Annotated in this window: 124 protein-coding genes and 6 tRNA genes (2 of these 130 cut by a window edge); 83 read left to right on the forward strand and 47 right to left on the reverse strand. The window is 55.3% G+C overall.

Translation table 11 applies throughout. The annotated features are described in order from the left end of the window. The 18 genes from KKW20_RS08370 to KKW20_RS08455 all read right to left on the reverse strand — a co-directional run. Positions 1-90 carry the start of a phage tail tape measure protein gene (locus KKW20_RS08370; protein WP_214567432.1) on the reverse strand. The gene continues 573 nt to the left of window position 1, outside the view, so 90 of the gene's 663 nt are visible here — the first part of the coding sequence; it begins with the start codon at positions 88-90; the stop codon falls past the left edge of the window. Beyond that, positions 90-305, reverse strand: a complete 216-nt coding sequence (locus KKW20_RS08375; protein ID WP_343207566.1) for a rcc01693 family protein — start codon at positions 303-305, stop codon at positions 90-92. Before KKW20_RS08375 ends, KKW20_RS08370 begins: the two co-directional genes overlap by 1 nt. Further along, a complete protein-coding gene (locus tag KKW20_RS08380; RefSeq protein ID WP_214567434.1) occupies positions 302-634 on the reverse strand; it encodes a gene transfer agent family protein in 333 nt (110 codons plus the stop codon). The genes KKW20_RS08375 and KKW20_RS08380 overlap by 4 nt, the downstream gene beginning before the upstream one ends. A 2-nt stretch (positions 635-636) precedes the next feature. Next, positions 637-1050, reverse strand: coding sequence for a phage major tail protein, TP901-1 family (locus KKW20_RS08385; protein ID WP_214567435.1), 414 nt, complete (start codon positions 1048-1050; stop codon positions 637-639). A gap of 24 nt (positions 1051-1074) precedes the next feature. Next, positions 1075-1485 carry a DUF3168 domain-containing protein gene (locus KKW20_RS08390; protein WP_214567436.1) on the reverse strand — a complete coding sequence of 137 codons (411 nt, stop codon included), beginning with the start codon at positions 1483-1485 and terminating at the stop codon, positions 1075-1077. Then, entirely contained in the window at positions 1482-1820 is a 339-nt protein-coding gene (locus KKW20_RS08395; RefSeq protein ID WP_214567437.1) for a head-tail adaptor protein, read from the reverse strand. The genes KKW20_RS08390 and KKW20_RS08395 overlap by 4 nt, the downstream gene beginning before the upstream one ends. Then, a complete protein-coding gene (locus KKW20_RS08400; protein ID WP_214567438.1) occupies positions 1817-2419 on the reverse strand; it encodes a head-tail connector protein in 603 nt (200 codons plus the stop codon). Before KKW20_RS08400 ends, KKW20_RS08395 begins: the two co-directional genes overlap by 4 nt. Before the next feature lie 167 nt (positions 2420-2586). Next, positions 2587-3816 carry a phage major capsid protein gene (locus tag KKW20_RS08405; RefSeq protein WP_214567439.1) on the reverse strand — a complete coding sequence of 410 codons (1230 nt, stop codon included), beginning with the start codon at positions 3814-3816 and terminating at the stop codon, positions 2587-2589. 35 nt (positions 3817-3851) lie between these two features. After that, positions 3852-4421, reverse strand: a complete 570-nt coding sequence (locus KKW20_RS08410; RefSeq protein ID WP_246534515.1) for an HK97 family phage prohead protease — start codon at positions 4419-4421, stop codon at positions 3852-3854. 10 nt (positions 4422-4431) lie between these two features. Next, entirely contained in the window at positions 4432-5613 is a 1182-nt protein-coding gene (locus KKW20_RS08415) for a phage portal protein (RefSeq protein WP_214567440.1), read from the reverse strand. Between the two features lie 181 nt (positions 5614-5794). After that, entirely contained in the window at positions 5795-7144 is a 1350-nt protein-coding gene (locus KKW20_RS08420) for a DNA-packaging protein (protein WP_214567441.1), read from the reverse strand. Next, positions 7080-7421 carry a hypothetical protein gene (locus KKW20_RS08425; RefSeq protein WP_214567442.1) on the reverse strand — a complete coding sequence of 114 codons (342 nt, stop codon included), beginning with the start codon at positions 7419-7421 and terminating at the stop codon, positions 7080-7082. Before KKW20_RS08425 ends, KKW20_RS08420 begins: the two co-directional genes overlap by 65 nt. Positions 7422-7595: 174 nt before the next feature. Next, positions 7596-8756: an endolytic transglycosylase MltG gene (mltG, locus tag KKW20_RS08430; protein WP_214567443.1), complete on the reverse strand. Its 1161-nt coding sequence runs from the start codon at positions 8754-8756 to the stop codon at positions 7596-7598. Continuing rightward, positions 8756-10018: a beta-ketoacyl-ACP synthase II gene (gene fabF / locus KKW20_RS08435; RefSeq protein WP_214567444.1), complete on the reverse strand. Its 1263-nt coding sequence runs from the start codon at positions 10016-10018 to the stop codon at positions 8756-8758. Before fabF ends, mltG begins: the two co-directional genes overlap by 1 nt. Before the next feature lie 176 nt (positions 10019-10194). After that, positions 10195-10428 carry an acyl carrier protein gene (locus KKW20_RS08440; RefSeq protein WP_108788894.1) on the reverse strand — a complete coding sequence of 78 codons (234 nt, stop codon included), beginning with the start codon at positions 10426-10428 and terminating at the stop codon, positions 10195-10197. Between the two features lie 240 nt (positions 10429-10668). Then, positions 10669-11406 carry a 3-oxoacyl-[acyl-carrier-protein] reductase gene (gene fabG / locus KKW20_RS08445; RefSeq protein WP_214567445.1) on the reverse strand — a complete coding sequence of 246 codons (738 nt, stop codon included), beginning with the start codon at positions 11404-11406 and terminating at the stop codon, positions 10669-10671. A 9-nt stretch (positions 11407-11415) separates the two neighbouring features. After that, positions 11416-12354 carry an ACP S-malonyltransferase gene (gene fabD, locus KKW20_RS08450; RefSeq protein WP_214567446.1) on the reverse strand — a complete coding sequence of 313 codons (939 nt, stop codon included), beginning with the start codon at positions 12352-12354 and terminating at the stop codon, positions 11416-11418. Between the two features lie 97 nt (positions 12355-12451). Next, positions 12452-13039, reverse strand: coding sequence for a hypothetical protein (locus tag KKW20_RS08455; RefSeq protein WP_214567447.1), 588 nt, complete (start codon positions 13037-13039; stop codon positions 12452-12454). Between the two features lie 296 nt (positions 13040-13335). Here KKW20_RS08455 and rpsF point away from each other — a divergent pair, with 296 nt between their 5' ends. The 5 genes from rpsF (at position 13336) to KKW20_RS16625 (ending at position 16176) form a co-directional block, all read left to right on the forward strand. Then, entirely contained in the window at positions 13336-13692 is a 357-nt protein-coding gene (gene rpsF / locus KKW20_RS08460; RefSeq protein WP_214567448.1) for a 30S ribosomal protein S6, read from the forward strand. A gap of 19 nt (positions 13693-13711) precedes the next feature. Next, positions 13712-13939 (forward strand): 30S ribosomal protein S18, encoded by a 228-nt coding sequence (rpsR, locus tag KKW20_RS08465; RefSeq protein ID WP_214567449.1) that lies wholly within the window; start codon positions 13712-13714, stop codon positions 13937-13939. 10 nt (positions 13940-13949) lie between these two features. Beyond that, positions 13950-14567, forward strand: coding sequence for a 50S ribosomal protein L9 (gene rplI / locus KKW20_RS08470; RefSeq protein WP_214567450.1), 618 nt, complete (start codon positions 13950-13952; stop codon positions 14565-14567). A gap of 370 nt (positions 14568-14937) precedes the next feature. Then, complete coding sequence (locus KKW20_RS08475; RefSeq protein ID WP_214567451.1) at positions 14938-15450, forward strand: lytic transglycosylase domain-containing protein; 513 nt, start codon at positions 14938-14940, stop codon at positions 15448-15450. 111 nt (positions 15451-15561) lie between these two features. Beyond that, complete coding sequence (locus KKW20_RS16625) at positions 15562-16176, forward strand: CatB-related O-acetyltransferase (RefSeq protein WP_214567452.1); 615 nt, start codon at positions 15562-15564, stop codon at positions 16174-16176. Between the two features lie 212 nt (positions 16177-16388). Here KKW20_RS16625 and tig read toward each other — a convergent pair whose 3' ends face one another. Both tig and KKW20_RS08490 read right to left on the reverse strand, forming a co-directional pair. Next, positions 16389-17720 (reverse strand): trigger factor, encoded by a 1332-nt coding sequence (gene tig / locus KKW20_RS08485; protein ID WP_214567453.1) that lies wholly within the window; start codon positions 17718-17720, stop codon positions 16389-16391. 21 nt (positions 17721-17741) lie between these two features. After that, a tRNA-Leu gene (locus KKW20_RS08490) sits at positions 17742-17825 on the reverse strand. A 232-nt stretch (positions 17826-18057) separates the two neighbouring features. On the opposite strand from KKW20_RS08490, the gene KKW20_RS08495 reads away from it, so the two are divergent. Beyond that, positions 18058-18600, forward strand: a complete 543-nt coding sequence (locus KKW20_RS08495; protein ID WP_214567454.1) for a Hint domain-containing protein — start codon at positions 18058-18060, stop codon at positions 18598-18600. A 108-nt stretch (positions 18601-18708) separates the two neighbouring features. Continuing rightward, positions 18709-19125 (forward strand): Hint domain-containing protein, encoded by a 417-nt coding sequence (locus KKW20_RS08500; RefSeq protein WP_214567455.1) that lies wholly within the window; start codon positions 18709-18711, stop codon positions 19123-19125. On the opposite strand, the gene KKW20_RS08505 is transcribed toward KKW20_RS08500, so the two are convergent. Continuing rightward, a complete protein-coding gene (locus KKW20_RS08505; protein ID WP_214567456.1) occupies positions 19092-20708 on the reverse strand; it encodes an NAD(P)H-hydrate dehydratase in 1617 nt (538 codons plus the stop codon). The genes KKW20_RS08500 and KKW20_RS08505 overlap by 34 nt on opposite strands. A 170-nt stretch (positions 20709-20878) precedes the next feature. On the opposite strand from KKW20_RS08505, the gene KKW20_RS08510 reads away from it, so the two are divergent. The 3 genes from KKW20_RS08510 to KKW20_RS08520 all read left to right on the forward strand — a co-directional run bounded on the left by KKW20_RS08510 (position 20879) and on the right by KKW20_RS08520 (position 23591). Then, entirely contained in the window at positions 20879-21217 is a 339-nt protein-coding gene (locus KKW20_RS08510; protein WP_214567457.1) for a P-II family nitrogen regulator, read from the forward strand. A 34-nt stretch (positions 21218-21251) separates the two neighbouring features. Continuing rightward, positions 21252-22658: a type I glutamate--ammonia ligase gene (glnA, locus tag KKW20_RS08515; RefSeq protein ID WP_214567458.1), complete on the forward strand. Its 1407-nt coding sequence runs from the start codon at positions 21252-21254 to the stop codon at positions 22656-22658. 126 nt (positions 22659-22784) lie between these two features. Continuing rightward, positions 22785-23591, forward strand: a complete 807-nt coding sequence (locus KKW20_RS08520; RefSeq protein WP_214567459.1) for a lytic murein transglycosylase — start codon at positions 22785-22787, stop codon at positions 23589-23591. A 383-nt stretch (positions 23592-23974) separates the two neighbouring features. Here the strand turns inward: KKW20_RS08520 and KKW20_RS08525 are convergent, their stop codons facing one another. Next, positions 23975-24769, reverse strand: a complete 795-nt coding sequence (locus tag KKW20_RS08525; protein ID WP_214567460.1) for a heme-dependent oxidative N-demethylase family protein — start codon at positions 24767-24769, stop codon at positions 23975-23977. A 155-nt stretch (positions 24770-24924) separates the two neighbouring features. Between KKW20_RS08525 and KKW20_RS08530 the strand changes: the two genes are divergently transcribed. The 12 genes from KKW20_RS08530 to KKW20_RS08585 all read left to right on the forward strand — a co-directional run bounded on the left by KKW20_RS08530 (position 24925) and on the right by KKW20_RS08585 (position 36761). Next, a complete protein-coding gene (locus tag KKW20_RS08530; RefSeq protein ID WP_214567461.1) occupies positions 24925-26142 on the forward strand; it encodes a bifunctional alpha/beta hydrolase/OsmC family protein in 1218 nt (405 codons plus the stop codon). A gap of 87 nt (positions 26143-26229) precedes the next feature. Further along, on the forward strand, positions 26230-27282 hold the full coding sequence (gene alr, locus KKW20_RS08535; protein WP_214567462.1) for an alanine racemase: 1053 nt from the start codon (positions 26230-26232) through the stop codon (positions 27280-27282). Further along, positions 27279-28061 carry an MlaE family ABC transporter permease gene (locus tag KKW20_RS08540; RefSeq protein ID WP_214567463.1) on the forward strand — a complete coding sequence of 261 codons (783 nt, stop codon included), beginning with the start codon at positions 27279-27281 and terminating at the stop codon, positions 28059-28061. Before alr ends, KKW20_RS08540 begins: the two co-directional genes overlap by 4 nt. After that, positions 28058-28804, forward strand: coding sequence for an ABC transporter ATP-binding protein (locus KKW20_RS08545; RefSeq protein WP_214567464.1), 747 nt, complete (start codon positions 28058-28060; stop codon positions 28802-28804). Before KKW20_RS08540 ends, KKW20_RS08545 begins: the two co-directional genes overlap by 4 nt. Before the next feature lie 170 nt (positions 28805-28974). After that, the gene (locus KKW20_RS08550; RefSeq protein ID WP_214567465.1) at positions 28975-29436 is read left to right on the forward strand and encodes a paraquat-inducible protein A; all 462 of its coding nucleotides are present in this window, start codon (positions 28975-28977) and stop codon (positions 29434-29436) included. 64 nt (positions 29437-29500) lie between these two features. After that, positions 29501-30868, forward strand: coding sequence for a DNA repair protein RadA (radA, locus tag KKW20_RS08555; RefSeq protein ID WP_214567466.1), 1368 nt, complete (start codon positions 29501-29503; stop codon positions 30866-30868). A gap of 35 nt (positions 30869-30903) precedes the next feature. Beyond that, a complete protein-coding gene (locus KKW20_RS08560) occupies positions 30904-31467 on the forward strand; it encodes a CvpA family protein (RefSeq protein WP_214567467.1) in 564 nt (187 codons plus the stop codon). A 158-nt stretch (positions 31468-31625) separates the two neighbouring features. Next, positions 31626-33110, forward strand: a complete 1485-nt coding sequence (gene purF / locus KKW20_RS08565; RefSeq protein WP_214567468.1) for an amidophosphoribosyltransferase — start codon at positions 31626-31628, stop codon at positions 33108-33110. Positions 33111-33171: 61 nt separating this feature from the next. Beyond that, the gene (locus KKW20_RS08570; protein ID WP_214567469.1) at positions 33172-33825 is read left to right on the forward strand and encodes an SDR family NAD(P)-dependent oxidoreductase; all 654 of its coding nucleotides are present in this window, start codon (positions 33172-33174) and stop codon (positions 33823-33825) included. Between the two features lie 219 nt (positions 33826-34044). Continuing rightward, on the forward strand, positions 34045-34830 hold the full coding sequence (gene surE, locus KKW20_RS08575; RefSeq protein ID WP_214567470.1) for a 5'/3'-nucleotidase SurE: 786 nt from the start codon (positions 34045-34047) through the stop codon (positions 34828-34830). After that, positions 34827-35480 carry a protein-L-isoaspartate(D-aspartate) O-methyltransferase gene (locus KKW20_RS08580; protein WP_214567471.1) on the forward strand — a complete coding sequence of 218 codons (654 nt, stop codon included), beginning with the start codon at positions 34827-34829 and terminating at the stop codon, positions 35478-35480. The genes surE and KKW20_RS08580 overlap by 4 nt, the downstream gene beginning before the upstream one ends. Before the next feature lie 129 nt (positions 35481-35609). Further along, positions 35610-36761 (forward strand): peptidoglycan DD-metalloendopeptidase family protein, encoded by a 1152-nt coding sequence (locus KKW20_RS08585; protein ID WP_214567472.1) that lies wholly within the window; start codon positions 35610-35612, stop codon positions 36759-36761. A gap of 157 nt (positions 36762-36918) precedes the next feature. Here KKW20_RS08585 and der read toward each other — a convergent pair whose 3' ends face one another. From der to KKW20_RS08600, 3 genes are read right to left on the reverse strand one after another with little or no spacing between them, the layout of a single operon-like run. Then, on the reverse strand, positions 36919-38376 hold the full coding sequence (der, locus tag KKW20_RS08590) for a ribosome biogenesis GTPase Der (RefSeq protein WP_214567473.1): 1458 nt from the start codon (positions 38374-38376) through the stop codon (positions 36919-36921). A gap of 47 nt (positions 38377-38423) precedes the next feature. After that, positions 38424-39761: a PQQ-like beta-propeller repeat protein gene (locus KKW20_RS08595; RefSeq protein ID WP_343207567.1), complete on the reverse strand. Its 1338-nt coding sequence runs from the start codon at positions 39759-39761 to the stop codon at positions 38424-38426. A 59-nt stretch (positions 39762-39820) separates the two neighbouring features. Next, complete coding sequence (locus tag KKW20_RS08600; protein WP_214567474.1) at positions 39821-40459, reverse strand: hypothetical protein; 639 nt, start codon at positions 40457-40459, stop codon at positions 39821-39823. A gap of 200 nt (positions 40460-40659) precedes the next feature. Here KKW20_RS08600 and KKW20_RS08605 point away from each other — a divergent pair, with 200 nt between their 5' ends. Both KKW20_RS08605 and KKW20_RS08610 read left to right on the forward strand, forming a co-directional pair. Next, positions 40660-41898, forward strand: coding sequence for an efflux RND transporter periplasmic adaptor subunit (locus KKW20_RS08605; RefSeq protein WP_214567475.1), 1239 nt, complete (start codon positions 40660-40662; stop codon positions 41896-41898). After that, complete coding sequence (locus tag KKW20_RS08610; protein WP_214567476.1) at positions 41895-45668, forward strand: efflux RND transporter permease subunit; 3774 nt, start codon at positions 41895-41897, stop codon at positions 45666-45668. Before KKW20_RS08605 ends, KKW20_RS08610 begins: the two co-directional genes overlap by 4 nt. 71 nt (positions 45669-45739) lie before the next feature. On the opposite strand, the gene KKW20_RS08615 is transcribed toward KKW20_RS08610, so the two are convergent. Continuing rightward, a complete protein-coding gene (locus KKW20_RS08615; protein WP_214567477.1) occupies positions 45740-47554 on the reverse strand; it encodes an ABCB family ABC transporter ATP-binding protein/permease in 1815 nt (604 codons plus the stop codon). Positions 47555-47659: 105 nt separating this feature from the next. Next, positions 47660-49141: a LysM peptidoglycan-binding domain-containing protein gene (locus KKW20_RS08620; RefSeq protein ID WP_246534517.1), complete on the reverse strand. Its 1482-nt coding sequence runs from the start codon at positions 49139-49141 to the stop codon at positions 47660-47662. 219 nt (positions 49142-49360) lie between these two features. Between KKW20_RS08620 and KKW20_RS08625 the strand changes: the two genes are divergently transcribed. Continuing rightward, positions 49361-49918 carry an LOG family protein gene (locus KKW20_RS08625; RefSeq protein ID WP_214567478.1) on the forward strand — a complete coding sequence of 186 codons (558 nt, stop codon included), beginning with the start codon at positions 49361-49363 and terminating at the stop codon, positions 49916-49918. A 56-nt stretch (positions 49919-49974) separates the two neighbouring features. Here KKW20_RS08625 and KKW20_RS08630 read toward each other — a convergent pair whose 3' ends face one another. The 5 genes from KKW20_RS08630 to KKW20_RS08650 form a co-directional block, all read right to left on the reverse strand. Further along, positions 49975-50574: a superoxide dismutase gene (locus KKW20_RS08630; protein WP_214567479.1), complete on the reverse strand. Its 600-nt coding sequence runs from the start codon at positions 50572-50574 to the stop codon at positions 49975-49977. A gap of 291 nt (positions 50575-50865) precedes the next feature. Further along, a complete protein-coding gene (locus KKW20_RS08635; RefSeq protein WP_214567480.1) occupies positions 50866-51423 on the reverse strand; it encodes a sarcosine oxidase subunit gamma in 558 nt (185 codons plus the stop codon). Further along, positions 51416-54433 carry a sarcosine oxidase subunit alpha family protein gene (locus KKW20_RS08640; RefSeq protein WP_214567481.1) on the reverse strand — a complete coding sequence of 1006 codons (3018 nt, stop codon included), beginning with the start codon at positions 54431-54433 and terminating at the stop codon, positions 51416-51418. Before KKW20_RS08640 ends, KKW20_RS08635 begins: the two co-directional genes overlap by 8 nt. After that, the gene (locus tag KKW20_RS08645; protein WP_214567482.1) at positions 54430-54753 is read right to left on the reverse strand and encodes a sarcosine oxidase subunit delta; all 324 of its coding nucleotides are present in this window, start codon (positions 54751-54753) and stop codon (positions 54430-54432) included. Before KKW20_RS08645 ends, KKW20_RS08640 begins: the two co-directional genes overlap by 4 nt. Positions 54754-54765: 12 nt before the next feature. After that, a complete protein-coding gene (locus KKW20_RS08650) occupies positions 54766-56013 on the reverse strand; it encodes a sarcosine oxidase subunit beta family protein (protein WP_214567483.1) in 1248 nt (415 codons plus the stop codon). Positions 56014-56266: 253 nt separating this feature from the next. Between KKW20_RS08650 and ccmI the strand changes: the two genes are divergently transcribed. The 4 genes from ccmI to KKW20_RS08670 are packed head-to-tail and all read left to right on the forward strand — an operon-like array spanning position 56267 to position 58635. Next, positions 56267-57520: a c-type cytochrome biogenesis protein CcmI gene (gene ccmI / locus KKW20_RS08655; protein ID WP_214567484.1), complete on the forward strand. Its 1254-nt coding sequence runs from the start codon at positions 56267-56269 to the stop codon at positions 57518-57520. Next, positions 57517-57981, forward strand: a complete 465-nt coding sequence (ruvX, locus tag KKW20_RS08660; protein WP_214567485.1) for a Holliday junction resolvase RuvX — start codon at positions 57517-57519, stop codon at positions 57979-57981. Before ccmI ends, ruvX begins: the two co-directional genes overlap by 4 nt. Further along, positions 57981-58223: a DUF1289 domain-containing protein gene (locus KKW20_RS08665; protein ID WP_214567486.1), complete on the forward strand. Its 243-nt coding sequence runs from the start codon at positions 57981-57983 to the stop codon at positions 58221-58223. The genes ruvX and KKW20_RS08665 overlap by 1 nt, the downstream gene beginning before the upstream one ends. Positions 58224-58278: 55 nt before the next feature. Continuing rightward, positions 58279-58635, forward strand: a complete 357-nt coding sequence (locus KKW20_RS08670) for a hypothetical protein (RefSeq protein WP_214567487.1) — start codon at positions 58279-58281, stop codon at positions 58633-58635. A gap of 3 nt (positions 58636-58638) precedes the next feature. On the opposite strand, the gene ispG is transcribed toward KKW20_RS08670, so the two are convergent. From ispG to hemA, 3 genes are all read right to left on the reverse strand, one after another. Then, the gene (ispG, locus tag KKW20_RS08675) at positions 58639-59763 is read right to left on the reverse strand and encodes a flavodoxin-dependent (E)-4-hydroxy-3-methylbut-2-enyl-diphosphate synthase (protein WP_214567488.1); all 1125 of its coding nucleotides are present in this window, start codon (positions 59761-59763) and stop codon (positions 58639-58641) included. Positions 59764-59908: 145 nt separating this feature from the next. Next, complete coding sequence (locus KKW20_RS08680) at positions 59909-61132, reverse strand: helix-turn-helix domain-containing protein (protein WP_214567489.1); 1224 nt, start codon at positions 61130-61132, stop codon at positions 59909-59911. Between the two features lie 116 nt (positions 61133-61248). Further along, entirely contained in the window at positions 61249-62472 is a 1224-nt protein-coding gene (gene hemA / locus KKW20_RS08685) for a 5-aminolevulinate synthase (protein ID WP_214567490.1), read from the reverse strand. Between the two features lie 329 nt (positions 62473-62801). Between hemA and KKW20_RS08690 the strand changes: the two genes are divergently transcribed. Then, the gene (locus KKW20_RS08690; RefSeq protein WP_214567491.1) at positions 62802-64190 is read left to right on the forward strand and encodes a M20/M25/M40 family metallo-hydrolase; all 1389 of its coding nucleotides are present in this window, start codon (positions 62802-62804) and stop codon (positions 64188-64190) included. A 495-nt stretch (positions 64191-64685) separates the two neighbouring features. Here the strand turns inward: KKW20_RS08690 and KKW20_RS08695 are convergent, their stop codons facing one another. The 3 genes from KKW20_RS08695 to KKW20_RS08705 form a co-directional block, all read right to left on the reverse strand. Then, positions 64686-65219: a hypothetical protein gene (locus tag KKW20_RS08695; RefSeq protein WP_214567492.1), complete on the reverse strand. Its 534-nt coding sequence runs from the start codon at positions 65217-65219 to the stop codon at positions 64686-64688. A gap of 3 nt (positions 65220-65222) precedes the next feature. Further along, a complete protein-coding gene (locus tag KKW20_RS08700) occupies positions 65223-65909 on the reverse strand; it encodes a S24 family peptidase (RefSeq protein WP_214567493.1) in 687 nt (228 codons plus the stop codon). Positions 65910-66260: 351 nt separating this feature from the next. Further along, positions 66261-66767 carry a hypothetical protein gene (locus KKW20_RS08705; RefSeq protein ID WP_214567494.1) on the reverse strand — a complete coding sequence of 169 codons (507 nt, stop codon included), beginning with the start codon at positions 66765-66767 and terminating at the stop codon, positions 66261-66263. Between the two features lie 385 nt (positions 66768-67152). Between KKW20_RS08705 and KKW20_RS08710 the strand changes: the two genes are divergently transcribed. From KKW20_RS08710 to KKW20_RS08935, 46 genes are all read left to right on the forward strand, one after another. Beyond that, positions 67153-68013 (forward strand): ParB/RepB/Spo0J family partition protein, encoded by an 861-nt coding sequence (locus KKW20_RS08710; protein WP_214567495.1) that lies wholly within the window; start codon positions 67153-67155, stop codon positions 68011-68013. Beyond that, the gene (locus KKW20_RS08715) at positions 68014-70155 is read left to right on the forward strand and encodes a transposase domain-containing protein (RefSeq protein WP_214567496.1); all 2142 of its coding nucleotides are present in this window, start codon (positions 68014-68016) and stop codon (positions 70153-70155) included. 79 nt (positions 70156-70234) lie between these two features. Beyond that, the gene (locus KKW20_RS08720) at positions 70235-70978 is read left to right on the forward strand and encodes an AAA family ATPase (RefSeq protein ID WP_214567497.1); all 744 of its coding nucleotides are present in this window, start codon (positions 70235-70237) and stop codon (positions 70976-70978) included. Next, a complete protein-coding gene (locus KKW20_RS08725) occupies positions 70975-71562 on the forward strand; it encodes a hypothetical protein (RefSeq protein ID WP_214567498.1) in 588 nt (195 codons plus the stop codon). Before KKW20_RS08720 ends, KKW20_RS08725 begins: the two co-directional genes overlap by 4 nt. Further along, positions 71559-71933 (forward strand): hypothetical protein, encoded by a 375-nt coding sequence (locus KKW20_RS08730; RefSeq protein ID WP_214567499.1) that lies wholly within the window; start codon positions 71559-71561, stop codon positions 71931-71933. The genes KKW20_RS08725 and KKW20_RS08730 overlap by 4 nt, the downstream gene beginning before the upstream one ends. After that, positions 71926-72249 (forward strand): RNA polymerase sigma factor sigma-70 region 4 domain-containing protein, encoded by a 324-nt coding sequence (locus KKW20_RS08735; protein ID WP_214567500.1) that lies wholly within the window; start codon positions 71926-71928, stop codon positions 72247-72249. The genes KKW20_RS08730 and KKW20_RS08735 overlap by 8 nt, the downstream gene beginning before the upstream one ends. Beyond that, entirely contained in the window at positions 72242-72487 is a 246-nt protein-coding gene (locus KKW20_RS08740; protein WP_214567501.1) for an NrdR family transcriptional regulator, read from the forward strand. The genes KKW20_RS08735 and KKW20_RS08740 overlap by 8 nt, the downstream gene beginning before the upstream one ends. Before the next feature lie 13 nt (positions 72488-72500). Continuing rightward, complete coding sequence (locus KKW20_RS08745; RefSeq protein ID WP_214567502.1) at positions 72501-73142, forward strand: DUF3164 family protein; 642 nt, start codon at positions 72501-72503, stop codon at positions 73140-73142. Positions 73143-73151: 9 nt separating this feature from the next. Then, the gene (locus KKW20_RS08750; RefSeq protein WP_214567503.1) at positions 73152-73397 is read left to right on the forward strand and encodes a hypothetical protein; all 246 of its coding nucleotides are present in this window, start codon (positions 73152-73154) and stop codon (positions 73395-73397) included. Next, positions 73394-74095: an HNH endonuclease gene (locus KKW20_RS08755; RefSeq protein WP_214567504.1), complete on the forward strand. Its 702-nt coding sequence runs from the start codon at positions 73394-73396 to the stop codon at positions 74093-74095. The genes KKW20_RS08750 and KKW20_RS08755 overlap by 4 nt, the downstream gene beginning before the upstream one ends. After that, complete coding sequence (locus KKW20_RS08760; protein ID WP_214567505.1) at positions 74092-74532, forward strand: regulatory protein GemA; 441 nt, start codon at positions 74092-74094, stop codon at positions 74530-74532. Before KKW20_RS08755 ends, KKW20_RS08760 begins: the two co-directional genes overlap by 4 nt. Beyond that, positions 74529-74927, forward strand: a complete 399-nt coding sequence (locus KKW20_RS08765) for a helix-turn-helix domain-containing protein (RefSeq protein ID WP_214567506.1) — start codon at positions 74529-74531, stop codon at positions 74925-74927. Before KKW20_RS08760 ends, KKW20_RS08765 begins: the two co-directional genes overlap by 4 nt. A 77-nt stretch (positions 74928-75004) precedes the next feature. After that, a complete protein-coding gene (locus tag KKW20_RS08770) occupies positions 75005-75616 on the forward strand; it encodes a holin-associated N-acetylmuramidase (RefSeq protein ID WP_214567507.1) in 612 nt (203 codons plus the stop codon). A gap of 17 nt (positions 75617-75633) precedes the next feature. Beyond that, positions 75634-76200, forward strand: a complete 567-nt coding sequence (locus tag KKW20_RS08775; protein ID WP_214567508.1) for a holin family protein — start codon at positions 75634-75636, stop codon at positions 76198-76200. Further along, a complete protein-coding gene (locus tag KKW20_RS08780) occupies positions 76197-76544 on the forward strand; it encodes a DUF2730 domain-containing protein (protein ID WP_246534518.1) in 348 nt (115 codons plus the stop codon). Before KKW20_RS08775 ends, KKW20_RS08780 begins: the two co-directional genes overlap by 4 nt. Then, on the forward strand, positions 76541-76840 hold the full coding sequence (locus KKW20_RS08785) for a VpaChn25_0724 family phage protein (RefSeq protein WP_214567509.1): 300 nt from the start codon (positions 76541-76543) through the stop codon (positions 76838-76840). The genes KKW20_RS08780 and KKW20_RS08785 overlap by 4 nt, the downstream gene beginning before the upstream one ends. 1 nt (position 76841) lies before the next feature. Continuing rightward, the gene (locus KKW20_RS08790) at positions 76842-77378 is read left to right on the forward strand and encodes a phage protein Gp27 family protein (RefSeq protein WP_214567510.1); all 537 of its coding nucleotides are present in this window, start codon (positions 76842-76844) and stop codon (positions 77376-77378) included. After that, the gene (locus KKW20_RS08795; protein ID WP_214567511.1) at positions 77378-77713 is read left to right on the forward strand and encodes a DUF7694 domain-containing protein; all 336 of its coding nucleotides are present in this window, start codon (positions 77378-77380) and stop codon (positions 77711-77713) included. The genes KKW20_RS08790 and KKW20_RS08795 overlap by 1 nt, the downstream gene beginning before the upstream one ends. Then, positions 77703-79100, forward strand: a complete 1398-nt coding sequence (locus tag KKW20_RS08800; protein WP_214567512.1) for a terminase large subunit domain-containing protein — start codon at positions 77703-77705, stop codon at positions 79098-79100. Before KKW20_RS08795 ends, KKW20_RS08800 begins: the two co-directional genes overlap by 11 nt. Further along, the gene (locus KKW20_RS08805) at positions 79100-80629 is read left to right on the forward strand and encodes a DUF935 domain-containing protein (RefSeq protein ID WP_214567513.1); all 1530 of its coding nucleotides are present in this window, start codon (positions 79100-79102) and stop codon (positions 80627-80629) included. The genes KKW20_RS08800 and KKW20_RS08805 overlap by 1 nt, the downstream gene beginning before the upstream one ends. Further along, the gene (locus tag KKW20_RS08810) at positions 80622-81830 is read left to right on the forward strand and encodes a phage head morphogenesis protein (protein WP_214567514.1); all 1209 of its coding nucleotides are present in this window, start codon (positions 80622-80624) and stop codon (positions 81828-81830) included. The genes KKW20_RS08805 and KKW20_RS08810 overlap by 8 nt, the downstream gene beginning before the upstream one ends. Before the next feature lie 344 nt (positions 81831-82174). Beyond that, the gene (locus tag KKW20_RS08815) at positions 82175-83149 is read left to right on the forward strand and encodes a phage protease (protein ID WP_214567515.1); all 975 of its coding nucleotides are present in this window, start codon (positions 82175-82177) and stop codon (positions 83147-83149) included. Positions 83150-83155: 6 nt separating this feature from the next. After that, on the forward strand, positions 83156-84067 hold the full coding sequence (locus KKW20_RS08820; protein WP_214567516.1) for a Mu-like prophage major head subunit gpT family protein: 912 nt from the start codon (positions 83156-83158) through the stop codon (positions 84065-84067). A 7-nt stretch (positions 84068-84074) separates the two neighbouring features. Beyond that, positions 84075-84149, forward strand: a tRNA-Met gene (locus tag KKW20_RS08825). 22 nt (positions 84150-84171) lie between these two features. After that, complete coding sequence (locus KKW20_RS08830) at positions 84172-84555, forward strand: HI1506-related protein (protein ID WP_214567517.1); 384 nt, start codon at positions 84172-84174, stop codon at positions 84553-84555. A gap of 180 nt (positions 84556-84735) precedes the next feature. After that, positions 84736-85179 (forward strand): gp436 family protein, encoded by a 444-nt coding sequence (locus KKW20_RS08835; RefSeq protein ID WP_214567518.1) that lies wholly within the window; start codon positions 84736-84738, stop codon positions 85177-85179. Positions 85180-85182: 3 nt separating this feature from the next. Then, on the forward strand, positions 85183-85626 hold the full coding sequence (locus KKW20_RS08840; protein ID WP_214567519.1) for a phage virion morphogenesis protein: 444 nt from the start codon (positions 85183-85185) through the stop codon (positions 85624-85626). After that, a complete protein-coding gene (locus tag KKW20_RS08845) occupies positions 85623-86168 on the forward strand; it encodes a hypothetical protein (protein WP_214567520.1) in 546 nt (181 codons plus the stop codon). Before KKW20_RS08840 ends, KKW20_RS08845 begins: the two co-directional genes overlap by 4 nt. After that, positions 86168-86593, forward strand: a complete 426-nt coding sequence (locus KKW20_RS08850; RefSeq protein ID WP_214567521.1) for a phage baseplate assembly protein V — start codon at positions 86168-86170, stop codon at positions 86591-86593. Before KKW20_RS08845 ends, KKW20_RS08850 begins: the two co-directional genes overlap by 1 nt. Next, positions 86593-86844 carry a hypothetical protein gene (locus tag KKW20_RS08855; RefSeq protein ID WP_214567522.1) on the forward strand — a complete coding sequence of 84 codons (252 nt, stop codon included), beginning with the start codon at positions 86593-86595 and terminating at the stop codon, positions 86842-86844. Before KKW20_RS08850 ends, KKW20_RS08855 begins: the two co-directional genes overlap by 1 nt. 5 nt (positions 86845-86849) lie before the next feature. Further along, positions 86850-87182: a GPW/gp25 family protein gene (locus KKW20_RS08860; RefSeq protein ID WP_246534519.1), complete on the forward strand. Its 333-nt coding sequence runs from the start codon at positions 86850-86852 to the stop codon at positions 87180-87182. Beyond that, the gene (locus KKW20_RS08865) at positions 87179-88090 is read left to right on the forward strand and encodes a baseplate assembly protein (RefSeq protein WP_214567524.1); all 912 of its coding nucleotides are present in this window, start codon (positions 87179-87181) and stop codon (positions 88088-88090) included. Before KKW20_RS08860 ends, KKW20_RS08865 begins: the two co-directional genes overlap by 4 nt. After that, positions 88083-88655, forward strand: a complete 573-nt coding sequence (locus tag KKW20_RS08870) for a phage tail protein I (RefSeq protein ID WP_214567525.1) — start codon at positions 88083-88085, stop codon at positions 88653-88655. Before KKW20_RS08865 ends, KKW20_RS08870 begins: the two co-directional genes overlap by 8 nt. After that, positions 88652-89494 (forward strand): gp53-like domain-containing protein, encoded by an 843-nt coding sequence (locus tag KKW20_RS08875; protein WP_214567526.1) that lies wholly within the window; start codon positions 88652-88654, stop codon positions 89492-89494. The genes KKW20_RS08870 and KKW20_RS08875 overlap by 4 nt, the downstream gene beginning before the upstream one ends. Before the next feature lie 2 nt (positions 89495-89496). After that, positions 89497-90141 carry a hypothetical protein gene (locus KKW20_RS08880; RefSeq protein ID WP_214567527.1) on the forward strand — a complete coding sequence of 215 codons (645 nt, stop codon included), beginning with the start codon at positions 89497-89499 and terminating at the stop codon, positions 90139-90141. Then, positions 90134-91318 (forward strand): phage tail sheath subtilisin-like domain-containing protein, encoded by a 1185-nt coding sequence (locus KKW20_RS08885; RefSeq protein ID WP_214567528.1) that lies wholly within the window; start codon positions 90134-90136, stop codon positions 91316-91318. The genes KKW20_RS08880 and KKW20_RS08885 overlap by 8 nt, the downstream gene beginning before the upstream one ends. A 12-nt stretch (positions 91319-91330) precedes the next feature. Next, a complete protein-coding gene (locus KKW20_RS08890) occupies positions 91331-91828 on the forward strand; it encodes a phage major tail tube protein (protein WP_214567529.1) in 498 nt (165 codons plus the stop codon). Between the two features lie 72 nt (positions 91829-91900). Continuing rightward, positions 91901-92221, forward strand: coding sequence for a phage tail assembly protein (locus tag KKW20_RS08895; protein WP_214567530.1), 321 nt, complete (start codon positions 91901-91903; stop codon positions 92219-92221). 26 nt (positions 92222-92247) lie between these two features. Next, entirely contained in the window at positions 92248-92385 is a 138-nt protein-coding gene (locus KKW20_RS08900) for a GpE family phage tail protein (RefSeq protein ID WP_214567531.1), read from the forward strand. Between the two features lie 17 nt (positions 92386-92402). Beyond that, entirely contained in the window at positions 92403-94670 is a 2268-nt protein-coding gene (locus tag KKW20_RS08905) for a phage tail tape measure protein (RefSeq protein WP_214567532.1), read from the forward strand. After that, a complete protein-coding gene (locus KKW20_RS08910) occupies positions 94670-95092 on the forward strand; it encodes a phage tail protein (protein WP_246534520.1) in 423 nt (140 codons plus the stop codon). Before KKW20_RS08905 ends, KKW20_RS08910 begins: the two co-directional genes overlap by 1 nt. Next, on the forward strand, positions 95089-95292 hold the full coding sequence (locus KKW20_RS08915) for a tail protein X (protein ID WP_246534521.1): 204 nt from the start codon (positions 95089-95091) through the stop codon (positions 95290-95292). Before KKW20_RS08910 ends, KKW20_RS08915 begins: the two co-directional genes overlap by 4 nt. Further along, positions 95289-96269: a phage late control D family protein gene (locus KKW20_RS08920; RefSeq protein WP_246534522.1), complete on the forward strand. Its 981-nt coding sequence runs from the start codon at positions 95289-95291 to the stop codon at positions 96267-96269. Before KKW20_RS08915 ends, KKW20_RS08920 begins: the two co-directional genes overlap by 4 nt. Further along, a complete protein-coding gene (locus KKW20_RS08925; protein ID WP_214567533.1) occupies positions 96266-96619 on the forward strand; it encodes a hypothetical protein in 354 nt (117 codons plus the stop codon). Before KKW20_RS08920 ends, KKW20_RS08925 begins: the two co-directional genes overlap by 4 nt. A gap of 129 nt (positions 96620-96748) precedes the next feature. Further along, on the forward strand, positions 96749-97750 hold the full coding sequence (locus tag KKW20_RS08930) for a hypothetical protein (RefSeq protein ID WP_214567534.1): 1002 nt from the start codon (positions 96749-96751) through the stop codon (positions 97748-97750). Continuing rightward, positions 97747-98325: a hypothetical protein gene (locus KKW20_RS08935; protein ID WP_214567535.1), complete on the forward strand. Its 579-nt coding sequence runs from the start codon at positions 97747-97749 to the stop codon at positions 98323-98325. Before KKW20_RS08930 ends, KKW20_RS08935 begins: the two co-directional genes overlap by 4 nt. 164 nt (positions 98326-98489) lie before the next feature. Here KKW20_RS08935 and KKW20_RS08940 read toward each other — a convergent pair whose 3' ends face one another. From KKW20_RS08940 to tgt, 9 genes are all read right to left on the reverse strand, one after another. Next, complete coding sequence (locus tag KKW20_RS08940) at positions 98490-98711, reverse strand: RND transporter (RefSeq protein ID WP_214567536.1); 222 nt, start codon at positions 98709-98711, stop codon at positions 98490-98492. A gap of 133 nt (positions 98712-98844) precedes the next feature. Next, positions 98845-98921: transfer RNA gene (locus tag KKW20_RS08945), tRNA-Asp, on the reverse strand. A gap of 238 nt (positions 98922-99159) precedes the next feature. Continuing rightward, positions 99160-99236 (reverse strand) — tRNA-Asp (locus tag KKW20_RS08950). Positions 99237-99313: 77 nt separating this feature from the next. Continuing rightward, positions 99314-99907: a histidine phosphatase family protein gene (locus tag KKW20_RS08955; protein WP_214567537.1), complete on the reverse strand. Its 594-nt coding sequence runs from the start codon at positions 99905-99907 to the stop codon at positions 99314-99316. 75 nt (positions 99908-99982) lie between these two features. Beyond that, positions 99983-100058, reverse strand: a tRNA-Val gene (locus KKW20_RS08960). 116 nt (positions 100059-100174) lie between these two features. Beyond that, positions 100175-100250, reverse strand: a tRNA-Val gene (locus KKW20_RS08965). 19 nt (positions 100251-100269) lie between these two features. After that, entirely contained in the window at positions 100270-100776 is a 507-nt protein-coding gene (locus KKW20_RS08970) for an HU family DNA-binding protein (RefSeq protein ID WP_214567538.1), read from the reverse strand. 143 nt (positions 100777-100919) lie between these two features. Continuing rightward, the gene (gene lon, locus KKW20_RS08975; protein ID WP_214567539.1) at positions 100920-103325 is read right to left on the reverse strand and encodes an endopeptidase La; all 2406 of its coding nucleotides are present in this window, start codon (positions 103323-103325) and stop codon (positions 100920-100922) included. A gap of 305 nt (positions 103326-103630) precedes the next feature. Beyond that, complete coding sequence (tgt, locus tag KKW20_RS08980; RefSeq protein WP_214567540.1) at positions 103631-104758, reverse strand: tRNA guanosine(34) transglycosylase Tgt; 1128 nt, start codon at positions 104756-104758, stop codon at positions 103631-103633. A 173-nt stretch (positions 104759-104931) separates the two neighbouring features. Here tgt and KKW20_RS08985 point away from each other — a divergent pair, with 173 nt between their 5' ends. From KKW20_RS08985 to trhA, 7 genes are all read left to right on the forward strand, one after another. Next, positions 104932-105291: an SUF system Fe-S cluster assembly protein gene (locus KKW20_RS08985; protein WP_425514264.1), complete on the forward strand. Its 360-nt coding sequence runs from the start codon at positions 104932-104934 to the stop codon at positions 105289-105291. A gap of 385 nt (positions 105292-105676) precedes the next feature. Beyond that, on the forward strand, positions 105677-106126 hold the full coding sequence (locus tag KKW20_RS08990) for a hypothetical protein (protein ID WP_214567542.1): 450 nt from the start codon (positions 105677-105679) through the stop codon (positions 106124-106126). Then, a complete protein-coding gene (locus KKW20_RS08995; RefSeq protein ID WP_214567543.1) occupies positions 106119-106826 on the forward strand; it encodes a DUF3307 domain-containing protein in 708 nt (235 codons plus the stop codon). Before KKW20_RS08990 ends, KKW20_RS08995 begins: the two co-directional genes overlap by 8 nt. Before the next feature lie 63 nt (positions 106827-106889). Next, positions 106890-107285, forward strand: coding sequence for a HesB/IscA family protein (locus KKW20_RS09000; RefSeq protein ID WP_214567544.1), 396 nt, complete (start codon positions 106890-106892; stop codon positions 107283-107285). A gap of 80 nt (positions 107286-107365) precedes the next feature. Further along, the gene (gene tpiA / locus KKW20_RS09005; protein WP_214567545.1) at positions 107366-108112 is read left to right on the forward strand and encodes a triose-phosphate isomerase; all 747 of its coding nucleotides are present in this window, start codon (positions 107366-107368) and stop codon (positions 108110-108112) included. Between the two features lie 106 nt (positions 108113-108218). Further along, positions 108219-109616, forward strand: coding sequence for a pyridoxal phosphate-dependent decarboxylase family protein (locus KKW20_RS09010; RefSeq protein ID WP_214567546.1), 1398 nt, complete (start codon positions 108219-108221; stop codon positions 109614-109616). 323 nt (positions 109617-109939) lie between these two features. Further along, positions 109940-110135, forward strand: the 5' portion of a protein-coding gene (gene trhA, locus KKW20_RS09015) for a PAQR family membrane homeostasis protein TrhA (protein WP_214567547.1). 446 nt of this gene lie beyond the right edge of the window; 196 of the gene's 642 nt are visible here — the first part of the coding sequence; the start codon lies at positions 109940-109942; its stop codon lies off the right edge, out of view.

Raw genomic sequence — 110135 nt, forward strand, 5'->3', positions numbered from 1 at the left:
GGCAGCCGCCATAGATTGTGCATCCCCCAACGAGGAACCCAACGCGTCGACCTGATCGTCGAAACTATCCAGCATCTCCAATCCTGACATCAAATCTCTCCTTCATGTGCGGGGGGATCATCGGGATATTGCGCTAAAAGCTCGTCCAGACGTGCCCGCATCGAGGGCGCGCCATGGGCCTCTTGCCCCAGCATCACCATCAATTCGTTAGGGGTAAGCGCCCAGAACTCAGCTGGGCGCAGACCTAATTTTGTGAAACCAAGTCGCATAAGCTGCGGCCAGTCAAATCCTGGGCGCGTTGTCACGAGGTGGCCTCGGACACTTCGGGAACAGAGAACGCCCTTGCCAGCAATTGCCCCGCCACTTTCGCCGCCTGCATCGGGCCACCCGCAATTTCAGCCGCCAAAAGATCAGCGGCTTGGCCAGACCATCCTCCTCCGCGCAAACCCGCAACAATCAGCGCAAGAACATCGCGTGAAGAGAAGGCCCCGCCCTCAAAGCGCTCTACCAAAGCCACAATCGTGTCTTCCCCCAAGTTCGCTTCCAGTTCGGCAAGCGCACCCAGCGTCAACTTCAACACCTGATGTTCACCATCAATGGTCAAAGCGACCTCTCCCGTCCAAGGATTGGCCATGATCAAAGCGCCGTAAAGTTCAGCTCACCTGCTGACGCCATCGCCAGCTCATAAGTGGCTTCGCCATTGTGGGTACCCGCATATTCAATCGATGTGATCATAAATGCCCCTTCAATGGTGCCAAAGTCCGGCACGATCACTTGGAAATTGGGCACTTCATTTTCGAAGAAAATTTGCCGTGCGCGCTCATCGGTCGTGGCATCACGAAACACACCCGAACCTGAAATATTTGCCGATTTCACACCAGCGCCACCAAGCAGTTCACGCCAACCACCCTGGCTTTCAAGGCTGGTCACATCCACGCTTTCCGCATTAAAGCTGATCCGCGTGGCCCGCAGACCCGCGATGGTTTCAAAAACACCCGCACCGGTCATGTCGAGCTTGATAAGAAGGTCTTTGCCTTTTTGGGCTACCATTGGGTCACTCCATTATTGAAACGATTAGGTGTCTTGAACACGGGCGTGGAAGGTCAAATCGATCCGTCGCACATCCGCGTCTTGAACACGGCGGGCTTTCGCCCGATTGAAATTGAGGTAAACAAGATTGCCGCGCGCCAAGATCAACGTCGCATCAACCAAACTATCTGACACCGCAGCGGCAACTTCTTTTGCTTGCTGAAAGCCAGCCGCATCTGTCACAACTGAAACGGTGAATTCATGTAATGCCCCATGGCCGGTCATATCCGACTTTTCGACCACATCTTCCGGGCCAATGGACACAAAGGTTCCGGTGATAATACCAGCCGGAACAGCATCATAAATTGCGGTCCCCACAAGCGTATCCAATGTGCTATCGGCCTGAAGACGCTGATAGACTGCTTGTTGAAGGGCCGCTGAAACACCATAACTCATGCTGATACCTCTTCTTTTGCAAAGCACGTCAGGTATTGCGCGCTTTGATCCGCTTCAGTCACTGCAAGAATGCGAAAAAGCCGCGCGCCAGCCCGAAACCGTTGTTCAGGTTTGGGTCGGGACGGGGCACCATGCGGTGCAGCCCTGACTGTGATCCGAAAGCTGATGGACGAGAGCGTCACATGATCGGCGGCTTTTTCATTGCCGGTGCCGGCTTTGATTTCGGCCCACACGTCCCCAAGGGCCGCCCAGGTTTCAACAAAGCCACCCGCACCATCCGGGTTGCGCTGCGGTTCTTCCAGCGTAAGTTTACGGTTTAGGACGGGCGCTTTCATGCCGCACCCCCACCGCCAAACAGACGTACAACACGGTATTTTTGGATAAGGGCAGAGACCCCAAAAGGAAGGTCACCCTGCCCCATCCCCGCACCAGAACGGTGTTCGTAAAAATAGGTCGCCAACATCAGAACCGCTTGTGACAGGTCCGCTGGAATATCGGACCAATCTGGACCAAATCCCGCATCAAACCCAATTTCAACTTGCCCCGCAACCGGGATCGCCGGAAGGCAAATTCCAGTTGATACAAGCTTGGGTCGATGAAGATCTGGCTCTAAAGTGTAACGGTCCGTATTAATCACCTCTTCCGCGCCAAGGCGGTCAGTGATTGTCAGGCTGGTAATGGCACCAACAGGACCAACAGGCAGCGCCTGTGATGCAAGGTCACGCCATGCGGTCAAGGTCCAGGTATACGCGCGGGTGATAAGGACCTTGCCGGTGCGGGCCTCAATTGCGGCCATCGCAGCCCGCAAATAAGTCTCAAGCACCGCGTCCTGCACCCCGTCATCGGCAAACCCGGTACCTAGCCGCAGGTGGTCCTTGAATTGGGCGACCGGCATGGCCGTGCCCGGCACAGTGGTCTGCTCGACTAACATCATGGATCATCTCCGAAATTCGGGCCCCTCGCGTCAGGTGAAAATGGATGGGTGGGCACGCACTGTCCGTATTGCTCGGACGGAGGGGGAGCAGCTAGACAACACGGGGTTTGACCAGTACGTGCCCAGCCTGTGCCGTTACAAACGGCACAGACCTTGGGTCTCAGCTCTTACGAGGCAGAGAATTTCAAAAGCTTGATGGCCGCAAAGTCGCTTACATCACCGCCAACACGTTTGGTGGCATAGAAAAGAACATGCGGTTTGGCCGAGAACGGGTCACGCAGGATGCGTGTATCTGGGCGTTCGGCAATGGTGTAACCGGCTGCAAAATCACCAAAGGCAATCGACAGGCTGTCGGCGGCCACATCGGGCATATCTTCTGCGACAACAACGGGATAGCCCATCAGGCGCGCTGGTTCACCAGCAACGGTCGAGTCGGTCCAAAGGAAACGACCATCCGCGTCTTTCAGCTTGCGCACACCACCCACGGTTTTTGAGTTCATGACAAACGCAGCGTTCGCACGGTACTCAGCACCCAATGCATAGATCAGATCAATAATCGCATCGGCAGGGTTCGAGGCATCAAAATCACCCGCTGCACCGGTGGCAACATAGCCAAGATTGCCCCAGTCATGGCTGTCATTTTCAACAGTCGTATGGGTCAAAATACCTTTGGGTTTGTCTACACCATCACCGTTGATAAAGGCCGCCGCTTCGGCGCGGGCAAATTTATCCGCGATACGGCCAGCCAACCAGGTTTCAATATCAAAGGCTGCATCATCCAAAAGCCGCTGAGATGCCTTTGGCAGAGCCGACAGTTCGTGCAACGGAATGGCGATGCGCTCGATGGTTGGCGAACCTGTTTCGGCAGAAGCACCCGTTTCGGTGGCCCAACCGCTTTCAAGATCACCGCGATCAATCAGCACGTCATAAGAGGTGCCTTCGACATTCACGACATTGGCAATTGCGCGCAGCGACGCCGTGCCATTCAGCACGCCTTTGATGGTGTCAGCGGTTTGCGGATCCACCAGATAACCGCCATCAGCGGCAACTGCAGTCGACATGCCCTTGGCATCCAGTTCGATTCCGCGCAGGCCATCGTCGTCACCGGAACGAACGTAAGCTTCAAACGCTTTTTGATGGGGGGCGCCAAGGTCAGTTTCAGCGGCCAGGTGCGGACGGGCCGCGTTCAGTTGAGATTTGCGATCCAGCATGGTCAGTCGCTCTTCCTGTTGTTGAAGTTTAATGGAAATTTCAGATTGAAACTCTTTGATATCGCTCACGAAACCGGTCAGTGCGGTCTTCACCTCGGTGGCAGCATTCGGTGCCACGGACAGGTCTGCGGAGGGGCCAGAAGGCACACCTTCCTTGCCCAGAGCTTTCGTCTCTTTCTCGCTCATGAATAGGTCCTTGATAAAAGGTTCAGATCACTGGCTCAGCTGTCGCCTGCCAGTATTTGGCGCGCGTCTTGAATGGCCGCGGCCAGTTCACACAGAAGGGGTTCTTCGCCTTGGGTTTCCCCTTTGGCCCCCACCCGTGCACTGGGCAACATCGGGAATGTGACAAGTGACACCTCCCAAAGCTCCAGCTCGCTCAAGAGCCGTTGGCCCTTGTCGTTCTTTGTGGCTTTCACGGTGCGATATCCAATGGAAAGACCATCCATCGCACCCGCCTCGATCAATGCCGCCGCTTCTTTTCCGCGTGCAACATCAAGCAAAATACGTCCTTTGACATATAGCCCTCGGGCGTCTTCTTTGACCTCATCCCAAACGCCAATGGGCTGGTTTGGGTCGTGTTGCCAAAGCATCTTTACGCCGCGTCCCTTTTGGGCGAGCGCACGCAAGCTTTTGCCGTAAGCACCAGACAGGACAATATCATTGCCATTGTCCACCTCTCCAAAGTAGCTCGCATAGCCTTCAATCGCCACGCCATCTTCGGTGTGCACAGCCTCTTCCAGCCGAGCAAATTTATGCTCCAGGCCCATATCAATGTGTTTATCGCTCATGCCAACCTCCTTATTTCTCATCTTCAGAAAGCTTGGGCAGGCCCAAAATCACGCGTTTTTCGGCATCTGATAAAAAGCTTGCCTCGGACACACGTTTCCATTGCTGGTCACGCTCTGCCGCTAGTGCAGGCACCTGATCCAAATCCGGCTTCAAAAACACAGCTTCGCCAGTAAATTCGCTTAGCCAGTGCCCAACGCTTGCAGCAACGCGCGTCACCAAAGGCACAACTGTCAGGCGATAAAACGCGCGGCTGGCTTCTTGGTAATTTGCGTACGTCGCATCGCCCGGAATACCGATCAGCATCGGGGGAACCCCAAAGGCCTGAGCAATCTCACGCGCGGCGGCTTCTTTGGTCTTTTGGAACTCCATATCCGACGGAGAGAACCCCATTGGCTTCCAATCCAATCCGCCTTCCAAAAGCATGGGGCGACCCGCATTCCGCGCACCCACATGATGGGATTCCATCTCGTTCAGCAAGCGATCATATTGATCCGCAGACATCTGAGCTTGTCCATCCAAACCCTTGTAAACAATGGCACCAGAAGGACGTGCTGCATTATCCAACAACGCCTTTGACCAACTGCTCGCGGCGTTATGCACATCAATCGCCGTGGCCGCGGCCTGTAAAGGGGACAACCCATAATGGTCATCCTGCGGGTGGAAGCTTTTGATATGGCACACAGGACTTGGGCCATTGCCCAAATGGAAACGATGTTTGCGCGCACCAACGGTATAGTCATACGCAACAGGCCAACCATCCGCGCCAGGCACCAGGCTCATCCGATCTGAACGCAAGACATGCAGCTCGAGCAGCGTGCCATCTTCGCCAGAGACAGCTTCGATATAGCCGTTGCCCGTGAGTGTCAGTTGGCCAAACAACGCCTCAAACAATTCAGCCCTGCCCTGTGCTGTGTTCGGACGAGACAGCAAATCAAGCATAGGGTGCGCCTCATACCGACGTTCGGTATCTTGCAAAACAATCGGCAGGGCCGCTGCGGCTTCGGCGATGAGCTTTACGGAACGAAAGCCCACAGGGTTCGCCGCAAATCCAGTTTTGGTCAGGCTGACCACGTCACGCGGGCTCCAGGCCACACGTCCAGATCCCTGATAAGCAATGACAGGGCCGGTCGCAGATGCCTTGGTTTCTGGCACCGCCTCTGCTCCGTCGCGCTTCAGAAAGTTAAAAACCATATTCAGGCTCTCCTCGCTTCAGGCTGCCAATTGGCAAGCCGTTCCCGGCCTGACGCACGCTTGATGCGCCAGCCTAGGTAAATCTTTGTTCTTCGTGGGGTGGTCAGGATGCCGGTTCAATCTGCCGCAGCACCCTGCCTTTCGATGTTTTGCAATTTGCCAGAGAGGGTTAAAAAAGAGTTTAACCTAGCGTGCGCACCGATGGCCTGCTCCAGTTCGCAACAGGGGCAATCATCAGTTCGTGCAGCGCCCAGACCAATGCATCAAGGCGATCGGGGCTTCCTTTGCCCTCATAACCATTAGGGGTCATGCGACACATCTGGTCTTCGAGGTCACCAAAATGACCGGCATGATGCACCTTGCCTTGCTCATAAAGCGCCGCAATGGGTTCTGCGCGCTGCGATTTTCCCCGGCTGGCACGCACCGCGCGATAGGGAACAGATGGGTCAATGGATTGGATCACATCCCGCACCAGATCCCCGCCCTGATTGACCTCAGCAACCAAACGATCCGCGTTATGCCGCGTCATCGCCTTTAATGCGGCTTGCGCCCATTCCGTTGGCGAGGCCGCTTGAACCGTCGCATCCTCAAGCACATAGGCCCGCCAATCCTTTGGGTGCCCCTCTGTTACAGCGCCGACAACCACAATGCCGCATTCATCAGACCCTTTATTGGCCGTCACCGAGGGATCCACCGCGACAATCACCCTGTTAAAGTCGGGCAATTCCCCGTCCTGCCGCGCGGCATCAATGGATTTAAGCGACCACATCGCCCCCTCGACATCATCGAGCAAAACGCCATCAAGCTCCTGCCGCCCCAAATGTGATCCCGCATAACGGTTTCGCACTTCTTCAAGGAAACTTTTGGCAAGATAGGCACGGTTTGCTTCTGTCGGAGCATGCGTCGTCACGGTTGATGGATTGGCGAGAATGTCTTTCAAGACGCCCACGTTGCGTGGTGTTGTCGTAATGACCTGACGTGGGTGTTCCCCCAGCCGCAGCCCAAACTGCAGCATATCCCAGGTTTCTTCAGCTTTTTTCCACTTGGCCAATTCATCCACCCAAGCCGCATCAAATTGCGGGCCACGCAACCCTTCAGGGTCATGGGCCGAAAAGACCTGAGCGACGGCACCATTGGGCCATACAAGTTGTTTTCGGGTGGCAACCCATTCCGGGCGCCGGTCCGGGGGAGAGCAGGCAATAATTCCGCTCTCTCCAAACACCATCACTTCGCGGGTCTGATCAACGGTTTCACCGATCAAAGCCACGCGCCGCGAGCGGCCAGGGTCCATCGGCCCCGCCCCCTCAACCTCGGAACGAACCCATTCGGATCCGGCGCGGGTTTTTCCCGCCCCGCGCCCCCCCATAATGACCCAGCTGCGCCAATTCCCAGCCGGGGGGACTTGATGTGGCAAAGCCCAGAACTCAAAAATATATGGCAATGCGGCCAACGCCCCATCACTCAGATCATTCAGGAACATCTCTTGTTCTTTGGGCGTTGCGCAAGCAAGCCAATCTGCGCCCGATCTCATCTCGGGACGCAACAAGGTCGAGCTCGCCTCCGCCTTGTCCGTCGGAAATATTTTTGCCGGATTGCTCAAGTCGCTTCCTTTCATCAAATATATTTTGAACGGCTTTGCGAAGCTCGCTGGCCGTTTTGGCCAATCCTGTCGATCCTTCGCCATCGTTCATTTTCGCCACTTCCAATTGGCGCTCTAACTCCTTCAAAACACGAAAGAAGAGATCGTTTGCGACCCCCAAGAAATCAGGGGAAGGTGCATCTTCTCCAAAAGGCGTATTATTGCTCATGTGTTCGTGTCTGCCTCTCATGCTCTTGTCCGCACGAGCGACATGAAAAACGGCCCGAAGCACGAGGCTTGGGCCGTTCATTCACGTCTTCTAGCGTAGTTAAGACCCTATCCGGGACCGTGCGTTCCGTCAAATCTGAGGGAAGCAACAGCGCACGGGAGAGAAAGGTCTTATTTACTGATTGGCGCGCTGCGCTTCAAGTTCACGCCACTTGGCAACATTGGCGTTATGCTCTTGCAAGGTTGTCGCAAATGCATGTCCCCCAGTGCCATCAGCAACAAAGAACAAAAAGTCCGTTTGATCCGGGTTCAACGCCGCTTCAATGGCTTGACGCCCTGGGTTTGCGATCGGTGACGGGGGCAACCCGTCGATCACATAGGTGTTGAAGGGCGTTTCGCGGCGCAGTTCAGACTGACGCAATCCACGGCCAAGCGCCCCTTGCCCTTTGGTAATACCGTAAATCACGGTTGGGTCGGTTTGCAGGCGCATACTCTTGTTCAAGCGGTTCACAAACACGCTCGCCACTTGACGGCGCTCAGCGGCAACTCCGGTTTCCTTCTCAACAATGGACGCCATGATCAGCGCCTGTTCTGGGCTGTCATAGGGCAAGCCCTCTGCACGAGCCTCCCAAGCCGCACTCAGGATGGCGTCTTGGCTGGCCTGCATCGCAGCAATCAGATCTGCACGCTTCGCACCGGGTCGCACTTCGTAACTGTCTGGTGCCAGGCTACCTTCCGAGGGAACCTCGGCCACATCACCCGACATAAAATCAGCAAGCTTCAGGCTTTCCACGATTTGCCAGCTGGTCACACCTTCGGCGATTGCGATGCGATACCGCGTATCGTCTTCGGCGCGCATCGCAACATAATTCTCTGGCAGGGCCCCCTCCAACTCTGCCGGCTTGAACTCAGTCGAAACCGAGTATTCTTGGGTTGCCGGGTCAAGTTCGCGCACTTGCATCACGGCGGTCAGAACACCCACGCGGTACAAGATCTCTGTCCCACAAGTAGAGGCCCCACCACGGGTTACAATGTCCAAGATCTCGCTCATCGACGCCCCCTCGGGCACAAGGAACGATCCTGCTTTCAAAAGGCTCGACTTATCGGAATATTCAATGCCAACGCGGAAAATCGACGCCGACGAAATGGCGCCCATATCCGACAACCGGTCCGAAACCCGCGAGAAATTAGACCCTTTATCGACCTTAAGGCACACAGCCTGTTCAAGTGGGCCAGGTTGAGAAAACTCTCGTTTCCCCCACGCAATCATCCCAACTCCAACGATAAGGATCGCAATAAACAGTGTCAGCGCGTTAGACGCAATGTGACGCCACATCAGTCCGTGACCTTCCCCATGACAAGGCTGGCGTTGGTGCCGCCAAAGCCAAAGCTGTTGGACAAGACCACATTGATCTCGCGCTCTTCTGCTTTGTTGGCCGCCAAGCTCAAACGCGGCTTAACCGCCGGATTGTCGAGGTTAATCGTTGGCGGGGCAATCTGATCACGCATCGCCAGCACACAGAAAATCGCCTCAACCGCCCCCGCAGCCCCAAGAAGGTGGCCGATCGAGCTTTTAGTCGAGCTCATGGTTACCTTTTCGGCAGCATCCCCGAGCAAGCGTTCCACCGCCTTCAGTTCCACAGCGTCCGCCATCGTCGATGTTCCATGCGCGTTGATATAATCAACATCAGCAGGTTCCAAACCCGCGCGAGCAAGTGCCGCTTCCATCGCACGGAACCCACCATCACCATCCTCAGAAGGTGCGGTGATGTGATAGGCGTCGCCAGACAAACCATAGCCCAGCACTTCGGCATAAATCTTGGCCCCGCGCGCTTTGGCATGTTCATATTCTTCCAGCACCACAATGCCGGCGCCCTCGCCCATAACAAACCCATCGCGGTCTTCGTCATATGGGCGGCTTGCGGCTTGTGGATCATCTTCGCGTTTGGTGGACAAGGCTTTACACGCATTGAAGCCCGCAATGCCGATCTCACAAATTGCGGCTTCTGCGCCACCAGCAACCATCACATCAGCGTCGCCCAGCTGGATCAGCCGCGAAGCATCCCCAATCGCGTGCGCCCCTGTGGAACAGGCTGTCACGACAGCATGGTTGGGGCCTTTAAAGCCGTATTTGATCGACACCTGACCAGAAATCAGGTTGATCAAGGATCCGGGGATAAAGAACGGCGAGACACGACGCGGTCCGCGTTCATGCAGCAAAACAGCGGTGTCAGCGATTGAGCTTAGCCCACCAATGCCCGATCCAATCATCACACCGGTGCGTAATTTATCCTCTTCCTCTTCAGGAAGCCAACCTGCGTCTTTCAACGCCATATCCGATGCCGCGATGCCGTAAAGGATGAAATCATCAACTTTACGCCGCTCTTTTGGAAGCATCCAATCATCAGGGTTAAAGGTTCCATCAGATCCATCACCCAACGGAACTTCACACGCATATTTCGTTGTCACACGAGATGCGTCGAATTTCGTAATCGGACCTGCGCCCGATTGCCCATCTAGAATACGTTTCCAGGTTTCTTCGACACCACATGCCAACGGTGACACCATGCCCAGACCTGTAACTACCACTCGACGCATTTTGCAGCCCCTTCTCAGGAATTCTAATTGTTCCACGCTTGATAGCGCGGCACGGCACATCTGGGCAAGGCGTTTTCAACCAAACTGCGAAAGGTCGCGCACCCAAACATGACGTTAAATAAAAAGAAAACGGCGCCCCGGGAGGCGCCGTTTCCAAATGTCTCACCTAAAAAAGCTTAAGAAGCTTCGGTGATGAACTTTACAGCGTCGCCGAAAGTTTGAATTGTTTCAGCTGCATCGTCTGGAATTTCGATGCCGAACTCTTCTTCGAAAGCCATAACCAACTCTACGGTATCCAGGCTGTCAGCGCCAAGGTCGTCGATGAACGAAGCCGATTCCGTAACTTTGTCTTCTTCAACACCAAGGTGCTCAACAACGATTTTCTTCACACGATCTGCGACGTCGCTCATGATAAATCCTCACGTTTTCAGGGCATCTGCCCTTTGCATTCCGGCCTAAGGCCATCTTTCATTTGGCCCTCATGGGCCGCTCAGTTTCCCGCGCGTCTAGCCGAGAACCCCAAACGTGCTTTCACAGCCGGGGAAAAACCTGCGCCGCCTATAACACATCACTAACAATAGGCAAACGCTTTCCACCTTCAAGGGGGTGGAGGAATTGGCGCGCAAAAATACGCCAACCCGAATGTCTTATCAGATCATCGCCATGCCGCCATTGACGTGCAACGTGGCCCCGGTTGTATACCCAGCCTCAGCCGAGGCGAGATACAGAACAGCCGCGGCAATTTCCTGTGCTTCGCCCATGCGGGCTGCTGGAATTTGCGCGTTGATCTTGCCTTTTTGATCATCTGTCAGCTTTTCGGTCATCGCAGTTGCAATAAATCCGGGCGCCACACAGTTGGCGGTGATCCCGCGGCTGGCGACTTCGTAGGCAATTGATTTTGTCATGCCAACCATACCTGCCTTAGAGGCCGCATAGTTCACCTGACCAGGGTTGCCGGTTGCCCCAACGATTGAGCTGATATTGATGATTCGACCCCAGCGGGATTTCATCATCGGACGCATCACCCCACGACAAAGGCGCATTGTGGACGTCAGATTGACGTTGATCACACTGTCCCATTCCTCATCCGACATGCGCATGAAAATCTGATCCCGTGTAATCCCGGCGTTATTCACCAAGATATCGACCGATCCCATCGCCTCAATCGCTTGTTTAGGAAGCGCGTCAACAGCTTCGCCATCAGACAGGTTGCACGGCAAAACATGCGCGCGCTCCCCCAGCTCGGACGCCAAAGCTTCCAAAGGTTCCACACGCGTCCCAGAGAGCGCAACAGTTGCCCCAGCCGCATGCAACGCTTTGGCGATAGCACCGCCAATTCCACCAGACGCGCCAGTAACCAGCGCATTTTTTCCAGTCAGATCAAACATAGTACTTCCTTATTTCAAACTCTCAGCGGCGGCCGTGACATCATCAGGTGCCCCCACGGCGCGGCAGGTTACCTCTTTGGCAATCCGTCGGATCATTCCAGAAAGCGCTTTTCCGGCCCCGATTTCCCAAATTTCTGTCACACCCTTTGCCGCCATCCAAGACACAGATTCGCGCCAGCGGACCGACCCTGTGACCTGCTCCACCAACAAGGAACGAATAACAGCTGGATCTGACACTTCAGATGCGCGGACATTTGCCACCAAGGGGACAATTGGTTGCTTCATATCGACGTCTGACAAGGCTTGCGCCATGGCCTCAGCCGCGGGTTGCATCAATTCGCAATGGAAAGGCGCGCTGACGGGCAACAAAAGCGCACGGCGCGCGCCTTTGGATTTTGCAATCTCAAGCGCCCGTTCAACGGCTTCTTTATGGCCAGAGACAACCACTTGGCCCGGATCATTGTCATTTGCTGCCTGACACACCTGACCTTGGGCGGCTTCAGCGGCAACAGCAGTCGCCGCTTCAAAGTCCAGCCCCAACAGGGCAGCCATTGCACCGACACCGACAGGTACAGCCTCTTGCATGGCTTTGCCGCGAATACGAAGCAAACGCGCGGTGTCTGCGATGGAAAGCGTTCCTGCGGCGGCCAGTGCGGAATATTCACCCAACGAGTGCCCCGCCACAAACGCGGCGGCGTCCATACCAACCCCTTCGGCTTCCAAAGCTTTCACAGCGGCCAAGGATGTGGCCATCAGCGCGGGTTGTGCATTTTGGGTCAATGTCAGTTCATCTTGCTGCCCGTCCCAGATCAAGGACGAGAGCTTTTCGCCAAGCGCCTCATCAACTTCATCAAAAACAGCTTTTGCAGCTGGATAAGCATCGGCCAAAGACTTGCCCATACCAATTGATTGGGCGCCCTGCCCGGGGAATACGAATGCGCGGCTCATGGCCTCTCCCTCTCCCTTTAAACGTTCCTAAGGGGAATAGCCTGAGGGAAGATTGGGCGCAACGTGTTTAGGTTCCCGTGGGGCAAGTCATCCCAGCTTAAGCGCACAGTTGCTTTGCACGTTCACGCGCCAGGTCCGCAGAAATACGTTGCAGGAGCGGAAACAACAGGTCTTCGGCCCCAAACGCAATTTCCAATGCCTGTGGTGCATTGGCACGCCGGACATAAAGGACTGCATCCTCACCGACACGCTCCGGAGTGCTTAGAAAAAGCTCTCCGGCGTCGCGCAAAGGAAGATCAACGGTTGAAACAAAGCGACCATTTGCATGACGAATGCCCCGACGCAGCTCTTGGCGCTCCAGATCTACTTGCATTTCATCTCGGTGTTCATTTGCGCTTCCCCAAACGGCGACGCCCCCCAGCAACCCAAACAAAACAGTCACTGATATTTTAAATGATAACACCTCTGGGTGCACAGATGTTCCGGGCAACAGCCATAGCCCCGCTGCGACCAACAGAAATATCGCGCCAATATAGCGCGCAAAGCCGAGACCCAGACGTGTGAAAAGGCCAGCCGCTTCTTGCGATGTAATCATATAGCCCCACCGGGCATGGGTCAGCTCAGGCCCATTATTGTCCTGCCCTCTTGGCCTAACAACTTGAATTCCTTCGACAACTACGCTCATTTTTCCACCCTCAGTTCAGTCCTTGCTTGGCGTTAACCATTTTAAAGTAAGATGGCGGGAATGCGGCAAGCTGCGGGCTTTGTGTTGACGTTCTGGGGGTTTTCTGTTGGCAGGGCCTGGTTCGGCCATAAAACCTCGTAGAAATGGGTATCGCGCCGATGTCAGCTTGCATCTTCACAAGAGCCGTGTATAAGGCGCTGTCCTTTCCGCAAATACATCAATGCGTCGCCTCTCGTGTGTGGGTCGTGGAAAGGTTGGGCCACACTTTGAAGCGCGTCTAATGAACAGGAGCTAACATGCCCCTTTATGAGCATGTCTTCATCTCGCGTCAGGATCTTTCCAACACGCAAGCTGAAAACCTTGTCGAACATTTTGGCACAGTTCTGGCTGACAACGGCGGTAAAGTCGTTGAAAGCGAGTACTGGGGTGTCAAAACGATGGCCTACAAGATCAACAAGAACCGCAAAGGGCACTATGCCTTTCTGAAAACCGACGCGCCTGCCGCTGCGGTTCAGGAAATGGAACGCCTGATGCGCCTGCATGACGACGTTATGCGTATCTTGACCATCAAGGTCGACGATCACGCCGAAGGTCCGTCGGTACAAATGCAAAAACGTGACGAACGCGGCGACCGCCGTGGCCGTGACCGCTAAGTTCGGAAGGATCTAACCAATGGCTAGCAAACCGTTTTTCCGCCGCCGCAAAGTTTGCCCCTTCTCGGGCGACAATGCACCGAAGATCGATTACAAAGACACCCGTCTTTTGCAGCGCTACATCTCTGAGCGCGGTAAAATCGTCCCTTCACGTATCACCGCCGTCTCGGCCAAGAAGCAACGTGAATTGGCCCGCGCCATCAAACGTGCCCGCTTCCTCGCCTTGCTGCCCTATTCTGTGAAGTAAGGAGAACATCATGCAAGTTATCCTTCTGGAACGTGTGGCCAAGCTTGGTCAAATGGGCGACGTTGTTGACGTGAAGTCGGGTTACGCCCGCAACTTCCTGTTGCCACAAGGCAAAGCTTTGACAGCCTCAAAAGCCAACATCGCTGGTTTTGAAGCACAAAAAGCGCAGCTGGAAGCCAACAACCTTGAAACCAAGACAGAAGCCGAAGCATTGGCTGAAAAACTTGGTGGTCAGCAGTTCATCGTGATTCGTTCGGCTTCGGATGCCGGCGCCCTTTACGGTTCGGTCACCCCGCGTGACGCCGCAACGGTTGCCACCGAAGCAGGCTTCACAGTGGACAAGAAACAGATTTCGCTGCAAGCCCCGATCAAAGATCTTGGTCTGCACACTGTTTCGGTCAAACTGCACCCTGAGGTTGAAGTTGAGATCGACCTGAACGTTGCCCGCTCGGAAGAAGAAGCCGAGCTTCAGGCAAGCGGCAAATCGATCCAAGAGCTGGCAGCTGAAGCTGAAGCTGAAGCAGAGTTTGAAATCGCCGAACTGTTCGACGAACTCGGCGCTGCTGCCTCGGACGATGACGAGGACGCCCCTGCTCCCGCAGCTGAAGAAGCTTCGGAAGAAGAGTGATCTTCGCGACATAAGCATTAAGAAAGCCGCTCCGAATTGGGGCGGCTTTTTTATATTCGCTGCCTAAAATATCCAGACCGGGCGCGCGCCCATCCGGCATGCCCCCCAATCATTCGACAACTCGTCCCCGCCAAGTTCGACAAAGACATCATGCGTGCAATATGTGGAATGACGTTTCCTTGCCCGCCGCGTGTACCGCCATCGGGGAACCATCACCTCAACCTATGCTTTCCCCCCGCTTGGTTGCGGCAGAGTGGTATTTTGGCCCCCTTACCCACAGCCCCACAGCGGAGAGGTGGACATAGCAGAAGGTCGCGCATCACAATCATCTTGCTTTCGTGTTGCTCCAACCCGCACTAGGCTCGGCGATATGACTGTATTCTCTAACATATCCCGCCGTCATCTTTTGCTGCTTGGTTTTGGGCTTACGCTGACGGCCTGCGCCCGTGGGCGGCGTGGGCGGAAGGTCAACACATCGGCCCCCAACCCCACATCGGGCTTCAACCCACCTCTTTACCCCAATGAAACACCCGAGTTGCGCGCCCAGATCAACAAATGGGCGGATTTTTATGACATTCCGCGGGTATTGGTGCACCGGCAAGCCATCCGAGAAAGCACACACCGACCCTGGGCGCGAAATGGCCCCTATTGGGGGCTGCTGCAAATCTTGCCGCAAACGGCACGGACAATGGGGCACCGAGGCCCAGCCAATGAGTTATTAGACGCGGACACAAACCTGAAATACGCGGGGAAATACCTAAAAGGTGCATATCTGGTGTCAGGTGGAAATATTGAGATGGCGATGAAATGGTATGCGCGCGGGTATTATTACGAAGCCAAGCGGTTGGGCCTCTTGGTGGAAACCGGGCTGCGCCCTGGATAAGGATGTGTTTGCTCAGACAGCTCACTCTGTTTCTGCATTGGGGTTTCTGTATTGGGTCTTTTTTTAACCGCCCCATGCGGGTAATCTCGTTTGAAAAGCCGAGGTAAAGCGATGAAGAATGTGATCCATGGGCGCAGTCAGGTGGCGCGTTCTGCCAAAATCGAGGCTCCGGTTCGGCTGGAGCGTTTTTCCAAAGTCGCCGATCATGCTTCCATGGGGCGAATGTCTTACCTTTCGGAGTTGTCCACGCTTGCGCGCCGCTGCCAGTTGGGGCGCTACTGCTCGGTTGCTCGGTTCGTAGAAATTGGCCCGATTGAACATCCTGTGGATTACCTTAGCTCCCATCCCTTCCAATACTCCAAACACCACTTCGCAAATCAAGAGGCCTGGGAAAGCTTTGAACGGTGCGAATTCGACGAAAAGCCCGGGGCCATTGTGGGAAATGATGTCTGGATTGGGCTAAACGCCGTTATCCTTAGGGGCGTCACAGTTGGGCATGGGGCCATTGTTGGCGCGGGGGCGGTTGTGACCAAAGATGTACCGCCATATGCAATTGTTGTGGGAAACCCTGCCAAAATTCTGCGCTACCGTTTTGATGCTGAAACCATCCAGCGCCTGCTGGATGTGGCATGGTGGGATATGGAACTGGAAGAGCTGTCAGGCCTGCCATTTAATGACATTGAGGAAACGCTTCGCATGATGGAGCAGGCACAGGCACACCAATAAGGCGGAACGTGGGTCATCTGACAGCCGCTGAATGCATGGCTATTTGTTTTGACTACGGTCAGCACAAACTGCTTCAATCTCACTCAAAACACCATAGTTGGTATCAATAGCACGCGCGTATTGAACGGGCTCGTTCGGGTCGCCCCTTTCAATTCCCCCAATACAAAAAAGGCCGCCCAATGGGCGACCTTTTGTAAACGATGTTGATCGTTTTATTCTTCTTCAAGAGCTTCCACAGCTTTTTGAAGATCGTCCTTCGACACTTCTTTTTCCGACACTTCTGCCAGCTCAATGATATAATCGACGACTTTATCTTCAAACAAAGGCGCTTGAATTTGCTGGCGCATCTGTGGGTTTTGCTGAACGAATTCAAAGAACTGACGTTCTTGACCCGGATACTGACGCGCTTGGTTCATAACGGCTTGGGTAAAGTCGGCATCCGACACTTCCACGTTCGCTTTTTGACCCAGCTCAGCCAACAAAAGACCAAGACGCACACGACGTGCTGCCAAGGTTTTATGCTCTTCAGTTGGCTCGATTTCAGGGTGATCATGCCCCTGAACGTCAGGGTTTTCTTCGTGCCACAGCTGATGCGCGATTTGGTTGGCTTCAGCGTCCAAAAGGGATGGTGGCAGTTCAAATTCAACCAGTTTGTCCAGCTCATCAAGCAAGCCGCGTTTCATAACCGCGCGTGCAGCGCCGCCAAACTCAGCTTCCAAACGCTCACTGATTTGGCCTTTCAGACCCGCAAGATCTTCTGCACCAAATTTGGTTGCCAGCTCATCATTGATTTCAGCGGCAACAGGCTCTTTTACTTCTTTCACAGTACATGTGAAAACAGCATCCTTGCCGGCCAAGTTCTCAGCGCCGTATTCGGCTGGGAACGTCACTTTAACGTCCAGCTCATCGCCAGCTTTCACACCAACCAGCTGCTCTTCGAAACCGGGGATAAAGCTGCCTGAGCCCAAAGTCAGAGGGTAATCCTCAGCGGCGCCACCTTCAAAGGCTTCGCCGTCTACTTTACCCAAGAAGTCGATCACAACCTGATCACCGTCTTTGGCTTTTGACCCTTTTTTGCGGTCTTTAAAATCTTGAGCTGTCTCAGCCAGATTGGCCAGAGCTTCGTCAACATCAGCTTCAGCCGCTTTCACAACCAGCTTCTCAAGCTTGATGCCTTTCAGATCAACCTCTGGAATGGCAGGCAGCGCCTCATAGGACATATCGACCTCGATGTCGTCGCCCTCTTTCCAATCTTCATTGGTCATTTTTACGTCAGGCTGCAAAGCTGGACGGTCGCCGCTGTCTTCAAAGTGCTTGTTCATCGCACCGTCAACAGCTTCTTGCATGGCTTCGCCCATCAGGCGTTGGCCAAACTGCTTTTTCAAAAGCGCCATCGGCACCTTGCCCTTGCGGAAACCTTTCATCTCCACTTCCGGCTGCGCTTCAACCAGCTTCTCATTGACTTTGGCGTCCAGATCCGCGGCAGGAACCACGATCTTATAACCGCGTTTCAAGCCTTCGTTCAGGGTCTCGGTGACCTGCATGTCGTTGTCCTTTATCATCTTTGGTGCGGGTGAAGGGACTCGAACCCCCACGCCATAGGCGCCAGAACCTAAATCTGGTGCGTCTACCAATTCCGCCACACCCGCAAAACCTAGAAGGCAGCCCTATTGGGGTCGCCGAATTCGCGCCCTTCTAGCAAAGGACGACAGGGGATGCGAGAGGAAAAACGCAATGTGAGTCCGGTTTGCCACGACTTGCCCAATAAAAGTGCCCTGCCACATAAAAAACATCGGTCTTAACAAATTATTGGCCTATGCTGGCTAACAAAAGAGCAGTGCCCCGCAAGAGGGCCAATAACAAAGTTGCAGGTGGTGCACCATGACGCTTCAAGCGCGTGGGCTTGTTTCGGCTAATGGCCGACAGGTCCGTCATATCTATTCCTCTGGGCTCAGCGCTGGCGCGCGGGTTCTTACCCTATCCGGTGAAAAGCCGATAGAAGACATCAAGGCAGGCGAGCGGTTGGTCGCAGCCGATATAGGTGTTGTTCGTCTTAGGGCTATTTCAAAAAAACGTATGCATTTACGTGATATGGTCAGGATCTGCCCCTCCGCCCTTTGGGAGAGTGACGAAAGCGATGCGTTTTTCGTGGCTCCAAATCAACCCATCGTCGTAAGGGGCTGGATGGCCCGCGCCATGTTCGGGCGGGACAAAGCTCTTGTATCCGCACAACGGCTTTTAGATGGGAAAATTTTCCGAACGCCGATCGAACACAACTTACAAGAAGGGACCGTCACCTTGTTTCAGCTGCATTTTGACAAGCGTCATCTCATTCGTGTTGGGGGGATTGATATGACATCAACCATGCTTTCTGCCCTAAAACCCAGCAAGAAAGAAACAGTCAGCGATTGGGAGGGGCATTAGACCCGCCACATAAACAGTTTCGTTAACTTTCCTAATCCCTGCCCCATTTCCGCCCCAATTCTCAACGAATGGTTACTGCAGGGATTACGCGAAAGAGAAAGAGCTGCCATGACTTTTCAAGCAAACACCGCCGATTTCAAAGCAACATCAGAAACGAATGCTGGTCTTGCCAAAGGTACAATTGTGCTGACCTTGCGCGGAGAAGTCGCGGTTGAAGACCTGAGGGTCGGCGATAAAGTCATCACACGAGATGTCGGCGCCCAGCCGCTGCGCGGCCTCCGCCGCCATACTGGCGAAAGTTCGATTGTCGAAAAGGACAGCTTTGGCACCAATCGCCCAGCACGCGACATGCGCGTTTCGGTGGCGCAACCGTTCCTGATGCGACACGACGGCCCGATTTTTGCAACCGCACGGCTCATGGCACAGGATACGCACGCAAGACTGAAAAACACCCCCCTGTATTGTTTGGTCTTTGATCAAAGCCATGTGATTTACGCAGACGGGGCTGAACTGGCCGTTGCCTGATACCTTAGCGACCTAAAGACCTCCGGCAATGTTTCGGCCAAATCCTCGGCAATCAGACCAGGGCCAAACAATCTGGCCGCTTCTACGTGAAGAAATGCGCCTGCCGATGCAGCTTTAAGCGGCGAAAACCCGCGTGCCAGCAAGCCGGTGATGAGCCCCGCCAACACATCTCCTGCCCCGGCGGTCGCCAACCATGGCACCGACCGCTCGTAATGAGCAGAATGGACAGCATACCGGCCGTCCGACGATGCAATAACTGTATCAGCCCCTTTAAAGAGCACCACACATCCGGCACGTTTGGCCGCCTCAAGTGCCGCATCGACCTTGGAATAGGCGGGCCCTGTTGTGCTGGGTCCAAGCAACCGCTGCGAAAGATCCGGAAAGAGCCGCGCAAACTCTCCGGCATGGGGCGTCATCACGACATTTGGATGTATCATCTGAAACAAGGTTTCAGGATCATCGGCAAAAGCCGACAATGCATCTGCGTCGAGAACGCATGGAATTTTGTCAGCCAGACTGATCGGAACCAAAGCCCGCGCGCGATCAAACCCCAATCCTGGCCCCATACAAATTGCGTTGATCCTTTTGTCGAGCAATCTTTTCTTTAGCTCACTCGCATCGGAAACACGCGACTGCATAATTGCGGTAATCTGGCAGGCGACTTCCATACGTGCGGAAGGCGGCACGCCCAGGGTGACGACACCTGTCCCCACCCTTAATGCGCCACGCGCCGCAAGACGTGCCGCGCCAGTTTTACCAAACTCGCCTGACAATATCAGGGCATGACCGTGATCAAATTTATGCCCGGCGTGTGAATAGGAATCCAGTTTATCGACGCCACCCAAGGTTTGCGCCGACACCAGCATCGCCCCCGCGTTCACATCGGTTTGCAAGGACTTTGGGATGCGGTCCTGATCTTCGCTTTCGGGTAGCCCGATATCAACAACCACGGTTTGACCGCACGCCACTGGCCCTTCGGCCAGAACATGCCCCAGCTTCATTTTATGAAAGCTGACCGTTATATCTGCAGTCAAAGGGTCTGCCCCTGAAAGAAAGCGACCGCTGTCCATACAAAGCCCAGATGGCGCATCAATGGCGACAATCCGTTTGCGCACGGAGAAGGCGCCTAATTCTGTGCTCAGGACCTGTGCCAAGGGCTTCTCCAGAGGTCGCGTTAGCCCCGTGCCAAAAAGTGCATCAATCGTCAAATCGCTTTGCGGAAAGGGGTGGGGAATATCGCCCAGGTGAAGCGGGGACACTTCGCCCATATCCAGCCAGCGATCATAGTTTTTACGCGCATCAGGCGGCATTTGATCGGGGTGGCCATAAAGCAGCACTTTAACACCCCACCCCGCGCGCTTCAGCAAACGCGCAACAACAAACCCGTCACCGCCGTTATTGCCAGGACCACAAAGCACCAAAGCCGTCCCATCATCACGTTGCAACTCTGGCCACTTGTTAAAAATGGCTTCGACGACGCCCTGCCCGGCACGCTCCATCAACTGAAGGGCTGAGACGACACCTGAGTCGATTGAGCGACGTTCAATCGCGCGCATTTGCGCCGAGGTTAAAAGGTCAACCATGGATTCCCCTTCATTTTCCGCACATCTTTTTGGCACAGCGCCCAATATTTAGGCACTAATCGCTTTTTTATGCAATCGCGGCATACCTCGACCACCCTATGCAATTGTCGTACGGAAGGGAAAGTGGTCTCTCTGCATTTAACGCGCAAGTTACCAATGGGAGAAGCCAGATGAAGAAGATCGAGGCAATCATCAAACCGTTCAAATTGGACGAGGTGAAAGAAGCGCTTCAGGATATCGGCGTACAGGGTCTCTCTGTGATCGAAGTCAAAGGCTTTGGTCGTCAAAAAGGCCATACAGAACTCTATCGTGGAGCAGAATATGTGGTTGATTTTCTGCCCAAGGTAAAGATCGAAGTCGTGCTGCCAGCAGACCAAGTTGATGAAGCGATTGCGGCCATCGTGGACGCGGCCAAAACTGACAAAATTGGTGACGGCAAGATTTTTGTTTCCCCCGTTGAACAAGCCATCCGTATTCGGACCGGCGAAACCGGTCTCGACGCCGTTTAATCGGCCTTAAAGTTTCGAACAAAAGGAAAAAGCAATGAGCACTCAAGACGTTCTCAAGCGGATCAAAGAAGAAGACATCGCATATGTTGACATCCGCTTCACTGATGTACGCGGCAAGCTGCAACATGTGACGGTCGATTGTGACCTGGTGGACGAAGACTTCATCGAAGAAGGCTTTATGTTTGATGGGTCGTCCATCGCAGGCTGGAAATCGATCGAAGCGTCGGACATGAAACTGATGCCTGATACTGAAAGCGCTTATGTTGATCCGTTCTATGCGGAAAAAACACTCTGCATTCACTGTTCAATTGTAGAGCCAGACACAGGCGAAGCCTATTCACGCGACCCACGCGGCACAGCGCAAAAGGCAGAAGCATACCTGAAATCCTCGGGTATCGGTGATGTCTCTTATATGGGTCCAGAAGCAGAGTTCTTCTTGTTTGACGATGTACGTTACAGCGTGTCGATGAACAAAGTGTCATGCGAAGTTGACGCCATTGACGCGTCTTGGAACACAGACACCGAATATGAAATGGGCAACTCGGGCCACCGTCCGGGCGTCAAAGGTGGTTACTTCCCCGTCAACCCAATTGATGACGCACAAGACATTCGCGGTGAAATGCTGTCGACCATGAAATCCCTGGGCATGAAAACCGACAAGCACCACCACGAAGTTGCATCCTGCCAGCACGAGCTTGGTTTGATCTTTGATAGCCTGACCAAACAGGCTGATGAGCTGCAGAAATATAAGTACATCATCCACAATGTGGCACATGCTTACGGCAAATCGGCGACCTTCATGCCAAAGCCAATCGCGGGTGACAATGGCACCGGCATGCACGTAAACATGTCGATCTGGAAAGATGGCAAGCCACTTTTCGCCGGCGACAAATACGCGGACCTCAGCCAAGAAGCTTTGTACTTCATCGGCGGCATCCTGAAGCACGCCAAAACGCTGAACGCCTTCACCAACCCGGCGACCAACTCGTACAAACGTCTGATCCCTGGTTTTGAAGCCCCTGTTCTGCGCGCATATTCGGCGTCGAACCGGTCAGGTTGCGTGCGTATTCCATGGACCGAAAGCCCGAAAGCCAAGCGCGTTGAGGCCCGTTTCCCTGACCCCGCAGCCAACCCATATCTGTGCTTCGCGGCCCTGTTGATGGCTGGCCTTGACGGCATCAAGAACAAAATTGATCCCGGCCCCGCACAAGACAAGAACCTCTATGACCTGCCCGCCGAAGAGCTGCAGGACATCCCTACGGTTTGTCACTCTTTGCGCGAAGCTCTGGACTCGCTTGAAGCGGATCACGACTTCCTTCTGGCAGGTGACGTGTTCACCAAAGACCAGATCGATGGCTATTTGGCTCTGAAATGGGAAGAAGTGTACGCCTATGAGCACACACCTCACCCGGTTGAATTCCAGCTTTACTACAGCTGCTAAATCCTGTTTGGGTTCATCATCAAAAGGGCGCCTTCGGGTGCCCTTTTTCTTTTTGCACGTTTCTCTGATAGGCACATTCAGGATTGCGAGCTATCATGCGGTATTTCAACCAAGATCGAGACGCTCATGCCAAACGTCATTACGAATTACCTCGCCCCCCTTGCATTTATTCTCGCCACCACAAATCCCGCATTGTCAGCCCAATGCGGCAATTCCGCCGCAGGGTTTGAGGCGTGGAAAGCCGATTTCGCGACGGAGGCCCGACGCGCGGGTGTCAAAAGCAAAGGGCTCGCCGCACTGGCCGCGACATCATATGCGCAAGCGACAATTAACGCTGACCGAAATCAAAAAAGCTTCAAATACTCGTTGGACAAATTCCTCCAAATTCGTGGCGCGGATACGATCATTGCTCAGGGCAAACGCCGCAAAGCAAAGAACCCGGATTTCTACCGCGCACTTGAACGGCAATTCGGTGTTCCCGCAGGGGTGCTTTTGGCCATTCATGGAATGGAAACGGCTTTTGGTGGATTTATGGGGAATTCGAATGTGGTCTCTGCCATTGTGACCCTGACTTACGATTGCCGCAGGTCTGACTTTTTCAAACCCCACGCGATTGGTGCCTTAAAACTCGTCGATCAAGGCTCAATCTCCTCCGCAACCAAAGGGGCAAAACATGGCGAACTCGGACACACGCAGTTTTTGCCAGGCAATGCCTTGGAGTTTGGAGTGGATGGGAATGGTGACGGCGTTGTCGATTTCTACGACCTTGCGGATGCGCTCGCCTCAACGGCCAATTATCTAAGAAAACATGGGTGGAAACCGGGCAAAGGTTACCAACAAGGGCAAGCCAACTATCGGGTCCTGAAAGAGTGGAACGCCGCCACGGTCTATCAACAATCTCTTGCCCTTATGGGGGCAAAAATCGACGGATAAGCCGGTTAATTTAGGTTAACAATTGTGATGGCCTCAACGAAATCCGCCCCCAAATCATGCCGTTCTCGCCCCATTTCTTCCGTGCTTTGCGCAAAATCAACCCGCATCATGCCCAAAGGCGACCACCAACGGGCGTCAGAAATGAAAAAAAGAGAGCAGAGCAATGAGCAAAATGACACATACAGAGCAACGTTTGGCAGAGGTTTTTCGGAGTGGCGGACTGATGTCTCACATCGGATCTCGAATGTCCGATATTCGGCGTCACACCAGTCTCCCGCGGACCATCCGCCACTGGTCACCGGTCGATGGGTTTGTCCCCATGACCTTAGGTGGCTAAAATTTTTCGCGCCTTGCCACATCACGCAAGGCTCGAAACGCTTCAATCAACGTCCCGACGGCGCTGGCAGGTTGATTTCAAGTTCAGCCAGCCGTGCCTCGGACAAAACATAGGTGTGGATCGAGAAAATCACCGCACCCGTGCGTTCTAATCGTCGCATTCCCTGTCGTTCCACCCGCAACCACTGCGGACCACTTCCCGGCGCAAGGCGCACATCTTTTTCCAGCCGCGGCTGGTGCAGCTCGGGATCGCCATAGGATAGATAATTCCCTCTCCACATTGGCCGCGCGACTTGAATGCCGTCAAACAACCGCTGCACACGTTTTGCAATGTCCTCTGTGTAAACCTCAACCGGGATATGAATGCGTGTCATCGGTTGCATGAATTTCTCTGCCAATGTCCAACTTGAGGGAAAGCATAAAATCGCCCCGGTCAATACATGCTCCGCCCCAATTTTCTCCATGATCACAAGATCTTCTTGGACAATTGCGCCACATGTCAAAAGCGGCTGATCATAATCAATCTCGACTTTTCGTCCATCCGGGCAGCTTACAGAGCTTGTGTCCACATGATACCCTTCGGCCACCCTAATCTCCTCAAGGACATATTCCAAAAGCTCCTGTGCGGCAGGCATAGCCGCATCTGAAATCTGGTGAACAGCCGGTTGGCGCGTCGCCATCAGATGCAAACGATGCGCCATCTGCGCGTCATATGCTTCGTCCTGCAACAACCACTCGCCGGGCAGCATTGGATTCAACCCGGGCAAGCGTTGGGTACGATCCTCTTCCCAGGGCCGCAGAGGCAAATATTGCTGACAAATCTCGACCACTCTGGCCTCCATCTATGGTTTTGTGCAGATTGATTGGCGGGGAAAGGAATGGCAAGAACAAGTCGGACATAACGCCCCCTCACGATCCCGTGCAAATTCGCGTCCCCCCCTTGTGGCCGAACGAAACTCTGCCCATCGTCTGGGTAGACACATGAAAAGGATCGAGAATGCCAACCGAGCGTTTCACATTTAAGGGCCACAGCGGCCATGACCTCGCAGCACGTCTTGATTTGCCTCCAGGGCCACATCTCGCCACGGCCTTGCTTGCCCATTGTTTCACATGCGGCAAAGACATCGCAGCCGCGCGGCGCATTTCGGCCCGTTTGGCCGCCGTGGGGATTGCGGTGCTGCGCTTTGATTTCACGGGTCTGGGCCATTCGGGCGGTGAATTTGAAAACACCCATTTTTCGTCCAATGTCGAAGACATCGTCCTGGCTGCGGGGGCGCTCGAGGCGCGCGGCATGCCCCCAACCCTGTTGATTGGCCATTCCCTCGGCGGCGCCGCGGTCCTAAAAGCGGCGCCTGGGTTGCCCCGAACCAAAGGCGTGGTGACCATTGGCGCGCCTTCGGACCCTGCAAATGTCATTGCCCAATTCGAACAGGCATTGCCCGAAATCGCCGCGAGCGGACGCGCGAATGTCAGCTTGGGCGGCCGTCCCTTCACCCTGGGGCGCACTTTCGTCGAGGATGTTCAGGACAATACATTGGAAACCGCAATCCACACCCTGAACGCCGCCCTTCTGGTGCTTCATGCACCGCGCGATGAAGTGGTCAGCATTGAACACGCATCGCGAATTTTCATCGCAGCAAAACACCCCAAAAGCTTTGTTACACTGGATGATGCCGACCATTTGATCACGCGCCCTGAAGATGCGGAATATGTGGCAGATATCATTTCGGCATGGGCCGCACGCTATTTAGACCTTTCGCCCCCCGCCCCGCCTCCGGGCGCACCAGAAGGCATTGTTCGGGTCACGGAAGCCGACCCAAAAGGGTTTCTACAAGATGTCCAATCCGGCCCATTTCACCATACTCAAGCGGACGAGCCGCTGGCGTATGGCGGGACCAATAAGGGGATGTCACCCTATGGGTTCCTTTCGGCGGGGCTTGGTGCCTGTACCTCCATGACGATCCGCATGTATGCCCGGCGCAAAGGCTGGCCATTGACCCATGTGCGCGTGGATGTGAGCCATGATAAAGTCCATGCGCAAGACGCCGAAACCGGCACACGGGCCAAAATTGACAAGTTTCGCCGCGAAGTCCATTTGAACGGGCCGTTAAACACCGAACAACGCGAACGCCTTCTGGAGATCGCGGATCGTTGCCCCGTGCACCGCACTTTGGAAGCAACAAGCGCGGTGGAAACCATTTTGGTGGACAGCTAGACACAATTTGTCCCGGAATTTTGTCAGTTTCACCCGAATGCTGCGTTTTGCCTTGACCTGCGCGCCCAGCCTGTCGAAAACCGCGTTATGAGTACAGGTAGACTAACAATTGATTTGGACGCAGTGGCCGCCAACTGGCGGACCCTTGATGCGAAAACAGCTAGCGACGTTCAAACCGCCGCCGTGGTCAAGGCAGATGCCTATGGACTGGGTGTGGCCAAAGTGGGGCGCGCGCTGGCTGCCGCTGGCGCACGGCGCTTTTTTGTAGCGGTCGCTGAAGAGGGTGCAGCACTTCGCCAAGCTCTTGGACCCGGGCCAGAAATCAGCATATTTTCTGGGCATATGTCGGGTGACACAGATATGGTTCACGACCTCGGGTTGGTGCCGATGCTGAACTCTGTCGAACAGATGACACGCCATTTCGAAGCCTTGCCAGGTCATCCCTTTGGCATTCAACTCGACACAGGCATGAACCGTCTGGGCATGGAACCCGGCGAATGGTCAGCGCTGCGCGAACTTTGTGTCGCGCAAGGCCCGCGGTTGATCATGAGCCACCTTGCCTGCGCGGACGAGCCCGATCATGCAATGAACCAACAACAACTGTCGACATTTTTGGAAATGACCGCCGAGATCGAGGCACCGCGCAGCCTGTCGGCGACCGGGGGAATATTGCTGGGATCCCAATATCATTTTGACCTCACGCGGCCTGGAATTGGCCTTTATGGTGGCCTGCCCTATGAAGAGGCGCGCCCCGTGGTGGAGCTGAACCTTCCGGTAGTCCAAACGCGCTCGCTTGCGGTTGGTGAAACCGTTGGCTATGCCAATTCTTGGGTTGCAGAGCGCCCATCGCGTATTGCGACGGTTTCGGGCGGCTATGCAGATGGTCTCAGCCGACAAGCCTCGAATAAGGCCGTAATGTTTTACGAAGATACGCCCTGCCCCATCGTTGGCCGCATCTCAATGGATTTGATTTGTGTCGACATCACACATATCCGCGAGACACCCAAAAGCCTGGAAATACTTGGCAAACATCAGAATATCGATGATCTGGCGAATATCTCAAAGACCATCGGATACGAGGTTCTGACCCAGCTTGGTACTAGGTACGCACGGTATTACGCACGAGGACGTGAGGAATGATGCTGACTTATCCATTGGCGGCCTTGGGCCGGACCACGCTTGGCTTTTTGGCTGTGATTGGTCGCATCGCCATTTTTGGCGGGCAATCCCTCAGCCATATTGTGCGCCCACCGTTTTACCCGCGCGAATTTCTGTCCGCACTGATCAATATTGGCTATTTCAGCCTGCCCGTGGTGGGGTTGACGGCCATCTTCACGGGGGGCGCACTTGCGCTTCAAATCTATTCGGGGGGTCAACGATTTTCCGCCGAAGCCGTGGTGCCGCAGATTGTGGCCATCGGCATGGTGCGCGAACTTGGACCAGTCTTGGTGGGGCTGATGATTGCTGCTCGGGTGACCTCTTCAATCGCTGCTGAAATTGCAACCATGAAGGTTACCGAGCAAATCGACGCCTTGGTCACACTGTCGACCCACCCGATGAAATACCTGACCGCGCCCCGCGTGTTGGCGGCGATATTGGTGGTCCCCGCCCTTGTGGGACTTGGTGACATCATCGGGATTATGGGCGGCTATATTGTGGGCACCAAGCAACTTGGCTTCGCACCCGGTGCTTATATCTCGAATACATGGAGTTTTCTTGAAACCGCCGACATCTTATCGTCTTTGGTCAAAGGGGCGGTATTTGGGGTGATCGCCGCCGTCATGGGCTGCTATCACGGAATGCATTCTGGTCGCGGCGCTCAGGGGGTGGGTCGGGCCACAAAAACATCAGTTGAGGCCGCAGCCATTATGATCCTCGCGGCCAACTTCCTTCTTACAAGTCTGTTTTTTGCATCATGATCGAGCTTTCAAACCTTCACAAAGGCTTTGGCCCCAAAAAAGTTCTGGACGGGGTGAACCTGACCATCGAACGTGGCGAAAGCATGGTCATTATCGGCGGATCCGGCACCGGAAAATCGGTGCTGCTAAAATGCGTTCTCGGCCTTATGATCCAAGATAGCGGGACAATCACGCTTGACGGTGAAGACACGTCAACCGTCGAACGGGATGCCTTTTTGGCCCGATTTGGCATGCTCTTTCAAGGCGCTGCGCTTTTTGACAGCTTACCTGTTTGGCAGAACGTCGCCTTTCGCCTGCTACGCGGATCCCTTGCCCGAACCAGAACGGAAGCCCGCGAAATCGCGATCGAGAAACTGCGCCGTGTCGGATTAACCCCAGATGTGGCAGACCTGTTTCCCTCCGAACTCTCTGGCGGCATGCAAAAACGTGTGGGCCTTGCCCGTGCCATCGCGGCCGAGCCTGAGATCATCTTTTTTGATGAACCAACCACCGGCCTTGACCCTATCATGTCCGGCGTCATCAACGACCTGATCCGCGAAATTGTCGAGGAAATGGGCGCAACGGCGATGACAATCACCCATGATATGAGCTCGGTCCGGGTGATTGCTGACAAGGTTGCGATGCTGCATGCGGGGCGCATTCAATGGGCCGGTCCAGTTGAAAAGATGGATAATTCTGGCGACCCTTATGTTTCACAATTTATCAGCGGCTCGGCAGATGGCCCAATTGAGTCCGTGAGATAGTTTCTGGCCCTCAGAACGATGGCCGCTCTGCTGCCTTTGGGGCTGTCTTCAGGGCTGCCCTCCGGCGCTCGCCAGACGTAAGACGCCCTATTTGGTCCGAAAAGCATAAACGTCATCAGTCCGCACATGACGCGTTGCAACCACAGGCGCCCTACCCCATATCCAAGCTCATGACATATTTACGATACTTGAATCTTGCGCTTCTGATCGCCTTTCCAATTGCGTGGTTTGCCCCACTTCTGCGGGCCGGCCTAAACCTTCCCTTTTTTGGTCAATCGGAAATCAGCATCATCTCGGGGCTTCAAACCCTTTGGAAAACCGATGTCTTTCTCGCGCTGCTCATCACGTTATTTGCCATTTTTGCGCCGCTCATAAAAACTCTGGGGCTTGCCCTGATCCAATTTGGTCAGATGCGCCGCAGCGTTCTGCCTGTGTTCAATGTGATGGGCAAATTGGCGATGGCGGATATCTTTCTGATTGCGCTTTACGTCGTGGTGGCCAAAGGCGCAGGCATGGCCAGGGTGGATGTGGCGTGGGGTCTGTACCTGTTCACCGGCTGCGTCTTAATCTCTTTGGGCATCAGCATGTTGACACAAAAGCGCAGATCCCGACCAAAACCCACCTTGGACTAAATTCTGTTCGAATTGCCCCGAACCGCCCCTTGCGTGGCGCGCGTCGCTCGGGCAAAACCGGTGCATGGCAAAAACCCAAACGTCTTACAGCTGCAATTCATGTGGCGCCACCTTTACCAAGTGGTCTGGTCGCTGCGATGGATGCGGCGAATGGAACTCGATTGTCGAAGACAAGCCCCTGTCATCTGGACCAGCGTCTAAATCGCTGGGCGCAAGCCGGGGCAAAGGGCTGAGCCTGACGGATCTATCGACAGAAGAAGCGCCACCACAGCGGACAATCTGCGGCATGTCCGAACTTGACCGCGTCTTGGGCGGTGGCTTGGTGCCAGGATCGGCGATACTCGTTGGTGGGGATCCCGGCATCGGCAAGTCGACTTTGTTGCTTCAGGCGGCCGCTAGGTTTTCCAATTCCGGGCTTGATACAATCTATATCTCAGGTGAAGAGGCCGCCGCTCAGGTACGGATGCGCGCCCAACGGCTTGGTCTGACCGATGCTCCCGTGCGGCTCGCGGCAGACACAAATCTTCGCAACATCCTGACAACACTGGATGCCGAACGTCCGCAACTCGCGATTATTGATTCGATCCAAACCATGTGGGCAGACAATGTCGACAGCGCACCAGGCTCCGTTAGTCAGGTGCGCGCCGCCGCACATGAACTAACGACCTTTGCAAAAACACGCGGCATTTCCGTTGTTTTGGTGGGGCATGTCACGAAAGACGGTCAAATTGCGGGGCCACGCGTTGTAGAGCATATGGTCGATACCGTGCTTTATTTCGAAGGCGAGCGTGGCCATCAGTTCCGCATTCTTCGGGCCGTCAAAAACCGCTTTGGCCCGGCCGATGAAATTGGCGTGTTTGAAATGACTGGCGGCGGTCTGTCCGAAGTCCTCAACCCCTCTGCGCTTTTCCTGTCTGACCGTGAAGAACCTGCACCGGGCAGCGTCGTGTTTGCCGGAATTGAAGGCACTCGCCCCGTGTTGGTTGAGTTTCAGGCCCTCGTCGCCCCCTCGCCGCATTCGCAACCACGACGGTCAGTCTTGGGCTGGGACGGCGGGCGACTAGCGATGATCTTGGCCGTGCTAGAAGCCCGGTGTGGCATCCCCTTTGCTGGCCTTGATGTCTATCTAAACGTTGCTGGCGGAATGAAAGTTTCTGACCCCGCCGCCGACCTTGCTGTGGCAGCGGCGCTACTGTCTGCACGCGAGGATGCTTCTCTCCCCAAGGACACTGTGGTTTTTGGGGAAATTAGTCTATCAGGGGCGCTGCGCCCGGTCGGGCAAACAGAAAATCGGTTGAAAGAAGCGCAAAAACTTGGTTTCACCTCTGTCATCGCGCCTGCGCGCAGTAAGACGGGGTCTGATCCGGGAATAGGCGTACAGAAAATGACGGACCTTGCTGGGTTCGTTGGTGAAATATTCGGGGCGGGCTAGTCCCATAAAAATTTGGCGAAAGGTCGGAGAGACAGATGGAAGCCTTTACACTTGTCGACGGAATTGTTGCTGCGGTGATTTTAATCTCGGCAATCTTGGCCTATTCGCGCGGATTTGTCCGCGAAGGCATGTCGATTATTGGTTGGGTTGCTGCGGCAATTCTGGCCTATATGTTTGCCCCGAAAGCGGTGCCATTGATCAAAGAGATCCCGGTTTTACGTGATTTCATCGCGGACAGTTGCGAACTTTCAATGATTGCGGCCTTTGCTGGGGTCTTCGCCCTTGCCTTGGTGGTCGTGTCGGTCTTCACGCCCCTCTTCTCGTCAGCCATTCAACGCTCTGCACTCGGCGGGCTGGATCAGGCGCTGGGATTTGTCTTTGGCGTGTTGCGCGGACTTTTGCTCGTGGCCATCGCCCTTGTGGTTTATGACCGCGTCGTGACCACCGACACCCTTCCAATGGTCGACAATTCACGCACCGCAAAAATCTTTGCCCGGACCCAAGACCGGATCAATGAACAAATCCCCGAAGACGCGCCAGGTTGGATCGTCGGACGATACGAAGATCTGGTCGGAAGCTGCACAGCCAGCACCGAATAAAACGAATTCCAAACGCGCCGCACATTAAATTGTCGGCGCGTTTGTTCTTTTCCAAGTCTGCGTGCCAAAAATCACCTGCTAAATTGTGATAGTTTAATGACAGCCGGGCATTCTGAGACTATGAGGATGCCAACGCCACGGAATCGGAGCGCTTTCCCATGACCACCTCGCCCGCCGCCATCCCCTCGACCTATTACGCGCATCCATTGGATGACGATAAGCTGAAGGAGGAATGCGGCGTCTTTGGCGTCATCGGTCTAAAAGACGCATCCAACTTCGTTGCTCTTGGGTTGCACGCGCTGCAACACCGCGGGCAAGAAGCCGGTGGGATCGTTTGTCACGATCCGGACGAAGGTTTTAATTCCGCACGCCGCTTTGGCTATGTTCGAGACAATTTCACCAAAGAAAGTGTGATGAAAACGCTGCCCGGCCCAATCGCGATCGGCCATGTGCGATATTCCACAGCAGGTTCAAAAGGCGCGGTCATCCGCGACGTTCAACCCTTTTTTGGCGAGTTTTCAATGGGTGGGGCAGCGATTGCCCATAATGGCAACATCACCAACGCGGTGGCATTGCGCAAAGAACTGGTCGAACACGGTTCCATTTTTCAATCCTCATCCGACAGCGAGTGCATCATCCACCTGATGGCACGTAGCCTGCAGCGCAACATCCCTGAGCGGATGGAAGATGCGCTGCGCCGGGTCGAAGGCGCCTTTTCGGTGGTCGCCATGACGCGTACCAAACTGATGGGGGTGCGTGATCCACATGGCGTGCGTCCACTGGTTTTGGGGCGTTTGGGTGAGGGCTGGGTTCTCAGTTCAGAAAGCTGCGCACTTGATATCATTGGGGCTGAATTGATCCGAGAAATTGAACCGGGCGAAATGGTGGTGATTTCGGCGGATGGCTCTGTCGACAGCAGCTTTCCATTCCGCCCGCAACCATCAAAGTTCTGCATTTTCGAACACGTCTATTTTTCCCGCCCCGACAGCATTTATGGCGGGCGGTCAGTCTATGAAACCCGCCGTCAAATCGGTGTGGAGCTTGCGCGCGAAAACCCTGTTGATGCCGATCTGGTTTGCCCCGTCCCTGACAGCGGCACCCCCGCCGCCATCGGCTTTAGCCAGGAAAGCGGCATCCCCTATGCAATGGGCATCATCCGCAATCAATATATGGGTCGTACCTTTATCGAACCCACAGAATCCATCCGCAATATGGGGGTGCGCCTGAAGCTGAACGTGAACCGTGCGCTGATCAAAGGCAAACGAGTGATTTTGGTGGATGATAGTGTTGTGCGCGGCACAACCACGCGCAAAATCAAGAATATGTTCTTGGATGCTGGTGCCGCCGAGGTCCATTTCCGCATCGCATCCCCGCCCACGGCATGGCCGTGTTTTTATGGCGTCGACACGCCCGAGCGCGAGAAACTTCTGGCGGCAACCATGACCGAAGATGAAATGTGTGACCACCTTAAGGTCGACAGCTTGAAATTCATCTCACTTGACGGGCTATACCGCGCGGTTGGTCAAGCTGAAGGCCGCAACAAAGAATGTCCGCAATATTGCGATGCCTGTTTCTCGGGCGAGTATCCGGTCACACCCTCAGACAAGATTGAACAAGGGTTTCAGATGGCCGCAGCCGAGTAAAGCTGTCGCAGATAAACGTATTCGTCTTGTGCTGTCCGCCTTTGGATGAAAGACCCAAATGATGAATGAAGCTAAAAAAATTGCCCTCGTAACCGGTGCATCCCGTGGCCTTGGCGCCGCGTTGGCGCTGGAGCTGTCAAAAACCCATCATGTGATGGCCGTTGCCCGCACAACTGGCGCATTAGAAGAGCTGGATGACAAAATCCAGGCAATCGGCGGCAGCGCGACGCTTGCCCCTATGGATATCACCGACAAGGGTGCAATGGCGCATCTGTGCCGATCCATCCATGACCGATGGGGCGGCGTGGATATTTGGGCCCACACAGCGATCTATGGCCCTGCCATGATGCCCACCCCGGATCTTGATGACAAAGGGTGGAAACGTGCGATGGACTTGAATGTCGAAGCCACACGCAACCTTATTTTCATGCTCAATCCGCTATTGTCCGACAGCAGCACGGCACTGTTTTTCCACGATGATCATGCCGGTGAAAAATACTTCGCAGGCTATGGCGCGACCAAAGCGGCACAAATGGCATTGGTGGGGTCCTGGGCCGCGGAAACCACCAAACTCGGCCCTAACGTTGTCATCACCAGCCCAAAGCCACTTGCTACATCCATGCGCACACGGTTTTTCCCGGGCGAAGATCGGTCGGTTTTGGCCCGCGTCGAAGATGAAGCGCTTAGACTTTTGCAAGATGCCGGCCTGCGCTAAGTGCCAATACCAGCCGCCGGTTGGGACAATCAGATACGCGAGCGCAGTCGCCTTTGCTCGGGGCGGCACGCTCTCGTTTTGAGGCGCCGATCAGATCGGGATCACGCCGAAGTACCAATGCAGCCTTAGCCATGAATTAGAAACCATTTGCCGCCCCATTCCACCTGCCCTATTGAAGAGAGGAACACTGATTTCATTGGGCAATAGACGGGACAAGACATGCGCATCCTCATCACAAATGACGACGGCATCAATGCTCCTGGCTTAAAGGTTGCGGAACAGATCGCTGCTGAAATTGCTGGCCCAGACGGTGAGGTTTGGACCGTTGCACCCGCCTTTGAGCAATCCGGGGTTGGCCACTGTATTTCCTACACGCACCCGTTTATGGTGGCACAGCATGGCCCACGCAGATTTGCCGCTGAGGGCAGCCCAGCTGACTGTGTTTTGGCCGCATTGCACCACGTTCTTCCCGCGCGTCCCGACCTTGTGATATCCGGGGTAAACCGGGGCAATAACTCTGCCGAAAATGCTTTATATTCAGGCACCTTAGGCGCAGCAATGGAGGCCGCGCTACAAGGTCTTCCCGCCATCGCCCTCTCCCAATACATGGGCAAAGGTACAGCTGAGTTGGACAGTGTCTTTGACGCCGCGATCGGGCATGGCGCGGACATCGTCCAAAAGCTTTTACAAAACGCACCGTGGGATAAAACTGAAAACTATCAGATCTTTTACAACGTGAATTTTCCGCCCATCGCGGCCGAGCTGGTCAAAGGGGTGCGTGCCTGCCCGCAAGGTTGGCGGCATGATGCCATCTTTTCAGCGGTCCCCCACCAAAGCCCATCTGGCCGTCAATTTCTGTGGATCAAAGGTGGCCCACAAGCAACGCCGTCCGATCCTGAGATGGACGTGACGCGCAACCTCGAGGGATATGTGTCTGTGACGCCAATGCGTGCGGATCTCACCGCGCATGACCATCTGCAACAGGTTAAGGACCTCTTTTCATGACCGAACCGGACACCTCAGATGCAGAACGGAAAATGCAATTTCTCTTTGCCCTGCGGTCCAAGGGTGTAACGGATCCACGCGTCCTTACCGCGATGGAAGAAATTGATCGTGGCCCATTTGTACGCGGCATTTTTACCGGGCGCGCTTACGAAGACATGCCCTTGCCGATTGCCTGTGGTCAAACCATTTCGCAACCCTCTGTGGTTGGGTTGATGACGCAGGCCGCGCAAATCACACCGCGCGACAAAGTGCTCGAAATTGGAACTGGATCTGGGTACCAGGCGGCAATCCTCTCGCGCCTTGCACGGCGCGTATACACCATTGATCGTCATCGCCGATTGGTCCGGGAAGCGCGCCAGATATTTGAAGCCATGGATTTGCATAATATCACCCCCATGACGGGCGACGGATCGCGTGGATTGCCCGATCAAGCCCCCTTTGATCGCATCATCGTCACCGCCGCCGCTGAAGATCCCCCCGGCCCCCTCTTGGCCCAGCTCGCCATTGGCGGTATTATGATTGTACCAGTGGGGCAATCGGACGCCGTACAAAGCCTGATCAAGGTCACGCGCCACGAAGACAGGGTCGAATATGACGAGCTCCTGCCAGTGCGTTTTGTGCCATTGCTGGAAGGGTTAGGACAAGAATAGCGCCGAGAAAATCGGCCAATGACAACGCCCCAAGGGCCACGGAAAGATCCCAAAGAGGATCACCAAACAATGCCCGAGCAGGGCAAAAACAGTTGGCCCGGCCGACTTACGACTTGAGGAACACGAGCTATGCAACTGATTTCCACGACATTTCTACGTGGCGTCCCTATTTTAGCCACGCTGACCATCCTTGGCGCCTGTTCGGACGGGTTTGATTTGGATCTGCGCCGATTTGCCGATGGCGGCTTATCCACAACGCAGGCGGCTCAAAACGCCCAAACGGCCAAACGTCCGAGCCCAGACACCCGCGGCATCATCTCTTACCCTGGCTACCAGGTTGCCCTCGCAAGGCGCGGGGACACCGTGGCCCAAGTGGCTGAACGTATCGGTGTCCCGGCGGCTGAACTGGCCCGCTATAATGGTATCGCCGCCGACAGTGTCTTGCGAAAAGACGAGCTTTTGGCCCTGCCTCGACGTGTGCAAGAGCCAGCGACCGGCGTGATTCAGCCCAAGGATACCATCGACATTCAAACCCTCGCGGGGGACGCGATTGAGCGTGCGCCGATCGCCGTCACCTCGACAGCCAAACCAACAACCAAACAATCTGGATCAGAGCCGCTTCGTCATCGGGTAGAACGCGGCGAAACAGCGTATTCCGTGGCGCGGCTTTACGGTGTGTCCGTGAGGTCACTGGCAGAATGGAATGGGCTAGGCGCGAGTTTAACAGTCCGAGAAGGGCAGCATCTGTTGATCCCGATAAAACTGGAAAGCCCAAGCCGCAGCACCGGCATTAGCCAACCAGGAGAGGGCAGTAGCACGCCGACGCCACCTTCTGCTGCGCAACCTTTGCCAGATGAAAAGGCGGTGCCTCGCAAGCCCGAAGAAAAACCCGCCTCGCCTGCATTGGAAGCCACACGAACGGCAGCCTCTGCTGCTAAAATGTCCCTGCCCGTGCCCGGCAAAGTCACCAGCCTTTTTGACGCAGACAAGGCGGGCTATATCTTGATTTCAGCCAAGCCAGGGACCCCGGTAAAAGCGGCCGCAAGCGGAACGGTTCGACTTGTCTCAAAAGATGTCGAGGGCGAACAGATTGTGGTCATTGACCATGGCAACAACACCCAGACAGCGTATAGTTTTGTTGATGGCATCAATGTTGCAAAGGGGCAGAAAGTGAAGCGCGGTGAGCAGATCGCAAAAGCCACGAAAAACCAATATAATGCTATTCAGTTTTTGGTATTCAAAGGGACTGATCCGGTTGATCCGATGCCTTACCTAAACTAAAGTCTGCGCCGTTTTCTTTGAAGCATAGGTCATTGCTTTTCGCGGTGAATGTCGGGAACAGGAACCTGTCCTTCGCTGGAACCAATCAAATAGTCTGTTTGATTTGGACCGACACATCAAAAAGGCCACCCAACCGGGTGGCCTTTTCTGTGTGGGGTTAACCGTCTGCCCGCCCTTTTCCAAGGTGCTTACGCAAGCGGGACGGCGTAGATTTCTTGCGGTTCTTATAGGGGTTCTTGTCCCCCTGATCCCGCATGGTCAAACGGATGGGCGTACCCGGCATGTCAAAATCTTCACGCAGCCCATTGACCAAATACCGAGAATAGCTTTCTGGCAACTTATCGGGATGCGAACACATGACCACAAATCCGGGCGGACGGGCCTTCACCTGTGTCATATAACGAAGCTTAATTCGCCGACCACCCGGTGCGGGCGGAGGATGTGCCGCAATCATTTCCGCCAACCACCCGTTAAGTTGGGCTGTTTTAACACGACGATTCCAAATCTCATGCGCGCGCATAACCGCCGCATGCAGACGGTCCAATCCTTTGCCAGTTTTGGCCGAGATCGTGACCAGCGGCGCGCCACGCAATTGCGGCAACAACCGTTCAAACGATTCTCGCAACACTTTCAGTTTTGCTTGTTTTTCGGGCTCCGCATCCCATTTATTCACGGCGACGACCACCGCTCGCCCCTCGCGTTCCGCCAAGTCAGCGATGCGCAAATCCTGCTGTTCAAACGGAATTTCAGCATCCAATAGCACGACAACAACTTCGGCAAACTTCACCGCACGTAGCCCGTCAGAAACCGAAAGCTTTTCAAGCTTTTCCTGTACTTTTGCACGCTTACGCATTCCTGCGGTGTCAAAAATCCGGGTCGGAACGCCCCCCCACTCAAATCGCAGAGAAATGGAATCGCGCGTGATCCCCGCTTCTGGCCCCGTCAGCAAACGCTCTTCGCCGATCAAGTTGTTAATCAGCGTAGATTTCCCCGCATTCGGACGGCCAATGACAGCCACCTGCAATGGCTTTTCATTTGTTGGCACGCGCGGCGCGTCGGCATCATCTTCTGAAATATCAACGTCAATCTCGGGATTTGTCTGCGCAGCCCGCTCTGCAAATTCTTTTTCGATGGGCAAAAGAGCGTCGTAAAGCTCGCCCATGCCTTCGCCATGTTCGCCAGACATGCGAATAGGCTCGCCTAACCCCAATGAAAAGGCTTCTAGATAGCCGCCCTCGCCTGCTTTGCCCTCTGCCTTGTTCGCGGCCAGAATCACATGCGCGTTTTTGCGGCGCAAAATATCGGCAAACACCTCATCTGCGGGCAAAAGACCATCACGCGCGTCAACGATGAACAAGCAAGCATCCGCCATTTCAACCGCACGTTCCGTCAAGCGACGCATCCGCCCCTGAAGGCTTTCATCGGTCGCTTCTTCCAGCCCTGCGGTGTCAATTACCGTAAAGCGCAGATCCATCAGGCGGGCCTCGCCTTCGCGCAGGTCGCGTGTCACGCCTGGCTGGTCATCCACCAACGCAAGACGTTTGCCAACCAAGCGGTTAAACAGGGTTGATTTGCCCACATTTGGGCGGCCCACAATGGCGAGGGTAAAGCTCATTTTTGACTCCGGGTCACATCAAGCGCCCCGCATACACGGTTTTTAACTCAGCGCAAAGCCAGAAGTTTGCCGTCACGCGAAACCACGTAAGCAACACCGCCAACGACAGCCGGGCGTGTCGCCGCCCCCCCCGGCAAAGCGACGTTCGCAACGAGGCGTCCATCCTCGGGGTTAAATCCGCGCATTACACCATCTGAGGAGGCCACCCAAAGCTTTCCGCCTGCTAGAACCGGGCCGAAATTTGCGTAAATTGCTTTGCGTCTTTTGGCTTTCTCTTTGGTGTAATAAGGCAGGTCAACGCCCCAAATGCGCGCGCCTGTTTCAGCATCATGCCGGATGAGCTGTGCCTCATCCGAGATGAGAAAGACTGATCCGCCAGACACCCAAACAGGGCCTGTGGTCCCTTCCGAAGCGGTCCAGATCCGATCCCCCGACATCGAAAGCGCCATGGTACGGCCGACTGGATTTCCGGTGTAAATCACATCATTCTTGATGACAGGTTCACCGGTAATATCCGTCACCAGAGAATAAGCGCGCCCCGCGCGTTCGCCCGAAACCAGGGTCGACCACATGCGCGCACCACCTTTGGGCAAGGCGGCAACAATCTCGCCTGATGCAAAGGGAAGCACAACCAAACGGTCTGTCACAGCGGGGCTCGACACACCAACAATGCCATCTTGGCTCGGGGTGCCAGATAGCCGCCATTTCACCTTGCCTGATGTCGCATCGACGGCCCATGCGGTATTGTCTTTGCTGGCCACATAAACCAACCCGCCTTTAACCGCGGGCGCACCGGATGCAGGTGCTTCAAGCTCTTGCTGCCAAAGGGTGTTGCCGGATGCGGTATCCAAAGCCGTCAACAAACCAAAACCCGACGTGACAAAAACCTGACCGCCGGCGACCGCCAAACCGCCGCCCGAAGCATCGTCGGATTTATCTGCGGGTGGCGTAAGATCTCGCGTCCAAAGCGTCTGCCCTGACGTGGACGTTGCAACAACCTGGGCGCGGCTATCAAGGGTGAAAACACGCCCCTCTGCGGCGACGGGCTCGGCTGTGATACGGTGTTTTCGATCATTGCCCTGGCCGATATCCGCAGACCAAATCAGCTGTGGGGTGGCGGACAAAGCCGGGTGTTGCACCTGATGGGTGACGCTTCCGCCGATGTGGGACCAAGATGCGTGGTTCACTTGCTTCGGCAACGAAATCGGCTGGGCCACATTTGCCGTGTCTTCGTCAGCAGCAACTGTTTGCACATCTTCCCCAACAGTTTGCGGGTTCACACTGCGCAGTGTTTCGCGTTTGCCAGGCAAGATATACTCGGGCGTTGAACAGGCCGCCATCAGGCCCACTGTCACCAAAATGCTGGCGCTATTTTTCAGCTTCAATTTATTTCCCCCGAACACCTGTCGAATTCCTCGCATCAGCATATCTGCGGTGCCAATAATTATGATGCAGCAAGCGCCCCACCAAGGGCCACAATCAACTGAGATGCACGTTGACGCAAGGCCCGCGACGCTTCCTCATCCAGTAAAAGAGCCTGAAGGCGAGAAATTGCCGCTTCTTTGTCGCCATTTGATAACTCAACCAACGCCATTTGCTCTTCTGCCAACACACGAAATGCTGCGCCCGCCTGCAAAAGTGGCGCCAAACGGGCTGTGGCGTCCTCGGCTGACAAGCCACCATCGGCCTGCATCACCAGTTTCAACGCAGCCAAATCGCGATATATCTTTGGCAAATTCGCGTCATCGGCCATCTCAGCCAGTTGATCTGCGGCAACTTTGCCATCTTCGTCGGCCTGTAACAGCACAACAATCGCACGGGCATCACCCGCGACCGGCAGCTCCGCCAAGGCCGCCTTGCGCGCAGCCGCATCTGCCAATTCCTCGGTCGCCAAAATGGCATCGCCCAAGGCCTCTGCCTTGGCCTCTGCCCGTGCCTTGGACCATTCGTTATAGGCCGCACCGCCCACCAGCAGAACAACCAATGTCACTGCGATCCAGCCATATTTGCGCATCAAGGCAAAAAGCTTGTCGCGTCGGACTTCTTCGGTCACTTCATCAATGAAATTTTCTGGGTTGCTCACAGTGATGACTTTCTTTTTGAACTCGCACCCTTTTGCCCCAAAGAAGCACGAATGCCAAGAGCGTGAAGGATATCTGATGCAATCGCTCATCGCCCAAATGTGAACTATTTTTACATTACGCCTTGTTCCCGCCTTAGACAGCTCCTATCTTTTTCTGAAAATTCATATTCTGCCTGATAGAAAAACCAACAGGATCTCTCATGCGCCTTTTTCCTATTCTGACCGCCATCATCGTGGTCTTTGGCCTTTACGTCGCAATTTTTCAGCGTGGCTGGCTGACAGATGCCTCAAATACCCCAACGGAGGCGGCCGCAGAAAACAGCGCACAAGCCGCGACAGACAGCGACACATCAACCGAAGGCGAGGTTAAGGTCTCGGTCATCGCAATCGCCTCTACATCGCGCGACATTGAAAGTGCGGTTGTGGTACGCGGGCGCACCGAAGCCTCGCGTCGCGTTGTTGTGCGCGCTGAAACCTCTGGTCAGGTTATCTCTGAGCCGCTGCAAAAAGGACAACGCGTTGCGGCCGGCGACCTGCTTTGTCGGCTTGATCCCGGCACACGGGCGGCCAACCTGTCGAAAGCGCTCGCAGACCTTGATGTTGCACGCGCCCGCGCACCCGAGGCAGATGCACGCGTTTCCGAAGCACGGGCACGACTTGACGAGGCCCTGATCAACCTCAACGCCGCTGACAAATTGTCCGAAGGGGGGTTTGCGTCGGACACCCGCGTTGCCAACGCCCGTGCGGCGGTTGAAGCGGCCCGCGCCGGTGTTGTCGCGCAGCAATCCGGGTCCTCAAGTTCCTCAGCGTCCATTCAAGCGGCCGAGGCCGCGGTTGCCGCCGCGCAACGCGAACTTGAAAATACAGAAATCATCGCCCCTTTTGACGGTATTCTTGAAACGGACACAGCCGAGCTCGGCTCGCTTTTGCAGCCCGGAGCAGATTGCGCCAGCATCATTCAGTTGAACCCGATCAAGCTTGTTGGGTTTTTGCCCGAAATTATGGTCGACCTTGTCGACCTTGGCAGCACAGCCAAGGCACGATTGACCACCGGTGATAGCATTTCCGGCGTGGTGACCTATGTCGCGGACAGTTCGGACCCAAACACACGGACCTTCCGCGTGGAAGTCGAAGCCGACAACAGCACCGCAACCTTGCGCGAGGGACGCACCGTAGAGATCGCCATTGCTGCCGACGGACGCAAAGCACATCTTTTGCCACAAAGTGCCCTGACCCTGGATGATGACGGGCAATTGGGCGTCCGCATCGTTCTTGAAGGAGACCGCGCAGGGTTTGCCCCGGTAAACATGGTACGCGATACGAAAGATGGGGTGTGGGTCACAGGGCTGGAAGATGAGGCCAAGGTCATCATTGTTGGCCATCATTATGTCACAGACGGTGTCGCCCTTGATGTTACATTGCAGGAACCGGGCGCATGATCGGCATCGTAGACTGGGCCGCAGAACGGGCCAGAATGGTCATCGCCTTTGTGTTCTTGTCAATTGCGGCAGGGGTTTTGGCCTATGTAAACCTTCCAAAAGAGGGCGAGCCGGATATTGAAATCCCTGCCCTCTTTGTCTCGGTCCCCTTCCCCGGCATTTCTGCCGCTGACAGCGAACGCCTGTTGGTGCGCACGATGGAAAACGAGTTGGCAGACATTGACGGGCTGAAAACCATGTCAGGCACCGCCGCTGAAAACTACGCGGGGGTTGCACTGGAATTTGAATTTGGCTGGGACAAAACCACCGTCATGGCCGACGTGCGCGACGCGATGAACACAGCCGAAGGAAATTTTCCAAGCGGGTTTGAGAAATATTCGATCAACGAGATCAACTTTTCTGAGTTTCCGATCATCATTGTGAACCTCACCGGCCCAGTTCCTGAACGCACGCTGATCCGGGTGGCGCAAGACCTGCAGGACCGGCTTGAAGGTCTGGACGCCGTTCTTGAAGCCTCCCTTGCGGGGTATCGTGATGAAATGCTTGAGGTCGAAATCGACCCGCTGCGCCTTGAGGCATACAATGTCACCGCGGGCGAATTGATCAATGTTGTACAAAGCAACAATCAATTGATCGCGGCTGGCGAAGTCAAAACAGCAACCGGGGCCGCCTCGGTCAAAATCCCCTCATCGTTCGACGAAGTTGAAGATGTTTATAACCTGCCCGTAAAGGTCAACGGCGACAGTGTCGTCACCTTGGGCGATTTGGCCACCATTCGCCTGACGTTCGAAGACCGGGCAGGCACGGCACGCTTTAATGGGGAAACGACGGTTGCGTTGCAGGTGGTTAAACGCAAAGGTTTCAACCTGATTGATACCGCCGCCAAAGTCCGTCAGATCGTTGAGGACGTCAGCCTTCAATGGCCCAAAGAACTGCGCCAGGCGGTGCATGTTGGCACCTCAAACGACCAAAGCTTTGTGGTCGACAGCATGGTCAAACAACTCGAAGGGTCGGTGATCACCGCCATCGCATTGGTGATGATTGTTGTCCTAGCCGCCCTTGGTGTGCGCTCTGCGTTGCTGGTTGGTTTTGCCATTCCAACGTCGTTCCTTTTGACCTTTGCCCTCTTTGGCGTGCTGGGTGTGACGGTGTCCAACATTGTGATGTTTGGGCTTATCCTCGCGGTCGGGATGTTGGTGGATGGCGCAATTGTTGTCGTCGAATACGCCGATAAAAAGATCAACGAGGGCGTCGGCCCAATGGAGGCCTATACCCGCGCGGCCAAACGTATGTTCTGGCCCATCGTCAGTTCAACCGCCACCACGCTTTGTGCGTTTTTGCCGATGCTGTTTTGGCCCGGCATTCCGGGGCAATTCATGGGATGGCTGCCAAAAACACTGATCTTTGTGTTGTCTGCATCCCTTTTGGTGGCGCTGGTCTATCTGCCAGTTGTTGGGGGGGTGTCCGGACGATTGAGCCGCATCTTTGCCCATATTTCAGAGGCGCTTAGACCTCTTCGCCTCTGGATCAGGCTCGCTCTGGTGCTCGTGTCTCTTGCGTTGCTGCTTGTGTCCCTCGCGCAGCTCATCAACCCTGGTTTCTTGATCAACGAGCCGTCAGAGGGATTGGCCAGATTTATTCCAGGCACTCTCTTATTCCTGCTATCCACGTCTATGCTCTCTATCTCTGTCGGGACCATCTCTTTCGGCAAACCCGCAACAAAGGTGACCTCTGGCTATCAACGCAGCTGGTTCGGGAGCATCATTCACTTCATCTCCGGCAACCCAATCATGCCGATTGTGACCATCATGTCTGTGGTGGCCTTTGTGGTCGCGACGTTCATCACCTTTAGCGGCAACAACAAAGGGGTCGAGTTCTTTACCGACAGTGAGCCAGAGCAAGCGATTGTCTTTGTTCGTGCCCGTGGCAACCTTTCGGTGCAGGAAAAGGATGCAATGGTTCGGCAGGTCGAAGATGTTGCTTTGGCCACCAAAGGGGTGGAAACCGTATTTGCCTTTGCGGGCGACGGGGGGCTAAACCAAAACACCGGCGGGGCCAGCGGGCCACGCGACACCATCGGCCAGCTCCAGCTGGAACTGGTGGCTTGGGATGATCGCCCATCCATTGAAAAAGACATCAAGCTGTTTGGTTTTCTGCCCTTCACCACCACCGAAATTGATCCAGAATATGATGGCGATTTTGTCATGGCCAAGCTGGAAGAACGGTTGGCGGAGCTGCCGGGCATTCGGTTTGAGGTGTTGAACCTGAACCGGGGACCGGCCTCGGCCAAACCAGTCCATCTGCGCCTGAAAGGGGACGATTGGACGTCACTTCGGGCCGCAACCGAAATGGCGGTCGCCAAGTTCAACAGCACCCCGGGTCTCGTTCAAATCGAGGATACCCTTCCCCTGCCCGGCATCGACTGGCAGTTGGATGTGGATGTTGAAAAAGCGGGGCGGTACGGCACCAATGTGGCCACTGTTGGCGGCATGGTGCAGCTTGTGACCAATGGGATCTTGCTTGATACCATGCGGGTCGACAGCTCGGACGAGGAGATTGAGATCCGCGTGCGCCTGCCGGAAACTCAGCGACTGTTGTCAACGCTGGACACGCTTAAACTGCGCACGGCAACCGGGCTTGTGCCTTTGTCTAACTTTGTCACACGCCAACCTGTGCCCAGCCTTGCGCAAATTGATCGCGTAGATCAAAGCCGGTATTACGATGTGAAAGCTGGGGTCGCACCTGATTTGGTCAAACTTGTGGATGCAGACGGGGGAACGCAGGTTGTCTCTCTGGCTGAAGCCGATGAGATCACCGCAAGCGACACGGGTCTTACGCGTGTCCCGGTCACCCCCGGCGAACGCATTGCCACGCTGACCGATTGGGCCAAAGAGGTTGGCCTGCCCGATGGCGTGACATTCGAATGGACCGGCGATCAGGAAGATCAGGCAGAGAGCCAAGCCTTTTTGGGGCAGGCCTTTACAGGCGCATTGTTCCTGATGTTCATCATCCTGTTGGCGCAGTTCAACAGCCTCTATAACTCGGTCTTGGTCCTACTGGCGGTGGTCCTGTCCACCACCGGTGTTCTGATCGGGATGATGGTGATGGGCCAGCCGTTTTCGATCATTATGACCGGAACAGGGATCGTGGCGTTGGCGGGGATTGTGGTGAACAACAACATTGTGTTGATCGACACCTATCAAGACTACTCGCGCTATATGCCCAAGCTCGAAGCCATCACCCGCACGGCAGAAGCGCGCATTCGCCCGGTGTTGTTGACGACAATCACCACAATGGCCGGTCTTGCGCCAATGATGTTTGGCTTGTCACTCGACTTCTTTAACGGCGGCTATTCCATTGATGCGCCAACGGCCCTGTGGTGGAAACAGCTGGCTACAGCCGTTGTCTTTGGCCTTGGGATTGCGACGGTACTGACACTGGTCTTCACCCCCTCAATGCTCGCCTTGCGGGTCTGGGTGTCGGCGGGTGCTTACCGTTCCGTTTCCGAACTGCGCGCCTTGGCGCAACGTCATAGCCAAACGGCCCGTGATGTTGCCCTCCAGCGCGCGGCCCGGAAAAAGGACGTGGATGAGATCCAGTGGGGAGATATTGATGACCGGGCGGTGGACAGCGCACCGGTCAGTGCACCCTTGCACCCCGAGGATCCCAAGGTTGCGCCGGGCATGGACCGCAGCACACAAGCTTCTGCGGATGACGCGGACGCGGAAACGATCGCAGACAATCTCGACGCAGCCCCGGCGAAGTCATAACATGAAAAAGGAGCGGGTCGCATCAGACCCGCTCCAATTCGTTACCCCAGCAGTCAATCAGAGTTCCAGCTTTACGCCGCTTCTTCCTCGCTGGCTTGACGCGCCCACATGGCAGAATACCGGCCCTGACGCGCCAAAAGATCTTCGTGGCGCCCCTGTTCGACAATTTTGCCTTGTTCCAGAACCACAATCTGATCCGCATCAGCAATGGTCGACAGACGGTGGGCAATGGTAATCACCGTGCGCCCTAGGCCCATTTCGCGCAGACTGTCCTGAATGTCGCGCTCGGTTTGCGTGTCAAGCGCCGAGGTCGCCTCGTCCAACAGCAAGATCGGCGGGTTCTTAAGCAATGTCCGCGCGATACCCACACGTTGCTTTTCACCGCCAGACAGCTTCAGCCCACGCTCTCCAACTGAGGTGTCATATCCATCAGGCAGGCCCATGATAAAATCGTGTATCTTCGCGGCCCGCGCAGCCTCTTCGACCTCTTCACGGCTGGCGTCTGGTCGACCGTACGCGATGTTGTAATAGATCGAGTCATTGAACAAAACTGTGTCCTGCGGCACCACGCCAATGGCCTTATGAAGACTGGTCTGCGTGATATCGCGAATGTCCTGCCCGTCAATTTTCAACGCCCCGCCACTGACATCATAAAACCGGAACAACAGCCGACCGATGGTGGATTTCCCCGATCCCGATGGTCCGACAATGGCGACCGTCTGCCCCGCTGGCACCTGCAATGAGACACCCTTCAAAATGGCACGTTCGTCATCATAGCCAAAGTGAAGATCCTCAAAGGTCAACGCCCCGCCAGCCACCTTGAGGTCGGGCGCATTGGGTTTGTCGTTCACTTCTGCGGGCTGTTCCAACAACGTGAACATTTCACCCATATCGACCAAGGATTGCCGAATTTCGCGATATACGGTGCCCAAAAAGTTCAGCGGCATGGTGATCTGGATCATATAGGCGTTGACCATGACGAAATCGCCAACAGTCAGTTTGCCTTGCTGAACCCCCATTGCCGCCAAGACCATGACGGCCACCAAGCCACCCGTGATCAGAAAGGCTTGTCCAAAATTTAGAAAAGCCAGCGAATACGAGGTCTTAAGTGCGGCCCGCTCATACCCCGCCATCGCCACATCATACCGCTCTGCCTCGCGCGCCTCGGCGCCAAAATACTTGACTGTCTCAAAATTCAGCAGGCTGTCGATTGCTTTTTGGTTCGCATCGGTGTCTTGGTCGTTCATCTCTTTGCGGATTTTCACCCGCCACTCGGTGACTTTGAACGTGAACCAGACATAGGCCCAAATCGTCGCAACAACGACAGCTAAGTACCAAACATCAAAGACGAAAAACAAAATCGCAGAGACCATCGCCAATTCAAGGGCCAGCGGCCCCATTGAGAAAAGCAAAAAGCGCAGAAGGAAATCCACCCCTTTGACACCACGCTCAATGATCCGGCTCAGACCGCCTGTTTTGCGCGAGATGTGATAGCGCATGGACAGGCGGTGAATATGGGTAAAGGTTTCCAGTGCCAATTGGCGCAAGGCCCGTTGCCCCACCTTCGCAAAGATCGCATCTCGTAACTGTTGAAACCCATTCGACATCAACCGAGCACCGCCATAGGCGAGCGTCAACCCCACGGCCCCAAGGCCAAGCCATGTGGCCGGATTCGCAGCATCGCCCGCCAGCGCATCCACAGCCGCTTTATAAAGAAACGGCGTAAAAACGGTGACGACTTTGGCCAAGAGCAACATTGCCATCGCCCAGACGACACGGCGCTTTACCCAAGCCTGTCCCTTTGGCCAAAGATATGGGGAAACACGCTTAATGATCTGCACGCTGTCTTCGGGTGCCTGTGTGGCAGTGATATGGGAATGTCGCATGCTCGCTTCTTTGCTGGCTGACGCGTCCAATAGACGGATTTCAGGCGGACCCTACAGATAAGGGCCCACCTGTCCAAGGTCGAGGGTTGAAAACTGTTTTTAATGCTATTGTTGGCCCGGCACCGCAAAAACCTGTCCTGGATAGATCAGATCGGGGTTGCTGATCTTGTCACGATTGGCATCAAACACCTGAACATAAAGCGTCCCTTCCCCCAGGTTATCGCGTGCAATCGCCCACAGCGTTGCCCCGGCTTGCACGGTCACAACGCGCGGACGAGAGGTAGTTTCGCCAGTGGCATTTGCGGCCTCAACGGCAACATCGCCCTCGTCCTGCTCTGCATTCAATTGAGCGTCTGCAGACGGTCCCCTTGCAGGGTCAGGCAGGGCGTCTTGGGTCAAGGCGACCTCTGCATCCTCTTGCGTCGCCGGCGGTGTTACAGGCGTTTCTTGCCCGTCAGAGCCATTCGCCACTGCAACCTCCAAGGAATTGGTGGTTGTGCCGTTTGCGCCATCTGAACTCGGTGTTTTTGCCTCATGAATGGCCGGTTCTTTTGGGGCAGCGAGCGCATCTTTGCCCTCGTTCACATCTTCGGTTTGCACATCAGCAGGAGCTTCGGACAATGCTGCAAGCTGTGCGGGGTCTTCTCGCTTGAACGGCGTTTCAAGTTGCGATGTCACGTTTTCTGCGCCATCCAATGCCTCGATGCGCATCGTATAAATCCCTGCATCCACATCATTCAGCATCACCCGCCACTGACCATTTTCAGAAATCCGCCCTTCGGCAATCCGCGCATTATCCAAATAGATATGAATAGTTTGCGTCGCAGTCCCCCGTCCGGCCAAGGCAACCACGCCAGTCTCATCATAGGAAATACTGTCCAGACTGACATCAACAGGTTCGCCATTTTCACCCGCGTCTTGGATGACCACAATTCCTTCCTGATCCGCCAGCAAAACCTGCGGGCTTTGGGGTTGTTCAACGGGGGCTTCGGCCGCCACCTCTGGCACCGTATCACCCGTGTCTCCCCCCGGCACAGGCGCATCCAGTGCGGCTGTTACGGACGTTGCGTCAGCCTCGGGTCTTGGTGCTTTGGTTGGACCGACAATCACGGATTGTTCCGAGGATTGAACAGCCTTGCCATCAACCAGCAGGCTCATGACGCGAGGCGTGTCAGATGGGGCTAAGGTGAACAGAGCCACGAAATTGCCATTGGCATCGGTTTGCGTGGTGCCCACGGGTTGACCATCGACCAAAAGCTCGACTTTTGAACCCGGCGTGGCTTGCCCTGCAATAACCGATGCGCCGTCAGGCTCCACGCGGACAACATCAAACCGGGGGGGGAGAGCTGTCGCAGGTACATTTTCCGGATCCGGTTCGGGCGGAGTTTCGGGGAGAGAGGTGACATCATCAAGTGAAGTCTTGGGTGCAACACCCTGCGATGGCTGTTCCAACATAGGTGCTTTCACCACCGTTGGTGCATCATTTTGTGTCATCCACCAGCCGAACGCCGCCAAAACTATGGCAATCACCGTGCCACCCACCGCCAATCCGCCTGCGCCCAGTTTGGGCGTTTCATTTGATGTCATCATCATCCCCTCACGGTTGATCTCACGACCTTCCCCGTCGAAGACCCAACCTGTTTTTTGTTACTTGCCTGTACGCATCACGGCCCGCCTGCCCCAACGAATGGTGAAAGGCAAAAATCCCCAGCCTACCCCACCGTTATTGCGATTGTTTCACCGCGACTTGAGCCAGCTTAACAATCCCGGTAACACCGGTCAAAAGGTCTATTGAAGGATGACGACATGGCCCGTACAGCATCTATTTGTGTTTTCTGCGGCGCACGCTTTGGAACCAACCCTGCTTATGGGGATGCCGCTCGTGAATTGGGGGCGGGGCTGGCACTGGAAAACTGGCGCCTTGTTTATGGGGCCGGCGATGTTGGGCTGATGGGAACCGTCGCCAAGGCCGCCCAAGATGCGGGCGCAGAAACCTTTGGCGTGATCCCCCAACATTTGATGGATTGGGAAGTCGGCAAGCGCGATCTGACAAGTTTCATCGTGACGGAAAACATGCACGAGCGGAAAAAGGTCATGTTTATGAACTCGGACGCCATTGTTGTGCTTCCGGGTGGCGCGGGATCACTGGATGAGTTTTTCGAGGTCCTGACATGGCGACAACTTGGGCTGCATGACAAGCCAATCGTGCTGTTGAATGTTCTGGGCTATTGGGATCCGCTGATCGCATTGATGGATCACATCGTTGCGCAAGGGTTCGCGGATGAAAGCGTTAAGGAGTTCATTCATATTGCAGATGATGTCCCTGCCGCGACAGCCGCCCTAAAAAGCGCGTTAAAGCAATAACGCAAACAAAAAGGGCCGCTCACTGAGCGGCCCAATCATCTCTGTTAACGCGGCATTCACATGCGCGAGGCAACATTTTCCCAGTTCACAAGGTTGTCCAGGAAGTTGGACAGGTAAACCGGACGTTTGTTACGGAAATCAATGTAATAGCTGTGCTCCCACACATCGCAACCCAGCAATGCGGTCTGGCCAAAGCACAATGGGTTCACACCGTTTTCGGTTTTGGTCACAGCCAAAGACCCATCGGCGTTTTTCACCAACCAGCACCAGCCAGATCCAAACTGACCTGCGCCCGCTGCGGAAAACTGCGATTTGAAGTCGTCTACCGAGCCAAAGTTCTCAACAAGCGCCTTTTCCAGCTCACCCGGCATGGCCGATTTGCCCGGCCCCATCATCTCCCAGAATTGGTTGTGGTTCCACAACTGCGAGATGTTGTTGAAGATCCCGTTTTGCGCCACGGACGTTTTGTCATAGGTGCCGGTGATGATCTCTTCGAGGGTCTTACCCTCCCATTCGGTGCCCGCAATCGCGGCGTTGCCATTGGTCACATAGGCGTTGTGGTGCAGGTCATGGTGGTACTCCATCGTTTCTGCAGACATGCCAAGATCGGCAAGTGCATCGTGAGCATAGGGAAGATCAGGAAGTTCAAAAGCCATATCGGGCCCCTTAAATCGCGTGTTTCAGTTACGTTCTAGATGGGGCACCATGCCCCTTGCGGTCAAGGGCAGAGACGGAAAAACCGCCGAAAATATCGACGGTTTTTGTTCTGAAACACAAAGCGCGGCTTTCGCTTGGCACGGTTACAGCTTTGCCGACGAAAGTAAGGCAGGCCCAACAGAAGCGCCCCGATGTCGCCGAAGCAACCCAAAAACCTTCCCCGCCTCACCCAAGTTAAATTGGGCAAATTGGGAAAGGCTTGCATGACTTTAGCAAAAGTCATCAGTTTTTTAGGCGTATACCTCACCACCCGGCAAAGCCGCGTCTTTCAACAGATCAAACGCATATTTGCCGACCGATCGGAAGCAGACCAATTCGGCTGTTTCCTCATCAATCAGATGAAACGCTGCTGGGATTTGCGCAATGCGTGTGCGGCGCAATTGCCCCGGTGACAAAGCATTCACATCCGCAGGGCTCACCTTGGCAACCACCTCGCGGGTGGCCGCACCGATGATGCGAAACACAGTCCGCGCATCTGACACATTCACGGCCAATGCATGCTCGCCTGCCAAAGCCTTGGTGAGCGCCGCAACCATGTCATTTGCGTCCGCATGATCCACGATCAGCAAGAGCTCATCCGGGGACATCCAGCCAACACGACCTTTGTCACCTGATGCAATCTCCCCCTGCCCGGGCATCGCAGCACCCGTGGCCGCTTTGACAGCCTTGGCCAAGGGCTTTGATGCAAGATCGCCACGCAAGGTGATCATGCCCACAAGGCCCTGTTCTTCGACGCGCACATAGCCATCAAAGCTGGCGCCATTCAGCGTAGAAACAGCATTAGACATTTTGCTTCTCTCCGTCTTTGTCATAGAAGACCGGATCACAGATCCGCGCCTTAATCACTGTGTTGGTACCATCAACGGTCGGGAAGGAAATCACCTCGCCCATCCGGTCTGGACCGTGCAACACAAGCCCCATGGCAATGCCCTTTTTCAAGGTCGGCGAATGATAGGTAGAGGTCACGCGACCGATAACCGTCTTTTGGCCATTCGCGTTTTCACCATCCCCCTGCGCATAGGCACCATCTGGCAGAACCGACCCGTCAAGCGTCTCAAGCCCCACCAGTTTCCAGCGCTCAGGATCCGCCATATGGGCCCGCGTGTGCGCCCGCTTGCCGATAAAGTCCTCTTTCTTTTTCGAGATCGCCCAGTTCAGCCCCAGATCCTGTGGGATCACGGTGCCGTCGGTTTCATCCCCGATCATGATAAAGCCCTTCTCGGCCCGCATGATGTGAAGCGCTTCTGTGCCATAAGCCATCGCGCCGAACTCTTCGCCCGCCTCATGCAGCTTGTCCCAAAACGCACGGCCTTGGCTGGCAGGGACGGCAATCTCATAGCTAAGCTCACCCGAGAAGGAGATCCGGTAAACCCGCGCCTCAAACCCGCCCAATGTACCGTCTTTCCACTGCATGAACGGAAGCGTCTCTTTTGACACATCCATCCCACCCAGTTTTTCCAAAAGCTTACGCGCGTTAGGACCAACAACCGCAACCTGAGCCAACTGCTCGGTCACATTGGCGACATAGACATTCCAGTCCCACCATTCGCATTGCAGCCACTCTTCCATGTGACCATGAATACGGTCCGCGCCCCCAGAGGTGGTGTGACACAGCCACGTATCCTCATCGATGCGCGCGACAACACCGTCATCCGACAGGAACCCGTTTTCGGAACACATCAGACCGTAACGGCATTTGCCCACAGCCAGGTTCGACATCATGTTGGTGTACATCATATCGAGGAATTTGCCCGCATCTGCCCCTTTGACAATCAGCTTGCCAAGGGTGGACGCATCCAAAAGCCCCAAACGCTCACGCGTGTTCAGAACCTCGCGGTTCACCGCTTCCGCATGGCTTTCGCCCTTGCGTGGATAGGTGTAGGGGCGACGCCAATGGCCCACGGGTTCCATATAGGCCCCCTGCTCTTCATGCCATTCATGCATCGGCGTGCGGCGAATGGGTTGAAAGATCTCGCCCCGTGCCTCACCTGTGATCGCACCAAGCGAGATCGGCGTGTAAGGCGGACGGAAGGTGGTTGTGCCAGTGGTTGGGATCTCTTGATTTAGCGCATCAGAAAGAACCGCCAAGCCATTGATATTTGACAATTTCCCCTGATCCGTCGCCATCCCCAATGTGGTGTAACGCTTGGTGTGCTCAACACTTTCGTACCCTTCACGGGCCGCGAGTTGAACATCAGAAACCTTCACATCATTTTGGAAATCGAGCCACATTTTCATGCGCTTTTTCGGACCTGCACCTTGCGGCATAATCCAAACGGCAGCCATAGGCTGGGTCTCTTCTGCATCCGATTTAGGAGCGGCGGCTTTTGAAGCCTCCCCCCCAACAGCGGCGACAGCAGATTTGCCCGCAGCATCGCCATCAACCAGCACGTCGGCCAATGACATCGCGCCAGAAGCTGCACCCGCTGTGATGACAAAACCTTTGCCGTCATGGCTGGTTGGTGCGCGATCCGGATCCGGGCGGAAATGCGCGTGCGCCTCGTCCCAAATCAATTTGCCGCCGCAATGGGACCACAGGTGCACAACCGGCGACCAGCCGCCAGACATCGCCACCGCGTCGCATTTAATCTCTTCCAGCGCAGCGCCTTCGCCCACTTGGGCGCAGATCGACACGCCGGTCACTTTCTTGCCGCCATGCACTTTTGCAATGGCTTTGCCGGCTTCCACACGGATGCCCGCGGCACGCGCAGCCTCGGCCAGTGGCCCTGTCGCCTCTGGACGCGCGTCCAGAATAACCGGAACATCAAGGCCCGCGTTTTTCAAAGCCAAAGCCGTGCGATAGGCATCATCATTGTTGGTCACAACAACGGTGCGATCACCAACGGAAACGCCCCAATTGACCACATAGTCGCGCACCGCAGACGCCAGCATCACGCCGGGAATGTCGTTGCCCGCAAAGGACAAAGTTCGCTCGATCGACCCGGTTGCAGTAATGATCTGCTGCGCACGAATGCGCCACAGGCGATGACGCGGACGCCCGTCGCCCGGCGTGTGATCCGCAACACGCTCATAGCCGAGCGCATAGCCGTGATCATAAACACCCGACCCCATGGTGCGGATGCGCAGGGTGACATTGTCCATAGCTTCTAGGGCGGCGACAGTCTCGTTTACCCAAGTGCCACAGTCTTTTCCATCAATGGTGCCACCATCAACAGGCGCACGGCCCCCCCAATGGGCGGTTTGTTCCATCAGCAACACCGACTTGCCCGACTGACCTGCCGCCAAAGCCGCCGCCAGTCCAGCCACACCACCACCAACGATCAGGACATCTGTGTGGTGATAGAAATGTTCATACCGATCTACGTCACCTTCGGTCGGAACCTGCCCCAAACCAGCAGATTGGCGCACAATTGGTTCGAAAACATGTTTCCAACCTGCACGCGGGAACATGAATGTCTTGTAATAGAAACCAGCTGGCAGGAAACGCGACACATAATTGTTCACGACCCCCACATCAAACTCAAGGCTCGGCCAGTGGTTTTGCGACGTCGCGGTCAGACCGTCAAAAAGCTCGGTGGTCGTTACACGTTGGTTCGGTTCAAACCGCCCGCCGGTGCCCATGTTCACCAAAGCGTTTGGTTCTTCTGCGCCCGAGGCAAGGATGCCCCGTGGACGGTGGTATTTGAACGACCGACCAACCAAGGTCTGGCCCGTACCAAGCAAAGCTGCGGCAAGTGTATCGCCCTCATAACCCTGCATTTTTTTGCCGTTAAAGGTGAAGTTCTTCACCTTGCTGCGGTCGATCAGGCGACCGCCTGATGCCAGACGAGTGCTCATTTATAGCCCTCCCACTCTGGGTGTTTCGCTTTAACCGCGTCGATGATCGCCTTTGGCGGCTCAAGCGTTTGCGCGGAATAGGTGCCGTAAACTTCCAACGTCATCGTGTTGCGGGCAGCATGGAAAAACTTGCCGCAACCAGACGCGTGCCGCCAGCGTTCAAAGTGAACACCTTTGGGGTTTTTACGCATGAACAAATAGCCTTCGAAATCATCATCCGACGAGCCGGGGCCAAAACGCTTCAGATGCGCTTCGCCGTCGCCGTGCAGGTCCGTTTCATCGGCCATAACGCCGCAATAGGGGCATTCAAGGATCAACATCTTAATTTCCTCCTAGTGCGCAACGCCAGCGGCGACGCTTTCATCAATGAACCGACCTTCGGTGAAGCGATCCATGCCGAACTCAGCGGCCAGTGGCCCCGGTTCGCCCTTGGCCACCAATTCCGCCATCGCCCAGCCAGACCCCGGAATGGATTTAAATCCGCCCGTGCCCCAGCCTGCGTTGATAAAGGTGTTGCCCAGCGGTGTTTTTGAGATGATCGGTGAGCGGTCGCCCGTCACATCCACAATCCCGCCCCATTGGCGCAGCATTTTCAGGCGCGACACAATTGGGAAGGTCTCAACCAACGCCCGTACGGTTTCTTCCACATGGTGGAACGATCCGCGTTGGGTATAGTTGTTAAACCCGTCGGTGCCGCCGCCGATCACCATTTCGCCTTTGTCGGATTGCGACATATAACCGTGCACCGTGTTGGCCATCACAACCACATCCATGCAGGGTTTGATCGGTTCTGACACCAACGCTTGCAGGGCCACCGATTCCATCGGCAAGCGGAAGCCGCCCATTTCTGCCAAGCTGCCAGAGTTGCCAGCGACCACAATCGCCATCTTATCGCAATCAATCTCGCCTTTGGTCGTGGACACGCCTTTGACGTTGCCGCCCTCTTGGCGCACCCCGGTCACTTCGCATTTCTGGATGATGTCCATGCCCATCGCCGAACACGCACGCGCATAGCCCCAGGCCACGGCGTCGTGCCGCGCGGTACCTGCACGTTCTTGCCACAGCGCCCCCAATACAGGGTAACGCGGGCCATCAATATTGATGATTGGCACCAGTTCTTTAACTTTTGCCGGCGAAATGAACTCAGTCTTTACACCCTGCAAGGCGTTTGCATGCGCGGTGCGTTCATAACCGCGAATTTCGGCCTGAGTTTGCGCCAGCATCATCACGCCACGCGGGCTGAACATGACGTTATAGTTCAGATCCTGCGACATCGTCTCATACAGCGAACGTGCTTTTTCATAGATCGCCGCAGACGGGTCTTGCAGGTAATTCGAGCGGATAATGGTTGTGTTGCGGCCCGTATTCCCGCCCCCAAGCCAGCCCTTTTCGATGATCGCCACATTGGTGATCCCAAAATTCTTACCCAGATAATAGGCCGTGGACAGACCGTGGCCGCCAGCGCCCACAATTACCACATCATATTTCTTCTTAGGTGCGGGCGACGTCCAAGCACGCTCCCACCCTTCGTGATAACGCGCAGCTTCCCGCGCAATGGCAAATGCCGAATAACGTTTCATGCGATTCCCCCAGTTCGGGCTTCGGTTTTCTCAGTCTTGTACGCATTTCCCCCCGCGCGTCACAACGACCCAGCGCCGCTTATGGTCAAAAAGCGACATGCCTGTCTGTGGCGCGGCTCACAGCTTTGTGAAAGGGCAGATCGCTTGACCCATATCATGTCATGACCGCCCGAATTGTCACATCTAAGCTTTGGGGGTTTTTAACCCGACCAAGCCCCTATACATGATAGGGAACAAACGATGCGGGGACATTATGGTTTTCTGGGTACTCACCGGTGCAGTCACTTTGGCAGTTGTCATCATTCTTTCGCGGCAGATGTTGCGCAAATCCCCCGAAGCTGATCGGGCGGAAGTCACCTCTGACATGCAGATCTATCGCGATCAGCTGAAAGAGCTTGAGCGTGATATTGAACGCGGCACCGTGACCGGTGCGGAAGCTGATCGTACACGATTGGAAATCTCGCGTCGTCTTCTGGACGCCGACCGCGCCGCCAAAGCGCGCACAGTTGCCAGCGACGCCCCAGACAAGATCACCCGTGGCACCGCTGGGATTGCCGCATTGGTTTTGATCCTTGGCGGTTTTGGCCTGTACTGGATACTCGGTTCCCCCGGCGTACAGGACCTAGGTCAGAAAAAACGCATCGCGATGGCTCAAGAGGTGCACGACACCCGCCCCGGTCAAGCCGAAATCGAAGCCCAACGCCCCGCGTGGGAAGGCCCGCCCGCGGAAACACCCGCAGATTATCTTGAACTGATCAAAAGCCTCCGCGCCTCGGTCGGGAAAAAACCGGATGATCCCAAAGGGTTAGATCTGTTGGTGCAACATGAAACCAACCTTGGGAACCACATCGCCGCACGCGAAGCGATGGATCACTTGATTGCCGTGAAAGGCGAAGACGCCACCGCAAATGACTTCGCGAGACAAGCCGATGTGATGATCATGACAGCCGGTGGATATGTCTCTCCCGAAGCTGAAGAGGCGCTGCGCCTTGCGTTAATTAAGGAACCCCGCAATCACGTTGCGCGCTATTATACCGGGCTTTTGTTTGCCCAAACAGACCGGCCTGATCTGGCCTTTCGCATGTGGCGCGCCCTGCTGGAAGAAGGCCCAGACGGCGCCCCTTGGATCACCCCAATCCGCAGCCAAATCGGGTTTTTAGCGCAAGCCGCCGGTGTGGATTACACTCCGCCCGCCCCCCGGACAACGCCCGCAGGCGACATCTCACAACCCGGACCAACCGCAGAAGACATTGAGGCCGCTCAGGACATGAGCGAGGCGGATCGTGGCGAAATGATCCAAAGCATGGTGGAGCGTTTGTCGGAACGCCTGGCCACAGAAGGCGGCACACCAGACGAATGGGCGCGACTGATTTCTGTGCTTGGCGTTTTGGGAAACACCGAACGTGCCGCTGCAATCTGGGGTGAGGCGCAAGACGTGTTCACAGATCACCCGGACGCGCTCGACGTTGTGCGAATTGCCGCCAAACAAGCAGGTGTTGCCGAGTGATTTTCGAAGCCATCGAAGACTTCAAAGACGCGATTCCGCCTCTTTGCGCTTTGGCCGGATTGGACCTTGGCACAAAAACCGTTGGGGTCGCCGTCTCTGATGGCCTGCGGCAGGTCGCAACACCGCTTGAAACCATCAAGCGAAAAAAATTCACTCTGGATGCCGCGCGTATTCTGGAAATCGCGGCTGATCGTCAGATCGGTGGCATTATCCTTGGCCTGCCCCGAAACATGGACGGGAGCGAAGGTGCGCGGTGTCAGTCCACCCGTGCTTTTGCCCGAAACCTGACCAGACTGACCGACATCCCGATCAGTTATTGGGATGAGCGTTTGTCCACTGTGGCGGCCGAACGCGCCCTGTTGGAGGCGGATACGTCTCGAAAGCGTCGTTCCGAGGTGATTGACCATGTGGCTGCTGGCTATATCCTGCAAGGGGTATTGGACCGTATGAGGCATCTGTAATGGCTGACGACGCACAGATTTGGCAACGCAATGAGGTCGATAGCCCCTGTGTGAAAATCTGCGTGGTTCACCGAGAAGCAGGCCTTTGCACCGGATGTTTGCGCACCATGGATGAAATCGCGACATGGTCCACAATGTCGGAACATGAACGCCAATCCATTATGAAGGCGCTGCCTGATCGACGCTCTGACCTCACCAAACGTCGCGGCGGTCGTAAAGCCCGGCGGCAGCAGCAAAGCTGACCCCCCTCACTGCAACGTGACTGGTGTATTTATCGCCATGGGTTAGCGTTGCAGTATGAAACGCCTTATCCCCGTTCTCTTGATTTTCGCCACACCCAGTTTTGCGTCCGAGTGGAACACGCGGTCAGATGACCAATTGCTGACGCAAACCGAATTAGAAACAACTCTGCGTGGTCAAACGCTTACCTATTATGATGGTGGGACATCCGAATTTCGGGGCGATGGGCAGTATTTCTATACCTACGGTGGCGTTTGGCAAGGGATCTATCATCTTGGCGCCGACAGCACCGTTTGCGTGACCTATGTCACCGAGCAAACGCGCTGTGATCTCTACGTGTCATATGATGGCAATCTGACCGTGATTACGGAAACCGGCCTGCGGTTCCCAATCAAATCCATCGTCAAAAATTGAACGCTAGACTTGGTCTGCCGCCGTTTCAGCCTCTATCTCAGCCGCGCGCTTTTCAACCAAACCAATAATGTGTTCGACCATCTTGTCATTGTCGAGCTTGTGGTCCTGTTTCCCAGCAACATAGACCATCCCCGAGCCAGCACCGCCGCCGGTAAACCCAACATCTGTCATCAGCGCCTCACCCGGACCGTTGACCACGCATCCAATGATCGACAGGCTCATCGGGGTGTGAATATGGGCCAAACGCTCTTCCAGCGTTGCGACAGTTTTGATCACATCAAAGCCTTGGCGTGCGCAGCTGGGGCAAGAAATGATATTGATGCCGCGATGCCGTAGCCCAAGGGATTTCAGGATCTCAAACCCCACTTTCACTTCTTCCACCGGGTCCGCCGACAGGCTCACCCGGATTGTATCACCAATGCCAGACCAGAGCAGGTTGCCCAACCCAATCGCCGATTTAATGGTGCCGGATACAAGCCCGCCCGCCTCGGTAATGCCCAAGTGGATCGGTGCATCCGTGGCCTCGGCAATGCCCTGATAGGCCGCCGCTGACAGAAAAACATCTGATGCCTTCACGCTGATTTTATACTCGCGAAAGTCATTTTCTTCGAGAAGTCGGATATGTTCGAGCGCTGATTCCACCATCGCGTCCGGGCAGGGTTCACCATATTTTTCAAGAAGATGCCGTTCAAGTGAGCCGGCATTTACACCAATTCGGATGGAACATCCGTGGTCTTTCGCAGCTTGCACCACATCGCGGACGCGCCCGGCGTCGCCAATGTTTCCCGGATTGATGCGCAGACAAGCCGCCCCTGCTTCGGCCGCTTCAATGGCACGTTTGTAATGGAAATGAATGTCCGCCACGATCGGCACCGGACTTTCCCGCGTGATTTCCTTCAGCGCAGCTGTCGCACCAACATCTGGGCAAGAAATGCGCACGATATCTGCACCGACCTCTGCCGCCGCAATCACCTGATCCAATGTGGCTTTTACATCCGAGCTGTCGGTGTTGGTCATGGTCTGTACCGATATTGGGGCATCGCCGCCCACCGGCACATTTCCCACCATCACCTGACGGGATTTCCGACGTTCAATGTCACGCCAAGGGCGAATAGGATTGTGGCTCATGACGGGACCTTTCCAACGCAGGGGTTTGCGCCCAGAGATACCTCGCACGTCGCCTTATCACAAGCGCCAGAACGAAAAACGAGCGCGCAATTGCGCACTCGACTTGTTCGTTCAGACGGAGACACCGCAAAGATTATGGCGTGGTTTACTGGCTCAACTGCAGCTCAGCCACATAAGTGGCCAAAGCTTGATCTTCTTCCACATTTGCCACCGAATAGGTTTCGGTCAGAGCGTCTTGTGACAAGGCGATATTTTTCACGACAGAGGCGCCTTCCCCAGCCGGGCCATAGGCGGTGCCATTCACAGCAAAATAAATTGCACCGGCATTTCCAGACCGCAGAACCGGAGCTGCTTCGGTTTTAGGCAAGATGTATTGCTCGCCCGCATCCAGGATCTTCTCGAAAATCACCGATCCGTCAGCCGATTGAATGCGCACCCAGGATGGACGCACCGCAAGGACAACCACTTCTGGCGCATCGGCACCAAACACCTGGACAGAACGCGGTGTACCGGCATCCCCCGTCACAGCCGCAATAACTGATTGGGCATTGCTGCCCGCATCAAAGATCGGCGCGCCTGGAACCGATGGTGCCTGCCCCAGATGAGGCGAGGCATTGGCCAGAACGCCAACATTGCGCGGATCCAGCGTGGAAATAGGGGCATCACGTTGCACCATCACCGGCACGTCAAGTGCAGCGGGGCGATACAGACGGTCAAGCGCCTCGGCAGAGGGGGGAACCATTACAGATCCCGCATCGGCCAGATCAGTCGAACCTTCGAAGACCGGAAGTTCAGACAAAACACCTGGCGTTTGTTCTATTGGCGCAAAGTCCACACGTTGAATTTCTTGCAACACCGACCAGCCTGCAAAGCCCAACACCCCAACGAGGGCGGCCAAAACCGCGACGGATCCCACCGCGCCGGGTTCAATCCGCGCAAAGATGCTTTCGGATTGCGGCACCCAAGTGGCGTTTGGGTTGGCCAATGGGTCAATGTTTTGTTTCACTTTTTTTGCAGCACCGGGTTGCGGCTTCGTCGAGGCGGCCTTGGACATACCGTGCGCGGTGGCAAAGCCGGATTCGGCGCAGAAACATTCAAACGCCCACTCGGGGTTCAGTCCAAGGTAGCGTGCATAGGAACGTACATAACCTGCGATAAACCCCTGCGTTTCGAACGCGGAAGCATCGGCATTTTCAATGGCGGCGATATAGGTGGCTTTGATTTTCAGCTCGCGCTGTACGTCGAGAAGGGATTTGCCGAGCGTAGCGCGCTCACCGCGCATAACGTCCCCAAGACGCAGGTCATAAGAGTCAAAGCCAACGGCTTTATCCTCTTCCTTGATGCGCGACGATGCCCAACGCCCGATCATACAGCCTGCTCCTGATTAGTCTCGCCTGTCCCTAGCGAAGGTAGCGATTCGATGTTCCGCTACCTTTCACGAGCAAGTTACCACAAACTTAAGAATTATACATCTGTCGATTGAGCTTAGGCCGAAAGCTCGGCGCGATTCAGCTCACAATGCGACCAGAGCGCATCCATGGCCTCAACCAGCGCATCCATCTCTTCGGGGCCATGTACCGGTGAAGGTGTGAACCGCAAGCGTTCGGTACCACGCGGCACTGTTGGGAAATTGATGGGCTGCACATAAATACCAAATTGGTCCAGCAGCATGTCTGACAGCTTCTTGGTATGCACCGGGTTCCCAACAATCACCGGGACAATATGCGTGCCATGATCAATGATTGGGAGACCCAGCCCTTTTAGGCGGGTTTTCAAGATGCGGGCCTGCATCTGATGCTGCTCACGCAGGTCATGATCGGCCTTAAGATGCGCAACAGAGGCGGCGCCAGCTGCAGCCACCGCTGGCGGAATTGACGTCGAGAAGATAAATCCCGGCGCATAGGAGCGGATCGCGTCACACATTTTGGCCGAGGCCGCGATATAGCCGCCCATCACGCCAAAGGCTTTCGCCAAAGTCCCGTTGATAATGTCCAGGCGATCCATAAGACCTTCGCGTTCCGCGATCCCTGCCCCACGCGGACCATACATGCCAACGGCGTGTACTTCGTCGATATAGGTCAGTGCGCCAAATTCATCGGCAAGGTCACAGATCGCTTCGATCGGACCAATATCACCGTCCATCGAATAGATTGATTCAAATGCGATCAGTTTTGGCGCATCAGAATCGTCCGCCTCCAACAGCTCACGCAGATGGGCCACATCATTGTGACGGAAAATGCGTTTATTGCCGCCGTTGCGACGCACCCCTTCGATCATTGACGCATGGTTTAACGCGTCCGAATAAATGATCAGGCCAGGGAAAAGTTTTGGCAAGGTCGAGAGGCTGGCGTCATTGGCAATATAGGCCGAGGTGAACACCAGGGCGTCTTCTTTCTGATGAAGATCTGCAAGTTCGGCCTCGAGCCGCTTGTGATATACAGTGGTGCCAGAGATGTTGCGCGTTCCGCCAGACCCGGCGCCCGTTGCGTCAATCGCTTCGTGCATCGCACCCAGCACAGAGGCATGTTGCCCCATGCCCAAATAGTCATTGCCACACCAAACGGTCACCGGTTGCTCGGACCCATCTGGTTTCTTCCAGGTCGCATGTGGGAAATGGCCTTTGTGCCGCTCAATCTCGATAAACGTACGATAGCGGCCTTCTTCGTGAAGATGCCCGATGGCTTCGTCCAGCTTAAGGTTATAGTCCATTTTCCCCTCCAAGTGCCCCTGATTATGGGCCACATGATCCTGTGTGTTGTGACAAACTTAACCTAAAACTTTTTCAGGCACATTCAAAACCAAGAAATGTTCTGCAAAAATCCGGTCAAATCACTCGCGCGTTAAGTCAACTAGACCCAATCGTGGCGGTATTACATTGATCTGGCGCAAATGAAAGAGACCGAAACGTCGCAGAAATCGACCCGCACCCCATACGGAAACTTTCCTCACTGGACAGCCCCCCTGAGCCTGATAGGCTCCGCTCAGACATCAAATTGCGCCTGTTTGCGGGCGGATCACCACATAATAAGGAGCATACCATGACGCTTGACCGCGTTCTTGAGCGTATTGACCATGACCTGACACACTCCGTTGATCGGTTGTGCGAACTCTTGCGCATCCAGTCCATTTCCACTGATCCGGCGTTTAAAGTCCATTGTGACACCGCCGCCGAATGGCTGATCAACGACTTGAAAACAATAGGCTTTAGCGCAGAAAAACGCGTGACGCCGGGCCACCCAATGGTCGTTGGCCATCATGATGGCCCTGGTGGCGAGAACGACCGCCATCTGCTGTTTTATGGCCATTATGACGTGCAGCCCGTCGACCCATTAGACAAATGGGACCATGATCCCTTTGCCCCCTTTGTCGAAGACACGCCAAAAGGGAAAATCATCCGGGCCCGCGGCGCATCCGACGACAAAGGTCAGTTGATGACCTTTATTGAGGCCTGTCGCGCGTGGAAAGCCATCAATGGGTCATTGCCCGCAAAGTTAACGATCTTCTTTGAGGGCGAAGAGGAATCAGGCTCCCCCAGCCTTGTGCCCTTCATGCAAGACAACAGCGACGAGTTAACCGCTGATATTGCGCTGATCTGTGACACATCCATGGTCAGCCCCGGCGTCCCCTCAATCGCCAGCCAACTGCGCGGGATGTTGAAGGATGAATTCACCCTTGTTGGCCCCTCGCTCGACCTGCATTCAGGTCACTATGGCGGACCGGGCCTGAACCCGCTTCGCGAAATGTCGCGCATTATTGCCAGCTTCTATGACGAAGAAACAGGCGCCGTTGCGGTTGAGGGGTTCTATGAGGGGGTAGCAGAGGTTCCCTCAGAATTGCTTGCGCAATGGGAAACCTGTGGATTTGACGAGAAAGAATACCTCGACAATGCCGGCTATACGATGAGCCACGGCGAGAAAAATCGAACCAGCCTTGAACAGCAATGGGCGCGACCTACGCTGGAAATCAACGGTGTTTGGGGCGGATATAATGGCGCCGGATCAAAAACCGTCATTCCATCAGAGGCGCATTGCAAAATCACTTGCCGCCTTGTTGGCGACATGGATCCAGACGCCCTGCGCGACAAACTCCGCGCCCATGTTGAGGCACAGTTGAAGCCCGATACCAAAGTGATCTGGGACAATGATCTGGAAGGGTCCCGTGCATCAGTCATGGATATTTCCCGCCCCGAATTTGCTGCGGCACAAAAAGGCCTGTCAGACGAGTGGGACCGTGAAGCGGTATTTGTCGGCATGGGGGGCTCTATCCCAATCGCTGGGTTTTTCAAGTCCATCCTTGGGATGGAATCGATGCTGGTGGGGTTTGCCAATGATGACGACAAAATCCACTCACCAAACGAGAAATACGACATGAAGAGTTTTCACAAAGGCATCCGATCTTGGGCAAGGATCCTGTCAGAACTTTCATAAACAAAAAAAGGGGTCCCATTCGGGGCCCCTTTGCAATTCGCGACACTTCCAACTCTGCACCACCCTAAAATTTGCCCCTAAGCGGGCGGTTGTTAGTTGACACTTAATATTGCAGTACCCGGAAGACCCCGGAGGTTCTTGGAAGAACTCGGATGGGGCCTTTAAAATAAGGCGCTTTATCTGACAATACGAAAAAAATCGCTTTGCAAAGAATGTCCTACAGTGAAGCGGTTTGGGGGGCGAATTGGCGCTGTGTCTGCCCACTGAAAATTTACGTGTTAGATGTCTTGATGCGCGTTTAAAGCCTGTTTTAAAAGGTCATAAGCGCTTTGTTCGGCTGAAAATTAAAACTGTGAGATTTTCCGAACATGCACGGCACCGTGCATGTTTTTGTTTTTCCATGCATGTTCGTCGACCAGCCTTATATTTAGGGCTTTATCGAGATGGCCGCAAAATCAAACGGATACCCGAACATGCATGGAATTTTGACATTTTTTACTGAAGCGTTGCCCAGCCATTGTCGTTTCTGGTTTGGGCCAGTTCTCGTTTGGTAATGCCGCGAGTGTGGCATTTGCAGATGGATTGATCGCAGCCGTCCAGAGGAAGATTAAAACCAACTTCAGCCGAAGCAAGCGCTCCATTTGAGGTCAACGCCGCCTTGCACGGCTCTTCCTGCGGACCTGTGCGGAATACTACCCATGGTAAGGCGCGTCTGGATTTAAAGGCCCGATTATTTTGCGCTACCTGACGTACAATTCTAACTGTCATGTCGAGTGAATTTGCATGTTTAAAATTTTTCCGCCGTGCCGCCCCATTCAGGCGGGCTTTAGCTTCTTGAAAAAGTTCATCAACAGAAGCATGCTCCGCTTTGGTCCATTCTATTGACCATTCGATTGCACGCGTGAGGTCTGTTGGCGTCACACTTTCAGCATTCAAAAGGCCTGGAAAGTGTGGAGGTCTAGGTCGACCGTCTTCCCCTACCTTAAATGGCATGCTTGTTTCAGTCTTACGAAATAGCCAGCCAAACATATCCTATCCCCACTTATGGCTTGACCATACCACCTCGCCGATAACACCATCGGCAAGTGTGGTCATGTCGTCGCCAGTACGGTGCTCTTTGGCATAGGTTGGGTTGTCGCTAATCAGTGAAATTACCGTCTCAGGGACCACTTCAAGTCGTTTAATACGCGTCCCAAAATCACCGTCATTGAAGGCGTATACTTTGCCGTTTCGAATGGCACGCTTGCGTTTATCGATCATAACCAAGTCACCGTCACTAATGCGCGGCTCCATGCTGTCGCCCTTGACCGAAATTAGAAAGCATGACCCCGCTGTGATGCCAGATCTTCGGAGCCACTCTTGCGTAAAGGCGAGGTGGTCTATGGGATCGCCGTCCATATTGATGCACCCATCTCCTGCTGCGACATGCCCTTCGAGCCTCTCGATCATCGCAAAAACTTTGTCGTCGATGCTCGCTTCGGTGACGGGCGCGATCTCACGTGGCGGGCCTATGTATAGCTCTAGATCAAGAGCATCACATATTTCACGTGCTCTATTTAGAGAAGTCCCGGCCTCCTTTGCACCATCTTTCTTCTTTCGCAAAACGCCGCGAATGGCATCTGCAGGGAGCCCGTGCGCCTTCTCTACAGCAAAAGCATTGCTGCGAAGAGCTTCAACGGCTTTTTCTACCAAGTTTTTAAAGTGCTCTTGCTGGGTCATGTTGATTCGGGAAAATAACCGAATTTTCCCTTATTGACTATCGGTAAAATTATAGATTATAAATTCGGTAACAAAACCGAATGAGGGCCGCATGAAACAATCACTGATAAATTTGGCAGACATGTACGCAGCCCATAAGGGTTTAACACTTTCGACAGTTTCGACTTATGCGGCTGGGGACGGCAAATTTTTTGGTAAACTTAAAGGCCGCTCCAGTTGCACTCTGAAGACCGCCGAAAATGTTACATCATGGTTCTCAGATAACTGGCCCACCGACCTCGAGTGGCCGCGTTCGATCCCACGCCCTCGCCCAACAAAGAGGGAGGCCGCGTGATGGTTAAGGTGCAAAAATCACCACAGGCCCCGAGAACTTCGGGTGGTTGTGACCATGATGCCGGATCCGCGCCCATCGTCTTTAAAGACCTTGCTGCCGCAGGTGTTGCACACAAGCGTGTTTCGTTTTTCCGTGCTGGGTTGAAGAATGCGTTTTTCAGATCGTTCGAAGCAGTCTGCACAAATCTCATGCGGTGGTTCGCCCGAGGGATCATCCTTCTTCAGCGCATAGACACGGCCCCCCATGTCGGTCTGCGTAAGCTCATAGCGCGCCGCCTCATGCGCAAAGCGATCAGCGGCCTTGAGTTCCTTTTCAAGGCCCGCCAACGCGCGTTCAAGCGACATTTGATTGCGCTCGGCTTGGTTGAGTTCCTTGTAGAGGCTCAAAAGCAGTTTCTCAGCGGCCACGAGGTCGGGTTTTCGACCACTGAAGATCTCTTGGAGATTTTGAACGATCTGGGTCGAGGTGAGCAGGCCAGTGGCCCCACCGGAGACCATCGAGATGATGCTAGAAATATCTGTCATGGCGCGACCATAACAACAAAGCGTGGGGGTGAACATGTCTGAGCGCAATCATCCCCTTTCGCAACCAGTTGCCTCGCAAAGTGGCCAGCCTGTCGGCCCTTTGCACACTACCCCCGAGGGTTGCCCTGTGCGCCTTCGGGGGGCTTTTGAGGCCCCCTCTCCACTCACGGAGAATTCGCCCAAGGGTAGTCACGCACCCCGCAGCGAAGCCGACCCCAGCCCGCGCCGCATGCCCGCGCGGTGCTGGGGTCACATTAAGCGCGTGGCAATTCGATTTGAACAGAGCTGGGTGGGCGACCTTGTCGGCGCACTGTGTCTGTTTGCAAGCGGTTACCTGGCACTGGTGGCAGCTTGGGTGTTTGGCTGATTTAGTAGGAGAACGAGCGTGACCGTTTCTGAACCAAAAATTACAAGATTGCCCTTGGATCAAATCATTGTGGACGCTGAAAAGCGTTTGCGCCCTGTATCTGAGGTGGGCGTAGAAAGCTTGATTGCATCCATCAACGAGCTGGGGGTGATCAAAGACCCAATCCATGTCCGGCGCAAAGGTCGGGGCAATGACACCCTGCTTGTTTTGATTGCTGGCGGGCACCGTTTGGCGGCCGCAAAGCGCCTTGGCTGGGACGACATCCCCGCCCGCGTTTGGGCAGACGTTACCGACGATTTTGCAACGCTTATGGAAATTGACGACAACCTGTCGGGCGCTGAGTTGAGCGTGTTGGAATTGAGCGTTTTTCTAGCCAAGCGCAAGCGGGTTTATGAGCGGTTGCACCCCGAAGTAAAGCACGGGGCGCAAGGCGGGCGAGGCGGCAACCAGAATGAAGCGGACATAATGTCCTTTTCAAAAAGTGTCGCAGAAAAACGCGAACTGAGTGACCGCCACATTCGCCGGTTCATACAGATCGGAGAGGCGCTTTCTGAACGCGAGGTCGCAACCCTTGGCGCGGCAAAAGCCCCGCTTAAGCTGAAAGACCTTTTGGAACTGGCAAAGATCAATGAGCCGATTGTGCGTGCTGATGTTGTTGGGAAGTTGGCTGAAGGGTCCGTTAAATCAGCGGCCGAAGCAATGGCGATGTTGAAACCCGCCGCCAGCACCGCACCCAAAGACCCCGCTGATGATGCCTTTAACGCCCTTTTAAAAGCTTGGACCCGCACCCCCATGGCGGCCAAGCGCCGCTTTGTTGACGAATTGCGGGACGATCTGACGAGCCTTTTTGCTGATCACCCGGATTTGGAGGGGGCATAAATGAGCGTTTTAAGCCCGGATAAAGAATGGTGGACGGCCAGCGAAGTGGCAGGTGCAGCCTTGCCGGATATGCCAGGCACTCGGCAGAATGTCGAAGCGATGGTTAAACGGCTTAGCTGGCGTGATCACCCTGATCATGCCCGCAAACGTCAGGGGCGTGGCGGCGGATGGGAATATAATTGGAGCCTATTTCCCAGCCGCGCGCGCCGAAAGCTGTTGAAAGATGCGGCACCGTCCTCGGGGGCAACGCCTGTGAGTGATAGTGATCTGCACGCCTATTATGAGGCGCTGCCGGATAGCGCCAAGAAAAAGGCGCAAGAGCGTAAGCACATCCTTGATTGTGTGTTGACCCTAGAGCGGGACGATATGACCCGCGATGAAGCGGTACATCATGTCGCCAGAGAGGTGAAATTTTCGGCGCGCACAATCTGGAATTGGTTTGCCCTGGTCAAAGGCGCTCCGTCACTAAGTGACTGGTTGTATCATCTTGCCCCGCGTCATCGTGCCAGCGGTCGAAAAAAGGCCAAAGCGGCATGTTCCAAGGAGTTTTTTGAACTGCTAAAGGCGGATTATTTGCGCGTTGATGGCGGGTCTTTTACCGCCAGCTATGAGCGCCAAAAGGAGTGGGCAGAGAAGAACGGAAAGATCTTTTTGGCAGAGCGCACCGCGCGCCGCCGTATCAACGAAGAAGTGCCGCGCGTCACGCAAGTTTTCGCCCGTGAAGGCGAAGCTGGGTTGCTGCGGTGCTTCCCGCCCCAGACCCGTGACCGCACCGGCATGGTGGCGATGGAAGGCGTGAACGCTGACTGTCACAAGATGGACGTCTTTGTGATTTGGCCGGGCGATGACAAGCCGTCGCGCGCGCAGATCGTCGCATTTCAAGATATCTATTCGGGCAAAATCTTAAGCTGGCGTGTTGACCGCAACCCAAACAAGCTGGCGGTTGTTGCCGCCTTTGGCGATATGATTGAACATTACGGCATTCCGCAGCATTGCCTGTTTGATAACGGGCGCGAATTTGCCAACAAATGGCTCACTGGCGGGGCGCCTACGCGGTTTCGGTTTAAAATCCGCGATGAGGACCCGCTTGGCTTGCTCACCCTTTTGGGCATTAAGATCCATTGGGCCACGCCTGGCCACGGTCAAGCCAAACCAATTGAACGCGCATTCCGCGACTTTGCGGATCACATCGCAACAGACCCGCGCTTTTCTGGTGCCTATGTCGGCAACCGGCCTGACGCTAAGCCAGAAAACTACGGTGAGCGCGCCATTCCGATTGATGAGTTTATCGAAGTGGTTGCGGAAGGTATCAATCGACATAATGCCCGCGATGGACGCCGCAGCCCAACCGCGAATGGTCGTAGTTTTGACCAGACCTTTGCAGAGAGTTATGCCGTTGCGCCAATCGTCAAGGCAACCGATGAACAGCGCCGCCTTTGGTTGATGGGGCAAGAGGTTGTGAAGCTTCACGCCACCCACGGGCGCGCGGGCTTGCACGGCAATCTTTATTGGTCAGCCTGGATGAATGAGTTTTCCGGGAAAAAAGTCATTATGCGCTTTGATCCCGAAGACCTTCACGCGGGCGTTTATATCTACGATCTGGATGGCGCATTTCTTGGTTTTGCGCCCTGTGAGCAAAAAGTTGGTTTCTTTGATCAATATGGGGCCAAAGAACACAGTCGCGAGATTGCGCAGATCAAACGGGATGAGCGCCGCCTTCTTAAGAAAATCCGCACCAAAACGGCCAAAGACGCAGCGGCCGCTATGGCAAGCTTGACCCCCGACGCCCCTGTTGCGGCAGAGGCGAAGGTTGTGCAGATCCAGCGCGGCGAAACCCGACCGCAATTGGCGCGCGTCCAACGCCCTGCATATGAAGACAAAACCACACCGGAGGAAGATGCGCAGGTCTTGGCATTTCAAAAGACGTTTGATGCGGACAAAACCAAGGCGATTGAAGCTGCGGAGCGTGAAGAAACTGCGCTGGATCGGTTTCGCCGCGCCTTGGATCTAGAGGCGATGATTGCGCGCGATGACTTGATTGGGAACGGTGAAGCGAAATGGCTCGCGGGCTATCAGCAGAGCGCCGAATACAAGAGCCACAAGACGATGTTTGAGGATTTTGGCGAAGCAATATTCGCCTAAATGAAAGCGCCGCCGCATGGGTCGCACCCCGCGCGACGGCTATGAAACGGGCAGTTGAGGCCCAGAGACAGGAGTTAAAATGTCAGAGACACCGCAACTTTACAACAGCCTTGCGCCATTGCGGAACGTGACCGCGCTGGTCAGTCTGATTGAGCGAGTGAACAACCGCGCCATTGGCTTACCAGGTTTGGCTACCTTTTATGGGCACTCAGGTTTTGGGAAGACCACCGCCGCGATCTATTCTGCCAATAAATTCAACGCAGTTTCGGTGCAGATCAAAGAGTGTTGGACGGGTAAAAAAATGGGCCAAGCGATTTTGGCCGAGCTGGGGATAAAGCCACAGAAAACCATTTCTGACATGGTGGACCAGATCGCGCATGAGCTGTTGCTTTCGGACCGTGTATTGCTCATTGATGATGCTCAATACTTGATTAAGCGGGGCATGATTGGTCTTATTAAAGACATCTATGAAAGCTGTGGCACCACGATCATTTTGATCGGTGAAGAGGAATTGCCACAAAGCTTGCAGCGGTGGGAAAATATTCACGGTCGCATGCTGGATTGGGTCGCAGCCCAGCCTGCTTGCGTGGCTGATGTTGACCATCTCGCCAAGATTTACTGCCCAAATGTTGATCTGACCGCTGAGTTCAAAGCCCACCTGCTGAAAGCATCGGTGCATTCGATCCGCCGCGTGTGTGTGAACTTGGGTAAGGTTGCAGAGTTTGCAATCACCAAAGGAACAGAAGAGGTGAGCCTTGAGGATTGGGGCAACCGCGCCTTTTTCGCAAGTGCTGCCCCAGCGCCTCGGAGGGAATTGGCATGACCCGCAAACCTATCGATCAGTTGGAAGCTCAGGCAAAACCGCATGGACAAGACGGTGTTTGGGCAGAAATTCGGCGGATGAACATTTTCACTGCCGCAGAAATCCATGAGAAAACCGAAATTCACAAGAAGACCGTTGTGGACTACATAAAGCGCCTTGTGGCTGGTGGTTATGTTGTTGAACACACAAGCTTTGAAGCCACCAACCGGTATGCCTTGAAGCGCGACACTGGCATTCATGCACCTCGCATCCGCCCCGATGGCTCCCCGGTCCGCCAAGGTAACGGCACCAAGAACATGTGGCGGTCGATGCGCATGATGGGACAGTTTACCCCCCGTGATATCGCGGTTCATTCCACAACAGACAGTGTTTCGGTGTCAGATGATACCGCCAAGAAGTACTGCTCAATGTTGCTGAAGGCGAAGTACTTGCGCGTTGTGCAAAAAGCGGTGCCCGGACAGCGTCAGGCCACCTATAAATTTATTCGCAATACGGGACCGAAACCGCCTCAGATCCAACGTGTGAAACAGGTTTATGACCCCAACATCAACGAAGTGACTTTTTACCCTGGGGCAGCAACATGACGGAGCAGACAAAAGGCTTACTTGATAATTGGCAGGGCGAAGCGCCTGATTGGGTTATCTGCTTGGCACAAGAATGCACAGCCAGCTCCCAGCGCCTGATCGCAGCAAAGCTGGAACGCTCTGGTGCGCTCGTCAATCAGGTTCTTCGGAACAAATACAAAGGCGACATGGCGGCAATCGAAAGCCGCGTGCGTGGTGTGTTTATGAATGGCACCACCACCTGTCCGGCATTGGGCGATATTCCAGCTAATGAGTGTCAGGATTGGCGGAAAAAATCACATAAATTTGGCAACGCCAATATGCTGCGGGTGCGCATGTTCAAAGCTTGCAACCGCTGCCCCAAAAACGGGAAAGGCGGACGCCATGAATAAGTATCAGCAAGCGCTTGTTTTGTTTCGCGAAGGAAAGACCTACATCGAAATCTCTGCGTCAATTGACACTCAAGTCGAAACCATCCGCGCCTATGTATCTCGTGCCCGTCTCCGGGGTGATCTTCCCCCCGGCGTAACGCCCACACAAAAGACGCCAAGACTGGCAATCAACCAAAGCTTAATTGCCAGCTTTCGACCAGAAGCAAAACGGCGCGGGTTAACCGAAACCCAACTTGCCCGGCGGATTCTTGAGCGCGTTTGCGAGGACGGCTTAATCGGCGCGGTCTTGGATGATGGAGCCAGCGAACATGCCTGATCTTACTGACCAAACCTGCCCCTTTTGCGGCCCTGTAAAAACCAACGTCATCGATAGCCGCCCGGTTGACTATCGCGGTGTGCGGGCGATCCGCCGGCGTAGGGTTTGCCCAACGTGCACGCATCGGTTCACCACATTTGAGCTTTCAGAAGCAACAATTAATCACGGCCCAACAATCGAAGAACTCTTGAAAGAAGCAAAAATAGATCTTCTCAAAACTCTAGCCAGCTCAATTTGAAAGTGAGAAAGAAATGACAATTCAAACGCCAATCCCAGAAGGGTTTATGCAGGACGGCCAAGGCCGCCTGGTCCCGGTTGCCAATGTGAAAACGCAGGACAAACTTGAAGACGAGCTGGTCGACCGTCTTTGCAGCTCTGCCATTGCCCTTAGCAATTCCCTAAAAGAATTCAAAAAGGTTGCTTTGAGCGAGGTGTTCGCATTCCGCGAGCTGGTTCTTGTCGAATATAACGCCAAGCTGGGCGGCAAAAAAGGCAACATGACCCTGCGCACTTATGATGGTCGGTTTGAGCTGCAAATTGCGATTGCCGACCGTCTGGTCTTTGGCCCGCAGCTTCAAGCCGCCAAGGCCTTGATTGACGAATGCCTGACCCGTTGGTCTGAGGGGTCAAATGAAAACCTGCACGCTATCGTAAATGACGCGTTTGACGTGGGCAAAGAGGGCAACATTGATACCCGCCGCGTTCTTGGTTTGCAGAGTTTGAAAATCGAAGACTTAAATTGGCAAAAGGCCATGACGGCAATCAAGGATGCGGTCCGCGTGGACAACACAACCACCTACATTCGTTTTTACCGCCGTGATCCTGTCACCGGTGCGCGCACCTCAATTCTTCTTGATCTGGCCGCGATCCCTGTCGATCTGGCAGAGCTGTGAGGAGTGGCCATGAAAAACAAACTGCCCGACCTCACGGACCACCTTTTTGCACAAATGGAACGCCTTGGTGATGAAAGTCTGACGGATGAGCAGCTCGAGCAAGAGGTGAAACGCGCGCATGCTGTTGTATCTGTCTCTGACCAAATTATCGGCGTCGCCAAAGTCCGGCTAGCTGCGGCCAAGCTTGGCGCGGATTACGGGCATGAGGTCCAGGACGTTGTGTACCCCATGATCGAAAAGAAGGTGGGGCCATGAGTGCAACCAAGAATTACACCGAAGAAGAGCTTTCTTGGGTTGAGGCGTGCAAGGATTTGCCACGCCGTAAGATACATGAAGGGTTCTGCGCTGAATTTGAGCGAACAGACATCACATACCAATCGATCGTTAACCTTTGCCAATATAAAGGGTGGCTGACGAGACCTGGGCGAAAGCCGATCAAGTTTAACGCGGATGAACTAACATGGCTTAGAGACAATGCCTCGATGCGACGTGGTGCGTTGCATTCCAGTTTTTGCCAGACTTTTAATCGCTCCGACCTGAGCGCACGGCAACTAGCTGATGCCTGCAATCATAGAGGAATTCGCACGGGGCGTGGCGTTTACTATCAGGCCTATCCATTGGGGAGTGAATACCAATGCCCTCGTACTGGACGCATCTATATCAAAGTTTCCCTGACCGCTGGCAAGCATGAGAACTGGGTTTTTAAGCACCGTTGGCTTTGGGAAAAGACGCATGGCCCAATCCCAAAAGGCTATTGCTTGAAATGCCTTAGTGACAACAAGGCAGACGCTAGACCAGAGAATTGGAAACTCATCCCCAGTGGGATGCGAAGCTATTTGAACGGTCCATGTGGCCGTGACTACGACAACGCTCCCCCGGAACTCAAACCTATGATCATGGCAACGGCTGAGCTTGTATACAAAGCCCGGCGAGCCAAGGGGGGCCGCACATGAGCAATAAAGCCCACCTTAAAAAGCTTGTGTTTGCCGGTTGCCGCGAGTTGGGTCTTGATCAAGACACCCGCCGCGACTTGCAGTTGGTGGCTTGCAATAAAGCCAGCATGACAGACATGTCAGAGGCCGATTTGCTTAAGGTTGTTGACGCCCTAAAGGAGAAAGGGTTTCGCCCGCAGAAAGGCGGCCGCCGCCCCACCGCCAGCCGCGCAGACGTTCGCTTTTGCCATGTGCTGTGGAAACTGTTGTTTGAGGCTGGCGAGGCCAAGGTGAAAGGCGCAAAAGGGTTAAACGCCTTTATCCGCGCCCGCTTTGAGACCAAGTGGGTTGCAGTGCCAATCGACATTGACGCAATGGATGATTGGGCCAAGATCAACGACGTCGTTGAAGCTTTGAAAAGCTGGTGTGACCGCGCCGGTGTGGAACTGGACAAATGAGCCAGCCCCGCAAGCCCTATCTGCCCGGCGTGCTGGCCATGATATCTGAAAAGGTCGGTGAAGACGCCGCCGTCAAATTGGCAAAGGCGCGCGGCGGCCGTGCTGTCTGGGTGCCCAAATACCCAAAACCGGACAGCGAATTGTCCAAAATTGTTGGGCATGAAAACGCCCTAAAAATCAGAGACTTGTTCGGCATGAGTAACCTAATGGTGCCGTGCGGAAACTTTGGCGGCACGGCCGGTCGCCGGGCGCGCGTGAAAGAACTCTTGCAAACCGGCCTGTCTCACAGCGATATTGCGGCACAGGTTGATGTGACCACCCGCACGGTTGAGCGGGTCGCGGCTGAGCTGAACGCGGAAAACGCCGCCCCCAGCAAACAACCCCGCCTAATCTAAAACACCCCCCGACACACGACGGCGCGCAAGCGGTGCGCCGAGTTGCCTAGTTTCGTTTTCAACAAACGGAGCTAGCAATGAAAACGGTCAAACAGATCGCCACGGAAATTGTCGCGCGCGAGGGCGGGTATGTAAACGACCCAGACGACCCCGGCGGCGCCACCAATTTTGGCGTAACCATCCGCACAATGCGCCGCCTCAAGATTGATCTTGACCGCGACGGCGACACCGACACCCGCGACGTGCGCCTTTTGACGCGCGACCATGCCGTCGATATTTTCATCCGCCACTATTTCAAAGCCCCCCGCATCGATCTATTGCCCGAACCGCTGCAAGCCACCGTGTTTGATATGCAGGTCAACGCGGGTGCAAACGCCGTGAAGATCCTGCAACGGCTTTTGGGGCAGTTTCAGGAAGGAGTGGTTGTTGATGGCGCGCTTGGCCCGAACACCGCCGCCGCTGTGGCCCGTGTCTACAAGAAAGCTGGGCTCGCCCTGGTCGATGCTTACGGCATTGCCCGCCGCAACTACTACCTGTCGCTGGCTGAACACCGCCCCCGGCTGCGCAAATTCGCCCGCCGTCGCAATGGCGGCAAAGGCGGTTGGATCCTGCGCGCCGAAGAATTCATTTCCCCCAAATACCATTTGAGCGCCGCGCAGTTTCAAGCGCGTGTGGCCCGTTGGTCGTGATCACCGAGGATTAAACCATGCCTTTAACCCCATTAAAATTCCTCTTTGGTAGCGGGAAAAATGTCGTCACGGAAACCGTGGGTGCGTTTCGGGAAAACGCCGAAGCTGGTGCACAGCGCCGGGCCGAATTTGACCAGGCGGCGCTTGCTCAATATGCGGCGGAATTCAAGATCGCCCGCACCGGCCGCTTTGATCGGTTCATGGACGGCCTTAACCGTCTGCCCCGACCACTTATGGTCCTAACTGTGTTCATGCTGTTTGCAGCGGCTATGATTGACCCCTTGTGGTTCGCCGCGCGCATGACAGGGCTTGCCCTGGTACCGGAGCCGCTTTGGTGGTTTGCGGGCACGGTTGTCACCTTCTATTTCGGTGGGCGTTTCCAGATCAAATCGCAGGAATTCCACAAGGCGGCGCTTGCTATTGCGGACGACGCTCCCCGTGTTCTGGGGCGCATCAAAGAGATTGAGGCTATGCGCCATGACACGCCCGGAGCGGCTGACACCGGCACAGACGCAAGCTTGGGCGACGCCGCACTTATCGAAGATGACAACCCGGCCGTTCAGGATTGGAAGGGGCGCAAGTGACCATTGATCTTGATACCGCCCTTAAGCTTTTCACAGTCATTCTCTCGGTAGGCACAGCCGTCTATGCGTTTTTTGTGAACCGTAAAAAAGACACCGACGAGCGCTTTACCGCAGGCTCTAAGCGGATGGACGACCACGACAAAGATATTGCGTCGTTAAAGCAATCTGTCCGGTCGATGCCCGGCAAAGACGACATCCATGCCCTACAATTAGAGGCGGTGAAACAAACCGGCGCGCTGAGAGAAATGCAGGCTGTCATGGATGGAAACGCCAAGATCATGAGCCGCCTTGAAACTATCGTTAGCCGCCACGAAGACCACCTGCTTGACGGAGGCAAGAAATGAGCAGCTATGCCAACACCCTGTCCCAGCACCGCCGCCTGACCATTCTGCGCTTTCTGGCGGGCAGCCCGGAATATACGTCCAACGCATCGATCCTTGTCGAAGTCTGCGACAGCTTCGGCGTGACCTCTACCCGCGACCAAGTTGCGGGCGACATAGCTTGGTTGTCAGAGCAAGGCATGGTCACCTATGAGGAGAATGAAGGCTTCATGGTTGTCACGACCACGGCGCGCGGCATTGAAATCTCCGAAGGGAAAGCCCGCCATGACGGCGTGAAGCGCCCCCGTCCGGGGGTGTGACATGCCCCCACCGCGCAAAGTTGACCTACTGCCCAAAGAGCTGCGCCAATGGCTGCAAGACGAGCTGAAGGAGCGCGGCTTTTCCGGTTATGAGGATCTGGCCGAAAGCCTGAATTTTCGCCTGGAAGAAAGCGGGCTTGAGCTGCGCGTCGGCAAGTCTGCCATTCATGCCTACGGGCAGGAGTTTCAGCAATACGCCGCCCTTCAGGAGCAAGCCCAAGACGAAATCCGCGCCTTCATGGAAGAGGCCAATTTGCAAGATGAGGTGGACGTCACGTCTGCCCTTTTCCAACAGCTCACCGTTGTTCAATGGAAGCTGCAAAAGGCCATGACCGACCCTGAGAACTTGCCCGATGCGCGCGGCATGAAAGACCTAACCACGGCGCTTAACAACCTGATCCGGTCCACCTCGTTGCGCGACGGGATCTTGAAAGCCGAACGCGCGGCCCAATCCACAAAGCTCGATCAAGCGGTAGAGGCTGGCGATATCGACAAGGCAGCGGCTGACCGCGCCCGCGAAATCATGGGGTTTGGCTGATGCAAGATGGGCCAACACTACGGATGCGGCGCTTTGGTTTCGAAGTGCATGAAAACAGCCAATTGGGTCACCTGTGGGTGATCCATGACGGCACCATCACTTGGGACCAGCTCCAAGCCATTAAGAATGACGTGTGGGGAAAATCCGCGCGCGCAATTGAGGTCTACCCTGCGGAATGTGATGTGGTGAATTCCTTGGATTGCCGCCACCTGTGGCGCATGGGCGCTTTTGATTTTGTGCCCGACTTACTGGGGGCAGATGACCCCCGCGACACTTTAGAGGCACGGCACACCGCCGCCTGGTCTGAAGCGCGTGGGGTTGGCAATGGTGATTAAACCCGTAATCAATTTCTACCCCTACCAAAAACGCTGGTTGCAAGACGACAGCCGCTTCAAGATCGGCATGTTCTCTCGCCAAACCGGCAAGACCTTCACCACCTGTGGCGAATTGGTGGATGATTGCATCCAAGCAGAAATTGACGCGCGACGGGCGCGTTGGGTGATCTTGTCACGCGGTGAACGCCAGGCGGCCGAGGCCATGACCGAAGCGATTAAACCGCTCACCAAGGCATTTTACGGGGCCTATAACACCCTGCTTAAAGGCGGCGAGCCGGTTTACAGTGAAAGCGAGTTCCGCGCGCCCCAAGCCAAAGGGGCGGACGCTGTATATAAAGCGCTTGAGGTGACGTTCCCAGGCGGAAGCCGTGTAACAGCGTTGCCAGCCAACCCCGACACCGCTCGTGGTTTTTCGGCAAATGTGGTGCTGGATGAATTTGCATTCCATCAAAACAGCCGTGCCATTTGGTCCGCGCTCTTTCCGGTTATTTCCAAAGGTGACCAAAAGTTGCGGGTCATTTCGACGCCAAACGGCAAAGGCAACAAGTTCTATGAGCTGATGGCGGGCGAAGATGAAATCTGGTCGCGCCACCATGTCGATATCTATGAAGCCGTGGCGCAAGGATGCCCCCGCGATGTGGATGCCCTGCGATCAGGCATGGCCGACGAAGATGCTTGGGCGCAGGAATACGAACTACGCTGGCTCGACGGGGCAAGCGCGTGGCTTGATTATGACCTGATATCATCCTGCGAAGATCCACAGGCGGGCAAGCCGTCTCTTTATCAAGGCGGCATGTGTTTTGTTGGCGTTGATATCGCCGCGCGAAATGACCTCTTTGTCATTTGGGTGAAAGAGCTGGTGAACGGCCAATTGATCACCCGCGAAATCATTTCAAAACGCCGGATCACCTTTGCCGAACAAGACGCGCTTTTGGATGATGCGTTCCGACGTTACCGCGTGGTGCGGTGCCGGATGGACCAAACCGGTATGGGCGAAAAACCTGTGGAAGACGCCAAACGCCGCTACGGTGAAGACCGCGTTGAAGGCGTGATTTTCAGCAGCGCGTCAAAGCTTGATATGGCAACCTCATTTAAAGAGGCGTTCCAAGATCGCCGCGCGCTCATTCCTGCGGGCGACCCGCAATTGCGCGCGGATCTTCATTCCATCAAATCCGTGACCGGCCCCACCGGAAACCGCCGCCTTGTCTCAGATGGTGAAACCGACGGCCACGCCGACCGTTTCTGGGCAGGTGCGCTTGCCGTGTCCGCAGCCGAAACCGAATACCAACCATTTGCCTATCGCCCCGTCCCCCCAGGCGGCGGGCGTGACGTAAGCCGCCCGGTCAAAATCACCGCCGGGTTTCGGGCGAAAAAAGGATTGTTCTAATGTCTTCCCCCCTTCTTGACCAATACGGCCGCCCCATTCGCAAACAGGTTTTGACGGAGCGCGCAGCCGAGCCGGGTGTGACGTCCATTCGCAACGCCTGGGCAAACTCAATTGCATCCGGTCTAACGCCGTCGCGTTTAAGCGCCATTCTTGCGGCCGCCGCCGACGGCAATATGCACGACTACCTTGTGCTTGCTGAAGAAATGGAAGAGCGCGACCCGCATTATGCGTCTGTGCTGGGCATTCGAAAGCGCGCTATCTCTGGAATTGAACCCATCGTTACGCCCGCGTCAGACAGTCCAAGCGACGTCAAAATCGCGGATGACGTGCGCGAAAAGATTGCAGAGCATGATGGGTTTAGCGACCTTGTTGAAGACATGCTGGATGCCCTGGGCAAAGGGTTTTCGCAAACTGAAATCGTGTGGGGCAGAAACAAGCGCGAATGGTGGCCCGCTGAGTTTGTTCACCGCGACCCGCGCTTTTTCACCTTTGACCAAGACACCGGGCGCGAAGTTCGGTTGATTGACGAACGCGACATGGTTGGCGGCCTTGCGCTGGAGCCGTTCAAATGGATCAGCCACAAGGCCAAGCTAAAATCCGGCCTTCCAATCCGGGGCGGTTTGGCCCGGCTCGTGGCGTTCGGCTGGATGTGCAAAAGCTACACCATGAAGGATTGGATAGCCTTTGTGGAAACCTACGGGCTGCCCTTGCGGTTGGGTCGATATGGGCCAAGCGCCACCGCTGAAGATGTGGAAATGCTGTTTCTCGCGGTGTCCAATATTGGCACCGATGCGGCGGCTGTCTTGCCTGAAAGTATGAGAATTGATTTTGAGCAGATTGCCAGCGGCCCCGGCAATGACGTCTTTGAAAAATTCGCACGCTGGGCAGATGAGCAAACGTCAAAGGCGGTTCTGGGACAGACGATGACGTCTGACAATGGGTCATCACAATCCCAAGCGGAGGTTCATAATGAGGTCCGCCACGACATTGCCAAAGCGGACGCCAAATCTGTTTGCGGCAATATCAATAGTGATCTGGTTAAGCCGTTCGTGGATCTAAACTACGGCGTACAAGAGAAATACCCGCGCCTAAAGCTGATCATCGAAGAGCCTGAAGACACCGACATGATCTTGCGAAACACGTTTCGCCTGGTCAGTCAGGGAATGCGGGTCAAGCAATCTGAAGTCCGCGCCAAATTGGGATATTCGGAACCGGATGACGACGACGAAGTTATGGGCAGCCCGACCAAACCCAAAGCCGCGTCCAAAACCGAAGTGGCAAAAAACCGGGCTGAAGGCGGCGACGCGGACGTGATGGCGACGCTGGAAGAGGACGCCGCGTCCGATTGGGAGGATATCATGGGTGATATTCTTGACCCGGTTCTGGATCTTCTCGACACTGCGACAGGCTATGACGAGGCTTTAGAAATCCTGTCCGACGCTTTCCCTAAGATGGGCAATGCGGTGATTGAAAGCCTTGTTAAAGGGGCTGTTAAAGCCCGTGCTGAAGGTGACACAAAGGATGCCTGACTATACCGACAAGCCCGGCTATGCCTTTGATGTTGGCGCGCCGCCCGAGGTTGCGTCGTTTTTCAACAACAAATCCCTAAAGCCAAGCTTCTCCTGGCAAGATGTTGAGCCAGAGGAACACGCGGTTAGCTTTGCTGTCGCCAAAGCCATGCAGGTTGATGTGCTGGAAGCGATCCAGGGCGCGCTAAAAGAGGCGCTGGACGAAGGCATTCCTTACGACCAATTTGCAAAAGAGCTGAAACCACGCTTACGCAAAATGGGCTGGTGGGGCGTGAAAGAGCAAACGGACCCAATTACGGGAGAGGCCCGCAAGGTTCGCCTGGGCAGCCCGCGCCGCCTCAAAACGATCTATCGGGCCAATAAGAGGTCCGCCCGCGCCGCCGGGCAATGGGACCGGATCCAGCGCACCAAACGCGCCTTGCCTTATCTGATATATGGGCTTGGGCCAAGCGAGCGCCACCGGCCACACCACCAGGCGAAAGAAGGGCTAGTGCTGCCCGTTGACGATCCATTCTGGCAAACTTGGTACCCCCCGAACGGTTGGGGCTGCAAATGCCATGTGCGCCAAATCACCAAGCGAGAAGCGGAAAGCCGGGGCGTATCTGAAAGCCCGGAGATCCCCATGCGCCGGGTCGTCAACACCCGGACAGGCGAGATAAAAGAAATCCCCTCGGGCATTGACGCGGGCTGGGAAATGAACCCCGGTCTATATCGTCAAAAGCGCATGGCTGAATTTCTCGCTGAAAAACTAGACGCCGCAGACCCTGCCATTGCCCACGCCGCCGCCCGTGACATGGCCGCGTCTTGGCGCTTGCGTCGCATCCACGAAGGCACGGCCAAAGGATCTGTGCCGGTCGCGATGCTGCCCCAGGACTTGGCGGACGCCATTGGCGCGCGCACCCGTGTCGTGCAGTTCTCAGACTACACAGCCGAAAAGACCAGGCGCAAACATGGCGAAGCAACGGCCGACGAGTTTGTCCGGGTCGCGGATCTGATTGAAAACGGCGCGGTTGCCCATGAGGTGTCGGGGAATGGCACCGAAAGCCTGATTATTGAGGGCGGCGACGATAAGCGCTGGCGGATGGTTTTGAAGCGCACCAGGGCGGGGAATGAAATCTTCTTAAGCACGTTCCACCGCTCGACCTTGGCGAAGTGGCAACAATTGCTCCGCAATAAGAATGTCAAACTGGTGGGGGAGTAAACGCGTGGAGGGGCGGAAATTCCCTCGCGGCTCAAGACCGGCTTCCCTAGGCTCACGCGCAATACATAGATATGCCCGAAAGACTGGAAATTCAATAGATTTGGCCACCAATTGGCCGCATGGCCCAAAGCGCGCCGCAGGTTTGGTTTGAAATTGGCCGTTAAACACCGTTTAAACGCCCTGTCAGCCCTCTTGAGGATTTGCGCGCCGCACGATAGCGTTTGGGTAGGTCTTGCGCTGTGGGGGCGTTTTTGGGCTTCTCGCCCGCCGCGACTTTCCCGCCCAATCACCCCCCGACACCCGACGGACTGCATTAGGGATACGCGCTAGGGCAATTTTGCCCCATGACGCTCACCAATCTTGCACATATCACCGCCCTCGCTTTGAACGCAGAAGCTGACCAGGTTCCTGAGTGGATCCAGCTTTTGCCCGCCGGGCCGGAAGTCTCTGGCCGTGACGGCCGGGAATGGCTGGTGCCAAACCCTGAAGCTGTTGTTTCCGCATTCCGCGAAAACGGCGGCGACCTTCCCGTAGATTTTGAACATGCCACCCAAGTGAAAGGCGACAAGGGCGAAGCCGCCCCCGCCGTTGGTTGGATCAAAGATATGGAAGTTCGCGACGGTCAGGTCTGGGCGCGTGTGGAATGGAATGAGGCCGGTCGCACGGCAATCGCAACGAAAGGCTACCGTTATGTAAGCCCCGTTTTCAAAGCAACCAAGGTCGCAAAAACCATCACCCGTATGGTTTCCGCTGGCCTGACCAATCAACCCAACTTGCAACTAGCCGCTCTCAATTCCGAGGGCGACCAGGAGGACAATGCCATGGATAAGGCGATCCTTGAGGCCCTCGGCCTGTCGGAAGGCGCATCCGAAACGGATGTGTTGACGGCGATCAACAAGATGAAAACCGACACGGACACCGCCATGAACCGTGCCGAAAACCCCGACGCCACCAAATTCGTGCCGCGCGCCGACCTCGATCTGGCCCTCAATAAGGTGAAAACCTTTGAGAAGGCGGAAGCCGACCGCGAAGAAGAAGCGGTCAACACCGTGATCGACGCCGCGATTGAAGACGGCAAGATTGCCCCGGCCAGCCGCGACTTTTATGTCGCTGCGTGCCGTGCCGAAGGCGGCTTGGAAAGCTTCAAAAAGTTCATTGAAGCCAGCCCAGTTATCGCTGGCGACAGCGGCTTGAATGACAAAGACGTCACCGCCCAAAACAAAACCGCATTGTCGGAAGAAGAGCTGGCCACATGCCGCGCTCTTGGCATGTCTGAAGAAGACTTCGCCGCCGCCAAAGCCGAAGACGCTAAGGAGTAACCCGACATGATGGTCACCGCAGCATCCCTCGCCGCCCTGCAAGTGGGCTTTAAGAAGAATTTTCAGGACGCGTTTACGGCAATGCGCCCGGACGCCGACTACGCCAAGATTGCCACGGTCATTCAGTCGACCTCCGCGTCGGAAACCTACGGCTGGCTGGGCAAATTCCCCAAAATGCGGGAATGGATTGGCGAACGTGTCATCAAAGACATGGCGGCCAAAGGCTACAGCATCACCAACAAAGATTTTGAAGCCACCGTTGGGGTCAGCCGCAATGATATCGACGATGACAATTTGGGTATCTATGCGCCGCTCTTCCAAGAAATGGGCAACAGCGCCGCGCAACAGCCTGACGACCTGACGTTTGGCTTGCTGGCCAACGGTCGCACCGAAGAGTGTTTTGACGGCCAGTATTTCTTTGACACTGACCACCCGTCGTTCAACCAAAACGGCGATGCCGCCGTCGCGTCCAATGTGGATGCGTCTGGGCTGGTAGGGAACCCTTGGTGGTATTTGCTCGATACGTCGCGGCCGCTCAAGCCGATGATTTTCCAAGAGCGCAAAAAGCCTGAGTTTATCGCTCATGTTGACCCGACCAATTCGGATCATGTGTTCAAGAAAAAAGAGTTCCTCTACGGCGTCGACGCGCGGTGCAACGTGGGTTTTGGCCTCTGGCAAATGGCCTATGCATCAAACGCGGCACTTGATGGTGACAGCCTGGACGCTGCGATTGAGAAAATGCGCTCTCTTCTGGACAGCAATGGCCGCCCTCTGGGCGTCAAACCGGGCCTTCTGGTTTGCGGTCCCAAGCTGCGGGCGCACGCCAACAAAACCGTCAAGGTGATGTTGGGCGAAGGCGGTGCATCCAACGCCAACTACAACGCGGTCGACGTCCTCGACACGCCTTGGGTCGCTTAAGCCTTAGCGCGGGGTAGAGCAGCGGTAGCTCACCAGCCTCATAAGCTGGAGGTCGCGGGTTCAAATCCCGCCCCCGCAACCAATTCTTTTCAGGAGACAGAAATATGTCTGGCAAGAAACTCATTATCTCAGCCGTCCCTAAAGCCGGTTTTTGGCGGTGCGGCCGTCACTTTACACACGCGGGCACGCCCGTTTCGAAAGGTGACTTTGACGACACACAATGGGCGCGCCTGGAAGCGGAGCCAAAGCTGCGCATCAAGCCCGCCACCGCCGAGGATCTGGCAAGCGCTGAGGACCGCGCGTTTCAAATCAAAGAAGCCATTACCTCTTTGACCGCTGGTGACTTCCAACAAGACGGCAAGCCCAAAATGGACGCGCTGAAGGCCCTTCTGCATGACGGGTTGGGCAAGATCCCCGCCACAGAACGCGATGCCGTTTGGGCTGACATGCTGGCCGCCAATTTTGAGGCCCCCAAAGCCTCTGAATAATCCCCCCCCGGAGAGGGAACGCCGCTGATGATCAAGGCGTGACAGTCGGGAGAGACCGGCCCCCAAATTCAAACACCGACAAGCCGCGCGGGCAAACCCGCAAAATGCGTCCTTGTCGGAATAGGTCCGGCACGCGGAGTGGGAGCGCTGCCAGCCGGGCCAACCAAAAAAAGAAGAGCCATGACCTACGCCACGCAAGACGACATTGTTACGCTGTATTCTGAGGACGCCCTTTATGTGGCGGACCGAGATGGCGACGGCGTTGTTGATGCCGAAGCTGTGGCCCGCGCCTTGCGGTCGGCTGGAGGCGAAATCGACAGCTATATTGGCATTCGCTACACGCTCCCAATCCCCGGTGAACACGAATTATTAAAGCAGTTTTGCGTTGATATCTCAGTCTACCGTCTTGCGTCTTCGCGCGACGTTCTGACCGAAGAACACCGCACCCGTTATGACGACGCAATCAAGCACCTCATAAAAATTGGCGAAGGTAAGGCGTCGTTGAACCTGCCCGGACCGGTCAACCCTGACACCGGCGAAGAGACCACACCCGCCAAGCCACGCCCAATTGTGACGGGCGGCCCGGAGCGCGAATTTACCCGCCCCAAAATGAGGGGCCTTTAAGCCATGTCAGGTGCGATCTTATCCCTCACCACGCCGGGTTTAGACGAGGCGATTAAACGCTTAAGCGTGTTGCCCGGCTTTGAAATGGCAGAGCTGGCAGACGATGCCGCCGCCATTCTGGAAAGCTCAACCCGCGCACGGTTTGAAACCAAAGAAGCGCCAGACGGCACGCCCTGGGCAGATTGGTCCGACGACTATGCCGCCACCCGTGGCAGCAACCATTCCCTTTTGATCAATGAAGGCGAAATGCGTGACAGCATTGCAAGCTATGCCACTGGCGATGAAGCGGCCGTTGGTTCAAACCTTGTGTATTTCGCCCACCAGCATTTCGGCGGCGAAGAAATCGACAGCGGCATTCCTGCCCGCCCTGTGCTGGGCATGTCTGACCAGGACGAACAGGATATTTACGATTTGGCGACCGGCCGGTTAGAGGAGCTGCTGCAATGAGCGACACGCTTCTTTCTGATTTGCCACAAGCCGTTTGCGACGAGCTGAAGAGCTTCATGCCCAAGCTGAAGAAATGCGACCCGCACGCTGGAAAGTTTGACCTGGGCGAGTTGAAGAAGGCGGGTTTCCCGGCCTCTTCTGTGCTGGTGTCCAATCTGGGCGCAAAACAAGACACGACCTATGGCCAGGGCGCGCCGTCTTACATGCTGCGCATGGCCGCCTATGTGGTCACAAAAGACGGCCTTGGCGTGAACCGTGACACATTGGCCGCAAATATCTGCCAAGTCCTGTTGCGAGTCATCCCAGGAAAGACCTGGTCACAATCTGGCTATGGTCAGGCGCGTGATGTTGCCATGCAAACGCTGGTTTCAAGCAAGATCAAAGACAAGGGCGTGTCGCTTTGGGCCGTCACTTGGCACCAGCCCATTAGCTTTTTTGCGCCCGAACCCACCGAAATTGGAGCCGAATTATACGTCGGGCAATCGCCAGCGATCGGGGCCGCCAATGTGGCGGACTACGACCAGGTCGGAGGGGCGAGCTGATGTCGATGGAAGCCGCTGAAAACGACCGCCGGATTGGCAATGTTGTGCGCGTGGGCAAAGTCGCCTCTGTGGATCCGGGCAGCGCAAAAGCCGTTGTGGATTTTGGCGACCTGAAAAGCCCGCCGCTTCCGGTTGGGCAGTTGCGCGCCGGTGGGTTGCAATTCTGGTGGATGCCCACGACAGGCGAGCAAGTGCTTGTTGCCTGTGAAGGCGGCGACTTGGCCCAAGGCGTGATCGTTTGTTCCCTTTATGCCGGCAACGCCCCCAGCGCGGACGGCGCGGTGCCCCAGATCAATCTAGCCGGCGGAAAAATGATCGTGGACGGCGACATTGAAGTGACCGGCGATGTGATCGCCAGCGGCGTTAGCCTGGTCAACCACACTCACCCCGAAAGCATCGGAAGCAACACAGGGAAACCAAGCTGATGACCATTAAGAACCAAAAGCAAGAGTACCGCGTGAAAGCCGCCGGTCCTGTTGCTGGCACGCGGCGCAAAGAGGGCGAGATTGTCTCTTTGACCGCAGCGCAAGCCAAATATGAGAATGTCACCTTGGTTAAAGACGAAGGCGCGCGTGTGGAAATCGTTGGTTCATTGGATGACCCAACGGTCAAAGCCACGGGGCTTGCGGGCAATGCAAAAACCGAAACAGCCAAACGCGGCCGCGCGAAGAAATGAGCGGGATGAACCGGCATACGGGTCGCAAGATCGAAGGCGGCGCGCATCTTGCGCAGTCGATCCACGATATTTTGACCACGCCCAAAGGCACGCGGGTTATGCAGCGTGACTACGGGTCAGATTTGCCGGATATCATCGACCAACCGTTAAACGGTGAAACCCTCATTGATGCCTATCAGGCCACGGCCGAAGCCCTTGATGAATGGGAGCCGCGCATCGCGCTTGCCCGCGTTCAAGTTGTTGAGGCGCGCGCCGGGTTCGCAGCGCTTGAGCTGACAGACACCGACGGCAACGTGATCCCTATGCCAATTGATCTGACCGACGGGGGCACAGAATGAGCGGTTTCACCTCCATCGATCTGAGCAAACTGCCCAAGCCTGATGTGATCAAACAGGTGGATTATGATGCGTTGTTTTCAGAAATGAAGACCGAAGCCATTGCGCATTTGCCAGAGCTTGCCCCGTTCCTTGAACTGGAGAGTGAGCCGGTTACAAAACTGCTGCGTGTTTGCGCCTATTTTCGGATGCTGGACCGCGTGGAGTTTAACGACGGCGCGCGCGCGAACATGTTGGCGTTTTCGACCGGCGCGGATCTGGACGGGCTGGCCGCATTCTGGGGCGTTGAGCGCCTAACAGTGCAAGCGGCCGACGACAGTGTTTCGCCGCCCATCGCAGAAATCAACGAAGACGACGCGGCGTTTCGCGCGCGGGTCCAGCTTTCGCTTGAAGGCCACACCACAGCCGGGCCGCGCGGGTCATATTTGTTCTGGACGTTGTCCGCTTCAGGCGAAGTCAAAGACGCGGCCGTTGATAGCCTTTCCCCTGGTGAAGTGACCATCACAGTGTTGGCGCATGGCGAAGGTGACGGGGCACCCTCAAGCGAGCTTTTAACAGCCGTTGAAACCGCCTTAAACGACGAAGACGTCCGACCCCTGTGCGACACTGTGATTGTGCAGGCGGTAACGGTTTTACCTTTTGAGGTTGAGGCCGAGCTGACCCTTTATGAAGGCCCCGGCGAAGCACAGGTATTAGAGGCCGCAGAAACCGCCTTGGCTGAATACCTGGCCCAACACCACCGGATTGGTCACGACATCACTCTGTCGGGCTTATATGCCGCCCTGCACCAGCCGGGCGTGCAAAAGGTAACGCTCACCAAACCGGCGGCCGATATCATTGTCGGGCCAACCGAAGTGGGCTTTTGCCCCAATGGTGGCTTGACCGTCACGGTAGGCGGTCGCGATGTTTGATTTTGCCTCAATCCTTCCCCCCAATCACACGCCGCTGGAAGGCGCGTTAGAGCAAGCCATTGCCAGCTCCAAGCCCAACCTTGCGCCGGTTTCGCAACTGATGAACCCGCAAACCTGCCCGGCTGAATTGTTGGATTGGTTGGCTTGGGCGTTTTCGGTTGATGATTGGGACACAGATTGGGGTGAGCAACGCAAACGCATTGCGATCCAAGCCGCCGTCTTCATTCACCGCCGCAAAGGCACGCCTGGCGCAATCCGCCGCGCTCTTGATGCCTTTGGGTATGGCGGGGCCGCAATCACTGAGGGCTTTGGGGCATTCCTTTATAACGGTGAGTTGATCCATGACGGGTCAGAAGACTATGGCGAGCCTGACAACTGGGCAGAATACCGGGTCTATTTGGAACGCCCAATCACCATCGACCAAGCGGAGAAATTGAAGCGCATTCTTCGAAATGTCGCCCCCGCCCGGTGCCACCTCAAAGGGCTGTTTTTCACGCAAGCTGCAAACCGTTACAACGCCGCCATCTCATATGACGGCACCAACACCTATGGAGTTGTTCAATGAGCAATTTGACCGAAACTCCCATTTGGGAAGAATTCATTTATCTGGTTGAGCAAACCGACCCTGTGCTTGGCGGGGAGCCTAATCTTGCGACCAAGGCGGGGCTTGCGAACATTCAACCGCAACAGCTTGCGAACCGGACTGCATATCTGAAACAGCTTATTGACGGTATTTTGGGCGGTGCGCCCGACGCGTTGAATACCCTGCAAGAGATTGCGGCCGCGTTGAATGACGACGCTAATCTGGCGGCGACGTTGACCGCCCTCATTGCCACGAAAATGAATGCCGCTGACGGTGTTGGCACAGGCATTACCTCTCTCGAAAAGCTGATTGTTGGCGCGGCAATCGTCGCGGAAACCCACGCCAAGATGCAGGTAAATGGGTTCCTACGTTCTGGCGCACTTTTCCTTTACCCACACGTCGGTGATGACCCACTCAACGCATTGGTGCCTGGACAAGATAGTGTCTTGCGAAAAATGCTGGATGGTTCTCTCAGCTATGGAGCCGGTGAAACCGTCTTCACTTACATCTCAACCCATGTGCAAAAAACGGCGGCGGGGTCTGTCCCACTTCCCGGCGGATTGATCCTGAAATGGGGTGCCAGCGCCAATAGTGGCAACACAGGTTATGCCCAGGCCGTGTTTCCCATTGCATTCCCAAACGCTTGCTTGTTCGCCATGGGGGTTGACCGGTCATCGGCGGCGGCTGGCGCGGCGGGCGTAAGCCGCGCAGGCGTGCTGCATGATCAAATGCTTGCAGCGACTGTGGCCTTTCGCATCACAGATCATACTGGGGCAATTGTGAACGGCGACAGCGTTCACTATTTGGCGATTGGACACTGAACATGAAACATTTTGCACATTACGACAGTGAAGGTCAGATTATCGGTTTCTATGCGGATGATACACACAAGGTCATTCCAGAACCGCATGTGGAAATCACTCTTGATGACCTGTCGAAACATGCTTCAAACGAGCAAATCCTATGTGTCGATTTGGCAGGCGGCAAGCCGTCTTTGAAGGAATACATGCCGCCACCGCCCTCTTTAGAGGAACAGAAAACGGCTGCATTGCAGACCGCCAGTGCCACGGCCAGCGCTTACCGCCGCCAAATCGCCAAGCAAGCCCATGAAGATCGGGCCATTGCGTGGGCGCTGAAAACCCCGCTGGCACTGCTTTGGCAGATGCACGAAGGCACCACCGACCCGGCGATTGTACCATTGGTGGCCGAGGCTCAAGCCGGATTTGAGGACGAAGCGGAAGCGTTGGGCGAAACCCCAGAAGAATTGCGCGCGGCGTGTATTGGCAAGTGGGTCGCGTTCTTCCGCGCCACCCAAATTGTTGAGGGCATGGAACGCTTGGCAGAACGCCGCATCCCCGCCGCCCAATCCCCTGAAGAACTGCAAACGGTCATTGCAGAGTTGCAAGCCAAAGAGACGGTTGCAACTGCGAAACTGGCCACCCTAAATGAAGGAGGCGAACATGCCTGAACAATTCCTACACGGCGCTGAAGTTGTCCAAATTGACGACGGCATTCGCCCAATCCGTACCGCCAAAAGCTCTGTGATCGGCTTGGTCGGCACCGCACCAGATGCCGACCCGGCGGTCTTCCCAGAAAACGTGCCGGTGCTTGTCGAAGGCCCCCGCAAAGCGGCAATTGCGGGCGCGGGCGGCACCCTGAAAGACGCCTATGAGGCGATCTATGCCCAAGGCGCAAGCGTGGCTATCTTTGTCAATGTGCCGGTCGGGGCAGACGACGCCGCCACATTGGCAAATATTGTGGGCGACGCCACCTTGGGCACCGGCGTTTGGGCCTTGGAACATTCTGCATCCAAATTGGATCTGGTACCGCGCATTCTTGCCGCCCCTGGCTTCACCTCAACCGGCGCCGCAGATCCCGCCAGCCCAGTTGTCACCAATCTGATCGCCGTGGCCGAAAAGCTCCGCGCGACGGTCATCTCGGACGGCCCCAACACCAATGAGACCGACGCCAAAACCGAACGCGAGAAATGGGGGTCTGACCGACTGTTTATCGTTGACCCGGCTGTAACCGTTTTTGACTCCGATGCGGCCGATTATGTGACCCGCCCGGCGTCTGGTTATGCGGCTGGCTTGATCGCCAAACGTGACATTGAAAAGGGCTTTTGGTGGTCGCCTTCCAACCAGGTGATCAATGGAATTTCCGGCACCGCCCGGCCTGTTTCGTTTAACCTGAGTTCAACAGAAACCGAAGCCAACCGCATGAATGAAGCCGAGGTGGCGACCATCATTCGCCGCAATGGTTTCCGCCTTTGGGGCAACCGTTCCGCCAGCGCTGATGCGCAATGGGCGTTTCTGTCTGTGCGCCGCACCGCAGATATCATCTATGAAAGCATTGAGGCCGCGCATCTTTGGGCAATGGATCGTCCCATGTCGGCACAGCTTTTCCAAGACATTCGCGACAGCGTTCAAGGCTTTGGTGACAACCTGGTCAACCAGGGCGCTTTGCTGGGCTTCAAGTGCTGGCTGGATCCAGAGTTGAACACAGAGGCCACGCTGAAGGCCGGGAAACTCTATCTCGACTTTGACTTTGAACCGCCAGCGCCGCTTGAGCACCTTGTGTTCCGTGCCCACCGCGAAGGCAAATATTATGACGAGCTGATCTCTTCGGTCAAAGCCGCAGCATAAGGAGGACTGTCAATGCAGTACCCGCGCACAATTCGCAACTTTAACGCCTTTATCAACGCCCAGAGCTATGCCGGGCGCGTGCTGGAAGGCAAGCCGCCAGAGGTCAAGCTGATCACCGCCAATCACCGCGCTGGTGGCATGGATGGAAGCATTGCCCAGGACATGGGCATTGAGGCCATGAAAACCGAAATCACCTTGGCGGAATGGGCCACAGAGGCGATCAAACTGATCGGCACACGGGAGCGCGTGACCTTCCGCCCCGGCGCTATGGGGCAAGAAGATTTTTCGGCTGACAGCTTTGTCATGACGATGGGCGGCCTTTGGTCTTCCACCAACTTTGGCGACCTGAAGCCGGGGTCCGACGCGCCGCTGAAATTGTCACAAGAGACTGATTATTTCCGCGTCATCAAGAACGGTAAAACGCTGATTGAAATCGACACCAAAGGCGGAAAACGGAAGGTCGGCGACACTGACCAACTGGCTGAACTTCGCAAAGCAATGGGCATTTAATACGCCCCAACACACAGGCGCGCGGAGCCGTTCGCGCGCCCCGTAAACTCCCCTTTAAACAGGATTAAAACCATGTCGAAAGTCACGAAATTGAACGCCACCACCTTGTCAAAGCCTCTCAAGATTGATGGCGAAAAGGTCACCGAAATCACCCTGCGCAAACCGTCACCGGGCGAGCTGCGCGGATTGGCGCTGACCGACATTCTGCGCATGGAAGTCGACGCCGTCACCAAGCTGTTGCCGCGCGTCACAATGCCGCCGCTTTCGCCCGCCCAAATTTCAACCGAACTTGCCACCGAAGACTTCATGGATTTGGCGGGGAAGGCTGTGCTTTTTTTCGTGAAGAAGGAGCAGATGGACGGGGAGGTTCTGGAACTACCGGAACCGGCCTAGGTCTGCCCGATGATGTAACCGAAGCCATGGCAGATATTGCCATGGTCTTTGGCTGGGGGCCGGATCAGATGGACAATATGTCAATCGAAGATCTGGCCATGTGGCGGGAAAAAGCCCGCGAGCGGTATGAGGCGCAAATGAAAGCCAACACACCGCAGATTTAAGGCAAAGCAACACACACATGAGCGTTGGCGATCTAAATATTGCGATGGTTCTGAGGCTGGTTGACCGGGTCACGGCGCCTGCAAAACCCGTGCTTGAGAAGGTGCGCGAGATCGGCACGCTGTCAGAGAAAGCCGGTCGTGCAGGCGTTGATTGGTCCAACCGGCAGATTGAGGCCAACCGCGCGCGCCAGGACGCATTAAAGGGCGAAGCCTTGGGCGTGGCAGCTTTGGCTGGTAGCCTATTGGCGCTGACCGAACCCGCCATTCAAGCTGAAAAGCGATTGGCCGAAGTTGCCAAGGTTGTTGATTTTGAAGCGGCGGACGGTCTGTCGATCATGGCAAAGGAGATCCGCGACCTAGTCACGTCGGGCGGGCTGGCGACAACCGCGCAAGGCGTGACGGATATCGTAGCCGCAGGCGCGCGCATGGGCGTTGTGAACGAAAACCTACCCGACGCTGAAAAGCGAAAACAACTTTTAGAGTTTGCTACGGCCGCCAGCAAAATGTCGGTCGCCTTTGGCATTTCAGCCGATGAAGCGGGCGAAACCTTAGCCCGCTGGCGGCAAAACCTTGGGCTGACCCAAACGGAAGCCATGGCGCTTGGCGACACGGTCAACTTTCTGGGCAACACAATGGCCACGACCGAGGCTGACATTCTTCAGGTAATCAACCGGCAAGGTGTGGTTGCCAAAACGGCCGGGCTTGCCGCAAACGAAACCGCCGCTTTAAGCGCCGCAATTCTTGCCGCCGGTGCCAGCCCTGAGATTGCCGCAACGGGCCTGAAGAACTTCACAAACGCCCTGGTGAAAGGTGCCAGCCTTACAGACCGTCAAAGCTCCGTTTTCAAGGCGCTGGGGCTTGATGGTGTGGAAATGGCAAAGCGGATGCAAACCGACGCTAAGGGCGGCATTATGGCCGTGCTTGAAGCCTTCCAAGAGATTGAACCATACCGCCGCAGCTCGTTAATCGGTGATCTGTTTGGCGAAGAGGCCAAGGGCGCAATCACCCCGCTGATCGACAACGTCGAGCTGCTAGGCAACACCTTTGCAAATACCGCCGACACATCCGCTTTATTGGGATTGATGGAAAAGGAATATCAGGCCCAAGCGGCAACCACACACGCACAGCGCCAGCGCCTCTTGCAATATGTGAGCGGTTTGGCCGTTGTTGTGGGCGGCGCTCTGTTGCCCGCCCTAAACGAGCTTATGGCGAGCGTCATGCCGTTGGTTTCCGGCTTTACAGATTGGGCGGCCGCGCATCCTGAATTGATTGCAAACGGGGCAAAGTTGGCAGGCGTGTTCTTGCTTTTGCGGGTCGCTTCAATTGCCGCCCGATTTGGTTTTTTCGCCTTGGCTGGTCCGGTACTGAAACTCATTCGTTTTGGCGGTTATCTCATGATCATTTTGCCCAAAGTTGGCGGCGTTCTTCTGTGGTTGGCGCGCGGTCCAACAAAGTTGTTGTTGTCGGCTGTCGGGCTGCTGGTCAAAGCGTTTGCGCGCCTGGCCATTGCCGCGCTTGCAAACCCCATCGGTGCAACCATCGCAGCGGTCGCGGCGCTGGCTTATGTGGTCTACCAGAATTGGGACAAGATCGTTGCGTGGCTTATGGGCAAGATCGACACCGTGAAAGCCGCCTTTGAAGACGGGCTGTTTAAAGGCATTTTTACGCTCTTTAAAGAGTTCAACCCCATCACCCTGATCGCAGAAGCGATTGGCGGTCTGGCGGGGTATTTGGTTGAGGTCGGCGGGGGGCTTATGCAATCCATTTGGGACGGCATGAGTTCGGTTTTAGGCACCATGGTTGAGGCGATCAAAAACAAGCTGTCTGGCATTGTGCCCGATTGGCTGCGCAAAGCCTGGAACTATGTAAACGGCGGATCTGGTGAAGGATCTGGCAAGCCGCCTGGACGCGATGCGGGTGGGCCGGTGCGCGCGGGCGTTCCTTATGAGGTTGGCGAACGCGGGCGGGAGATCTTCATTCCCGGCGTGTCTGGCTCAATTCTGCCCGGTCGTGCGGTCAAAGCGGCAATGGCTGCGTCTATGATTGCAGGCCCGGCCGCTGCCATGCCGTCCAAAAATGAAATCACCCAGCGCATCGATGCGCGCCCCGCAATGCAAGCGCCCGCACAGCCGCAACAGATCATTCGCCAGGGCGACACCATTCATATCAGCATCACATCCGCGCCAGGAATGGACAGCCGCGAGATTGCCCGTGCGGTTGCGCGCGAGCTGGACCGCCGGGGGGATGCCAAAAGCGGTGACCTACATGACGGGGGGGACTTCTGATGAACTTTGGGGGTGTAATGATGGCGCTTGGGGCCTTCCGTTTTGGAATGGCAAATGGGGCCTATCAAGAGTTTAACCGCAGCACGCCGCACCGTTGGAGCAAGGTCAACCGAATTGGCCGCGCGCCCGCGCTTCAGTATGGCGGGCCGGGCACAGAAGAAATTACAATTTCAGGTGTGATCTATCCCGCCTTCAGGGGCGGTTTACGCCAGGTTGACGGGATGCGCGCGAAAGCATCGTTGAGAGCGCCGCTTATGATGACCGACGGGTTGGGCTGGATCTGGAACCGTTGGGTGATCACCAATGTGGATGAAGGCAAAAGCTTCTTCCTTGCCGACGGCGCGCCCCGCAAAATCGAATTCACTTTGAAACTTGAAGCCTATGGCGGTGACAGCACCGGCAGGCTTGGGGGGCTGTTTTGAACACGCATCGCACAATTGACGGCGACATGGTGGACGCCATTTGCAAGGCCCACTATGGCCGCGAAGATATGACGGCCGCCGTCTATGAGGCGAACCCCGGTCTGGCGGGTCTGGGGCCGGTTCTGTCAAAAGGCGTGCTGATCATCTTGCCAAACGCCCCCGCCGCCCCTGTGCGCAAACCCGTAAGGTTGTGGACATGAAGGTTGCCTATAAGATCGTGGCCAACGGTGCGGACGTCACCGGCGCGTTTAGTGACCGCCTTGTGAGCCTGACTATTACTGATGAAGCGGGCGGCGCATCCGACACGGCCGAGATCAGGCTTGATGACCGCGATTATGCCGTGGCGCTTCCACCTGAAGGGGCGGAACTGGAAATATCCATCGGGTTTGAAGGCAACCTGACCCTCATGGGCAAATATGTTGTGGACGAATTCAGCGGCGACATTTTCCCCGCCATGCTGGCAATCAAAGCCAAAGCCGCAAACATGCTTGGCGGCATTCGCGACCGCAAAACCCGGTCATGGGAAAAGGCTAGCGTTCAAGACATTGTTGAAAAGATCGCGGGCGAACATGGCTTAAAGCCGGTTGTGGGCGACAGCGTGAAATCTGCCTTCTTTGAGTATCTGGCGCAAACGTCAGAAAGTGACCTGCATTTCCTCACCCGGTTGGCAAAGGATCTGGACGCTGTGGCCAAGCCAGCGGGCGGCGCATTGGTGTTTATGGCGCGCGGTGAAGGCAAGGCGGCCGACGGATCAGCGCTGCCCGTGACAACCGTTTTCCAGCATGAAATCGACACCGGGTCATGGTCCTTGCCCCAGCGCGGCAAATACGGCCGCGTCATCGCGGAATGGGGCGACAAGGGCGCGGGCAGCCTTAACACAGTGACGGCCGGGGATGAAAAACCAGAGCTGAAGCTCCGCCACCCCTACGCCACGAAAGATGAGGCGCAGCGCGCGGCAAAGGCGGCGCTGAAGAAATCGCAGCGGACTGGCGGAAAGCTCAAAATTCAGATGGGCGGGTTTTACCCAGACATGATGGCAGAGGCGTTTGTGAACCTTCCCGATATCAAACCGGAATTGCGTGGCGAGTGGCTTATGACGCGCGTTGAACACCAGCTTGAAGACAGCTTAACAACCAGTTTTAACGCCGAACGCGGCAACGATGGTGCCAAGACATGAAGCGCCCGCAATTCGAAGACCTAACCCCAGATCAGCAAGCGCAATTCGGCAACGGCGTTGGCCCTTATTGGCTGTCAGATCGGGCGCGCGCGGTGATCACCGGGGCCGCGAGCTGGTTCTTTGACGAGGCAAGCTGGCGGCACCACGACTTTGGCTATGCCGTTGGCGGTGATCGCTATGACCGCCGCCGCTGCGACGACAAGTTTCTGGCAGCCATGTTGCGCGATGCCATGCGCCAGAACGGCCCCATCTTTGGGCGTGAGCTGGTCGCGGTGCTGATAGCCATTATTTTCTATCTGGCCGTCCGCATTGGTGGGCAATTTGGGTCATTTCAATATCGCGACGGGTAAGTGCGACCTCATACCCCACTGACCAATATACTCTTTTGGCCGGAAATCATTGCAGAATCACCTATAGATTGAAACTCTGCATGAAATCCATTTCATCCTGCAACCAATGCAGCTGCAAAGAGAATTACCATGTCCAAAAAAAGAGCAACCGTCCAATATCGATATGTCAACACGGATGGTTTATGGAAGGAATTTCACCTCAAAGATATGGTGGTTGATATTCTTAGAAGAGCAACGCCAACTGGTTCAAATAAATATTTCGAAGACGTTAGCTTGAGAAAAATTGATCTTGATCAGGATGGAAGTTTTGTCGTTCTAAATAAACTTTCTGAAGAGGCGTCTTGGGATGGACCTCTAATTTGCGGTCAGCTTATCCATGTAAAAGCAGGAACAAACCTACCAGGTATTGATGGCAACCTAGATCAACCAATTCCCGAACTCTCACTTCAAAACTTCAACATTGGTGAAAGTAAACAACTTGTGGAAGGCGTGCTTTATTTTGCTATCGGACAAAACCATGTGGGAATAATTGAAGGGCAGCGCACAAGAGCTCGAACTCTCGAAAGGTATCTTACCAGATTGCTGCAAGATGCGGAGGAAATGGAGCCAGGGAAGCATATCCTTCTAAACGCAAAACTTGAGGGAAAGGTTCGCTCAGTAAAAGCGCTCGAAGTTTCTCCTAGACGAATTCAAAAACACTCAACATCGGAGGCTTCGGATCCAACTGTATCATCTACAGCAGGATCAGCCGAAAGCGAAGGTTCTACAGTATTTGACGTCTTGCAACTTCTTGGGTGGAGCCAAGAAGACCTAATGAAGTTGGAAGATAGCGTTCCTGATGACGGCTGGATTGAAGGAATGTTCAAGGTGGCGTTCAAACGGAAGGGCCGCAAATCAACATCCGTCGATAGAAAAATTTTAGAAACAGCACTTAGAAATGTAGACGCCAATTCGATTGGATTGTTAGGAGAAGGAGCTAAAGAGCGAGGCGGCACAATTAAGCTGTCTAAAGTATGCAACATTCCAACTGAGGGTGAGCTTTTGAACCCGTCAGAAGCAATGAAAGCAATCGTTGAGAACCTTCGAACATGGTCGACTTCAGGTCGAATTGACTATAACTTTGAGCCATGATTTGGATTGTTGCCATCATAGCTTTTGCTGCGGGACTTTGGATCCCTATCGGTGCTATTGATATTGGATTAGCTGGGCTTTTGGTGACATTTTTCGGGCTGCTAAGTGCCAGCGTGCTTCCGGCGATGTCACTACTGGTGGCAAACACACTGTCGCCCCGAAATAGCGTCAAATCACTTAATAGGCTATATGACAGGACAGCTCGCCTTATTAGAAAGTTGTGGCAGACACTTGGATTTCTCGTCACGGGTGCCATTTTTTCAATCGTTGTTGCTAAAACAAATACGCCACTACCAAATGAGATTTTATCTTTGGACGTTCCCTGTTGGGCTAAGAACGCGCCAAATCAGATTATTCAGTCAATTGTGTGTACTTGCTTCGTAGTTGGCCTAGATCGGCTGCGTGTGATCGGATCTGCTTTTAAAAGCGTTTTGGATGAACGCTATGATTTAGCCGTATCTGCAAGCCAAAAAAATGCCCGCGACAACTTAAAAGAACAAAAAAAAATCGATGAAATCTTCCCAAAGTCAGAACGGTTCGGAGAAACAGTCGAAGTTGTAGCTGAAGACACCTAACTTTTCAAATATTGCACCGCTGCAATTTTTTCAGTGTTCGCCTGAAACTGCGTCCCCTGTTTAAACAGACGTTTAATTGGAGTGTTTAAGCGTAGGCGTACCAATTACCAAAAAACGCGCTGCTGAAATTATTTCTGTCAAACACTGAAAAAATCCGTGGCGAGCTACAGCGGTGGCTGCCTGCGCATCCGAACCAGTTTAATTCCCAACACAATCCACGGTGCGCCATGCATCATCAAATCAAAGATATCAATTGGCACCCGAAGCTCTCCATGCCACAACATGACCATCTTTTCCCAGACATGCGGCGGGGCAAAGGGCGCGAGCCCAATGGTCAGACAAAAGACCAAAATCGTTCCGAAAGGAATGTCGTCAAGGATCGCCATAATGCCCTCATATTACCGATTACATCATGATATCGCCTGCTCATTTTCGTCGAAATGTGGTGATAAGACGCGGCAGCAACTTTGCTGGGGCATCAATACCGTGACATCAATGACGAACTTCTGCTTGGGGAAATGGCGCGGTTGACGGGACTCGAACCCGCGACCCCCGGCGTGACAGGCCGGTACTCTAACCAACTGAGCTACAACCGCGCATGAGGGGGTATTTAGGCCGGGGGGGCTGGGGCGTCAATGGAAAAAGTGGTCCGAAATGAAATCAAATACACTCTGGCAACACATCACATGACTGGTCGCGATTTCGGGTCGAAACGCCTCGTCCATCCGCCTGCGACCCAAGCACATGTGCAACATCACATCGTCATTACAGAACGTGGAAAGTAAAAAAGCCCCGCCGATTGGCAGGGCCTTTTTAAAGCAAATCAGGCAGTGATGGCGCGGTTGACGGGACTCGAACCCGCGACCCCCGGCGTGACAGGCCGGTACTCTAACCAACTGAGCTACAACCGCCCACTGCCAGTCTTGCGACTGTTTGGGCGTTCTATTCTGCGCGCGCTGCACCGTCAAGCGACAAAGTGAACTTTTTCTCACTTTTCCAGTGTCACATGGCCAAGCGCTTGAGATAGATGGAAAATCACCCCCTGCCCGCCCGGAAGCTCTAACATTTCATACGGGTTTAAACCCAACCAGCGGGCACGTATCACCCGTGACAATATCCCGTGCGTAAAAAGAACCGCTGGCCCAGATAATTCCGCCAAGAAGGCATCACACCGGTGCTCAAGATCCGTCAGGGATTCTCCTCCTGGGCTCTGAAAGTTCCAAACAATTGGATCCTCTTCAGCCAGCTTTGACAGCTCAGGCCAACCAAGATCAATTTCGCTCTGCGTCTTGCCTTCCCATTGGCCGAAGTCGATTTCAGACAACCGATCATCCCCTTGAAGGGCGACGTTAAATCCCGCCAAGGCGATGTCGGCGGTTTTCCGGGCACGACCAAGCGGGCTGGAGAAAAACTTAACTTTGGACAGGTCCAGGTTTTGCCGTTGCAGAATGCCCCCCATCAGCCGCGCCTGCTCTCGCCCCTTGTCGGTCAGTGGGCTGTCCAACTTTCCTTGGTGGCGTTGCGCGACATTCCATTCTGTTTGCCCGTGCCGGATCACGTAAATCTCTGGGACTTCAGGCATGGGCTCTCCAATACGAATTCGTGACGAATACACCCCTTTTACATCGGATGAGGCAGTATCAATATCAGGAGAAAATGGTGGGTCGTGAGAGGCTCGAACTCCCGACATCTTCGGTGTAAACGAAGCGCTCTACCAACTGAGCTAACGACCCATTCCGGAGCTTTGATTAACGCTGTGATCCGGTCAGCGCAAGAGTGTTTTTATAACAAACAGAAAAATCTTCCGTCCATCACCTGACGCCAATCCCTTGATTTGGCATCTGTTAATTGGTGGGTCGTGAGAGGCTCGAACTCCCGACATCTTCGGTGTAAACGAAGCGCTCTACCAACTGAGCTAACGACCCAACGCCGGCGTATTTATCGTCAGTCGGCGGCGGGCGCAAGGGGGTCAGTCGCGGATTTTTCAATCTTTTTCCGACGCAGTTTACAGATCAGAATTTCCGCATCCCCAAGGTCCTTTTTACGCTTCACCTGCATTTTGCCAAGCGACGGAAGTTTCAATTCCTCTCCCGCAGACAAAGACGCACCAAGCTCGGCCAAAGCGGCCTCTGTGATGTCGCGCACTTGATTGGGGCGCATACCCAAACGCTTTGCCACACGGACAATCATTTCTTTCTTGTTAACAGGGGCCCCATCCGCTGGTGTCACGTCTGACATTGCGCTCTTTTCCGCAGGCTTAGCGACGGCAACGGGCTTGCTGACCACAGGGGCAATAGCCGCATCAATGGCAGCGTTCGCTTTGGTTTCTGTGGCGCGCACCTTAAGCGGCGAAGTGGATTTCGGTGCCTTTGCACGGATTGCACCATCAGCGGATTTCGCACTGGTCCGCGTTTTGCTTCCAGCGGTCGATTTTCTTGATTTCGTGGCCATTGTTACGCTCAGCCCCTTATTGTTTTCATTTGGGAATATATTAACCCGGTTGAGTTAACAAATCCAGTGCGCCGGGCAAAAGAAAACGGCGCACCGAAAACCAGCGCGCCGTTTTGATCAATATTCACGATGGGTTACGTAGGTTAGTGCGCAACCTGGCTCGACCCACCCGCCTTCTTGGCAAGCGCCGCAGCGGCTGCCTCTTCTGCGGCTTCATCCCATTCGACTGGCTCTGGGACATCGACCAATGCCAGCTTCAACACCTCTGACACATGTGACACCGGAATGATCTCCATCCCCTCTTTCACACTATCAGGCAGATCCGGAAGGTCCTTTTCATTTTCCGCAGGGATCAGCACGGTTTTGATGCCGCCACGCAAAGCCGCCAAAAGCTTTTCTTTCAGCCCGCCAATGGCCAGCGCATTGCCACGCAGTGAAACTTCACCGGTCATCGCGATGTCTTTGCGCACAGGAATACCTGTGAGCACCGATACAATCGATGTCACCATGGCCAAACCAGCGGACGGACCATCCTTTGGCGTCGCCCCATCCGGCACATGTACGTGAATATCCCATTTCTCAAACTTGGGAGGTTTCACACCAATTTCAGGCGCGATGGAACGCACATAGCTTGACGCCGCTTCGATGCTTTCTTTCATCACATCGCCCAGCTTACCGGTGGTTTTCATGCGACCTTTGCCCGGCAGGCGCAACGCTTCGATCGACAAAAGATCGCCACCCACCGAAGTATAGGCCAGCCCGGTCACAACCCCGACCTGATTTTCTTCCTCGGCCAATCCGTACCGATGGCGGCGCACACCCAACATATCCCCCAGCTCATCCGGGGTTACATCAATGCGGACCTCTTCTTTCTTGACGATTTTTGTCACCACTTTCCGCGCCAGTTTGCCAATCTCACGCTTCAGGTTCCGCACCCCTGCTTCGCGGGTGTAGTACCGGATCAAATCCGTCAGCGCGGCGTCAGAAACCGAGAATTCCTTGGCTTTCAGCCCGTGATCTTTCACCTGTTGCGGCACAAGGTGTTGGCGCGCAATTTCAAGCTTTTCTTCTTCGGTGTAACCCGCCAGCGGAATGATCTCCATCCGGTCCAAAAGCGGTCCCGGCATGTTGTAGCTGTTCGCCGTGGTCAGGAACATCACATCCGACAGGTCATATTCCACCTCAAGATAGTGATCGACAAAGGTCGAGTTCTGTTCGGGGTCAAGCACCTCCAGCATCGCGGAGGCCGGATCGCCACGGAAATCCTGACCCATCTTGTCAATTTCATCGAGCAAGATCAGCGGATTGGTGGTCTTCGCCTTTTTCAGCGCCTGAATAATCTTACCGGGCATCGAGCCAATATAGGTCCGACGGTGACCGCGGATTTCACTTTCATCACGCACACCGCCCAAAGAGATGCGAATAAACTCGCGCCCCGTGGCCTTGGCAACCGATTTCCCAAGCGAGGTCTTCCCAACACCGGGCGGGCCAACAAGGCACATGATTGGGCCTTTCAGCTTTTTGGAACGCTGCTGTACGGCAAGATATTCAATAATGCGTTCTTTGACCTTCTCAAGACCATAATGGTCACGATCCAGTACTTTTTGCGCATTGTTCAGGTCTTTTTTCACGCGGGATTTCAGACCCCATGGAAGACCCAGCATCCAATCGAGATAGTTGCGCACAACCGTGGCCTCAGCCGACATCGGCGACATATTCTTGAGCTTTTTCAGCTCAGCATCCGCCTTTTCTTTGGCTTCTTTTGACAGCTTGGTGCCGGCGATTTTCTCTTCCAGCTCACCAAGTTCGTTTTGACCTTCATCCCCATCGCCCAGTTCTTTCTGAATGGCCTTCATTTGCTCATTCAAATAGTACTCACGCTGGGTGCGCTCCATCTGGGATTTCACGCGGGTTTTGATCTTTTTCTCAACCTGCAGCACGGACATTTCGCCCTGCATCAGCCCCATGACTTTTTCAAGCCGTTCTGCGACCGTGAAAGTTTCAAGAAGCTCTTGTTTTTGTTCTACGTCGACACCCAGATGCCCAGCCACAAGATCCGCGAGCTTTTCTGGCGCACGGGTTTCAGCCACGGCTGCCAGCGCTTCTTCTGGGATGTTTTTCTTGATCTTGGCATAGCGCTCAAAATCTTCACCGACAGAACGCAAAAGCGCCTCAAGCTCCTCGGGGTCACCGGGGCGCTCCTCGATCAATTCGGCCTGTGCCTCGAAGTAGGTGTCGTTATCAAGGAATTCGGTGATCTGCACCCGCGCCTGCCCCTCGACCAACACCTTCACAGTGCCATCAGGCAGCTTCAAGAGTTGCAGCACGTTGGCCAAAACACCAACAGAATATATGCCTTCGACTTCAGGCTCATCCACAGCGGGGTCAATCTGGCTGGACAGCAGGATCTGCTTGTCATGCGCCATCACCTCTTCCAAAGCGCGCACCGATTTTTCGCGCCCTACAAAAAGCGGCACGATCATATGTGGGAACACGACAATGTCGCGCAGGGGCAGCACTGGATAGGATTGGTTAAGTTGCTCGGTCATGAGGCTTCCTTATTACTGGCAAAACACATGATCCCTATGTCTCGGCAATCAAAGTGTTTCCGCGTTTCTGGTCGTGTATTTGGGGAGCACACGCCTGTTTTTCAACCTTGTTGGCACCAAGTTTGCCCGCCTATTCCAACAAGCACAAGGGCAAGTTCGCGGTGTTTGCGTCAATTGGGGCCATCAACATATGGTGTTTTGTTGCATTTTCATCAAATAGGCAGAGGAATGCTGTCCTAAAACGGCGTGACAGGATTTGCCTTGCCCCCAGAAACCACACACAGAAACCACTCACAGATCTGATCTCAGATCGGTTCAATGTCACCCTGCGCACGACCTGCATGGAAATCCGCTTCCCATGCCGCAAACTGACCGGCGGCAATCGCATCGCGCATACCCTGCATGATCTCTTGGTAATAATGCAGGTTGTGCCAAGTCAAAAGCATGCCCGAAATCATCTCGTGCGAGCGAAACACATGATGCAAATAAGCGCGCGAGTAGTTGCGGCAGGCAGGACAAGAACAGTTTTCATCAATCGGGCGTGGGTCATCTTTGTGCCGGGTGTTTTTGATGTTCAGCACACCGCGACGAGACCAGACCTGCCCCGTACGCCCGGATCGGGACGGCAGCACACAATCCATCATATCAATCCCGCGTTTCACGGCGCCCACGATATCATCGGGTTTGCCCACCCCCATCAAATAGCGTGGCTTATCCTCTGGCAAGAACCCCGGCGCGAAATCGAGGCAATCAAACATCTTTTCCTGGCCCTCGCCCACAGCAAGCCCGCCGACGGCATAGCCGTCAAACCCAATCGCTTTCAGCGCCTCTGCACTTTCCTCGCGGAAATCTTTCTCAAGCCCGCCTTGCATGATTCCAAACAGGGCATGTCCCGGCCGGTCGCCAAACGCATCCTTTGAACGCTCCGCCCAGCGCATCGACAAGCGCATGCTTTCGGCGATGCGTTTGCGGTCAGCGGGCAATGCGGGGCATTCGTCAAAACACATCACAATGTCAGACCCCAAAAGCTTTTGGATCTCCATCGAGCGTTCCGGTGTCAGCTCATGCTTTGACCCATCAATATGCGAACGGAAGGTCACGCCCTTTTCGGTCAGCTTGCGCAGATCAGCCAAGCTCATCACCTGAAAGCCGCCACTGTCCGTCAGGATCGGCTTGTCCCAGTTCATGAACTTATGCAGCCCGCCCAGCGCATGAATGCGTTCTGCCGTGGGACGCAGCATCAAATGATAGGTGTTCCCCAGCAAGATATCCGCCCCCGTGGCCGCCACACTTTCTGGCATCATCGCCTTTACGGTGGCCGCTGTGCCCACGGGCATAAAGGCGGGTGTACGAATGTCTCCACGCGGTGTTGAAATCACACCGGTGCGCGCTTGGCCATCTGTGGCCTTAAGGGAATAGCTGAATTGGGTCATATCCCCCGAATGTCGCAAAATCTGGAAAATGCCAAGAGGGAAATGCTGCGGATGCCCGTCAATTGATCTGTATCATATGCTTTTTGTCGGGGTTGCGACATTGCTCCTCTGGACCTTGGCACATGTAATCCTTATATGTTCGCTCAGGAATAAGACGGGATCCAAAGATGACCATGGAATCGCAAAGCCAGCTCGAAGGCGAGCCGCTGATCAAACCCTCAACGGCAGATCACCCCCTGTATGACGCGGTGGTAGAAGCCTGCCGCTCGGTCTATGACCCGGAAATCCCGGTGAACATTTATGACCTTGGGTTGATTTATACGATTGAAATCAACGAGCAGAACGAGGTCGACATTATTATGACCCTCACCGCGCCAGGCTGCCCCGTGGCGGGCGACATGCCCGGATGGATCGTTGAAGCCATTGAACCTGTGGCCGGGATCAAGATGGTCAATATCGAACTTGTGTGGGAGCCGCCTTGGGGCATGGAGATGATGTCGGATGAGGCGCGTCTGGAATTGGGCTTTATGTAAGCCCCTTCCCTTTGCAAGATCATAAGGCAGGCCCAGCGCCTGCCTTTTTTGTTGCCGCAAGCCCTGAGGCTTGCCTTGCCATATATCAAGCCCCTACACTTGACAAACACCATCAAGTCTGCAAGCTTTATTATACCAGAATCAAGCGACAGGACTTAACGTGGGTCACCTTCCCCCCATTGCCGTGTTAACCGGCGACATTGTTGGGTCAACCAAAGCCACCCCAGACGCGGTTTCACAGGCGCTTGCTTTAATACAGCGCCTTGCGGAAGACATCACAGCACACAGCCCTCCAGAAACGATGCCCCGCTTTACAAGATTCCGGGGGGATGGCTGGCAATGCTATTTCGACGCGCCCGTATTTGCGCCTCGAATAGCCCTAGCGATGGTTGCCAAATTGCGAGGGGCTGACATTGGACTGGAAACCCGCATTGCCATTGGAATCGGCTCATATACGTCTCTTGGCCACCGCGACCTTTCAGATGCAGGCGGGGACGTGTTTGAAAAATCCGGACGCGCGCTGGACAAGATGTCAACGCAATCCCGTATGGCCTTTGCCTGGCGCAATGCCACGGCCACAGATCAAATCGCCCTAACCTTATTGCGTGAGCGTGCAAGCAAATGGTCACAGGAACAGGCTGAAGCCATGGCAGAAACGCTGCTGCCCAGCGCCCCCACCCAAAGCACCATTGCCGACCGCTTGGGCATTTCCCCCCAAGCGGTGTCGTATCGCTTATCAGGCGCCGGCGCCCCTGCGATTAAAAAAGCTATAGACCTGTGGGAGGGCGACATTACAAAACGCCTCGCCCTAAATAAGGATCAACCCCATGCTTGAAACGGTCCTTGCCCTCACCCTTGCGCATCTCTTGGCGGATTTCGTACTTCAGACCGGCGCAATGGTGGCAAGCAAACGCCGCATGGATGTCTTTTCCCTGCATATCGGCACCGTAGCCCTTCTTAGCCTGATCGCACTGGGCGGCAGTTGGCAGGCCGCCTTGGCCGTTACCCTCGCCCACGCCATCATCGACAGCATAAAGACATTTGGCCTCTCCCCCCGCCAGTCGCAAAGACTATGGGCGTTTCTCACCGATCAAATCGCCCATATCGCCAGCATTGCCCTTGTCACCCTTTATTGGCCCCTAGGCTTTGCCACGGGCCTTTGGGGCTTCACCTCTCCCCAAATCCTCCCTCCACTTATTCTCGCCATCGGCTTTCTCACCGCCACCACAATGGGCGGGCCTATCGTTGGGGGGCTCATGCAACATTTCCCGCAACGCTTCGCCATTCAGGGGCTTAAAAACGCGGGCCGGGTGATTGGCCTGCTGGAGCGCGCCTTTATCTTTTTCCTGATCCTCTTCAACAGCCCCATCGGCATCGGCTTCCTGCTCACTGCAAAATCCGTCCTGCGCTTTGACACCACCCGCAAGGGGCAACGCGCCTCGGAATACGTGATCATCGGCACTTTGGCCTCTTTTGGCTGGGCCATGGCCACCGCATTTCTCACAAAAGAGGCACTTACGCTGATCACCCCTTGAGAGATGCGCCTTAACCCCCTAAATTTGTCAGGCTCACCTGATTGGGCAAAAGGAGAACGCGCGATGTTCGGAATTCCCGGAAAACAGGCCCTGACCATGACAACTCAGGCCGCCAAACAAATCTCTAAGTTGATGGAGAAAGACGGCCATGCGGGGTTGCGCATCGGCCTGAAAAAAGGCGGCTGTGCGGGTATGGAATATACCATGGATTATGTGGACGAGGCCGATCCCCACGATGAAGTGGTGGAACAAGACGGCGCGCGCGTCCTGATTGCCCCTATGGCACAGATGTTTCTGTTCGGGACCGAGATTGATTACGAAATCGGCCTTCTGGAAAGCGGCTTTAAGTTCAACAACCCCAATGTGGACGAAGCCTGTGGCTGTGGGGAATCGGTGACCTTCAAAAGCGTGGAAGAGCTGACAGAAGAGTTCCCAAACGGTGTACCAAAGCTGAGCTAAGCCCCAAACGCCCCCCACACAGCCCTTGACGCCCTGCCCCGCAAGCCTGACAACAAGCTCAGACAAAACGGGAGGCTACGATGCGGCGTAAAATGGCAGCAGGCAATTGGAAAATGAACGGCTCAACGGCGGCGTTGAGCGAGCTTACAGCGCTTGGTGACGCCCACAGCGACCCAAAGTGCGAGCTTTTGATCTGCCCCCCCGCGACCCTTATCACCGCAGCGCGCAACACGGCTGCCAAACAGATTGCGATCGGCGGGCAGGATTGCCACGAGGCGCCCTCTGGTGCGCATACTGGTGACATCTCCGCCGACATGCTGGTGGATGCTGGCGCATCTTACGTGATCCTTGGCCACTCAGAGCGTCGCGAAGACCATAACGAGGGTGACAGCGACGTGCGCCAAAAGGCACGCACCGCCCTTGAGGCTGGATTGAAGGTTGTGATCTGTCTGGGCGAAAGTCTTGAAGAACGCGAAAGCAACAACACCCTCGACATCATCGGTGGTCAGCTTGCCGGATCCATTCCTGATCAGGTCACCGGTGAAAACCTTGTGGTCGCTTATGAGCCCATTTGGGCCATTGGCACCGGCAAAGTCCCAACCTTGGATCAGATCGGCGAAGTGCATGATTTCATCCGCGCCCGTCTGGAACGTCGATTTGGCGCAGGCATCGGCCGCTCAACCCGCATTCTTTATGGCGGGTCGGTCAAACCGACAAATGCCGCAGATATCTTTGCCGTATCCAACGTGGATGGGGCTTTGGTGGGCGGGGCCAGCCTGAAGGCCGCCGACTTCTCTGCCATAATTACGGCGCTAGAGGACGCCTAGGTAAAGGACGTTTATGCCACAAAAACAACAAGCTCCTGCCGAGGTTGGGGCTTGACCTGACGCGCGGCTTAATTAACACGTTAACTACCCTAAGATGGAGCTGACAATGAATCACGACGATCTGGTCACATGGTCCGCGAAAGCCGCCGAATGGACACGCGACTATCATAAATCCCTACGAGATCGTCCGGTTCGCCCAAAGATCGCCCCCGGCGAGTTTTTGGCCAAGATCGAAGCCCCCGTGCCAGAACAGCCAGATCCCGTGGACGCCATCTTTGACGACTTCACCCAGCTGGTGCCAGATGCCATGACCCATTGGCAGCACCCGCGTTTCTTTGCCTATTTCCCCGGCAACGCCGCCCCTGCCTCTATGCTGGCCGAGCAATTGGCCAACGCGATGGCCGCCCAAGCAATGCTTTGGCAAACCGCCCCCGCCGCCAATGAGATGGAAGACCTGACAATCCGTTGGTTGCGCGATGGGCTGGGATTGCCCGCCGATTTCACCGGCACCATCCACGACAGCGCCACAACCGCCACTTTCAGCGCCGTAACCACCATGCGCGAGCTGGCGTTGGGCCATGAAGGCGTGACCAAAGGGCTGGCCAACGCACCAACTCTGCGCATTTACGCCAGCGCGCAAACCCATTCCAGCGTCGACAAAGCCGTGCGCCTGTCTGGCATCGGTCAGGACAATCTGGTCAAAGTGCCCACCATCCCAGGTCACCCAACATGGTCGATGGATCCGAACGCCCTCGACCAACTCATTCGGGACGACATCGCCGCGGGATTGAAACCGGCGGGCGTGGTCCTTTGTGTGGGCGGCACCTCTATTGGCGCTTGTGATCTGATCGGGGAGTGTATCGCCGTCGCGCACGCCCACGGGCTGACCGTGCATGTGGACGCCGCTTGGGCCGGATCTGCGATGATCTGCGAAGAATTCCGCCCGCTGTGGGCCGGGATTGAGGCGGCTGACAGCATTGTCTTTAACCCCCATAAATGGCTGGGGGCACAGTTTGACTGTGCGGTGCAATTCCTGCGGGATCCTGCCCCGCAGATCGGCGCGATGGGGCTGCGGCCGGATTATTTGAAGACCCAAGGTGCCGAGGATATCGTTAATTATAACGAATGGACCCTGCCGCTTGGTCGGCGTTTCCGCGCGCTGAAACTGTGGTTTCTTCTGCGCGCCGAGGGGCTAACCGGCCTGCGCACCCGCATCCGCAATCATGTGACCTGGTCGCATGAGGCCGCCGATGCCATTGCCGCCCTAAAAGGGTTTGAAATCACCACTCCGCCGATCTTATCCCTGTTCAGCTTTCGCTTTGAAAATGATGCAAAAACGGCAGAGCTGTTAGACCGCGTGAACCGGGATGGGCGCATCTATCTGACCCAAACCAACCACAACGGATCCTTTGTGATCCGGGTGCAAGTTGGCCAGTTTGATTGCACCCGCGATGATGTGATGATGATCCCAACCGTGTTGTCCGAGCTATCACACGACCTGTAGGGCAAGGATTTCTTTACATAATCATGCAACCCTGCTTATCCCGATCGGGAAGGATGGGGCTGTTACAGTTCACTGCCAGACCACGACCAACAGTTGCCCCCCTTCGGCACCGGATTGCCACATTTTGGGAGTATCCTGAAATGACCGATCAATAAGCGCACGGCTTGTAAGTCCGGTCTAAGAACACCTCTGCCCCTGGCCCGTTTCAGCCAGACCCCGACCAGAAACAAGCAAACGCGCAGGCACAAAACGAAGTGTGTGGGTGTTTCGCAAGGTTCCCCAACCCAACGCGCGACACCCCGGGTGGTAAAGGGAACAGCCATATGGAGTTTGGAGAAGAGTTTACATTCAGAGAATACATCGCGGACGGCGTGATCCACGGATTAGGTGTGCTTGCCGCAGGTATCGGCGCCACGGCCCTTGTGATCTGGGCGGCAATGGCGGGCCCAATGGGGCAAATGACACCGATCATGGCATACGCAGCGGGGCTTTTGGCCTCTTTTTTATTGTCCGCCGCTT

The sequence above is a fragment of the Aliiroseovarius lamellibrachiae genome, assembly GCF_018599245.1.
Taxonomy (GTDB): Bacteria; Pseudomonadota; Alphaproteobacteria; order Rhodobacterales; family Rhodobacteraceae; genus Aliiroseovarius; species Aliiroseovarius lamellibrachiae.

What these genes read in the sequence shown, in the direction of transcription:
- KKW20_RS08380 (WP_214567434.1), bottom strand. Translation starts at nt 634, where the DNA reads ATGGCCAATCCTTGGACGGGAGAGGTCGCTTTGACCATTGATGGTGAA.
- KKW20_RS08385 (WP_214567435.1), bottom strand. Translation starts at nt 1,050, where the DNA reads ATGGTAGCCCAAAAAGGCAAAGACCTTCTTATCAAGCTCGACATGACC.
- KKW20_RS08390 (WP_214567436.1), bottom strand. Translation starts at nt 1,485, where the DNA reads ATGAGTTATGGTGTTTCAGCGGCCCTTCAACAAGCAGTCTATCAGCGT.
- KKW20_RS08395 (WP_214567437.1), bottom strand. Translation starts at nt 1,820, where the DNA reads ATGAAAGCGCCCGTCCTAAACCGTAAACTTACGCTGGAAGAACCGCAG.
- KKW20_RS08400 (WP_214567438.1), bottom strand. Translation starts at nt 2,419, where the DNA reads ATGATGTTAGTCGAGCAGACCACTGTGCCGGGCACGGCCATGCCGGTC.
- KKW20_RS08405 (WP_214567439.1), bottom strand. Translation starts at nt 3,816, where the DNA reads ATGAGCGAGAAAGAGACGAAAGCTCTGGGCAAGGAAGGTGTGCCTTCT.
- KKW20_RS08410 (WP_246534515.1), bottom strand. Translation starts at nt 4,421, where the DNA reads ATGAGCGATAAACACATTGATATGGGCCTGGAGCATAAATTTGCTCGG.
- KKW20_RS08415 (WP_214567440.1), bottom strand. Translation starts at nt 5,613, where the DNA reads ATGGTTTTTAACTTTCTGAAGCGCGACGGAGCAGAGGCGGTGCCAGAA.
- KKW20_RS08420 (WP_214567441.1), bottom strand. Translation starts at nt 7,144, where the DNA reads ATGAGATCGGGCGCAGATTGGCTTGCTTGCGCAACGCCCAAAGAACAA.
- KKW20_RS08425 (WP_214567442.1), bottom strand. Translation starts at nt 7,421, where the DNA reads ATGAGCAATAATACGCCTTTTGGAGAAGATGCACCTTCCCCTGATTTC.
- mltG (WP_214567443.1), bottom strand. Translation starts at nt 8,756, where the DNA reads ATGTGGCGTCACATTGCGTCTAACGCGCTGACACTGTTTATTGCGATC.
- fabF (WP_214567444.1), bottom strand. Translation starts at nt 10,018, where the DNA reads ATGCGTCGAGTGGTAGTTACAGGTCTGGGCATGGTGTCACCGTTGGCA.
- KKW20_RS08440 (WP_108788894.1), bottom strand. Translation starts at nt 10,428, where the DNA reads ATGAGCGACGTCGCAGATCGTGTGAAGAAAATCGTTGTTGAGCACCTT.
- fabG (WP_214567445.1), bottom strand. Translation starts at nt 11,406, where the DNA reads ATGTTTGATCTGACTGGAAAAAATGCGCTGGTTACTGGCGCGTCTGGT.
- fabD (WP_214567446.1), bottom strand. Translation starts at nt 12,354, where the DNA reads ATGAGCCGCGCATTCGTATTCCCCGGGCAGGGCGCCCAATCAATTGGT.
- KKW20_RS08455 (WP_214567447.1), bottom strand. Translation starts at nt 13,039, where the DNA reads ATGAGCGTAGTTGTCGAAGGAATTCAAGTTGTTAGGCCAAGAGGGCAG.
- rpsF (WP_214567448.1), top strand. Translation starts at nt 13,336, where the DNA reads ATGCCCCTTTATGAGCATGTCTTCATCTCGCGTCAGGATCTTTCCAAC.
- rpsR (WP_214567449.1), top strand. Translation starts at nt 13,712, where the DNA reads ATGGCTAGCAAACCGTTTTTCCGCCGCCGCAAAGTTTGCCCCTTCTCG.
- rplI (WP_214567450.1), top strand. Translation starts at nt 13,950, where the DNA reads ATGCAAGTTATCCTTCTGGAACGTGTGGCCAAGCTTGGTCAAATGGGC.
- KKW20_RS08475 (WP_214567451.1), top strand. Translation starts at nt 14,938, where the DNA reads ATGACTGTATTCTCTAACATATCCCGCCGTCATCTTTTGCTGCTTGGT.
- KKW20_RS16625 (WP_214567452.1), top strand. Translation starts at nt 15,562, where the DNA reads ATGAAGAATGTGATCCATGGGCGCAGTCAGGTGGCGCGTTCTGCCAAA.
- tig (WP_214567453.1), bottom strand. Translation starts at nt 17,720, where the DNA reads ATGCAGGTCACCGAGACCCTGAACGAAGGCTTGAAACGCGGTTATAAG.
- KKW20_RS08495 (WP_214567454.1), top strand. Translation starts at nt 18,058, where the DNA reads ATGACGCTTCAAGCGCGTGGGCTTGTTTCGGCTAATGGCCGACAGGTC.
- KKW20_RS08500 (WP_214567455.1), top strand. Translation starts at nt 18,709, where the DNA reads ATGACTTTTCAAGCAAACACCGCCGATTTCAAAGCAACATCAGAAACG.
- KKW20_RS08505 (WP_214567456.1), bottom strand. Translation starts at nt 20,708, where the DNA reads ATGGTTGACCTTTTAACCTCGGCGCAAATGCGCGCGATTGAACGTCGC.
- KKW20_RS08510 (WP_214567457.1), top strand. Translation starts at nt 20,879, where the DNA reads ATGAAGAAGATCGAGGCAATCATCAAACCGTTCAAATTGGACGAGGTG.
- glnA (WP_214567458.1), top strand. Translation starts at nt 21,252, where the DNA reads ATGAGCACTCAAGACGTTCTCAAGCGGATCAAAGAAGAAGACATCGCA.
- KKW20_RS08520 (WP_214567459.1), top strand. Translation starts at nt 22,785, where the DNA reads ATGCCAAACGTCATTACGAATTACCTCGCCCCCCTTGCATTTATTCTC.
- KKW20_RS08525 (WP_214567460.1), bottom strand. Translation starts at nt 24,769, where the DNA reads ATGGAGGCCAGAGTGGTCGAGATTTGTCAGCAATATTTGCCTCTGCGG.
- KKW20_RS08530 (WP_214567461.1), top strand. Translation starts at nt 24,925, where the DNA reads ATGCCAACCGAGCGTTTCACATTTAAGGGCCACAGCGGCCATGACCTC.
- alr (WP_214567462.1), top strand. Translation starts at nt 26,230, where the DNA reads ATGAGTACAGGTAGACTAACAATTGATTTGGACGCAGTGGCCGCCAAC.
- KKW20_RS08540 (WP_214567463.1), top strand. Translation starts at nt 27,279, where the DNA reads ATGATGCTGACTTATCCATTGGCGGCCTTGGGCCGGACCACGCTTGGC.
- KKW20_RS08545 (WP_214567464.1), top strand. Translation starts at nt 28,058, where the DNA reads ATGATCGAGCTTTCAAACCTTCACAAAGGCTTTGGCCCCAAAAAAGTT.
- KKW20_RS08550 (WP_214567465.1), top strand. Translation starts at nt 28,975, where the DNA reads ATGACATATTTACGATACTTGAATCTTGCGCTTCTGATCGCCTTTCCA.
- radA (WP_214567466.1), top strand. Translation starts at nt 29,501, where the DNA reads ATGGCAAAAACCCAAACGTCTTACAGCTGCAATTCATGTGGCGCCACC.
- KKW20_RS08560 (WP_214567467.1), top strand. Translation starts at nt 30,904, where the DNA reads ATGGAAGCCTTTACACTTGTCGACGGAATTGTTGCTGCGGTGATTTTA.
- purF (WP_214567468.1), top strand. Translation starts at nt 31,626, where the DNA reads ATGACCACCTCGCCCGCCGCCATCCCCTCGACCTATTACGCGCATCCA.
- KKW20_RS08570 (WP_214567469.1), top strand. Translation starts at nt 33,172, where the DNA reads ATGAATGAAGCTAAAAAAATTGCCCTCGTAACCGGTGCATCCCGTGGC.
- surE (WP_214567470.1), top strand. Translation starts at nt 34,045, where the DNA reads ATGCGCATCCTCATCACAAATGACGACGGCATCAATGCTCCTGGCTTA.
- KKW20_RS08580 (WP_214567471.1), top strand. Translation starts at nt 34,827, where the DNA reads ATGACCGAACCGGACACCTCAGATGCAGAACGGAAAATGCAATTTCTC.
- KKW20_RS08585 (WP_214567472.1), top strand. Translation starts at nt 35,610, where the DNA reads ATGCAACTGATTTCCACGACATTTCTACGTGGCGTCCCTATTTTAGCC.
- der (WP_214567473.1), bottom strand. Translation starts at nt 38,376, where the DNA reads ATGAGCTTTACCCTCGCCATTGTGGGCCGCCCAAATGTGGGCAAATCA.
- KKW20_RS08605 (WP_214567475.1), top strand. Translation starts at nt 40,660, where the DNA reads ATGCGCCTTTTTCCTATTCTGACCGCCATCATCGTGGTCTTTGGCCTT.
- KKW20_RS08610 (WP_214567476.1), top strand. Translation starts at nt 41,895, where the DNA reads ATGATCGGCATCGTAGACTGGGCCGCAGAACGGGCCAGAATGGTCATC.
- KKW20_RS08615 (WP_214567477.1), bottom strand. Translation starts at nt 47,554, where the DNA reads ATGCGACATTCCCATATCACTGCCACACAGGCACCCGAAGACAGCGTG.
- KKW20_RS08620 (WP_246534517.1), bottom strand. Translation starts at nt 49,141, where the DNA reads ATGACATCAAATGAAACGCCCAAACTGGGCGCAGGCGGATTGGCGGTG.
- KKW20_RS08625 (WP_214567478.1), top strand. Translation starts at nt 49,361, where the DNA reads ATGGCCCGTACAGCATCTATTTGTGTTTTCTGCGGCGCACGCTTTGGA.
- KKW20_RS08630 (WP_214567479.1), bottom strand. Translation starts at nt 50,574, where the DNA reads ATGGCTTTTGAACTTCCTGATCTTCCCTATGCTCACGATGCACTTGCC.
- KKW20_RS08635 (WP_214567480.1), bottom strand. Translation starts at nt 51,423, where the DNA reads ATGTCTAATGCTGTTTCTACGCTGAATGGCGCCAGCTTTGATGGCTAT.
- KKW20_RS08640 (WP_214567481.1), bottom strand. Translation starts at nt 54,433, where the DNA reads ATGAGCACTCGTCTGGCATCAGGCGGTCGCCTGATCGACCGCAGCAAG.
- KKW20_RS08645 (WP_214567482.1), bottom strand. Translation starts at nt 54,753, where the DNA reads ATGTTGATCCTTGAATGCCCCTATTGCGGCGTTATGGCCGATGAAACG.
- KKW20_RS08650 (WP_214567483.1), bottom strand. Translation starts at nt 56,013, where the DNA reads ATGAAACGTTATTCGGCATTTGCCATTGCGCGGGAAGCTGCGCGTTAT.
- ccmI (WP_214567484.1), top strand. Translation starts at nt 56,267, where the DNA reads ATGGTTTTCTGGGTACTCACCGGTGCAGTCACTTTGGCAGTTGTCATC.
- KKW20_RS08665 (WP_214567486.1), top strand. Translation starts at nt 57,981, where the DNA reads ATGGCTGACGACGCACAGATTTGGCAACGCAATGAGGTCGATAGCCCC.
- KKW20_RS08670 (WP_214567487.1), top strand. Translation starts at nt 58,279, where the DNA reads ATGAAACGCCTTATCCCCGTTCTCTTGATTTTCGCCACACCCAGTTTT.
- ispG (WP_214567488.1), bottom strand. Translation starts at nt 59,763, where the DNA reads ATGAGCCACAATCCTATTCGCCCTTGGCGTGACATTGAACGTCGGAAA.
- KKW20_RS08680 (WP_214567489.1), bottom strand. Translation starts at nt 61,132, where the DNA reads ATGATCGGGCGTTGGGCATCGTCGCGCATCAAGGAAGAGGATAAAGCC.
- hemA (WP_214567490.1), bottom strand. Translation starts at nt 62,472, where the DNA reads ATGGACTATAACCTTAAGCTGGACGAAGCCATCGGGCATCTTCACGAA.
- KKW20_RS08690 (WP_214567491.1), top strand. Translation starts at nt 62,802, where the DNA reads ATGACGCTTGACCGCGTTCTTGAGCGTATTGACCATGACCTGACACAC.
- KKW20_RS08695 (WP_214567492.1), bottom strand. Translation starts at nt 65,219, where the DNA reads ATGTTTGGCTGGCTATTTCGTAAGACTGAAACAAGCATGCCATTTAAG.
- KKW20_RS08700 (WP_214567493.1), bottom strand. Translation starts at nt 65,909, where the DNA reads ATGACCCAGCAAGAGCACTTTAAAAACTTGGTAGAAAAAGCCGTTGAA.
- KKW20_RS08705 (WP_214567494.1), bottom strand. Translation starts at nt 66,767, where the DNA reads ATGACAGATATTTCTAGCATCATCTCGATGGTCTCCGGTGGGGCCACT.
- KKW20_RS08715 (WP_214567496.1), top strand. Translation starts at nt 68,014, where the DNA reads ATGAGCGTTTTAAGCCCGGATAAAGAATGGTGGACGGCCAGCGAAGTG.
- KKW20_RS08720 (WP_214567497.1), top strand. Translation starts at nt 70,235, where the DNA reads ATGTCAGAGACACCGCAACTTTACAACAGCCTTGCGCCATTGCGGAAC.
- KKW20_RS08725 (WP_214567498.1), top strand. Translation starts at nt 70,975, where the DNA reads ATGACCCGCAAACCTATCGATCAGTTGGAAGCTCAGGCAAAACCGCAT.
- KKW20_RS08730 (WP_214567499.1), top strand. Translation starts at nt 71,559, where the DNA reads ATGACGGAGCAGACAAAAGGCTTACTTGATAATTGGCAGGGCGAAGCG.
- KKW20_RS08735 (WP_214567500.1), top strand. Translation starts at nt 71,926, where the DNA reads ATGAATAAGTATCAGCAAGCGCTTGTTTTGTTTCGCGAAGGAAAGACC.
- KKW20_RS08740 (WP_214567501.1), top strand. Translation starts at nt 72,242, where the DNA reads ATGCCTGATCTTACTGACCAAACCTGCCCCTTTTGCGGCCCTGTAAAA.
- KKW20_RS08745 (WP_214567502.1), top strand. Translation starts at nt 72,501, where the DNA reads ATGACAATTCAAACGCCAATCCCAGAAGGGTTTATGCAGGACGGCCAA.
- KKW20_RS08750 (WP_214567503.1), top strand. Translation starts at nt 73,152, where the DNA reads ATGAAAAACAAACTGCCCGACCTCACGGACCACCTTTTTGCACAAATG.
- KKW20_RS08755 (WP_214567504.1), top strand. Translation starts at nt 73,394, where the DNA reads ATGAGTGCAACCAAGAATTACACCGAAGAAGAGCTTTCTTGGGTTGAG.
- KKW20_RS08760 (WP_214567505.1), top strand. Translation starts at nt 74,092, where the DNA reads ATGAGCAATAAAGCCCACCTTAAAAAGCTTGTGTTTGCCGGTTGCCGC.
- KKW20_RS08765 (WP_214567506.1), top strand. Translation starts at nt 74,529, where the DNA reads ATGAGCCAGCCCCGCAAGCCCTATCTGCCCGGCGTGCTGGCCATGATA.
- KKW20_RS08770 (WP_214567507.1), top strand. Translation starts at nt 75,005, where the DNA reads ATGAAAACGGTCAAACAGATCGCCACGGAAATTGTCGCGCGCGAGGGC.
- KKW20_RS08775 (WP_214567508.1), top strand. Translation starts at nt 75,634, where the DNA reads ATGCCTTTAACCCCATTAAAATTCCTCTTTGGTAGCGGGAAAAATGTC.
- KKW20_RS08785 (WP_214567509.1), top strand. Translation starts at nt 76,541, where the DNA reads ATGAGCAGCTATGCCAACACCCTGTCCCAGCACCGCCGCCTGACCATT.
- KKW20_RS08790 (WP_214567510.1), top strand. Translation starts at nt 76,842, where the DNA reads ATGCCCCCACCGCGCAAAGTTGACCTACTGCCCAAAGAGCTGCGCCAA.
- KKW20_RS08795 (WP_214567511.1), top strand. Translation starts at nt 77,378, where the DNA reads ATGCAAGATGGGCCAACACTACGGATGCGGCGCTTTGGTTTCGAAGTG.
- KKW20_RS08800 (WP_214567512.1), top strand. Translation starts at nt 77,703, where the DNA reads ATGGTGATTAAACCCGTAATCAATTTCTACCCCTACCAAAAACGCTGG.
- KKW20_RS08805 (WP_214567513.1), top strand. Translation starts at nt 79,100, where the DNA reads ATGTCTTCCCCCCTTCTTGACCAATACGGCCGCCCCATTCGCAAACAG.
- KKW20_RS08810 (WP_214567514.1), top strand. Translation starts at nt 80,622, where the DNA reads ATGCCTGACTATACCGACAAGCCCGGCTATGCCTTTGATGTTGGCGCG.
- KKW20_RS08815 (WP_214567515.1), top strand. Translation starts at nt 82,175, where the DNA reads ATGACGCTCACCAATCTTGCACATATCACCGCCCTCGCTTTGAACGCA.
- KKW20_RS08820 (WP_214567516.1), top strand. Translation starts at nt 83,156, where the DNA reads ATGATGGTCACCGCAGCATCCCTCGCCGCCCTGCAAGTGGGCTTTAAG.
- KKW20_RS08830 (WP_214567517.1), top strand. Translation starts at nt 84,172, where the DNA reads ATGTCTGGCAAGAAACTCATTATCTCAGCCGTCCCTAAAGCCGGTTTT.
- KKW20_RS08835 (WP_214567518.1), top strand. Translation starts at nt 84,736, where the DNA reads ATGACCTACGCCACGCAAGACGACATTGTTACGCTGTATTCTGAGGAC.
- KKW20_RS08840 (WP_214567519.1), top strand. Translation starts at nt 85,183, where the DNA reads ATGTCAGGTGCGATCTTATCCCTCACCACGCCGGGTTTAGACGAGGCG.
- KKW20_RS08845 (WP_214567520.1), top strand. Translation starts at nt 85,623, where the DNA reads ATGAGCGACACGCTTCTTTCTGATTTGCCACAAGCCGTTTGCGACGAG.
- KKW20_RS08850 (WP_214567521.1), top strand. Translation starts at nt 86,168, where the DNA reads ATGTCGATGGAAGCCGCTGAAAACGACCGCCGGATTGGCAATGTTGTG.
- KKW20_RS08855 (WP_214567522.1), top strand. Translation starts at nt 86,593, where the DNA reads ATGACCATTAAGAACCAAAAGCAAGAGTACCGCGTGAAAGCCGCCGGT.
- KKW20_RS08860 (WP_246534519.1), top strand. Translation starts at nt 86,850, where the DNA reads ATGAACCGGCATACGGGTCGCAAGATCGAAGGCGGCGCGCATCTTGCG.
- KKW20_RS08865 (WP_214567524.1), top strand. Translation starts at nt 87,179, where the DNA reads ATGAGCGGTTTCACCTCCATCGATCTGAGCAAACTGCCCAAGCCTGAT.
- KKW20_RS08870 (WP_214567525.1), top strand. Translation starts at nt 88,083, where the DNA reads ATGTTTGATTTTGCCTCAATCCTTCCCCCCAATCACACGCCGCTGGAA.
- KKW20_RS08875 (WP_214567526.1), top strand. Translation starts at nt 88,652, where the DNA reads ATGAGCAATTTGACCGAAACTCCCATTTGGGAAGAATTCATTTATCTG.
- KKW20_RS08880 (WP_214567527.1), top strand. Translation starts at nt 89,497, where the DNA reads ATGAAACATTTTGCACATTACGACAGTGAAGGTCAGATTATCGGTTTC.
- KKW20_RS08885 (WP_214567528.1), top strand. Translation starts at nt 90,134, where the DNA reads ATGCCTGAACAATTCCTACACGGCGCTGAAGTTGTCCAAATTGACGAC.
- KKW20_RS08890 (WP_214567529.1), top strand. Translation starts at nt 91,331, where the DNA reads ATGCAGTACCCGCGCACAATTCGCAACTTTAACGCCTTTATCAACGCC.
- KKW20_RS08895 (WP_214567530.1), top strand. Translation starts at nt 91,901, where the DNA reads ATGTCGAAAGTCACGAAATTGAACGCCACCACCTTGTCAAAGCCTCTC.
- KKW20_RS08900 (WP_214567531.1), top strand. Translation starts at nt 92,248, where the DNA reads ATGGCAGATATTGCCATGGTCTTTGGCTGGGGGCCGGATCAGATGGAC.
- KKW20_RS08905 (WP_214567532.1), top strand. Translation starts at nt 92,403, where the DNA reads ATGAGCGTTGGCGATCTAAATATTGCGATGGTTCTGAGGCTGGTTGAC.
- KKW20_RS08910 (WP_246534520.1), top strand. Translation starts at nt 94,670, where the DNA reads ATGAACTTTGGGGGTGTAATGATGGCGCTTGGGGCCTTCCGTTTTGGA.
- KKW20_RS08920 (WP_246534522.1), top strand. Translation starts at nt 95,289, where the DNA reads ATGAAGGTTGCCTATAAGATCGTGGCCAACGGTGCGGACGTCACCGGC.
- KKW20_RS08925 (WP_214567533.1), top strand. Translation starts at nt 96,266, where the DNA reads ATGAAGCGCCCGCAATTCGAAGACCTAACCCCAGATCAGCAAGCGCAA.
- KKW20_RS08930 (WP_214567534.1), top strand. Translation starts at nt 96,749, where the DNA reads ATGTCCAAAAAAAGAGCAACCGTCCAATATCGATATGTCAACACGGAT.
- KKW20_RS08935 (WP_214567535.1), top strand. Translation starts at nt 97,747, where the DNA reads ATGATTTGGATTGTTGCCATCATAGCTTTTGCTGCGGGACTTTGGATC.
- KKW20_RS08940 (WP_214567536.1), bottom strand. Translation starts at nt 98,711, where the DNA reads ATGGCGATCCTTGACGACATTCCTTTCGGAACGATTTTGGTCTTTTGT.
- KKW20_RS08955 (WP_214567537.1), bottom strand. Translation starts at nt 99,907, where the DNA reads ATGCCTGAAGTCCCAGAGATTTACGTGATCCGGCACGGGCAAACAGAA.
- KKW20_RS08970 (WP_214567538.1), bottom strand. Translation starts at nt 100,776, where the DNA reads ATGGCCACGAAATCAAGAAAATCGACCGCTGGAAGCAAAACGCGGACC.
- lon (WP_214567539.1), bottom strand. Translation starts at nt 103,325, where the DNA reads ATGACCGAGCAACTTAACCAATCCTATCCAGTGCTGCCCCTGCGCGAC.
- tgt (WP_214567540.1), bottom strand. Translation starts at nt 104,758, where the DNA reads ATGACCCAATTCAGCTATTCCCTTAAGGCCACAGATGGCCAAGCGCGC.
- KKW20_RS08985 (WP_425514264.1), top strand. Translation starts at nt 104,932, where the DNA reads ATGGAATCGCAAAGCCAGCTCGAAGGCGAGCCGCTGATCAAACCCTCA.
- KKW20_RS08990 (WP_214567542.1), top strand. Translation starts at nt 105,677, where the DNA reads ATGGTTGCCAAATTGCGAGGGGCTGACATTGGACTGGAAACCCGCATT.
- KKW20_RS08995 (WP_214567543.1), top strand. Translation starts at nt 106,119, where the DNA reads ATGCTTGAAACGGTCCTTGCCCTCACCCTTGCGCATCTCTTGGCGGAT.
- KKW20_RS09000 (WP_214567544.1), top strand. Translation starts at nt 106,890, where the DNA reads ATGTTCGGAATTCCCGGAAAACAGGCCCTGACCATGACAACTCAGGCC.
- tpiA (WP_214567545.1), top strand. Translation starts at nt 107,366, where the DNA reads ATGCGGCGTAAAATGGCAGCAGGCAATTGGAAAATGAACGGCTCAACG.
- KKW20_RS09010 (WP_214567546.1), top strand. Translation starts at nt 108,219, where the DNA reads ATGAATCACGACGATCTGGTCACATGGTCCGCGAAAGCCGCCGAATGG.